At 69.4% G+C, this 112,932-nt stretch carries 106 protein-coding genes and 1 pseudogene (2 of these 107 only partly in view); 55 read left to right on the forward strand and 52 right to left on the reverse strand.

Annotated elements, in window-relative coordinates; all coding sequences use genetic code 11:
* The 6 genes from ACLJPX_RS14450 to hppD form a co-directional block, all read right to left on the reverse strand.
* Positions 1–103, reverse strand: partial view of a hypothetical protein gene (locus ACLJPX_RS14450; protein ID WP_410600526.1) — the beginning only. 350 nt of this gene lie to the left of the window's left edge; only the first 103 of its 453 coding nucleotides appear in the window; the start codon lies at positions 101–103; the stop codon falls past the left edge of the window.
* 64 nt (positions 104–167) lie between these two features.
* On the reverse strand, positions 168–608 hold the full coding sequence (locus ACLJPX_RS14455) for a hypothetical protein (RefSeq protein WP_410600527.1): 441 nt from the start codon (positions 606–608) through the stop codon (positions 168–170).
* Complete coding sequence (locus tag ACLJPX_RS14460; RefSeq protein ID WP_410600528.1) at positions 605–4,615, reverse strand: hypothetical protein; 4,011 nt, start codon at positions 4,613–4,615, stop codon at positions 605–607. Before ACLJPX_RS14460 ends, ACLJPX_RS14455 begins: the two co-directional genes overlap by 4 nt.
* On the reverse strand, positions 4,615–4,929 hold the full coding sequence (locus tag ACLJPX_RS14465; RefSeq protein WP_101610527.1) for a type VII secretion target: 315 nt from the start codon (positions 4,927–4,929) through the stop codon (positions 4,615–4,617). Before ACLJPX_RS14465 ends, ACLJPX_RS14460 begins: the two co-directional genes overlap by 1 nt.
* A gap of 31 nt (positions 4,930–4,960) precedes the next feature.
* A complete protein-coding gene (locus tag ACLJPX_RS14470) occupies positions 4,961–5,503 on the reverse strand; it encodes a YbaB/EbfC family nucleoid-associated protein (RefSeq protein ID WP_410600529.1) in 543 nt (180 codons plus the stop codon).
* Positions 5,504–5,743: 240 nt separating this feature from the next.
* Complete coding sequence (hppD, locus tag ACLJPX_RS14475; RefSeq protein WP_410600530.1) at positions 5,744–6,943, reverse strand: 4-hydroxyphenylpyruvate dioxygenase; 1,200 nt, start codon at positions 6,941–6,943, stop codon at positions 5,744–5,746.
* Positions 6,944–7,065: 122 nt separating this feature from the next.
* Between hppD and ACLJPX_RS14480 the strand changes: the two genes are divergently transcribed.
* A complete protein-coding gene (locus ACLJPX_RS14480) occupies positions 7,066–7,539 on the forward strand; it encodes an Lrp/AsnC family transcriptional regulator (RefSeq protein ID WP_184895517.1) in 474 nt (157 codons plus the stop codon).
* On the opposite strand, the gene ACLJPX_RS14485 is transcribed toward ACLJPX_RS14480, so the two are convergent.
* The 3 genes from ACLJPX_RS14485 to ACLJPX_RS14495 all read right to left on the reverse strand — a co-directional run bounded on the left by ACLJPX_RS14485 (position 7,536) and on the right by ACLJPX_RS14495 (position 9,578).
* Entirely contained in the window at positions 7,536–8,339 is an 804-nt protein-coding gene (locus tag ACLJPX_RS14485; RefSeq protein ID WP_410600531.1) for an MBL fold metallo-hydrolase, read from the reverse strand. The genes ACLJPX_RS14480 and ACLJPX_RS14485 overlap by 4 nt on opposite strands.
* Positions 8,340–8,420: 81 nt before the next feature.
* Positions 8,421–8,921, reverse strand: a complete 501-nt coding sequence (greA, locus tag ACLJPX_RS14490; protein ID WP_101610522.1) for a transcription elongation factor GreA — start codon at positions 8,919–8,921, stop codon at positions 8,421–8,423.
* A gap of 201 nt (positions 8,922–9,122) precedes the next feature.
* Positions 9,123–9,578 carry a DUF4307 domain-containing protein gene (locus ACLJPX_RS14495; RefSeq protein WP_101610521.1) on the reverse strand — a complete coding sequence of 152 codons (456 nt, stop codon included), beginning with the start codon at positions 9,576–9,578 and terminating at the stop codon, positions 9,123–9,125.
* 145 nt (positions 9,579–9,723) lie between these two features.
* On the opposite strand from ACLJPX_RS14495, the gene mca reads away from it, so the two are divergent.
* On the forward strand, positions 9,724–10,623 hold the full coding sequence (gene mca / locus ACLJPX_RS14500) for a mycothiol conjugate amidase Mca (RefSeq protein ID WP_410600532.1): 900 nt from the start codon (positions 9,724–9,726) through the stop codon (positions 10,621–10,623).
* The gene (locus tag ACLJPX_RS14505) at positions 10,624–10,968 is read left to right on the forward strand and encodes a hypothetical protein (protein ID WP_410600533.1); all 345 of its coding nucleotides are present in this window, start codon (positions 10,624–10,626) and stop codon (positions 10,966–10,968) included.
* Positions 10,969–11,040: 72 nt separating this feature from the next.
* Here ACLJPX_RS14505 and ACLJPX_RS14510 read toward each other — a convergent pair whose 3' ends face one another.
* Together ACLJPX_RS14510 and ACLJPX_RS14515 are read right to left on the reverse strand one after the other, a co-directional pair.
* Entirely contained in the window at positions 11,041–13,533 is a 2,493-nt protein-coding gene (locus ACLJPX_RS14510) for a polynucleotide kinase-phosphatase (RefSeq protein WP_410600534.1), read from the reverse strand.
* Positions 13,530–14,897, reverse strand: a complete 1,368-nt coding sequence (locus tag ACLJPX_RS14515) for a 3' terminal RNA ribose 2'-O-methyltransferase Hen1 (protein ID WP_410600535.1) — start codon at positions 14,895–14,897, stop codon at positions 13,530–13,532. The genes ACLJPX_RS14510 and ACLJPX_RS14515 overlap by 4 nt, the downstream gene beginning before the upstream one ends.
* A gap of 63 nt (positions 14,898–14,960) precedes the next feature.
* Here ACLJPX_RS14515 and ACLJPX_RS14520 point away from each other — a divergent pair, with 63 nt between their 5' ends.
* The 3 genes from ACLJPX_RS14520 to ACLJPX_RS14530 all read left to right on the forward strand — a co-directional run bounded on the left by ACLJPX_RS14520 (position 14,961) and on the right by ACLJPX_RS14530 (position 19,822).
* The gene (locus ACLJPX_RS14520) at positions 14,961–16,967 is read left to right on the forward strand and encodes a thioredoxin domain-containing protein (protein WP_410600536.1); all 2,007 of its coding nucleotides are present in this window, start codon (positions 14,961–14,963) and stop codon (positions 16,965–16,967) included.
* Between the two features lie 198 nt (positions 16,968–17,165).
* Positions 17,166–17,726 carry a hypothetical protein gene (locus tag ACLJPX_RS14525; RefSeq protein WP_410600747.1) on the forward strand — a complete coding sequence of 187 codons (561 nt, stop codon included), beginning with the start codon at positions 17,166–17,168 and terminating at the stop codon, positions 17,724–17,726.
* Between the two features lie 209 nt (positions 17,727–17,935).
* Positions 17,936–19,822: an acyl-CoA dehydrogenase gene (locus tag ACLJPX_RS14530; RefSeq protein WP_410600537.1), complete on the forward strand. Its 1,887-nt coding sequence runs from the start codon at positions 17,936–17,938 to the stop codon at positions 19,820–19,822.
* On the opposite strand, the gene ACLJPX_RS14535 is transcribed toward ACLJPX_RS14530, so the two are convergent.
* Positions 19,779–20,525 carry a potassium channel family protein gene (locus ACLJPX_RS14535; protein ID WP_410600538.1) on the reverse strand — a complete coding sequence of 249 codons (747 nt, stop codon included), beginning with the start codon at positions 20,523–20,525 and terminating at the stop codon, positions 19,779–19,781. The genes ACLJPX_RS14530 and ACLJPX_RS14535 overlap by 44 nt on opposite strands.
* Before the next feature lie 38 nt (positions 20,526–20,563).
* Complete coding sequence (locus tag ACLJPX_RS14540; protein ID WP_410600539.1) at positions 20,564–20,941, reverse strand: pyridoxamine 5'-phosphate oxidase family protein; 378 nt, start codon at positions 20,939–20,941, stop codon at positions 20,564–20,566.
* A gap of 203 nt (positions 20,942–21,144) precedes the next feature.
* On the opposite strand from ACLJPX_RS14540, the gene ACLJPX_RS14545 reads away from it, so the two are divergent.
* Positions 21,145–22,674, forward strand: a complete 1,530-nt coding sequence (locus tag ACLJPX_RS14545; RefSeq protein WP_410600540.1) for an FAD-binding oxidoreductase — start codon at positions 21,145–21,147, stop codon at positions 22,672–22,674.
* Positions 22,675–22,679: 5 nt separating this feature from the next.
* Here ACLJPX_RS14545 and ACLJPX_RS14550 read toward each other — a convergent pair whose 3' ends face one another.
* Positions 22,680–23,114, reverse strand: coding sequence for a VOC family protein (locus tag ACLJPX_RS14550; RefSeq protein ID WP_410600541.1), 435 nt, complete (start codon positions 23,112–23,114; stop codon positions 22,680–22,682).
* 23 nt (positions 23,115–23,137) lie between these two features.
* Positions 23,138–23,824, reverse strand: coding sequence for a PAQR family membrane homeostasis protein TrhA (gene trhA / locus ACLJPX_RS14555; RefSeq protein ID WP_245192189.1), 687 nt, complete (start codon positions 23,822–23,824; stop codon positions 23,138–23,140).
* A gap of 86 nt (positions 23,825–23,910) precedes the next feature.
* Between trhA and ACLJPX_RS14560 the strand changes: the two genes are divergently transcribed.
* On the forward strand, positions 23,911–24,687 hold the full coding sequence (locus ACLJPX_RS14560; RefSeq protein ID WP_410600542.1) for an isoprenyl transferase: 777 nt from the start codon (positions 23,911–23,913) through the stop codon (positions 24,685–24,687).
* A gap of 69 nt (positions 24,688–24,756) precedes the next feature.
* Here the strand turns inward: ACLJPX_RS14560 and ACLJPX_RS14565 are convergent, their stop codons facing one another.
* Entirely contained in the window at positions 24,757–25,005 is a 249-nt protein-coding gene (locus ACLJPX_RS14565; RefSeq protein WP_410600543.1) for a hypothetical protein, read from the reverse strand.
* A 728-nt stretch (positions 25,006–25,733) separates the two neighbouring features.
* Between ACLJPX_RS14565 and ACLJPX_RS14570 the strand changes: the two genes are divergently transcribed.
* Positions 25,734–27,020, forward strand: coding sequence for a PhoH family protein (locus tag ACLJPX_RS14570; protein ID WP_410600748.1), 1,287 nt, complete (start codon positions 25,734–25,736; stop codon positions 27,018–27,020).
* A gap of 28 nt (positions 27,021–27,048) precedes the next feature.
* Here ACLJPX_RS14570 and ACLJPX_RS14575 read toward each other — a convergent pair whose 3' ends face one another.
* Positions 27,049–28,080 carry a glycosyltransferase family 2 protein gene (locus ACLJPX_RS14575; RefSeq protein WP_410600544.1) on the reverse strand — a complete coding sequence of 344 codons (1,032 nt, stop codon included), beginning with the start codon at positions 28,078–28,080 and terminating at the stop codon, positions 27,049–27,051.
* A gap of 32 nt (positions 28,081–28,112) precedes the next feature.
* Positions 28,113–29,552 carry a GuaB1 family IMP dehydrogenase-related protein gene (locus ACLJPX_RS14580; protein ID WP_410600545.1) on the reverse strand — a complete coding sequence of 480 codons (1,440 nt, stop codon included), beginning with the start codon at positions 29,550–29,552 and terminating at the stop codon, positions 28,113–28,115.
* Between the two features lie 35 nt (positions 29,553–29,587).
* On the opposite strand from ACLJPX_RS14580, the gene ACLJPX_RS14585 reads away from it, so the two are divergent.
* Positions 29,588–30,064, forward strand: a complete 477-nt coding sequence (locus ACLJPX_RS14585) for a DUF309 domain-containing protein (protein ID WP_410600546.1) — start codon at positions 29,588–29,590, stop codon at positions 30,062–30,064.
* Here ACLJPX_RS14585 and ACLJPX_RS14590 read toward each other — a convergent pair.
* Positions 30,044–30,454: a winged helix-turn-helix transcriptional regulator gene (locus ACLJPX_RS14590; protein ID WP_410600547.1), complete on the reverse strand. Its 411-nt coding sequence runs from the start codon at positions 30,452–30,454 to the stop codon at positions 30,044–30,046. The genes ACLJPX_RS14585 and ACLJPX_RS14590 overlap by 21 nt on opposite strands.
* On the opposite strand from ACLJPX_RS14590, the gene ACLJPX_RS14595 reads away from it, so the two are divergent.
* On the forward strand, positions 30,446–30,820 hold the full coding sequence (locus ACLJPX_RS14595) for a YybH family protein (protein ID WP_410600548.1): 375 nt from the start codon (positions 30,446–30,448) through the stop codon (positions 30,818–30,820). The two genes, ACLJPX_RS14590 and ACLJPX_RS14595, sit on opposite strands and share 9 nt — an antisense overlap.
* Positions 30,821–30,893: 73 nt before the next feature.
* Positions 30,894–32,123, forward strand: a complete 1,230-nt coding sequence (locus ACLJPX_RS14600; protein ID WP_410600549.1) for an NADH:flavin oxidoreductase/NADH oxidase family protein — start codon at positions 30,894–30,896, stop codon at positions 32,121–32,123.
* Here ACLJPX_RS14600 and ACLJPX_RS14605 read toward each other — a convergent pair.
* From ACLJPX_RS14605 to ACLJPX_RS14615, 3 genes are all read right to left on the reverse strand, one after another.
* Positions 32,067–32,822, reverse strand: a complete 756-nt coding sequence (locus ACLJPX_RS14605) for a Pr6Pr family membrane protein (RefSeq protein ID WP_410600550.1) — start codon at positions 32,820–32,822, stop codon at positions 32,067–32,069. The two genes, ACLJPX_RS14600 and ACLJPX_RS14605, sit on opposite strands and share 57 nt — an antisense overlap.
* A 103-nt stretch (positions 32,823–32,925) precedes the next feature.
* Positions 32,926–34,437, reverse strand: coding sequence for an ATP-dependent DNA ligase (locus tag ACLJPX_RS14610; protein WP_410600551.1), 1,512 nt, complete (start codon positions 34,435–34,437; stop codon positions 32,926–32,928).
* A gap of 46 nt (positions 34,438–34,483) precedes the next feature.
* A complete protein-coding gene (locus ACLJPX_RS14615; protein ID WP_410600552.1) occupies positions 34,484–35,326 on the reverse strand; it encodes a helix-turn-helix transcriptional regulator in 843 nt (280 codons plus the stop codon).
* A gap of 139 nt (positions 35,327–35,465) precedes the next feature.
* On the opposite strand from ACLJPX_RS14615, the pseudogene ACLJPX_RS14620 reads away from it, so the two are divergent.
* Positions 35,466–36,296 (forward strand): annotated as a pseudogene (locus tag ACLJPX_RS14620) (DMT family transporter); the annotation flags it as partial.
* On the opposite strand, the gene ACLJPX_RS14625 reads toward ACLJPX_RS14620, so the two are convergent.
* Positions 36,294–36,749 carry an SRPBCC family protein gene (locus ACLJPX_RS14625; protein WP_410600553.1) on the reverse strand — a complete coding sequence of 152 codons (456 nt, stop codon included), beginning with the start codon at positions 36,747–36,749 and terminating at the stop codon, positions 36,294–36,296. The pseudogene ACLJPX_RS14620 and the gene ACLJPX_RS14625 sit on opposite strands and share 3 nt — an antisense overlap.
* A gap of 44 nt (positions 36,750–36,793) precedes the next feature.
* Between ACLJPX_RS14625 and ACLJPX_RS14630 the strand changes: the two genes are divergently transcribed.
* A complete protein-coding gene (locus ACLJPX_RS14630; RefSeq protein WP_410600554.1) occupies positions 36,794–37,375 on the forward strand; it encodes a TetR/AcrR family transcriptional regulator in 582 nt (193 codons plus the stop codon).
* Here the strand turns inward: ACLJPX_RS14630 and ACLJPX_RS14635 are convergent.
* Entirely contained in the window at positions 37,372–38,769 is a 1,398-nt protein-coding gene (locus ACLJPX_RS14635) for a class II fumarate hydratase (RefSeq protein ID WP_410600555.1), read from the reverse strand. The genes ACLJPX_RS14630 and ACLJPX_RS14635 overlap by 4 nt on opposite strands.
* Before the next feature lie 113 nt (positions 38,770–38,882).
* Between ACLJPX_RS14635 and ACLJPX_RS14640 the strand changes: the two genes are divergently transcribed.
* Positions 38,883–39,872 carry an NAD(P)/FAD-dependent oxidoreductase gene (locus ACLJPX_RS14640; RefSeq protein WP_410600556.1) on the forward strand — a complete coding sequence of 330 codons (990 nt, stop codon included), beginning with the start codon at positions 38,883–38,885 and terminating at the stop codon, positions 39,870–39,872.
* A 63-nt stretch (positions 39,873–39,935) separates the two neighbouring features.
* On the opposite strand, the gene ACLJPX_RS14645 is transcribed toward ACLJPX_RS14640, so the two are convergent.
* The 6 genes from ACLJPX_RS14645 to ACLJPX_RS14670 form a co-directional block, all read right to left on the reverse strand.
* Complete coding sequence (locus ACLJPX_RS14645) at positions 39,936–40,754, reverse strand: S1 family peptidase (protein WP_410600557.1); 819 nt, start codon at positions 40,752–40,754, stop codon at positions 39,936–39,938.
* Positions 40,755–40,763: 9 nt separating this feature from the next.
* Positions 40,764–41,834: a class II fructose-bisphosphatase gene (gene glpX / locus ACLJPX_RS14650; RefSeq protein ID WP_174720460.1), complete on the reverse strand. Its 1,071-nt coding sequence runs from the start codon at positions 41,832–41,834 to the stop codon at positions 40,764–40,766.
* A gap of 84 nt (positions 41,835–41,918) precedes the next feature.
* Positions 41,919–42,152, reverse strand: coding sequence for an exodeoxyribonuclease VII small subunit (locus ACLJPX_RS14655; protein WP_191255335.1), 234 nt, complete (start codon positions 42,150–42,152; stop codon positions 41,919–41,921).
* Positions 42,149–42,589: a hypothetical protein gene (locus ACLJPX_RS14660; RefSeq protein ID WP_410600558.1), complete on the reverse strand. Its 441-nt coding sequence runs from the start codon at positions 42,587–42,589 to the stop codon at positions 42,149–42,151. Before ACLJPX_RS14660 ends, ACLJPX_RS14655 begins: the two co-directional genes overlap by 4 nt.
* Positions 42,586–43,851, reverse strand: coding sequence for an exodeoxyribonuclease VII large subunit (xseA, locus tag ACLJPX_RS14665; protein WP_410600559.1), 1,266 nt, complete (start codon positions 43,849–43,851; stop codon positions 42,586–42,588). The genes ACLJPX_RS14660 and xseA overlap by 4 nt, the downstream gene beginning before the upstream one ends.
* Positions 43,848–44,519 (reverse strand): lipid droplet-associated protein, encoded by a 672-nt coding sequence (locus tag ACLJPX_RS14670; protein ID WP_101610493.1) that lies wholly within the window; start codon positions 44,517–44,519, stop codon positions 43,848–43,850. Before ACLJPX_RS14670 ends, xseA begins: the two co-directional genes overlap by 4 nt.
* Before the next feature lie 152 nt (positions 44,520–44,671).
* Between ACLJPX_RS14670 and ACLJPX_RS14675 the strand changes: the two genes are divergently transcribed.
* Entirely contained in the window at positions 44,672–45,685 is a 1,014-nt protein-coding gene (locus ACLJPX_RS14675; RefSeq protein WP_410600560.1) for a 4-hydroxy-3-methylbut-2-enyl diphosphate reductase, read from the forward strand.
* Between the two features lie 92 nt (positions 45,686–45,777).
* On the opposite strand, the gene ACLJPX_RS14680 is transcribed toward ACLJPX_RS14675, so the two are convergent.
* A complete protein-coding gene (locus ACLJPX_RS14680; protein ID WP_410600561.1) occupies positions 45,778–46,647 on the reverse strand; it encodes a DUF6542 domain-containing protein in 870 nt (289 codons plus the stop codon).
* A 236-nt stretch (positions 46,648–46,883) separates the two neighbouring features.
* On the reverse strand, positions 46,884–47,798 hold the full coding sequence (rmuC, locus tag ACLJPX_RS14685; protein ID WP_101610488.1) for a DNA recombination protein RmuC: 915 nt from the start codon (positions 47,796–47,798) through the stop codon (positions 46,884–46,886).
* A gap of 178 nt (positions 47,799–47,976) precedes the next feature.
* Between rmuC and ACLJPX_RS14690 the strand changes: the two genes are divergently transcribed.
* Both ACLJPX_RS14690 and ACLJPX_RS14695 read left to right on the forward strand, forming a co-directional pair.
* Entirely contained in the window at positions 47,977–49,128 is a 1,152-nt protein-coding gene (locus ACLJPX_RS14690) for an exonuclease SbcCD subunit D (protein WP_168214407.1), read from the forward strand.
* A complete protein-coding gene (locus tag ACLJPX_RS14695; RefSeq protein WP_410600562.1) occupies positions 49,125–52,076 on the forward strand; it encodes an AAA family ATPase in 2,952 nt (983 codons plus the stop codon). The genes ACLJPX_RS14690 and ACLJPX_RS14695 overlap by 4 nt, the downstream gene beginning before the upstream one ends.
* An 81-nt stretch (positions 52,077–52,157) precedes the next feature.
* On the opposite strand, the gene ACLJPX_RS14700 is transcribed toward ACLJPX_RS14695, so the two are convergent.
* Positions 52,158–52,658: a methylated-DNA--[protein]-cysteine S-methyltransferase gene (locus tag ACLJPX_RS14700; protein ID WP_410600563.1), complete on the reverse strand. Its 501-nt coding sequence runs from the start codon at positions 52,656–52,658 to the stop codon at positions 52,158–52,160.
* A gap of 10 nt (positions 52,659–52,668) precedes the next feature.
* Positions 52,669–54,120 carry a DNA-3-methyladenine glycosylase 2 family protein gene (locus ACLJPX_RS14705; protein ID WP_410600564.1) on the reverse strand — a complete coding sequence of 484 codons (1,452 nt, stop codon included), beginning with the start codon at positions 54,118–54,120 and terminating at the stop codon, positions 52,669–52,671.
* 105 nt (positions 54,121–54,225) lie between these two features.
* Between ACLJPX_RS14705 and ychF the strand changes: the two genes are divergently transcribed.
* From ychF to ACLJPX_RS14720, 3 genes are all read left to right on the forward strand, one after another.
* On the forward strand, positions 54,226–55,308 hold the full coding sequence (gene ychF, locus ACLJPX_RS14710; protein WP_101610483.1) for a redox-regulated ATPase YchF: 1,083 nt from the start codon (positions 54,226–54,228) through the stop codon (positions 55,306–55,308).
* Positions 55,309–55,615: 307 nt separating this feature from the next.
* Positions 55,616–56,203 carry an ArsR family transcriptional regulator gene (locus ACLJPX_RS14715; RefSeq protein ID WP_410600565.1) on the forward strand — a complete coding sequence of 196 codons (588 nt, stop codon included), beginning with the start codon at positions 55,616–55,618 and terminating at the stop codon, positions 56,201–56,203.
* Entirely contained in the window at positions 56,203–56,670 is a 468-nt protein-coding gene (locus tag ACLJPX_RS14720) for a hypothetical protein (RefSeq protein WP_410600566.1), read from the forward strand. The genes ACLJPX_RS14715 and ACLJPX_RS14720 overlap by 1 nt, the downstream gene beginning before the upstream one ends.
* A gap of 61 nt (positions 56,671–56,731) precedes the next feature.
* Here the strand turns inward: ACLJPX_RS14720 and ACLJPX_RS14725 are convergent, their stop codons facing one another.
* The 4 genes from ACLJPX_RS14725 to ACLJPX_RS14740 all read right to left on the reverse strand — a co-directional run bounded on the left by ACLJPX_RS14725 (position 56,732) and on the right by ACLJPX_RS14740 (position 59,657).
* Complete coding sequence (locus ACLJPX_RS14725) at positions 56,732–57,199, reverse strand: hypothetical protein (RefSeq protein ID WP_410600567.1); 468 nt, start codon at positions 57,197–57,199, stop codon at positions 56,732–56,734.
* Between the two features lie 79 nt (positions 57,200–57,278).
* On the reverse strand, positions 57,279–58,640 hold the full coding sequence (locus ACLJPX_RS14730; RefSeq protein WP_410600568.1) for a M20/M25/M40 family metallo-hydrolase: 1,362 nt from the start codon (positions 58,638–58,640) through the stop codon (positions 57,279–57,281).
* A 92-nt stretch (positions 58,641–58,732) separates the two neighbouring features.
* A complete protein-coding gene (locus tag ACLJPX_RS14735) occupies positions 58,733–59,107 on the reverse strand; it encodes a hypothetical protein (protein WP_410600569.1) in 375 nt (124 codons plus the stop codon).
* An 85-nt stretch (positions 59,108–59,192) separates the two neighbouring features.
* Positions 59,193–59,657, reverse strand: coding sequence for a DUF2716 domain-containing protein (locus ACLJPX_RS14740; RefSeq protein WP_410600570.1), 465 nt, complete (start codon positions 59,655–59,657; stop codon positions 59,193–59,195).
* Positions 59,658–59,707: 50 nt separating this feature from the next.
* Between ACLJPX_RS14740 and ACLJPX_RS14745 the strand changes: the two genes are divergently transcribed.
* From ACLJPX_RS14745 to ACLJPX_RS14755, 3 genes are read left to right on the forward strand one after another with little or no spacing between them, the layout of a single operon-like run.
* Positions 59,708–59,911, forward strand: coding sequence for a hypothetical protein (locus ACLJPX_RS14745; protein WP_037306526.1), 204 nt, complete (start codon positions 59,708–59,710; stop codon positions 59,909–59,911).
* Positions 59,908–60,282: a type II toxin-antitoxin system death-on-curing family toxin gene (locus ACLJPX_RS14750; RefSeq protein ID WP_410600571.1), complete on the forward strand. Its 375-nt coding sequence runs from the start codon at positions 59,908–59,910 to the stop codon at positions 60,280–60,282. Before ACLJPX_RS14745 ends, ACLJPX_RS14750 begins: the two co-directional genes overlap by 4 nt.
* Positions 60,283–60,313: 31 nt before the next feature.
* The gene (locus ACLJPX_RS14755) at positions 60,314–60,652 is read left to right on the forward strand and encodes a winged helix-turn-helix transcriptional regulator (RefSeq protein ID WP_410600749.1); all 339 of its coding nucleotides are present in this window, start codon (positions 60,314–60,316) and stop codon (positions 60,650–60,652) included.
* A gap of 385 nt (positions 60,653–61,037) precedes the next feature.
* Here ACLJPX_RS14755 and ACLJPX_RS14760 read toward each other — a convergent pair whose 3' ends face one another.
* Positions 61,038–61,328, reverse strand: coding sequence for a 4a-hydroxytetrahydrobiopterin dehydratase (locus ACLJPX_RS14760; protein WP_410600572.1), 291 nt, complete (start codon positions 61,326–61,328; stop codon positions 61,038–61,040).
* 75 nt (positions 61,329–61,403) lie between these two features.
* On the opposite strand from ACLJPX_RS14760, the gene ACLJPX_RS14765 reads away from it, so the two are divergent.
* Genes ACLJPX_RS14765 through ACLJPX_RS14775 form a run of 3 tightly spaced genes read left to right on the forward strand, consistent with a single transcriptional unit; the run spans position 61,404 to position 65,103 of the window.
* A complete protein-coding gene (locus tag ACLJPX_RS14765) occupies positions 61,404–62,456 on the forward strand; it encodes a thiamine ABC transporter substrate binding subunit (protein WP_410600573.1) in 1,053 nt (350 codons plus the stop codon).
* A 47-nt stretch (positions 62,457–62,503) separates the two neighbouring features.
* Positions 62,504–64,081 carry an ABC transporter permease gene (locus tag ACLJPX_RS14770; RefSeq protein WP_410600750.1) on the forward strand — a complete coding sequence of 526 codons (1,578 nt, stop codon included), beginning with the start codon at positions 62,504–62,506 and terminating at the stop codon, positions 64,079–64,081.
* Positions 64,081–65,103 carry an ABC transporter ATP-binding protein gene (locus tag ACLJPX_RS14775; protein ID WP_410600574.1) on the forward strand — a complete coding sequence of 341 codons (1,023 nt, stop codon included), beginning with the start codon at positions 64,081–64,083 and terminating at the stop codon, positions 65,101–65,103. The genes ACLJPX_RS14770 and ACLJPX_RS14775 overlap by 1 nt, the downstream gene beginning before the upstream one ends.
* Positions 65,104–65,162: 59 nt before the next feature.
* On the opposite strand, the gene ACLJPX_RS14780 is transcribed toward ACLJPX_RS14775, so the two are convergent.
* From ACLJPX_RS14780 to ACLJPX_RS14790, 3 genes are read right to left on the reverse strand one after another with little or no spacing between them, the layout of a single operon-like run.
* A complete protein-coding gene (locus ACLJPX_RS14780) occupies positions 65,163–66,041 on the reverse strand; it encodes an ABC transporter permease (RefSeq protein WP_410600575.1) in 879 nt (292 codons plus the stop codon).
* Positions 66,038–67,033, reverse strand: coding sequence for an ABC transporter ATP-binding protein (locus ACLJPX_RS14785; RefSeq protein WP_410600576.1), 996 nt, complete (start codon positions 67,031–67,033; stop codon positions 66,038–66,040). The genes ACLJPX_RS14780 and ACLJPX_RS14785 overlap by 4 nt, the downstream gene beginning before the upstream one ends.
* Positions 67,030–68,121 (reverse strand): LolA family protein, encoded by a 1,092-nt coding sequence (locus tag ACLJPX_RS14790; RefSeq protein ID WP_410600577.1) that lies wholly within the window; start codon positions 68,119–68,121, stop codon positions 67,030–67,032. The genes ACLJPX_RS14785 and ACLJPX_RS14790 overlap by 4 nt, the downstream gene beginning before the upstream one ends.
* 144 nt (positions 68,122–68,265) lie before the next feature.
* On the opposite strand from ACLJPX_RS14790, the gene ACLJPX_RS14795 reads away from it, so the two are divergent.
* Genes ACLJPX_RS14795 through ACLJPX_RS14805 form a run of 3 tightly spaced genes read left to right on the forward strand, consistent with a single transcriptional unit; the run spans position 68,266 to position 70,724 of the window.
* Complete coding sequence (locus tag ACLJPX_RS14795; RefSeq protein ID WP_410600578.1) at positions 68,266–68,994, forward strand: response regulator transcription factor; 729 nt, start codon at positions 68,266–68,268, stop codon at positions 68,992–68,994.
* Complete coding sequence (locus ACLJPX_RS14800; RefSeq protein WP_410600579.1) at positions 68,991–70,319, forward strand: ATP-binding protein; 1,329 nt, start codon at positions 68,991–68,993, stop codon at positions 70,317–70,319. The genes ACLJPX_RS14795 and ACLJPX_RS14800 overlap by 4 nt, the downstream gene beginning before the upstream one ends.
* Before the next feature lie 9 nt (positions 70,320–70,328).
* Positions 70,329–70,724 (forward strand): (deoxy)nucleoside triphosphate pyrophosphohydrolase, encoded by a 396-nt coding sequence (locus ACLJPX_RS14805; RefSeq protein WP_410600580.1) that lies wholly within the window; start codon positions 70,329–70,331, stop codon positions 70,722–70,724.
* A gap of 74 nt (positions 70,725–70,798) precedes the next feature.
* Here the strand turns inward: ACLJPX_RS14805 and trpS are convergent, their stop codons facing one another.
* A complete protein-coding gene (gene trpS / locus ACLJPX_RS14810; RefSeq protein ID WP_410600581.1) occupies positions 70,799–71,764 on the reverse strand; it encodes a tryptophan--tRNA ligase in 966 nt (321 codons plus the stop codon).
* A gap of 345 nt (positions 71,765–72,109) precedes the next feature.
* Here trpS and ACLJPX_RS14815 point away from each other — a divergent pair, with 345 nt between their 5' ends.
* Positions 72,110–72,409 carry a YciI family protein gene (locus tag ACLJPX_RS14815; protein WP_410600582.1) on the forward strand — a complete coding sequence of 100 codons (300 nt, stop codon included), beginning with the start codon at positions 72,110–72,112 and terminating at the stop codon, positions 72,407–72,409.
* A gap of 20 nt (positions 72,410–72,429) precedes the next feature.
* Here ACLJPX_RS14815 and ACLJPX_RS14820 read toward each other — a convergent pair whose 3' ends face one another.
* Entirely contained in the window at positions 72,430–72,588 is a 159-nt protein-coding gene (locus ACLJPX_RS14820; protein WP_168214406.1) for a hypothetical protein, read from the reverse strand.
* A 209-nt stretch (positions 72,589–72,797) separates the two neighbouring features.
* On the opposite strand from ACLJPX_RS14820, the gene typA reads away from it, so the two are divergent.
* The 5 genes from typA (at position 72,798) to ACLJPX_RS14845 (ending at position 81,282) form a co-directional block, all read left to right on the forward strand.
* Positions 72,798–74,720 carry a translational GTPase TypA gene (typA, locus tag ACLJPX_RS14825; protein ID WP_101610467.1) on the forward strand — a complete coding sequence of 641 codons (1,923 nt, stop codon included), beginning with the start codon at positions 72,798–72,800 and terminating at the stop codon, positions 74,718–74,720.
* Between the two features lie 645 nt (positions 74,721–75,365).
* On the forward strand, positions 75,366–77,075 hold the full coding sequence (locus ACLJPX_RS14830) for an ABC transporter family substrate-binding protein (RefSeq protein ID WP_410600751.1): 1,710 nt from the start codon (positions 75,366–75,368) through the stop codon (positions 77,073–77,075).
* Positions 77,076–77,362: 287 nt separating this feature from the next.
* A complete protein-coding gene (locus ACLJPX_RS14835) occupies positions 77,363–79,168 on the forward strand; it encodes an ABC transporter family substrate-binding protein (protein WP_410600583.1) in 1,806 nt (601 codons plus the stop codon).
* A 181-nt stretch (positions 79,169–79,349) separates the two neighbouring features.
* On the forward strand, positions 79,350–80,366 hold the full coding sequence (locus tag ACLJPX_RS14840) for an ABC transporter permease (protein WP_101613496.1): 1,017 nt from the start codon (positions 79,350–79,352) through the stop codon (positions 80,364–80,366).
* A 1-nt stretch (position 80,367) separates the two neighbouring features.
* The gene (locus ACLJPX_RS14845) at positions 80,368–81,282 is read left to right on the forward strand and encodes an ABC transporter permease (protein WP_410600752.1); all 915 of its coding nucleotides are present in this window, start codon (positions 80,368–80,370) and stop codon (positions 81,280–81,282) included.
* A gap of 423 nt (positions 81,283–81,705) precedes the next feature.
* Here ACLJPX_RS14845 and ACLJPX_RS14850 read toward each other — a convergent pair whose 3' ends face one another.
* Positions 81,706–83,487, reverse strand: a complete 1,782-nt coding sequence (locus ACLJPX_RS14850) for an ABC transporter ATP-binding protein (protein WP_168214404.1) — start codon at positions 83,485–83,487, stop codon at positions 81,706–81,708.
* Between the two features lie 157 nt (positions 83,488–83,644).
* Between ACLJPX_RS14850 and mshB the strand changes: the two genes are divergently transcribed.
* Genes mshB through ACLJPX_RS14865 form a run of 3 tightly spaced genes read left to right on the forward strand, consistent with a single transcriptional unit; the run spans position 83,645 to position 85,708 of the window.
* The gene (mshB, locus tag ACLJPX_RS14855) at positions 83,645–84,487 is read left to right on the forward strand and encodes an N-acetyl-1-D-myo-inositol-2-amino-2-deoxy-alpha-D-glucopyranoside deacetylase (RefSeq protein ID WP_410600584.1); all 843 of its coding nucleotides are present in this window, start codon (positions 83,645–83,647) and stop codon (positions 84,485–84,487) included.
* Positions 84,484–84,909, forward strand: a complete 426-nt coding sequence (locus tag ACLJPX_RS14860) for a hypothetical protein (protein ID WP_101610461.1) — start codon at positions 84,484–84,486, stop codon at positions 84,907–84,909. Before mshB ends, ACLJPX_RS14860 begins: the two co-directional genes overlap by 4 nt.
* Positions 84,902–85,708, forward strand: a complete 807-nt coding sequence (locus ACLJPX_RS14865; RefSeq protein WP_101610460.1) for a hypothetical protein — start codon at positions 84,902–84,904, stop codon at positions 85,706–85,708. The genes ACLJPX_RS14860 and ACLJPX_RS14865 overlap by 8 nt, the downstream gene beginning before the upstream one ends.
* On the opposite strand, the gene ACLJPX_RS14870 is transcribed toward ACLJPX_RS14865, so the two are convergent.
* Positions 85,692–86,453 (reverse strand): site-2 protease family protein, encoded by a 762-nt coding sequence (locus ACLJPX_RS14870; protein ID WP_101610459.1) that lies wholly within the window; start codon positions 86,451–86,453, stop codon positions 85,692–85,694. The genes ACLJPX_RS14865 and ACLJPX_RS14870 overlap by 17 nt on opposite strands.
* A gap of 171 nt (positions 86,454–86,624) precedes the next feature.
* Between ACLJPX_RS14870 and ACLJPX_RS14875 the strand changes: the two genes are divergently transcribed.
* Together ACLJPX_RS14875 and ACLJPX_RS14880 are read left to right on the forward strand one after the other, a co-directional pair.
* On the forward strand, positions 86,625–87,008 hold the full coding sequence (locus ACLJPX_RS14875; protein ID WP_007028952.1) for a WhiB family transcriptional regulator: 384 nt from the start codon (positions 86,625–86,627) through the stop codon (positions 87,006–87,008).
* Positions 87,009–87,143: 135 nt separating this feature from the next.
* Positions 87,144–90,443: a glycosyltransferase gene (locus tag ACLJPX_RS14880; protein WP_410600585.1), complete on the forward strand. Its 3,300-nt coding sequence runs from the start codon at positions 87,144–87,146 to the stop codon at positions 90,441–90,443.
* A 332-nt stretch (positions 90,444–90,775) separates the two neighbouring features.
* Here the strand turns inward: ACLJPX_RS14880 and ACLJPX_RS14885 are convergent, their stop codons facing one another.
* Positions 90,776–91,207, reverse strand: a complete 432-nt coding sequence (locus ACLJPX_RS14885; RefSeq protein WP_005150818.1) for a metallopeptidase family protein — start codon at positions 91,205–91,207, stop codon at positions 90,776–90,778.
* Positions 91,208–91,323: 116 nt separating this feature from the next.
* Between ACLJPX_RS14885 and ACLJPX_RS14890 the strand changes: the two genes are divergently transcribed.
* From ACLJPX_RS14890 to manA, 5 genes are all read left to right on the forward strand, one after another.
* Positions 91,324–91,677: a DUF3499 domain-containing protein gene (locus ACLJPX_RS14890; RefSeq protein ID WP_074038239.1), complete on the forward strand. Its 354-nt coding sequence runs from the start codon at positions 91,324–91,326 to the stop codon at positions 91,675–91,677.
* 71 nt (positions 91,678–91,748) lie between these two features.
* Positions 91,749–93,104 (forward strand): phosphomannomutase/phosphoglucomutase, encoded by a 1,356-nt coding sequence (locus tag ACLJPX_RS14895; RefSeq protein WP_101610457.1) that lies wholly within the window; start codon positions 91,749–91,751, stop codon positions 93,102–93,104.
* Between the two features lie 52 nt (positions 93,105–93,156).
* Complete coding sequence (locus tag ACLJPX_RS14900; protein ID WP_101610456.1) at positions 93,157–93,378, forward strand: Trm112 family protein; 222 nt, start codon at positions 93,157–93,159, stop codon at positions 93,376–93,378.
* A complete protein-coding gene (locus tag ACLJPX_RS14905; protein WP_101610455.1) occupies positions 93,362–94,453 on the forward strand; it encodes a hypothetical protein in 1,092 nt (363 codons plus the stop codon). The genes ACLJPX_RS14900 and ACLJPX_RS14905 overlap by 17 nt, the downstream gene beginning before the upstream one ends.
* A gap of 66 nt (positions 94,454–94,519) precedes the next feature.
* Positions 94,520–95,743, forward strand: a complete 1,224-nt coding sequence (manA, locus tag ACLJPX_RS14910) for a mannose-6-phosphate isomerase, class I (protein ID WP_410600753.1) — start codon at positions 94,520–94,522, stop codon at positions 95,741–95,743.
* Positions 95,744–96,041: 298 nt separating this feature from the next.
* On the opposite strand, the gene ACLJPX_RS14915 is transcribed toward manA, so the two are convergent.
* The gene (locus ACLJPX_RS14915; RefSeq protein ID WP_410600754.1) at positions 96,042–99,068 is read right to left on the reverse strand and encodes a BTAD domain-containing putative transcriptional regulator; all 3,027 of its coding nucleotides are present in this window, start codon (positions 99,066–99,068) and stop codon (positions 96,042–96,044) included.
* A 155-nt stretch (positions 99,069–99,223) separates the two neighbouring features.
* On the opposite strand from ACLJPX_RS14915, the gene ACLJPX_RS14920 reads away from it, so the two are divergent.
* The 3 genes from ACLJPX_RS14920 to ACLJPX_RS14930 all read left to right on the forward strand — a co-directional run bounded on the left by ACLJPX_RS14920 (position 99,224) and on the right by ACLJPX_RS14930 (position 102,832).
* Entirely contained in the window at positions 99,224–100,138 is a 915-nt protein-coding gene (locus ACLJPX_RS14920) for a cation diffusion facilitator family transporter (RefSeq protein WP_101610453.1), read from the forward strand.
* Positions 100,139–100,395: 257 nt separating this feature from the next.
* Positions 100,396–101,916, forward strand: coding sequence for an amino acid permease (locus ACLJPX_RS14925; protein WP_410600586.1), 1,521 nt, complete (start codon positions 100,396–100,398; stop codon positions 101,914–101,916).
* A gap of 223 nt (positions 101,917–102,139) precedes the next feature.
* Positions 102,140–102,832, forward strand: a complete 693-nt coding sequence (locus ACLJPX_RS14930) for an LPXTG cell wall anchor domain-containing protein (RefSeq protein WP_410600587.1) — start codon at positions 102,140–102,142, stop codon at positions 102,830–102,832.
* Positions 102,833–102,876: 44 nt separating this feature from the next.
* Here the strand turns inward: ACLJPX_RS14930 and ACLJPX_RS14935 are convergent, their stop codons facing one another.
* Positions 102,877–105,171, reverse strand: coding sequence for a hypothetical protein (locus ACLJPX_RS14935; RefSeq protein WP_410600588.1), 2,295 nt, complete (start codon positions 105,169–105,171; stop codon positions 102,877–102,879).
* Positions 105,172–105,262: 91 nt separating this feature from the next.
* On the opposite strand from ACLJPX_RS14935, the gene ahcY reads away from it, so the two are divergent.
* Positions 105,263–106,735, forward strand: a complete 1,473-nt coding sequence (gene ahcY, locus ACLJPX_RS14940; RefSeq protein WP_410600589.1) for an adenosylhomocysteinase — start codon at positions 105,263–105,265, stop codon at positions 106,733–106,735.
* A 90-nt stretch (positions 106,736–106,825) separates the two neighbouring features.
* Here ahcY and ACLJPX_RS14945 read toward each other — a convergent pair whose 3' ends face one another.
* A complete protein-coding gene (locus ACLJPX_RS14945) occupies positions 106,826–107,821 on the reverse strand; it encodes a hypothetical protein (protein WP_101610448.1) in 996 nt (331 codons plus the stop codon).
* Between the two features lie 250 nt (positions 107,822–108,071).
* On the opposite strand from ACLJPX_RS14945, the gene ACLJPX_RS14950 reads away from it, so the two are divergent.
* From ACLJPX_RS14950 to ACLJPX_RS14960, 3 genes are all read left to right on the forward strand, one after another.
* Positions 108,072–108,641, forward strand: coding sequence for a papain-like cysteine protease family protein (locus ACLJPX_RS14950; RefSeq protein WP_410600755.1), 570 nt, complete (start codon positions 108,072–108,074; stop codon positions 108,639–108,641).
* Positions 108,638–109,414, forward strand: a complete 777-nt coding sequence (locus ACLJPX_RS14955) for a hypothetical protein (RefSeq protein ID WP_410600590.1) — start codon at positions 108,638–108,640, stop codon at positions 109,412–109,414. Before ACLJPX_RS14950 ends, ACLJPX_RS14955 begins: the two co-directional genes overlap by 4 nt.
* A 141-nt stretch (positions 109,415–109,555) precedes the next feature.
* Positions 109,556–110,188, forward strand: coding sequence for a dTMP kinase (locus tag ACLJPX_RS14960; RefSeq protein WP_410600756.1), 633 nt, complete (start codon positions 109,556–109,558; stop codon positions 110,186–110,188).
* A 241-nt stretch (positions 110,189–110,429) separates the two neighbouring features.
* Here the strand turns inward: ACLJPX_RS14960 and ACLJPX_RS14965 are convergent, their stop codons facing one another.
* Both ACLJPX_RS14965 and ACLJPX_RS14970 read right to left on the reverse strand, forming a co-directional pair.
* Positions 110,430–111,215: an IclR family transcriptional regulator gene (locus ACLJPX_RS14965; protein WP_410600591.1), complete on the reverse strand. Its 786-nt coding sequence runs from the start codon at positions 111,213–111,215 to the stop codon at positions 110,430–110,432.
* Positions 111,216–111,289: 74 nt separating this feature from the next.
* Positions 111,290–111,415 carry a hypothetical protein gene (locus ACLJPX_RS14970; protein ID WP_410600592.1) on the reverse strand — a complete coding sequence of 42 codons (126 nt, stop codon included), beginning with the start codon at positions 111,413–111,415 and terminating at the stop codon, positions 111,290–111,292.
* A 245-nt stretch (positions 111,416–111,660) separates the two neighbouring features.
* On the opposite strand from ACLJPX_RS14970, the gene mtrA reads away from it, so the two are divergent.
* Positions 111,661–112,338 (forward strand): MtrAB system response regulator MtrA, encoded by a 678-nt coding sequence (gene mtrA, locus ACLJPX_RS14975; RefSeq protein WP_005150760.1) that lies wholly within the window; start codon positions 111,661–111,663, stop codon positions 112,336–112,338.
* Between the two features lie 43 nt (positions 112,339–112,381).
* Positions 112,382–112,932, forward strand: the 5' end (the start) of a protein-coding gene (gene mtrB / locus ACLJPX_RS14980) for an MtrAB system histidine kinase MtrB (RefSeq protein WP_410600757.1). Its footprint extends 1,078 nt past the window's final position; the window shows 551 of its 1,629 coding nt (coding positions 1–551); it begins with the start codon at positions 112,382–112,384; its stop codon lies off the right edge, out of view.

The raw sequence follows: 112,932 nt of genomic DNA on the forward strand, positions 1-112,932 counted from the left end.
TCACCTCACGCCAGCCCGGCGGCAGAGCACCGACCACCGACAAGGTGATCTCGCCGAGAAGCTCGTTCTGCGCGATGGGGTCGAGCTGAGGCCATTGAGCCATCCGGTAAATCCTCCTCGTGGTCACCGCTGGAATAGCGATGACCCATCATGGCACGGGTGCCGGTTCACGCCGGTGTGTCCCGTTCCCGCTCCAGTTGCGTGCCCTGGGCGACCAGATTCCGCAGCCACGCCGGAACGTGTCGCTCGTCGCGCGGGAACGTTTCCAGGTCGCGGGTGAAGGTGGTCGGATGCAACGGCGGCCACCATTTCGGGTCTTCGTCGAAGTTGAACGTGAACTCGGGTGCCACCCCGGGCGTCAGCACGATTTTCGCCGAGAACCACGTTCCGCGACCTGGTTCGTACATCCGGGTCCGCAGTTCGCGGAACCCGCCCCGTACTTCGGCGGGCAGGTCGATGTCCCCGCTCCGCCCGTCGGCCAGCCGGATTTCCGTGGCGTAGTCGTAGGCCAGTACGGTCGCGGACACGGTGAGGCTGACCTTCGCCCAGCCGTCCGGCGCGGCCTCCGTCAGCGCGGACGCGATACCGGTGGTCAGCTCGTCCGTCATGGGGTCGCTCCGTAATGGGTGTCCGGGCCGTAATTGACCTTGGAAGGATCATTCGGGAAGTCGCGTTGTCTGGTCACTCGCGACACCTCGACCGGTCCGGGGAGAAGATTCCCCTGACCGTCGACGGCGTACACGACCTCTTGCCAGCGCATGACCACGTTCTCCGGAATGCCGTTGCTCTCGCCTTCCATCCTGACCTGGTAGTTCTCGACCTTCTGGCCGGGCACCTCGTCGAACTTGCCCAGTTCGGCCTCTTGCGCCCGCCAGGACGCGTCATGGATCCAGCTGTCCCGGTAGTGACCGCTGTTGGAAGCGGCCATCTGGGGATGCATGTTGACGTACTCGCCGGGACCACCCATCTCATGCGCCGAGAAGTGCCCGCCCGCCCATTCGACGTGTGCGTACGTGCTCCCGTGCACCGGGTGACTCTGGTAGGCCGCCTTACCTTCTTGGCCCGACCTGGTCTGCGACGTGTTGTCGCGGAAGTCGTCGTGTTTCCCCTTGAAGACCGGGTCGCCGGTCATCGCGCTCGGCTTCCCGTTGTCACCGACTTCGAAGGTCCAGTGCTTTGTCGGGTCGTGGAAGTTGGGGACGCGATACTGCGTATTGGGCTGCAGGGGGTAGCGCAGGTCGGGGTTGTGGAAGGGCTTCGAGGTCGGCAGCGTCGTCTCGACGTGCGTCACCTTCCCGGTGTCGTCGGTGAAGAACCGGCTGCTGGCACCGTTCTTGTACTCCACCTTGTACTCGGCGTTCATCGCCAGCGGCTTCTCACCGCGCAGAGCCTGCGGAACCCCTTCGGGATCCGGCTGACTGTTCCGGATACGCGGCTTGACGTCTTCGATGGTCTTGGGCGAGTCGATCGGATCGTGCCCGCCCGGCCGGTCCCGCGGCCCGGCGAACTCCGAGTCGGCCCCTCGGTTCCAGGTGGCGAACCGTTCGTCGAACTCCGGTGAGTCCGGGCGGATCGTCCGAGGTTTGGGGACGTCGTCGTACGGCGGGTGACCGGCGTCGTCGCCGTCGCCGCGGCTCTGGGCGCTCTCGGCGTCGACGTCCTGCTTGTCCGCGTGCGAGGTGTCCGGAGTGAAGCCGTCGTCGCTCGCCCGGCGGGCGGTGCCGTCGGGGCTGTGGACGTCCCATTCGCCGTTCGGCGGGATCCTCGGCCGGGTGCGGCCGTCGGGCCCGATCTCGTAATCGGACGAGAAGACCCGCCCGTTCGCGTCGGTCCACGCCGGCTTGCTCGGCGCCATCACCTCGGTGTCGAGTTCCCGCGACAGACGGCGCGCGAAATCGTTCGAGCCGGCGTCGCAGCCGATCAGCCTGATCGGGCGGCCGTCGTAATCCCCGTTGCGCCGCAGGATGTCCGCGAATTCTTCGGGGGTGTACGTGCGGTTGCCGATGCGGGCGTGTCCGTCCGGCGTCACGTGCACGTCGACGGTGTAGCGGCCGTCCGGATCCGGCTGGACCCGGTGCGGCAGGTCACCCATGTCGCCGTCGCCGCGGTGGTACGAGCTGCCCGCGGGGGTGCCTTCGGAATGCCGCTGGTTGACCTCGTCCGGCGTCAGCGGGCGGTCCGGCTCGGCGTCGGGACCCCGGTCGTGCGGTGAACCGTCGGGGTGGCCGTTCGGGTCCTGGCGCGGACCGTGCCCGTCGGGGCCGTGACCGTCCGGCGAACGCGGCGGCCCGGAGTGACCACCGGGACCGCGGCCTCCGGGGCCGGAGTTGCCAGGACCCGTGCCGCCCGGCCGGTTGCCGGGGCCGTGTGTGCCGGGCGTACCGGTGTGCGGCTGGGCCCCGGGGCCGAAGTCGTTGCCGCGGGCGACCGGCTGCGGCTGATGCGGCTGGTTCGGCCGTCCGCCGGGACCGGTCTGGCCCGGACCGCGGCTGGGGCCGGTGTGGGTGTCGGGACCGCGCGGGGTGTGCGTGTCCGGCGTGCGCGGCGAGCCGGGCGTACCCGTCCAGCCGCCACCCTGCGGCCTGCCGCCGGGCGAACCCGGGGTGCCGCCGGGCGTGCCACCCGGAGCGCCCTGGGGCGGCATGCCGCCGGCGACCGGCTGACCCTGCGGCGGGACACCGGGCGAACCGTCGCCACTGGTACCGCCGCGCTGCGAAGGAACGTGTGACGGGCCCGCGTCGCCGACACGCGGTGCCGTGGGCGCGGTGCCGCTGGTCGTCGTGCCGCTGTCGGTCGGCCGGGTGGGGCTGCCGCCGTCGTTGCCGCCGTGGTGGCCGGGCGAGGGATCGGAACGCGGTGTGGGCGAACCGCCGCCGTCACCGCCGTGCGCGCGGGGCGAGCCGCCACCGTCGCCGGTGTGGCTGGGCGAGCCTCCGCTGTCGGCCCGGGTGTGCGGTGCGGGAGAGCCGCTTTCGGGTGCGTGGCTGGGCGAGCCACCGGTGTCCGCTCGCGTGTGCGGGGTGGGAGATCCGCCGTCCGGGGCGTGGCTGGGCGAGCCTCCGCTGTCGGCCCGGGTGTGGGGAGCGGGAGCGCCGCCGCCGCTGTCGGCCCGGGTGTTCGGGGCGTCGGGTGCGTGGCTGGGAGAACCGCCGGTGTCCGCCCGTGTGTGCGGTGCCGGGGACCCTCCGTCGGGTGCGTGACCCGGCGAGCCGCCGCTGTCGGCGCGTGTCTGGGGCGCCGGGCCGCTGTCCGCACGGTTCGGGCTCGGCGAACCGTTGTCGGGCGTGCGGTTCGGAGTGCCGGAATCGCCGGGTGATCCGCCGTCGGAGCGGGCGGCACTGGGGGAGCCGCCGCCGTCCGGTGTGCTGCCGAGGTTTCCGTCCGAAGTGGACGGTGAGTCGCCGTCGCCGGTGCGGCTGGGCGAGCCGCCACCGTCTCTTGTGGACGATGAGCCGCCGCCGTCGCCACCGCGGGTGGTGGTGCTCGACGGGGTGTCGCCGGTGCGTGAGTCGCCGTTCGAGCCTGAGTCACTAGAACCGGAGTCACTTGAGCCGGAGTCACTAGAACCGGAGTCGCTCGAGCCGTCACCGGAACGGCCGGAGTCACCCGAACCACCCGAGTCGCCGTCGGATCCGTTGGAACCGGAACCGTCGGAACCGTCGCCGGATCCGCTGCCGGAGCCGTCGCCGTCCGGGCCGTCCCCGGATCCCGTGCCTCCGCCGTCGGGCCCGCCGGAGCCGCCGCCGCGGCCACCGCGCTGGACGAAGCCGCCCGCCTTGATGTTCTTGGGATTGAGCGCGTCTAGACCGGTGACCTTGCCCGCGATCTTGCCGAAGATCTTGATGATCTTCTCGAAGACGTCGACCAGTTTGCCGAGCAGCGGCGAAACCCGCCGCATCGCGTCGCACAGTTCCTTGAGCTTGTCGGCGATCTTCGCGGCCCACTTGGCGATCGCGGTGACGGCCTGCGCGACCACGATGGGCGTGCCGAAACCGAGGGAGAACACCGTCTCCATGACCCACGCGATGAGCTTGCCGACCGCGTCCGCGATCAGCTGGCGGATGAATTCGCGGACGAACGCGACGATCTCGCCGAAGATCATCACGACGGTGCTGATGCCACCCGCGACCGTCGCCGCCCCGCTGATCGCCTCGGCCTGTTCCGCGGCCTGCTTGCGGTACTGGTCGGCGGCCTCGCCGGTCCAGCCGGCGGTGCCGTTCTTGACCGTGTTCGAGAACTCGACGTGGGTGTCTTCCAGCTTCTTGGCGACGTTGCCCCAGGTCTCGGAGTACGACTGGATCACCGGCGGGTCGCCTGCCACCGCGTCCAGCATGTCCTTCAACGGCTGCATGTGTTCCATCAGGAACGACGCCACCGACGACATCAGATAGCCGAACGGGTCGATCGCGGCGCTGGCGAGCTCGCCCGCGAGGCTCAGTACCCCGAGCCCGCCGCCGATCCAGTCACCGTTCGAGATGCCGTTGAAGGCGTCCATGGCCGACTCGGCGACGCCGATGCCCGCCGCGTAGCCGTATTCGCTGTTCCCGGCCGTCAGCGGGCCCGGGCCGTCGCCATCCGTCGGCGCCTTCGCGACGAGCGGGTTCCCCTCGGGCATCAGTCAGGCACCTGCACGTTCTTGAATTCCGCCGCGAAGTTCTCGTCCTGTGCCTGGTAGGCGTTCGACGCCGAGCGCACGTTGTTCGCCACCGCTGTCGCGGCTTCGACGGCCTTGTTCAGCGCGTTGATGCCGAACTCCTCGACCGGGTCGAGCATCATCCGGAACGGCTGGCAGATGATGCCGTACGCGTCGGTCGGCATGCTCACCTGCTGGGCGGCGTCGACCGCCGTGCGCAGCCCGTCGGCGATGCCGTCGACCTGCTTGGCGTGCGCGTCGAGGTCGGCGCCGAGCTCGTAACCCTTGCCTGCCATGGTTTCTCCCCTCTACCAGGCCGGATGAACACTAAGAAAGAATGCTGCCGCCGAAATCGTCGTCGTCTTCGTCCTGCGTGCGGCGGCGGCGCGGGATCGGCTTGGGCTGCGGCGGGGTGCCCGTCGCGGGCGGCGGGGGCTCCTCGTCTTCCGGGCCGAAGCGGTGGTGCCGCTCGGGTTCCGGCGGCGCGAGGTCCTCCTCCGGCGGAGCTTCCGGGAAGGTGCTCTGCGCCTCCGCGATCACCCTGCTCGCCGTCTCGTCGGTGGTGCCGACCGTTTCGGCCATCGCCGCCTGCAGCAGTTCCGGGATCCGTGACTGCGCGAGCTGCACGAGCCGCATGACCTGCGACGAGACCTCGGCCATCCGCTTGCCGCTCGCGGCTTCGGCGATGACCAGGTTCGTGAGCAGGCCCTTCGAGTCGATCGTCACCTCGATGGTGTTGTCCTTCGACCGCTCTGTCACGGTCTGCCCCTGCATGCGGGCGGCCATCGCCTGGTAGCGCGCGGCGGTCTCCTGGATCTGCTTCGTCCAGTTGTCCACCATCTGTTCGCTGGCGTCGACGTTGTCCGGCATCGGGACCCTTCCACAAGCTGCATGCTGACGTCTTCACACTGACGGTCCGAAGGAGCCTTCGGTTCCGGAGTGCTCGAAGTTTAATTCCCGTCCGGTGTACCACCCCGCGCCGACAAAGTCGGCCCCGTCACGCAGCGAAAGGGCCCTTCACCACACAAAGTGCGATGAAGAGCCCTTTCACGCCCTGCGAACTGCCGGGGTCAGAGGTTGCCTCGGCGCTGCGCTGATGGCGCCTCGCCGTCAGAGATTGCCTCGGCGCTCCTGCTCACGCTCGATGGCCTCGAAGAGGGCCTTGAAGTTGCCCTTGCCGAAGCCGAGCGAGCCGTGGCGCTCGATGAGCTCGTAGAACACCGTCGGGCGGTCGCCGATCGGCTTGGTGAAGATCTGCAGCAGGTAGCCGTCCTCGTCGCGGTCGACCAGGATGCGGTGCTCCTTGAGCTTCTCGATCGGCACCCGGACCTCGCCGATCCGCGCACGCAGCTCGGGGTCGTCGTAGTAGGAGTCCGGGGTGTCGAGGAACTCGACGCCCGCCGCGCGCATCGCCTTCACCGTCGCGACGATGTCGTTGGTGGCCAGCGCGATGTGCTGGCAGCCCGCGCCGCCGTAGAACTCGAGGTACTCGTCGATCTGCGACTTCTTCTTCGCGATCGCCGGCTCGTTGAGGGGGAACTTGACGCGGTGGTTGCCGTTGGAGACGACCTTGCTCATCAGCGCCGAGTACTCGGTCGCGATGTCGTCGCCGACGAACTCCGCCATGTTCACGAAGCCCATGACGCGGTGGTACCAGTCGACCCAGTAGTCCATCTTGCCGAGTTCGACGTTGCCGACACAGTGGTCGACGGCCTGGAACAGTCGCTTCGGCGCACCCTCGGGGCGGACGATCTTGCTCTCGCGCGGCTCGTAGCCGGGCAGGTAGACGCCGGTGTACTTCGACCGGTCGATCAGCGTGTGGCGGGTCTCGCCGTAGGTCGCGATCGCGGCGATACGCACGGTGCCGTGCTCGTCGGAGACGTCGTGCGGCTCTTCGAGGACGGTGGCGCCCTGCGTGCGGGCGTGGTCGATGCAGCGGTCGACGTCGGCGACCTCGAGCGCGAGGTCGATGACGCCGTCGCCGTGGCGGCGGTGGTGGTCGAGCAGCGAGGAGTCGGGCTTGACGCCGCCGGTGATCACGAAGCGCGCCGAACCGGACTTCAGCACGAACGACTTGCGTTCGAAGTTCCCGGTTTCGGGGCCGGAGTACGCGACGAGCCGCATCCCGAACGCGACTTGGTAGAACCACGCGGTCTGCGTGGCGTTGCCCGCGATGAACACCACCGCGTCCATCGACTTCACCGGGAAGGGATCGGTCGAAGAGTCGTGGTCGACGAGGCCGACGAGCTGACGCAGCTGGTCGTAGCTCACGTCGTCAAGAGCACCCTGGGGTTCCACTGTGTGCGTCATGCCATGAAGCATCCGAGCGCGTGACAAAATGTGCAATGGTCAAAGATTTCGCTGCACACTATGTCCAGTGGAGCGTGGGGTCGCGCGGTCATAGTGGACAACCTGTGTAGGAGGTAGGCACGATGTCGGAAGTGCTCGACGAGCTGGACGCGCGGCTCTTGCTGTTGCTCACCGACTCGCCCCGGCTCGGAGTGCTCGAATGCGCACGGCGTCTCGGGGTCGCGCGGGGCACCGTGCAGGCCCGGCTGGACCGGCTGACCGAACGAGGGATCCTCGGCGGATTCCCGCCCGAACTCGACCTCGCGGCGATGGGATACGGCCTCACCGCGTTCGCCGTCCTGGAGATCGCGCAGGGCCGCCGGGCCGAGGTCGCGGAGGCGCTGTCCGCGATCGACGAGGTGTGCGAGGTCCACGCGACGACAGGCCAGGGCGACCTTTTCGTGCGGATGGTGGCTCGCAACAACGACGACCTGCAGCGAGTGGTGGACGAGGTGGTCGGCGCGCCGTACGTGCGGCGGACGTCGACGTCGATCGCGTTGTCGACGCCGGTTCCGCCGCGCGTACGGCCGCTGCTCGAACGGCTGGCGCGGAGCTAGCGCACTTGGTGCAGGTACCGCGCGGCCGACCGCTGGACGGCCTCGTGCCCGTCCGTGCGGATGATCGCGTCCCACCAGGCGCCGTAGATCGCCTCGAACTCGTACGGTTCGAGCATCTCGGCCGCGCGGCGGACGATTTCCGGGCGCTCCGGGATCAGGTTCGGGTAGCTGTACATCATGCCGACGAAGCGGCGGTCCGGGACGACCTGCAGGATGTCGCCCGAAAGCAGCGCGCCGCGGCCGTTCTCCCCGCCTGGCCAGTGCAGCACGGTCCCGCCGTCGAAATGCACGCCGAGGTTGATCAGCCGCAGGTCGGGGGCGACGTCGAGGGTCGCGCCGCTCCACAGCTTGATCGCCGGATCCGGCCTGCCGATCCACTGCCGGTCACCCTCGTGCAGGTAGACGGGCACGTCGAAGGCGTGGGCCCACTCGACCATGGTGGTGTAGTAGTGCGGATGGCTGATCGCGATGCCGGTGATCCCGCCGAGTTCGCGGACCTTCGCGACGAGGTCGTCGTCGATGAAGCCCGCGCAGTCCCACAGGAAGTTGCCGGATTCGGCCTTGATCAGCAACGCCCGCTCGCCGATGGCGAAATTGGGCGTGGACCCGACCCCGATGAGACCGGGTCCCTGCTCTTCTACGCGGGCTGTGTACGTGCCACTGGCGCGAACGGTGTCCAGATCGGTCCACTGTTGTCCGGCCTGCGGGATGTATTGACGTTCGTCTTCGCAGATCGGGCAGTCGGACCGGGGTTCCGCGTACTGCATGCCACAGGCCACGCAGATCGGTAGCTCGCTCATCGTTTCCCTCCAGATTTCTCCGGAGGTCACGCTAACGGCTCGTATGCGCGCCCGGCCATATCGGGCCGGGCGCGCGGAGACTCACTTGTCGGTGTACGGCACGGCCTTCACGAGCGTCACCTTCTGGATGCTGCCGTTGGGCAGCTCGTACTCACGGGTCTCGCCCTCTTTGGCGCCGAGCAGCGCCTTGCCGAGCGGGGACTCCGGTGAGTAGACGTCCAGGCCGCCCTCTGTGCCCTCTTCGCGCGTCGCCAGGAGGAAGTTCTCGTCTTCGTCGTCACCGTCGTAGCGGACGGTGAGGACCTTGCCCGGTCCCGCGCTGCCGTCGTTGGCGGGCGGCTCGCCCACCTTGGCCGAACGGAGGAGCTCCTGGAGGTGGCGGATGCGGGCTTCGTGCTGGCCCTGCTCTTCGCGGGCAGCGTGGTAACCGCCGTTCTCCTTGAGGTCGCCCTCTTCCCGGCTGTCGTTGATCTTCGCAGCGATGACCGGGCGGAGCTCGATGTAGTGGTCGAGCTCCTGCTTGAGCCTGTCGTAGGCATCCTGGGTCAGCCAGGTCACCTTTGTGTCGCTCACGGTCACCATCTCCTCGTGGGGCCTGCCAGGCTTGGGTGTTCAAGCCGGCCGCCAGGTTCGGCATGGCGTGCCGACCTGGGTGAGATAAAAGGAAAAACACGGCCCGTCTTGGGCCGTGCCGGTAGATCAGAGTAACACGGCGCGAGGCATCGCCGCCGGTGGAATTCGGTCGCGCCTCGGCGTTGGGCGCCCGTTTCACCCCGTTGGCCGCTATGGCCTTGACAGGTACCGTGGTACGTCGTATGAGCATCCGAAGATATCAGCCGTGACGGGCTTTCCGATGCTCTTGATGGTGGTTGTCACCCTGCTGTTCTTCGAACCAGGCTGAATCAGGACCTCTTTGCGGCCGCTTTCCGCGCCCGCCTTGTCACGGACGCGGACGACGCACACCCCCGGACGGTTCACGTCGTCCCTGGTCACGTTGATCGTGATCTCCATCGCGTCGCCCGGCTTCTCGGCGAATGAGACGCGTTCGCCGTCGATGGGCGCGCTGCCGAAGTTCAGGTACATGGCGTAAGCGATACCGCCGCTGACCAGCAGTGCGATCACGCCGAACACCAGGCGCCGCCAGCGGGCGGGGCGCGCGGCGCGGGTCTTGCCGTACCGGGCGTCCAGTGAGTCCGTCCGGGCGCTTTCCGCGGTGGGAGCGTCCTGTCCCGTGCTCAACCCGGGCCTCCCGGTTGGTGTCGTCGTGCTCGCAGGGACAATGGGGTCGTATGCGAGTGGTTCCCCTCGAGTATCCGCGCCCGGTCGGGCGGGCCGTCAGGCAGGGTCGCAGGGGAATAGGGAACGAGAAGGGGACGTTCGGAGCATGGTGCTAGCCGATGAACCGCCGAAGTCACGCCTCCGCCTGATGGCGGTGCACGCGCACCCCGACGACGAGTCGAGCAAGGGTGCCGCCACGATGGCCAGGTACGCCGCCGAAGGACACGAGGTCATGGTCGTGACCTGTACCGGTGGCGAAGCGGGCAGCGTGCTGAACCCCGCCATGGACCGTCCCGACGTACTGGCCAACATGACCGAGATCCGCCGGGAGGAGATGGCCCGCGCGGCCAAGATCCTCGGCGTGAGCCACGTCTGGCTCGGCTTCCTCGACTCGGGCCTTCCCGAGGGCGACCCGCTGCCCCCGGTCCCGGAAGGCTCGTTCGCGGTCGTCCCGCTCGAAGAGTCCACCGGTGCCCTGGTGAAGGTCATCCGCGAGTTCCGCCCGCACGTGATCGTCACCTACGACGAGAACGGCGGATACCCGCACCCCGACCACATCCGCACGCACGAGATCTCGGTCGCGGCCTTCGACGCCGCGGGCGAGGCGGAGCGTTACCCGGACGCGGGCGAGCCGTGGCAGCCGTTGAAGCTCTACTACGTGCACGGGTTCTCGCGCGCCAGGATGACCGTGTTCCACGAGGGCCTGCTCGCGCGTGGCCTCGAGTCGCCGTACGAGGAGTGGCTCAAGTCGTGGGACCCGGAGAAGGCCGACGTCATGGAGCGGGTGACCACCCGCGTCGAGTGCGGCGACTACTTCGAGCAGCGTGACGAGGCCCTCAAGGCGCACGCCACCCAGATCGACCCGAACAGCCGCTGGTTCGCCGTCCCGCGCGACCTGCAGCGCGAGGTCTGGCCGACCGAGGAGTACGAGCTGGTCCGCTCACTGGTGGACAGCACCCTGCCGGAGGACGATCTGTTCGCCGGTTTGAAGGAGAAGGTGGGCTAAATGAGTTTTGTCGTGCCGGCGTTCGCCGTCGTCGGAGTGACGGTGTCGTCGCAGTTCCTGGCACAGCAGCCCGGTAACGGCGACAACGGCGGCCAGGGTGAGGACTTCGGCAAGTCGTCGCCGGTGGGTTTCCTGATCCTGATCCTGTTCCTGATCGCCGTCGCGCTGCTGGTGCGGTCGATGACCAAGCACCTCAAGCGGCTCCCGGAGAGTTTCGACGAGCCCGCCGCTTCGTCGGACGCCGCTTCGGAGACGCCCGCCGACGAGACTCCTGCTGAGAAGCCTGTCGCCGAGGAGCCCGCCGCCGCTCGGGCCGCGGAGAAACCGGCCGTCAAATCTGACTGAGCGCTGCTATGAAAGGCCCGTTACTTGCAAATTTTGCAAGTAACGGGCCTTTCATAGCGTTTCCGGACCGAGTCAAAGGCGAGGGTCGACCGGATCCGACTCCATCGCCAGCACCGCGAACACGCACTCGTGCACCCGCCACAGCGGTTCCCCGCGCGCCAGCCGTTCCAGCGCCTCCAGCCCCAGCGCGTACTCGCGCAGCGCCAGCGCCCGCTTCCGGTTCAGCCCGCGCTTGCGAAGCCGCGCGAGGTTCTCCGGCAGCGTGTAGTCCGGCCCGTAGATGATCCGCAGGTACTCCCGCCCGCGCACCTTCACTCCCGGCTGCACCAGGCCCCGCGTGCCGCGCGACAGGTTCGCCGCCGGTTTGACGACCATGCCCTCGCCGCCCGCGCCGGTCAGGTCCAGCCACCATTCGACGCCGCGCGCCACCGACGCCGGGTCGGTGGTGTCGACCGACAGGGTCCGCGTGCGCGTGAACAGGTCGCCGGTGAGCCGGTCCAGCCGCGTGAGATGCCAGTCGTGCGGCCGGTCGTGGTACGTCTTCCCTTCCGACGCGAGCACCTGGAACGGCGCCAGCCGGACGCCGTCGAGGCCGTCGGTCGGCCAGCAGTAGCGCCGGTAGGCCTGCCGGTACGCGTCGACGGCGGACTCGCGCATCCGCGTCCGCGCCAAAAGCTCCGACACGTCGACCCCTCGGGCGGCTGCGGCGTCCAGCGAAGCGACGGCCGCGGGCAGCACGGACTGGGCCGCCGCGCCGACGGACGCGTACTGGTCCGAGATCAGCGAGCCCGCCTTCGCGCTCCACGGCAGCAACTCCGCGTCGAGCAGCAGCCAGCCGGTGTCCAGCTCGGCGAACAGCGCCGACGCGGCTTCGCGGACGCCGTCGAGCAGCCGGGTGTTCTGGTCGGGTGCGAAGAACGGCCGCCCGGTGCGGGTGTACACCGCGCCGGGTCCCCGGATCCCGAACCGCGCGGGAGCCACGTCCTCGTCACGGCACACGAGCACGATCGCCCGCGATCCCATGTGCTTCTCTTCGCACACGACCGATTGGACGCCCGCCGCGCGAAACTCGGCGAAGGCCTCCTCGGGGTGTTCGAGGTAGTCGTCCAGGGCGGACGTCGCACAGGGCGCCATGGTCGGCGGCAGGTACGGCAGCCAGCGCGGGTCGACGGCGAACCGGCTCATCACCTCCAGTGCCGCCGCCGACTGCTCGGCGGACACCCCGACCCGGCCGTGGTGGCGGGTCTCGACGATCCGCTTCCCGGTGACGTCACCCAGCTCCAGTACGGCGGGCTCGCGTCCGCCCAGCGGCCGCTCCGGTTCGAGCGGGCGCGCCGGTTCGTACCAGACCTTCTTCGCCTTCACCGAGACGACTTCCCGCTCCGGGTAACGCAAAGCGGTCAGCTTGCCGCCGAAGACACAGCCCGTGTCGAGGCACATGGTCCCGTTGACCCACTCCGGCTCCAGCGTCGGCGTGTGTCCATAGAGGACTGTCGCGGTCCCGCGGTAGTCGCGCGCCCACGGCAGCCGCACCGGCAGGCCGTACTCGTCGGTCTCGCCGGTGGTGTCGCCGTACAGCGCGGTGCTCCGTACGCGACCGGACGCGCGCCCGTGGAACTTCTCGGGCAGGCCCGCGTGCGCGACGACGAGCTTGCCGCCGTCGAGGACGAAGTGCGCGATGAGGCCGTCGCAGAATTCCCGCGCCTTGACACGGAATTCCTCGTCCTGCGCGGCGAGCTGCTCCAGTGACTCCGCGAGGCCGTGCGCCACCTTGACCTTGCGCCCGTTCAGCGCGCGGACCAGTTTCTGCTCGTGGTTCCCGCAGACGACCAGCGCACTGCCCGCTTCGGCCATCGCCATCACGCGGCGCAGCACGCCCGGGGTGTCGGGTCCGCGGTCGACGAGGTCGCCGACGAACACCGCGGTGCGTCCTTCGGGGTGCACGCCGTCGGCGTAACCCAGCTCGGTGAGGAGTTCCTCCAGTTCCTCGCGGCAGCCGTGGACGTCGCCGATGACGTCGAACGGCCCGGTCAGGTCGCGGCGGTCGTTGCGCAGCGGCTCGACGACGATCTCCGCTTCGGCGACCTCGGCTTCGCTTCGCAGCACGTGCACGCGGCGGAAACCCTCGCGCTCCAACGACTTCAGCGAGCGGTGCAGCTCGCCGCGCTGGCGGCGGACGACGTGTTCGCCGAAGCCGCGGTCCGGCCGGGACTCGTTGCGTTCGTGGCAGAGCTTGACCGGCAGGTCCAGCACGATCGCCGTCGGCATGACGTCGTACTCCTTCGCCAGTTTCAGCAGGCTCGCCCGGGAGGCGCGCTGGACGATCGTCGCGTCGATGACGGTGACCCGTCCGGCTTCGAGCCGCTTCGCCGCGACGTAGTGGAGCACGTCGAAAGCGGCGGCAGACGCGCTCTGGTCGTTCTCGTCGTCGGCCACCAGACCGCGGAAGTAGTCGCTGGACAGCACCTGCGTCGGCGCGAAATGCGTCCGCGCGAAGGTGGACTTGCCGGAGCCGGAGGCCCCGACGAGCACGACGAGGGACATGTCGGGAATGGTCAGTTTCATGCCACGGCCTCCTTTCGAGACGTGAAGACCGCCATTTGGGTCGGCGGTCCTGATTCCTGGGACTCCTGTCCCACCGGGAGAATCCGGACCTCGTAGCCGCGCCGGGACGCGACCCCCTCGGCCCACGAACGGAACTGCTCGCGTGTCCATTCGAAACGGTGGTCTGCATGCCGGAAGCGGCCCTCTTCGAGGAACTCGAAATGCCGGTTGAACTCGGCGTTCGGCGTCGTGACGAGTACGGTCCGCGGTGCGGCGACGCCGAAAACGGCGTGCTCCAACGCGGGCAGGCGCTCCTCGTCGACGTGCTCGATCACCTCCATCAGCACGGCCGCGTCGTACCCGGCCAGCGACGGATCCGCGTAGGTCAGCGCGGACTGCCGGAGGGTGATCCGGGCCTTGTCCTTGAGCCGCTTGTCGGCGATGTCGAGCGCGCTCGCGGACACGTCGACGCCGACGATCTCGGTGAACGACGGTTCCTTCTGGAGCACGCGCAGCAGCGCGCCGGCGCCGCACCCGAGGTCCAGCACGCGCCGCGCACCCGCGGCCCGGAGCGCCGCGAGCACACTGCCGTGACGCTGGACGGCCAGCGGCTCCGGCCGGTCCGGCAGCTCGGTGACCAGCGCTTCGGCCTCGGCCGGAACGTCGTCCGCTTCGGCCAGCCGCTCGAGCGCGTACGAGACGATCGGCCGTCGCCGTTCGAGGTACCGGTTGGTGATCAGCTCCCGTTCCGGGTGTCCGGCGAGCCAGCCCTCGCCGACCCTCAGCAGCTTGTCGGCTTCGTCCTGGCCGATCCAGTAGTGCTTGTCGCCGTCGAGCGCGGGCAGCAGGACGTACAGGTGCCGCAACGCGTCGACGACGCGCTGCGTCCCGGTCAGCCGGAGATCGACGTAGCGGGAATCGCCCCACCGCGGGAATTCGGGGTCGAGCGGGATGGGCTTGGCCTCGACCTGCCAGCCCAGCGGCTCGAACAGCTTGTGGACGACCTCGGCGCCGCCGCGCGCGGTCAGTGACGGCACGTGGATCTCCAGCGGGAAGCGCTCGTCGACCAGCTCCGGCCGGTTCGCGCACCGGCCGGCCAGCGCGGTGGTGAAAACGGCCCGCAGCGCCACCGCCAGATACGAGCCGCCCGCGTACGGCCGGTCGTTGACGTACTGGGTCAACGACGTCCCGCCGCCGCGCACGAGCTCGATCGGGTCGATCTCGGCCAGCAGAGCGACGGTGCAGCGCTCTTCGGCCGCTTCGGGGTAGAAAACGTGCGCCGTCCCGGCCGAGAGCGTGAACGACTGCGCCTTCTCCGGATGCTTGTGCAGGAGAAAGCCCAGGTCGGTGGCGGGTGTCCGGGTGGTCGTCATGGTCAGCAACACCGCGTCAGTGTCGCGCAGACGGCCGTTCCGCGCGCCCGCTTTTCCGCGTGCGACCCTGATGGTATGTCGAACCGCCTGAAGGCCGCGACCAGTCCGTACCTGCTGCAGCACGCCGAGAACCCGGTGGACTGGTGGCCCTGGGGAGAAGAGGCGCTGGCCGAGGCGAAACGGCGGAACGTGCCGATCCTGCTTTCGGTCGGCTACGCGGCCTGCCACTGGTGCCATGTCATGGCGCACGAGTCCTTCGAGGACGAAGCCACCGCGACGCTGATGAACGCGAACTTCGTCAACATCAAGGTGGACCGCGAGGAGCGCCCGGACATCGACTCGGTGTACATGGCGGCCACGCAGGCGATGACCGGTCAGGGCGGCTGGCCGATGACGTGTTTCCTGACCCCGGAGGGCGAGCCGTTCCACTGCGGCACGTACTACCCGCCGTCGCCGCGGCCGGGGATGCCGTCGTTCTCGCAGTTGCTCGTCGCCGTCGCCGAGGCATGGGGTGAGCGTCCGGACGAACTGCGGTCCGGCGCCCAGCAGATCATCGCCCATCTCACGGAGAAGAGCGGCCCGCTGCCCGAGTCCGTTGTGGACGCCGCTGCGCTGGACGCCGCGGTCGCCCTGCTGCGCAAGGAATACGACGCCGAGACCGGCGGCTTCGGGGGAGCGCCGAAGTTCCCGCCGACGATGGCGCTGAACTTCCTGCTCCGTCACCACGAGCGCACCGGATCCGATCTCGGCCCCGTCACGCACACCGCGGAGGCGATGGCCCTCGGTGGACTCAACGATCAGCTCGCCGGTGGCTTCGCGCGCTACTCGGTCGACGCGCGCTGGGAAGTTCCGCACTTCGAAAAGATGTTGTACGACAACGGGTTGCTCCTGCGTTTCTACGCTCAGTTCCACGGCGTGACCGGGCTCGCGTACGCGCGGCGGACGGTCGAGGAGACCGCGGAGTTCCTGCTGCGTGACCTCGGGACGGCCGAAGGCGGGTTCGCCGCTTCGCTCGACGCGGACACCGAGGGCGTCGAGGGCCTCACCTATGTCTGGACTCCCGCGCAGCTCGTCGAGGTACTCGGTGAGGAGGACGGAGCCTGGGCGGCTGAGCTGTTCCAGGTGACCGAGCGGGGCAACTTCGAGCACGGCGCGTCGACACTGCGGCTGCGCGAGCCGCATCCAGAGGACGAAATGCGCTTCGAGCGGGTCCGCCGCGCTCTGCTGGCCACGCGGGACGGACGCCCTCAGCCCGCCCGTGACGACAAGGTCATCGCCGCCTGGAACGGGCTCGCGATCGGTGCGCTCGCCAAGGCGGGCGCCCGGCTCGGTCGTCCACAGTGGATCGAAGCGGCCGCCCGCGCGGCGGCTTTCCTGATGGACACCCATTTCGTGGACGGACGACTGCGGCGAACCTCGCGCGATGGCGTGGTCGGCACGACGGCCGGGGTGCTGGAGGACTACTCCTGCCTCGCCGAGGGGCTGCTCGAACTCCACCAGGCGACCGGAGAGCCGCGGTGGCTCGCCGACGCGATCACCTTGCTGGATCTCGCCTTGGCGCATTTCGGTGTCCCGGACTCGCCGGGTGCCTACTACGACACGGCCGACGACGCGGAGGTGCTGGTGCAGCGGCCCTCCGACCCGACCGACAACGCGAGCCCGTCGGGGGCCTCGGCGCTGGCGAACGCCTTGCTGACCGCGTCCGTGCTGGCCGGGCACGACCAGGTGGGCCGCTATCGCGAGGCGGCCGAGCAGGCGCTGTCCCGCTCAGGACTGCTCGCCTCGCGCGCGCCGCGGTTCGCCGGGCACTGGCTGACCGTCGCCGAAGCCGCCGCTGCCGGCCCGGTGCAGGTGGCCGTCGTCGGTCCGGATGCCGCTTCGCGCTCGGATCTGCTGACCGCGGCCCTCGCTTCGCTGCCGGACGGCGCCGTCGTCGTCAGCGGGACTCCGGATGCCGACGGCGTGCCGCTGCTCGCCGACCGCCCGTTGGTCGAGGGTGGCGCCGCCGCTTACGTGTGCCGTGGGTACGTGTGCGAGCGCCCGGTCACGACGGCGGAGGAACTGCGCGCCCAGCTCGGCTGAGCACTGCTATGAAAGGCCCGTTACTTGCAAAATTTGCAAGTAACGGGCCTTTCATAGCGCGCGCGGGGCCGTCGACCGCAGGTTTCGCCGGGGGAGAACACGGCTGTCTTTCGGTCATTGCGAGCGTAGCGTCGGTAGCGTTGTAATCATGTAATCGCGGAGGCGAGCATGCACACCTACTTCAGGACGGCGAGGCATATGGGACGCGGTGGCTGGAAGGGCCGGGGCGGCTGGCAGCAGGCGGAGACTCCCTCGGCGGACGACGCGGCGGCGTGGTTCGGCGGACGGCTCCCGGAGGGCTGGTTCACCGGAGACCCCCAGGTCACGGTGGATCGCGAGGAGATCGTCATCGTCGGCGAACTCCAGCCGCTCACCGGTGACTACGCCGACGACGCCGCCCGCGCGGCGGCCGAGGACGGCCGGATCAGCCGGTTCCGCGAGGAGACCCGCGACGAGCGGATCGAGATCGCGCGCCAGGCCGAGCACCGGTATCAGCGCAAGGTCGCCTGGGGCGCGAGCCTCGGCGGCACGAGGCACCTGTTCACCACGCATTCGGCGCCGGTCATGACCAGGTTGCGGCAGCCCGAACGCCTGGTCCTCGACACCCTCGTCGACGCCGGCGTCGCGCGGTCGCGGTCCGAGGCGCTGGCCTGGGCGGTCCGGCTGGTCGGGGAGCACGCGGACACGTGGCTCGCCGAGCTCCGGGAAGCGATGACCAAGGTCGACGATCTCCGCTCACAGGGACCGGACCTTTCCTGAGGCGGGCGTCTCCGCGGGCCGGCGGCGTTCGACGTCCGAGGGTTGCCGAACTCACACGTTCGTGCCGCGAGCACGGAGAACGTCCTGAAACACGCCGATGACCTGCGGTTCGAGAACACGACGAGCAACGGGAAGGCGGTCCGATTCGTGCTGCGCCCCCCGATGCGGTGCGGCAGGCTGAGCGCAGACCGCACCGCATCGGAGGAATCGTGGACACACCAGGACTTCCCGCGAAGATCGACCCGGACGCGCTGACCACCGTCCTCGATGGACGGTGGGCCGGGCTTCGCCGCGCGGTACGCGCGCAGATGGCCGCGGAGGACTTCAAGGACCCCGTCGATCTCGACGTCGAGGCGCACCGCGCGCAGGTCCTCGAATGGCTGCGGCTGCTCGCCCGCACCGACCGGCCGGGACTCGGCTTCGACCCGGCGCACGGCGGAGGCGGCGACGTCGGCGGTTCGGTGATGTCGTTCGAGATGCTGGGGTTCGGCGACCTTTCGCTGATGGTCAAGGCAGGCGTCCAATGGGGTCTGTTCGGCGGCGCGGTGCAGCTGCTCGGCACCGAGCGTCACCACGAGCGCTACCTGCGCAAGATCAAGGACCTGGACCTGCTGGGCTGCTTCGCGATGACCGAGCACGGCCACGGCTCGGACGTCCAGCACCTGCGCACCACCGCGACCTACGACCCGGCCACGCGCGAGTTCGTCGTGCACACGCCGGACCGCGGCGCGATGAAGGAGTACATCGGCAACGCCGCCCGCGACGGCGAACTCGCGGTCGTGTTCGCGCAGCTGATCACCGGCGGCGAGTCGCGCGGCGTGCACGCGTTCGCGGTGCCGATCCGCGGTGAGGGCGCGAGCGGTGTCGAGATCGAGGACTGCGGGCGCAAGGCGGGCCTCAACGGCGTCGACAACGGACGGCTCACTTTCACCCAGGTGAGGGTTCCGCGCGAGGCGCTGCTCAACCGGTTCGGTGATGTCGCCGAGGACGGTACGTACACGAGCCCGATCGAAAGCGACGGCCGCCGGTTCTTCACGATGCTCGGCACGCTGATCCGCGGACGGGTCAGCGTCGCGGGCAGTGCCGGCAGCGCGACGAAGCGCGCTTTGGCGCTGGCCGTGCGGTACGCCGAGCAGCGGCGGCAGTTCGCGCGGCCCGACGGTGACGAGGTCGTGATCCTCGACTATCGCGCCCACCAGCGGAAACTGCTGCCCGCGCTGGCGACGTCGTACGCACTGCACTTCGCACAGGAAGCGCTCGTCTCGACACTTCACGACATCGCCGAGGACGCGCCGGAGGAAGAGCAGCGAGAGCTGGAATCGCGGGCCGCCGGGATCAAGGCAGTCTCGACCTGGCACGCGACGGCCACCATCCAGGCCGCTCGCGAGGCGTGCGGCGGCTCCGGCTACCTCTCGGAGAACCTGCTCGCCGGGCTGAAGGCCGACACGGATGTCTTCACCACCTTCGAGGGTGACAACACCGTGCTGCTGCAGCTGGTCGCGAAGGGCCTGCTGACCAGTTACAAGGACCATTTCGAAGACCTGAGCCCGCTCGCGACCGCGCGTTTCGTGGCGGAGCAGTTCGTCGAAGCCGTGATCGAACGGACGTCGGCGCGCAAGGTCGTCGAGCGGCTCACCGACGCCGACGACAGCGACGTCCTCTACTCACGGGAATGGCACCTGAAGCTGTTCGAAGACCGCGAAGAGCACGTACTCGGCGGAGTCGCGCAACGTCTGCGTAAGGCCGCGTCGGATCCCTTCGGTGTTTTCAACGACGCGCAGGACCACGTGCTGCGCGCCGGGCGGGCGCACGTCGACCGGGTGGTGCTGGAGGCGTTCATCGGCGCGATCGAGCGCTGTGCCGACGCGGAGGCGCGGGAACTGCTCGAGCGCGTCTGCGACCTCTACGCGCTCGCGAACATCGAGGCGGATCGAGGCTGGTTCCTCGAACACGGACGCCTGACCTCGGGGCGCTCGAAGGCCGTCACCGCCGCGGTGAACGCGCTGTGCGCCGACCTGCGCCCGCACGCGCGGACGCTCGTGGACGCCTTCGCTATCCCCGAGCAGTACCTAGCGGCTCCGATGCTGCAGGACTGAGCCCGGCACGCTGCTCGGCGAGCTCGACCCGCAACGCCTTGACCTCGCGGGTCAGCTCGTCGAGGTGCTCGCGAGTGACGGCCTGCGCGCTCTCGTCGGCTTCGGTCACCCGGCGGATCAGCCACGACGCCAGCGTCGCGGTGACCACACCGAGCAGGGCGATCCCGGCCACCATCAGTCCCACCGCGACGACGCGGCCGGTCCCGCTGATGGGGTACCGGTCGCCGTAGCCGACCGTGGTGATCGTCGTGATCGACCACCACACGGCGTCCGGGAAGTCGGAGATCGGCGCGTCCGGCGCGGTGCGCTCGGCGTCGAGTACGGCGAGTGCCGAACAGAACACGATGAGCGCCGTCGCGCCCACCGTGTAGATCACGACGCGGCCGCGCAGCGACAGGCCGGCGTTGCGGTTGAGGACGTTGAGCACCGTGACCAGCCGGAGCAGTCGCAGCTGCCGGATCAGCGGGAGCACGATGATCAACAGGTCGAAGATGTTGTTCTTCAGGAAATCCCGTTTGTCCTCAGCGTGTTTGAGGCGGACGCCGTAGTCCAGGGCGAAGACCGCCCAGGAGATCCAGGTGACCACCTCGCACCAGACCCGGCCGGTGTGCCCGAGCGAGGGTTGGAGGATCGGCCACGCGTAGGCGGCCAGGAACAGTACGGCGGCGGCGTTGAGCGGCCACTCCATCCGCTTTTCCCACATCGGGCGTCTCCTCACCTGGCCTTTTCCAGGTGCGTACGTTAAGCGATGTCGAGGGCTGTGCCATAGAGTTTCCCGGTTTTGAGGGTGATGAAAAGCCTGCGCTCGTCCGGGTCTTCCGGTGTCCGGACGACTTCGGAGAGTTCCGCTTCCCCTTCCACGACGGCGAATTTCCAGTGATCGGCGCTGGAGACGTAAAGGGACGCGTGCGGATTGTTACGGATCTGCTTGACCTTCAGACGGTCTTCGGTCGTGCTGATCCGGATCTCGCGGGTCTCGGGATCCCACTTGTAGACGACGGTGGAGAGATGCGGGCGACCGTCGCGCTTGAGGGTCGCGAGGGCGCCGAAGGTGTGCTCGGCGAGGAAGTCGCTGAGGGCGGCGTCGTCGAGGGCGCGGGGCGGTGCGTTCTTGGCCATGGTGGCGATCATGGCTCTCGTGGTGGGGGCCGGGAAGGAGGCACTTTCTTGTGCCAGAGGGAACACGCGTGTGTCCGTCCTGGTCACGACCCACCCAGCCGAACGGTTGATCGCGCCATACCTCCGGCTGACCCGCCTTTTCCGCCTGCGTCCCCCGCGTTCGGCTGAGGCGCCCCGTCCTCGATCCCGCGACGCTGAACCGCATGGGAAACGAGTTGAGCAGACGCGGAGTACTGGCCGGTGCGGCCGCCGTCGGAGCGACCATCGGCCTCGCGGGAACCGCCGACGCGGCCGAGTCCGCCCCGCTGACGATCCGGCCCGGCGACCCGCGCTACGACGGTTTGGTACGCGCCAACAACTTCCGGTTCGTCGGCAACCCCGGCGAAGTCCGGCTGGCCGGAACCACGGGCCAGGTCGTGCGCGCGGTTTCGGACGCGGTCCGCGCGGGGCGGCGGGTCGCGGTCCGCAGCGGCGGGCACTGTTTCGAGAACTTCACGGCGGATCCGGCGGCACGGACGCTGATCGATCTGTCGAGATTGGACGCCGTCGGCTTCGATCCCGCACGGCGCGCGTTCTTCGTCGAGCCGGGCGCGACCCTCGGGCAGGTGTACAAAACCCTCGGCCGCGGTTGGGGTGTGACGATCCCGGCGGGCGGCTGCCCGGAGGTCGGCGCGGGCGGGCACATCGCCGGTGGCGGGTACGGTCCGCTGTCGCGGCGGTACGGCGCCGTGGTCGATCACCTGGAAGCCGTCGAGGTGGTGGTGGCGGACCGGGCGGGTGTGCGCGCGGTCGTCGCGTCGCGCGATCGGAACGAAGACCTGTGGTGGGCGCACACCGGTGGCGGCGGAGGCAACTTCGGCGTCGTGACGCGCTACTGGCTCCGCTCGCCCGGCGCCACCGGCAACGATCCGGCCCGGCTGCTGCCTCCGCAACCGAGGGAGATGCTGACCTGCCTGGCCGCCTGGTCCTGGGACGAGCAGACGCTCACCCGGGTCCTGCGGAACTTCGGCACCTGGATGGAACGCAACAGCGCCCCCGGCTCGCCGAACGCCGGTCTGTATCCGATCCTCGACCTGAAGCACCGCGACAACGGAAGCTTCGAACTGACCGTTCAAGCCGACGCCGACCTCCCCGGCGTGGATCGGCTGGTGACCGCTCTCGTCACCGGGCTCGGCGCCGAGCCCGCGTACACCTATCGGCACAAGTCGCCGTGGTCGCACATGACGACCTGGCCGGGCCTCGGGCAACCCGGCGATGTGGCGACGCGCCGCTACAAGATCAAGGCCGCGTACCTGAACCGGTCGTTCACCGATGCCCAGATCGCGGCGATTCGGCGGCACTTGAGCGGGGAGACCACGGTCCAGGGCGGGATGCAGCTCGTCGGCTACGGCGGCCAGGTGGGCGCCGTCGCCCCCGAGGCGACCGCGATCGCGCAGCGCGGGGCGATCATGAAGGCGGTCTACAGCTCACTCTGGCTGGAGCAGACCGACGACGCGGCGAACCTGGCCTGGGTGCGGGAGTTCTACCGGGACGTCTATTCGTCGACCGGTGGTGTGCCGGTCGACGACGGTTCGTACATCAACTATCCCGACGTCGACCTGGCCGATCCGGCCTGGAACACGTCCGGCGTGCCCTGGCAGACGCTGTACTACCAGGGCAACTACCCGCGTCTGCGGCAGGTGAAGGCGCGATGGGACCCGCGGAACGTCTTCACCCACGCGCTCGGGATCTGAACCGCTCAGTCGAGACAGAACTCGTTGCCCTCGATGTCCTGCATGACGATGCAGGACTCGTTCTCCTCGTCGGCGAGCATCACGCGTTCGCAGACCGCGCCGAGCGGGATCAGCCGATCGCGCTCGGCTTCGAGGGCGGCTAGGCGTTCGGCGCCCACGAGCCCGGTGCCGACCCGCACACAGAGATGCACCCGGTTCTTGACGACCTTGCCCTCGGGAACGCGCTGGAAGTACATCCGCGGGCCCGCCCCGGTGGGATCACTGCAGACGAAGCCCTTGTCCCGGTCCTCCGGCGGCAGCGAGTCGTTGTACGCGTCCCAACTCGTGAAGCCCTCCGGCGGCGGCGGTACGACGTACCCCATCACCTCGCACCAGAACCGGGCGACGCGCTCGGGCGACGCGCAGTCGAAAGTGATTTGGACCTGCCTGATCGTCCCCATCACCTCACCCTAGCGGCGAGGTGTCAGGCGTACATCGCCAGCCAGATCGCGATGTAGTGGGACACCGCCGCCAGCACCGTGCAGGCGTGGAAGTACTCGTGGTACCCGAAGGTGTCCGGGAAGTGGTTCGGCCACTTGACGGCGTAGAACACCGCGCCCAGCGTGTAGAACAGCCCGCCGACGCAGAGCAGCACGAGCGCCGCGACACCGGCGTGCGCGCCCAGTTCGGGCAGGACGAAGACGGCGACCCAGCCCAGTGCGATGTAGATCGGCACGCCCAGCCAGCGCGGCGCGTTCGGCCACAGCATCTTCAGGGTGACGCCGCCGATCGCGCCGCCCCACACGATCGCCAGCACGATGTACCCGGTCGGCTGGGACATCGCCAGAAGGGTGAACGGCGTGTAAGTGCCCGCGATGAACAGGAAGATCATCGAATGGTCGGCGCGCTTCATCCATTCGTATGCTCGTGGGCTCCACAAGCGACGGTGATACAGCGCGCTGACGCCGAAGACGCCGAGCACGGTCAGGCCGTAGACCGAAGTGGACAAAGCGGCGATAGGCGACACAGTGGACGCCGCGAGGCTGATGAGTGCCGCGGCTCCGGCGACGGCGCCGAAGAAGGACCAGAAGTGAAGGTGACCCCGCAGGCGAGGACGCGTGTCCACCAAGGGCGTGGGGCCGGACGGCTGGGGTTCGGTCTCTACGCTCACCTAGCCAGGTTACGGCACCGTAGGTTTTTTACCAGTCTCCGTGGCGCGTCCCACTGAGGCCCGCGGGGTGACTACTCTCCACTGGCGTGAGTCTTCGGTCCTTCTTGTCAGACGTCGTGTACAGCGCCTACGGCAGGCGCCTGATCCAGCAGGCCAAGGGGCGCCATCCACGCCACATCGCCATCATGCTGGACGGGAACCGCCGCTGGGCGCGCGAAGCGGGCTTCGCCGACGTCGCCGACGGCCACCGCGCCGGCGCCAAGAAGATCGCCGACTTCCTGAGCTGGTGCAACGAGGCCGACGTCGAGGTCGTCACGATGTGGCTGCTCTCGACCGACAACCTCGGCCGCGCGGTCGAGGAACTGAGCCCCCTGCTGAAGATCATCACCGACGTCACCGACGAACTCGCCGCGCCGCACACGCCGTGGCGGCTCCGCATCGTGGGAGCCCTTGACCTGCTGCCGCCGGAGGTCGCGAAGGCCCTCAGCGCGGCCGCGGAGCGCACCGAAGGGCGTTCCGGGATGGAGGTCAACGTCGCGGTCGGTTACGGAGGGCGCCAGGAGATCGCCGACGCGGTCCGCAAACTCCTGCTCCAGCACGCCGACGAGGGCACCTCGATCCGCGAGCTCGCGAAGATCCTGGACGTCGACCATATTTCCGAACACATGTACACCTCGGGCCAGCCCGATCCGGATCTGATTATCCGCACCTCGGGTGAGCAGCGGCTTTCCGGATTTCTGCTCTGGCAATCGGCCCATTCCGAATTCTGGTTCACCGAAGCGTATTGGCCCGCATTCCGCCGGGTCGATTTCCTTCGCGCCATGCGTGATTACGCGTGGCGGCATCGTCGCTTCGGTTCCTGAGGTACCCGACCCCGGACAAGACGAAGGCCCCGGCGTGCACTCCGGGGCCTTCGATGTCGACACTGAAGATCAGTGGTGGTGGTGCTCCAGCGAGTGGGCCAGCAGAGCCGGCGTCAGGATGACACCGGTGTAGGCGCCCGCGACCAGCGAGGCGGCACCGTAGCCCAGTGCGCCGCCGCCCTCGATGAACGTGTTGTAGGCATCGCCGAACGTCGGGTCCGGGGTGCCGGAGTGGTCACCGGTGGCGGCGAAAGCGGTCCCGCCTGCCATCATGAGACCAGCGGCGACCACGGATACGAAACCAGCCTTCTTCAGCACTACGCACACTCCTTGGTAGAGATATTCAGTAATCGGGGCACGGAGTTCCGGTGGGTGTGTCCCGCAGTGAGAAAATTACTCGCTATTCAGGTCTTGTGACCGCCTCGTAATCCCATTGTGTGAGCCGAAAAAGGTTCATTTCACCCGGTACGGTTCTCTGTCTCGGACACAAAATGCGCTCCGCTACCGACCGTGGTAGAACCCGGAGTTCGATCGGGCGAATGCCCTCTGTCGCGTTAATCCATCCGGGTCACATCGACGAGCGTCCCTGAATGGTGATCGACACTACGTACCGTGATGGTGACCAGGTGTTGATGTCACGCGACCGACAGTGAGATGACGGTTTGGCGAATCACCGTGGTGGCTGCCTGCGCGATCGCCCCGACGCAGGTACCTTCCGAAAGTGAGGGTTCGCGTCCCATGCGGACTCTCACGGGAGGCCCTGGTCGTGGCAGTTGTCGACAGGGCGGCACAGCCGCCCAGTGGATGCACGAGGGGGCCGGCACCCGGCCCTCGCGGCCGTGCCGACTGACGCGGAAAGCGTCAGAAGGAGCGGTTAGCCAGGGAGGTGCCCGGCCCAGCGAGTGCGGGCGTGGTGCCACGCCCACGAGGGAGATGCCGTCGTGACTGCGCAGCGTTCACCCCGCAAGGCCTCTGGCCGTTCTTCGACCGGTGCCCCTGGCCCGGAGAAAGCCTCGATCTCGCCCGAATCCCAGCGGTCCACTTACGTGCTCGACACGTCGGTCCTGCTCTCTGACCCCTGGTCGGTGACTCGTTTCGCCGAACACGCGGTCATACTCCCGCTGGTCGTCATCAGTGAACTGGAGGCGAAACGTCACCATCCCGAACTGGGGTGGTTCGCGCGCGAAGCGCTTCGCATGCTCGACGACCTGCGTCGTCAGCACGGCAGGCTCGACGCGCCGATCCCGATCGGTGAGCACGGCGGCACCCTGCAGGTGGAGTTGAACCACTCCGACCCCACGGTGCTCCCGGTCGGCTTCCGCACCGACTCCAACGACCACCGCATCCTCGCCTGTGCGCTCAACCTGGCGGCGGAACGCGCGTCGGTCACGCTGGTGACCAAGGACATCCCCCTGCGCGTCAAAGCGGGCGCCGTCGGCCTCGAGGCCGACGAGTACCGCGCGCAGGAGGTGACGCCCTCGGGCTGGACGGGCATGGCGGATGTGGACGTGTCCCAGGCCCTGGTCGACGCGCTGTTCAGCGGGTCTTCCGTGGATCCCGCGGAGTTCGGGATGCCCGAGGTCGGTGAGCTGCCCTGTCACACCGGGTTGCGGCTGCTCGCGGGTAGTTCGAGCGCGCTGGGCAGGGTCACCGCGGACAAGCGGATCCGGCTCGTGCGGGGTGACAAGGAGGCGTTCGGCCTGCACGGCCGGTCGGCCGAGCAGCGGGTGGCGCTGGATCTCCTGCTGGACTCCGATGTCGGCATCGTCTCGCTGGGCGGACGCGCCGGTACCGGCAAGTCGGCGCTCGCGCTCTGCGCGGGGCTGGAATCGGTGATGGAACGCCGCCAGCACCGCAAGGTCGTGGTGTTCCGGCCGGTGTACGCGGTCGGCGGCCAGGAACTGGGCTACCTGCCCGGTTCCGAGAGCGAGAAGATGCAGCCGTGGGCGCAGGCGGTGTTCGACACCCTCGGCGGGCTGGTCAGCCAGGACGTCCTCGACGAGGTCTTCGACCGCGGCATGCTCGAGGTGCTCCCGCTGACGCACATCCGCGGCCGGTCGCTGCACGACACGTTCGTCATCGTCGACGAGGCGCAGTCCTTGGAGCGCAACGTGCTCCTGACCGTGCTTTCGCGGCTCGGCACGGCTTCGCGGGTCGTGCTCACGCATGACGTCGCGCAGCGCGACAACCTGCGGGTCGGGCGGCACGACGGCGTTTCGGCGGTGATCGAGAAGCTCAAGGGGCATCCGCTGTTCGCGCATGTCACGCTGACCCGTTCCGAGCGCTCGCCGATCGCGGCGCTGGTCACCGAAATGCTGGAGGACCACGGATAGCCGATCGGGGAGTCCTCTTGGGACAGTCCTAAGGGGACTCCCCGTGCCTCCTGCGCACCGCGGCGGAATCGGCGTCGTGACTCGGACCGTGGGAAAGGCGGTCCGGCGCCGCCGTGGAGTAGAAACAGGAGATCGCCGGGACGACGAGCGGGTCGCGATCGGCGGTGAGGCTCAGCAGGAGATCCCAGTCGTCCATTTCGACCAGCGACTCGTCGAAGCGGGCTTCCGTCAAGCCCGCGCGATGGGCGACGGCGCCGGTGTCGGCGAGGTTCTCCTTGAGCAGGGCTTCGCGGCTGTACGGCTTCAGCAGCAGCTCCGGCAGGCCTTCGACGTCGTCGATGACGTACGCGCCGTACGCGACGGTGATCTCCGGGTGCTCGCCGAACGCCCACGCCAACGCCTTGAGCCACAAGGGATGCATGGTGTTGTCGTCGTCGAGGTAGGCGACGGCGTCGCCGGTCGCCACGGCGAGCGCGGCGTTGCGTGCGGCGCTGACCCTGTTGTGCGCCACGCGGATCGTGCGGATACGCGGATCTTCGAGGGCCGCGAGGACCTTGGGCGTGGCGTCCGAACTGGCGTCGTCGACGACGATCAGTTCCCAGTTCTCGTAACGCTGCGCGAGGACCGACTCGATCGCGCGGGGCAGCAGCCCGGCGCGATCGTGCGTGGGCAGGACGACGGAGATCTTCGGGGTGGCGGCGAGTTCCAGCGGCTCGAGCCACTGGGTGAAGGTCTGGACGGCGCGGGCCGCTTCGAGTCGCCCTGCCCGGAGATGAAGGCCTTCGAAGGCGGTGTCGTGGCCGCCGAGCCAGCCGTCGAGCGCTTCTTGCCGCGAGCCGATGGCCTCCTGCTTGGCCTCGACCGTGGTGGTGCGCGCGTCACCGTCCCGCAGCGCCCGGTCGTGGTCCTCCAGCCAGGCGTTGTGGTGCTCCAGTTTCGCGCGCAACCGCTCCAGTTCCGCGGCCTGGGCCGCGACCACGGAACGCAGTTCGGCGATCAGGTCGCTGTCCTCGTGGCGGCGGTCCACCGCCGCCGCCACGGTCCGTCTCAGGCGCTTCACCCGGTGCACCCTAGTGCTTCCGGGGCCCCGGATCACCAGCCCGCGGGCAGCGGGCGTCCTTCCGCGAAACCCGCGGCGGACTGGATACCGAGCAGCGCGCGCTCGTGGAACTCCTCGAGCGTCCGGGCGCCCGCGTACGTGCAGGCGGAGCGGACACCGGAGCCGATGGAGTCGAGCAGATCCTCGACGCCGGGGCGGGCCGGGTCCAGCGCCATCCGCGACGCCGAGATGCCCTCTTCGAACAGGCCCTTCTTGGCGCGTTCGAAGACGTTGTCCGTCCGGGTGCGGGCGCCGACGGCGCGTTTGGACGCCATGCCGAACGATTCCTTGTACGGCTTGCCCTGCTCGTCGTAGCGCAGGTCGCCGGGGGACTCGTGGGTGCCGGCGAACCACGAGCCGACCATGGCCGCCGACGCGCCCGCGGCCAGTGCGAGCGCGACGTCGCGCGGATGCCGCACGCCGCCGTCCGCCCAGACGTGTTTGCCCAGTTCGCGGGCCGCGGCCGCGCATTCGGCGACGGCGGAGAACTGCGGGCGGCCGACGCCGGTCATCATCCGCGTGGTGCACATGGCGCCGGGGCCGACACCGACCTTGACGACGTCCGCGCCCGCGTTGATCAGGTCGCGCGTGCCCTCCGCGGTGACCACGTTCCCGGCGACCACCGGGACCCTCGGGTTCACCGACCGGACGGCCTTGAGCGCGGAGATCATCTTCTCCTGGTGGCCGTGCGCGGTGTCGACGACCAGCACGTCGACGCCCGCCGCGAGGACGGCTTCGGCCTTCGCCGCGACGTCGCCGTTCACACCGATCGCGGCGGCGACGCGCAGGTTGCCGCCGCCGTCGACGGCCGGGGCGTAGATCTCCGCGCGCAGCGCCGCGATCTCGGTCAGGACGCCCGCGAGCCTGCCGTTTTCTTCGATGCCGAGCGCGAGACCGCCGCCGTGGGAGTGCAGGCGCTCGAACACCTCGCGTGGCGGGGTGTCCAAGGGGACCGTGACGAGCGCGGGCTCCGCGACGTCGGCGAGCCGCGCGAAGCGGTCGACGCCGGCGCAGGCCGTTTCGTCGACGATGCCGACCGGCTTGCCCTCGTCGTCCACCACGACGACGGCGCCGTGGGCACGTTTGCCGACCAGGTTCAGGGCGTCGGCCACCGCGTCTCCGCCGGTCAGCACGAGCGGGGTGTCCCACACGGTGTGACGGCTCTTGATCCAGGTGACGATGTCGGCGACCGCGGCGACGTCGACGTCCTGGGGAAGGACGACGAGCCCGCCGCGGCGGGCGACCGTCTCGGCCATCCGGCGGCCGGCGACGGCGGTCATGTTCGCCACCACGATCGGGATCGTCGCGCCGGTGCCGTCCACAGTGGACAGGTCGACGTCGAAGCGGGACTCCACGTCCGAACGGTTCGGCAAGAGGAACACGTCGTCGTAGGTCAGGTCGTGAGCGGGCCGATGCCCGTCGAGAAAGCGCACGAGTCCCCAGGATACCCGCGTGGGACAATGGCGGCATGACCGACCGGGACCGTGACGAAGCCGGACGAGCACGCAACGCGCGCCCTCGGGACGGTCTCGGGAGGCCGCTCCCGTATGGCGCCGACGGTGTCGAACGGCAGCCCGAGGGCATCGAGCGGGCCCCCGAGGACACCATCGCCGAGGCCCAGCGCCTGCTCGACGCGGGCCGCCCGTTTCACGCGCACGAGGTGTTCGAGGACGCGTGGAAGGCCACCGACGGGGCCGAGCGCGAGCTTTGGCGTGCCCTCGCGCAGCTCGCCGTGGGCCTGACCCACGCGGCCAGGGGGAACGGGAACGGCGCGGCGTCGCTGCTGGAACGGGGTGCGGACAACATCGAGCCGTTCCGCGAGGCCAGGCCGCACGGGATCGACATCCCCGGCCTGCAGGTATGGGCGCGGGAAATGGCCGAAGAGGTGAAGGTGCGGATCCGGGTCGAGCCGGTTCCGCCTCGTCTACTGGGACAGGGCCTGTAGCGCCGAGCCGGAGCGGTACAGCTCGATCAGCAGCGGCCGCAGTGCCCGCCCCGCCGGGGTGAGCCGGTAGCTGGTCCGGCTCGGGAAGCCCGGCAGTTCCTCCCGGATGGCGAGGCACCGCGAGGTCAGGTCGCCGAGGCGTTCTGTCAGCACCTTCGCGGACAGGTCGGGCAACGCGGCGCGAAGGTCGCTGAAGGACCGGGCGCCGCCCATCAGCTCCCGGAGGACCAACGTCGTCCAGCGGCCCGAGATCGCGGCGAGCGCGACCTCGACGGGGCAGTCCGGCTCTGGTCGCCGGGTGCGGCCCCGGGCGTCAGGGACGAGCTCGCCGTCGAAGGTTTCCGTTTGGTGACCTGCTTCGCGGTCCGTTTCGCTGTCCGCATGACGCATTCCACCAGTGTGCCTTTGACCGCCGACCCCGCCGAGCATCCCTTCGTCTTCCAGGCCGCCTTCAACACCGGATCCGCCGAAATCCTCGACACGATCTACGAACCGGACGCCGTGTTCGTCCGCCGTGACGGCGTGCAGGTGACCGGTGCGGAACGCCGGGCCGCGAACGGCATGATCCTCGCGCTCGGGCAGCCCGTCACCGTGACGCCGCGGCAGGTGCGCGTGGCCGGTGACCTGGCGTTGTTGATCGTCGATTGGGTGATCGAGGGGCATCTCGCGGCGACGGCCACCGACGTCGCGCGCCGTGGCGAAGACGGGCTCTGGCGCTACGTGATCGACAACCCCTTCGGTCTCGGCGCACCTTGAGTACTCGACATACCGCGAGTATGTTACTTCGAGTAGGGATACTGCTCAGTAGGTAACGGCGGGAGAAGGCGCGATGAGCGAGCCCAAGGAATTGCTGGCCGAACCGCTGAAACTGCGCTGCGGCGCGCTCCTGCCGAACAGGCTGGCCAAGGCCGCGCTGAGCGAGCAACTCGGCGACCGCCGCAACCGGCCGACCGCCGAACTGGCCGAGTTGTACCGGACGTGGTCGCGAGGCGGCGCCGGCACGCTGATCACCGGCAACGTCATGGTCGATCCGACCGCGCTCGGCGAGCCGCGCAACGTCGCGGTGCCGCGGGAACCGGACGCGACCGGGTTCAAGCCGTGGGCGCGGTCGGCGGACGGGACCGAGACCCGGCTGTGGGTCCAGCTCAACCATCCCGGCCGTCAGAGCCCGCGTTTCCTGTCCCGTCAGCCGGTCGCGCCGTCCGCGGTGCCGTTCGGCGATCGCGGCATCCGCTCGGTGTTCGCGACGCCGAGGGCGCTCACCGGAGACGAGATCGAAGCGATCATCGACCGGTTCGGCGTCGCCGCGCGCACCGTCGTCGAGGCGGGGTTCGCCGGTGTCCAGATCCACGGGGCGCACGGCTACCTCGTCTCCCAGTTCCTTTCACCGCTGACCAACCGGCGCACCGACGGCTGGGGAGGCGACGCGGTGCGACGGCGCCGGTTCCTGCTGGAAGTGGTCGCCCGGATCCGGGGCGAGGTCGGTGACGCCGTGCCGATCGCGGTCAAACTCAACAGCGCGGACTTCCAGCGCGGTGGCTTCAGCGAGGAGGAGTCGCTCGAAGTCGTCCGCGAACTGGGCGAAGCTGGCATCGACCTGTTGGAAGTCTCCGGCGGCACCTACGAGAAGGCCGCCATGATGGGCTCCGGCAAGGCGAGCACCGTCAGCCGGGAGGCCTACTTCCTCGACTACGCCGCGAAAGCGCGGCAGGTCACCGACGTCGCGCTGATGGTCACCGGCGGCTTCACCAGCCCGGAGGGGATGGCGGAGGCGCTGCGTTCCGGCGCGCTGGACGTCATCGGTCTCGGCAGGCCGCTGGTCGTCGATCCGGCGCTGCCCGGCCGTCTGCTGGCGGGTGAAGACGCCCGCGCCGAGCGCAAGGCACCGAAGACGGGCATCCGGCTGGCCGACAGCCTGCTCGAAATCCAGTGGCACACCCAGCAGATGCACCGCGTCGCGGCCGGGAAGCCGGTGGACCGGCGGCTCGGCGCGGTGCGGACGCTAGTACGTGCCGGCGTCGCGGATCCGCTCAACGCCTTCCGGCGGGTCCGGGGCTGATCCATCCATGCCCCCATCTTCGCCCTCAACGGAGGAGTTGCGCTCCCAGCCCCAATTCTCGTCCTGCTCGTCTCGACGGCTGAAGGTGCGGTCGAAGCCGACCGCGGCCGCCGCGAGGCCGATGAACAGCACGCCGATCAGCACGCAGTTGAACGCGACACCGCCGTAGCTGTTGATGCCCGGATCGACGAACGGGTACGGGTAGAAGCCGATGATCGCGCCGCGCACCAGCGTGACGGCGAGCCAGGCCAGCGGGTACAGCAGTGACCAGGACAGGACCCGCCACGACAACTGGCCTCGCGGCCCGAACAGCAGCCAGCCCGCGACGCACATCAGCGGTGACACCTTGTGCAGCATCGTGTCGGCGAACACGGCCCAGCCGTGCAGTTCGTAGAGGTCGGCGAGCGCGACCTGGAAGACGACGCCGGTCACGGTGATGCCGACGAGGCCGGTGAGCCGCAGCACGCCGAACAGGGTCGACCGGCCCGCGACGCCGAGCGCGAGCAGCAGACTGCCGACGCCGACCAGGATGTTCGAGTCGATGGTGAAGAAGGCCAGCAGGTTGGCCACCCGCCCGGCCGGGGTGTGGAAGCTGCCGCCCTCGGTGCCCGCCGAGACCGGGATCTGGGCGGCGAGCCCGGCGATCACCACCAGCGCGGTCGCGCCGAACCAGGCACGCGCGATCTTGGAAGCCTGCATTCTGTCTACTTTATGGGTGACCGGCCCGCGACGTCCCGTCACCACCGGGTCCCGCCACTCGATCGGGGGCGCCTCCTCGCCGCGATTAGTCCTCTAGTTGCTGTCAGGGCTTGAGGAGACCACGCACGGTGTCGATGGTGTCGGCGTCGGCGGCCTCCTTGTCGGGCCGGTATCGGACGACGCGCGCGAAGCGCAGCGCGAGCCCGCCCGGATAGCGCGTGCTCACCTGGGCCCCGTCGAGTTCGATCTCCACGACAAGCTCCGGCCGCACGTGCACCGCCCAGTCCGTGCGATGGGTCTCGATCTCCTGGAACGTCTTCGTCTGCCAGGCCAGCAGCTCGTCGGTCATGCCCTTGAACGTCTTGCCGACCATGATCGGCGGCCCGCCGTCGGGGTCGCGCGCGCCGAGGTGCAGGTTCGACAGCGTGCCGGTGCGCCTGCCGTGTCCCCATTCCGCGGCGAGGACGACCAGGTCGATCGTGTGCACCGGTTTCACCTTGAGCCAAGCGCGCCCGCGGCGGCCCGCCGCGTACGGCGACGCGAGGTCCTTGACCATCACGCCCTCGTGCCCGGCGGCCATCGCCGCTTCCAACACCGCTTCGGCCGAAGCGGGCGCGATCTCACCGGGGATCACGTGCTCGCCCGCGACCTTGCGCAGGGCCACGTTCCGCTCGGACAGCGGAGCGTCCAGCAGGTCGGTGCCGTCGAGATGCAGGCAATCGAAGAAATACGGCCGTAGCAGCAACGCCTTGACCTGTTCGTCGCGGCTGCTGCCGAACCGGCTCATCGTCTCCTGGAACGGCCTCGGCCTGCCGTCGTCGGTCAGCGCCAGCGTCTCGCCGTCGAGCACCACCGACGTGCAGGGCAGCGAGCGCACGAGCTCCACCAGTTCACCGACGCTGCCGGTGATCTCGCGCAGCGTCCGCGTGTAGACGTGGACCTCTTCACCGTCGCGGTGGACCTGGATCCGCGCGCCGTCCATCTTGTACTCGACCAGGGCCCCGGCGTGCTCGGCGACGGCCTCTTCCAGCGACTCCGCCGGAGACGCCAACATCGGCCGGATCGGCCTGCCCAGGGCGAGTTTGAACTCCGCCAGCCGTTCCTTGCCGCCGGTCATCGCCGCCAGGCCCGTCACCGGCAGCTGCCCGGACAACATGAACGCCCGCCGGACGTCCTCGGCCGGGATCTCGGACGCCGCCGCGATGGCGTCCACCATGATCCCTTCGAGCGCGCCCTGCCGTAGCTCGCCGGTCAGCAGCCGGAACAGGAACTCCTGCTCGGCCTTGGTCATCCTGACGAACAACGCCCGCAACGTCTCCGTGCGCAGTTTCACCGAGCCGGAGCCGGACGCCGCCCCGACCGTGCCGAGCGCCGTGTCGACCTCGGCCACGGTCAACGACGGCTCGGCGGCCGGTGCCGCGTTCAGCTCGGCCAGCGTCCGCCAGCCGGTGCCGATGCGGCCCTGCGTCGGCTGCCCGGTGAGGAACGCGACCACCGCGGGGAGCTCCGGCTCGCCTGCGGCGCGCAGCAGTGCGGCCAGGGTGGCGATCTTCGCCTTCCTGGACCTCGTGGCGGCCAGTTCGGCCGACGCGGTCACCACCGCGGTGAACAACATGGGTCCATCATGACCCCGGGGACCGACAGTTTCCCGCCGAGCGGGTTCAGGCGTGCGCGGGATCCGCCACCCAGCTGGCCAGCAGCGCGAGCCCACGCTCGCCGGCGGAACCGGGCTCGGCGGTGTAGATCACCAGGGCCTGGTCCGGATCGTCGGGCAGCCGCAGCGTCTCGTAACGCAGCCGGAGTTCACCCACGACCGGGTTGATCATCACCTTCCACGAGTGCGCCTTCTCGCGCACGGTGTGCTTCGCCCACAGCTTCCGGAACTCCTCGCTGCCGAGCGAGAGCTCGCCGACCAGCTGGGCGAGGTACGGGTCGTCCGGGTATTTCCCGCTCTCGGCCCGGAGGTTCGCCACGACCTCTTTCGCCACGGTCTCCCACTCCGGGTGCATCTCGCGGGCGTGCTCGTCGAGGAAGAACATCTTCGGGATGTTGCGCTCGCCGGGCGGGCAGGCGGCGAAGTCGAAGGACAGCGCGGCCCCGAGCGGGTTCCAGGCCAGCACGTCCAGATAGCGGCCGAAGACGAACGCCGGGGACTGGATCGCGTTCAGCATCTGCTGCAGTTCCGGCCGGACCCGCTGCGCGCGGGGCCGGGCGATGCGTTTGCGCTTCGGCGCGGCCAGGTTGCGCAGGTACGTCTCCTCGTCGCGGTGCAGCCGCAGCGCCCGGCTCAGCGAATCGAGGACGGAATCGGACACGTTGCGGGCCCGCCCCTGCTCCAGCCGCGTGTAGTAGTCGACGCTGATTCCGGCCAGCTGCGCCAGCTCCTCGCGCCGCAGCCCGGCGACCCGCCGCTGGTTGAAGCCCGTCGGCAGGCCGAGGTCGGCCGGATCCAGCGCGGCCCTGCGTGCCTTGAGGAAGTCGCCCAGCTCGGCCGTCTCGGTCATGTCGACAAGTATCCCGATTCCGCGTGGCGGGTGCCTGGTCCTGCTGGACCCACCCGGTACCGGCGCCCGGCTTATGGTCCTGTCCAGCGGTCACGTTCTGGCCCTGTCCCAAGGGCCAATTCGCCGACATCGTGGTGACATGGTCAGCGAACGAAGAAGCGTGACGATCGGCGTACTGGGGGTGCTGATCGTCGGCGCGTCCGTGCCGGTGACGGGAATGCTCGACGGCTACCCGGTGATCACCGGACAGGCACTGCGTTACGCGCTGGCGGGACTGCTCCTGCTGGCGTGGGCGCGGTTGAGCGGTCGGCCGTTGCCGCTGCCCGGCCCGCGCGACGTGCCGTCGCTGATCGCTCTCGCGGCGACCGGGATGATCGGGTTCCAGGCGTGCCTGCTGTTCGCGCAGCGGTACGCCGAACCCGGCCTGGTCGCCGCGTTCCTCGGCGGCACGCCGCTCGTGCTCGCGCTGGCCGGACCGCTGACTAAGGGGAAACGGCCGTCATGGGCGCCGGTGACCGGGGCGGTGCTCGCCGGACTCGGGATCGCCGTGCTGTCCGGCGGCGGGGCGGCGCGCTGGCAAGGATTGGTGCTCGCGGCGCTGGCGATGGTGTGTGAGGCGCTGTTCACCCTGCTCGCCGTCGGGGTGCTCGAGAGGCTCGGGCCGCTGGCGACGGCGACCTGGAGTTGTTGTGCCGCGGGCGTCGGCGGCGCTGTCGTCGGCACGATCGCCGACCCGTCCGGCGCCTGGGCGTGGCCGGACGAGCGTGAACTGATCGCGCTCGGCTATCTGACGGTCGTCGTCACGGCGATCGCGTTTCTTCTTTGGTATTCGGCCGTTTCCGCACTCGGTGCGGATCGGGCCGGGGTGCTGGTGGGGCTGATGCCGGTCTCCGGTCTCGCCGTCTCCCTGCTGCTGGGCATGCAGGATTTCCGGCTCTCCCAGGTGATCGGGGTCGCGCTGGTGTCTTCAGGCGTCGTGGTCGGCCTGCGCCGCCGCGAGTTCGGTGAGCCGGGCGCATTTGACGTCGAAGTGCTTGACGACGTCGCCGCCGATGACCGCGACCATGACCGCGCGCAGCGGCCCGGTGAGCGTGACCTTCTGGACGAACTCCGTCCCGCCGTCGACCGCGGTCAGTTCCAGCACGAGATCCATGACACCGAAGGGAATCGGCTGGCGGAGGGCGATCTCGCGGTCCTGGATCAGCGACGTGATCGTGAACGGCTCGGCGACCCGTGAGTGCACGCGGCCGCGGAATCCGTTCGGTACGAGGAAACCGGTCGAGCCCACCTCGGCGGGACCGTGCAGTTCGGCGCCGGTGAGGTCGGGATCCCAGTCGGGCCACCGGGTGAAGTCGGCCAGTGCCGCCCAGAGCGCGGACGGCGGGACGGGCAGGATTTCGCGCGAGGTTCTGGTCCAGGTCATACCCCGACGATATACGGAACTGTCAGTCTCGTAAACTGGGATGCATGGTGCGAGGCAGGCCGAGGGAAGAGGGCATCGACGACGCGGTCCGCGAGGCCGTGCGGGCGCTGCTGACCGAAACCGGGTACCAGCGCTGCACGATCGACGCGGTCGCGGCGCGGGCGGGGGTCGGCAAGGCCGCGGTGTACCGGCGGTGGCGGTCGAAGGCGGAACTGGTGTTCGCCGCGGTGATCCATCCCGTCGAACTCGAACCGCCCGAGGACACCGGTTCGCTGCGGGGTGACGTGGCGGCGGTCCTCGCGGTGATCGAGTCCTCTTTGGACGGTGCGGAACTGCGGCGGGCGCTGCCGTCGCTGCTCGCCGACGTCCGGGCCGATCCGGTGCTGGAGGCCCGGTTCGGCGAGGTCTTCCTCGGCCGTGAACGCGGATATCTGGTCGAAACGCTGGAACGGGCCGTCGCGAGAGGGGAACTCTCGCGACGGCCCGATCCGGCGCTCGTGCACGCGATCCTGCTCGGCCCGGTGCTCACGTGGCTGCACCTGTTCACCGAGACGACGCCGCCGGGCGGGTTGGCGGCGTCGCTCGCCTCACCGCTCCACGCGGCAGTGGCCGCTCTCGGCGCTTAGCGGCCGCCGCGCGCCATCCGGAGCACGTCGAGCGCTTCGTCCAGCTGGGCCTCGGTGAGCTTGCCGTTCGCGACGTGACCGCGTTCGATCACGACCTCGCGGATCGTCTTCAGTTCCTTGAGCGCGAGCTTCGCGATCGCGGCGGCCTCTTCGTAGCCGATGTAGGAGTTCAGCGGCGTCACGATCGACGGCGAACCCTCGGCGTACTCCCGCGCGCGGTCGGCGTTCACCGTCACGCCCACGAACACCTTGTCCGCCAGCAGCCGCGAGACCGCCGCGAGCAGCCGCGCCGATTCGAGCACGTTGCGCGCGATGACGGGCAGGTTCACGTTGAGCTGGAAGTTGCCCGCCGCGCCCGCGAAAGCGACCGCCGCGTCGTTCCCGATCACCTGCGCGACCACCTGCAGCGTCGCCTCCGGGATCACCGGGTTCACCTTGCCCGGCATGATCGACGAACCCGGCTGCAGATCCGGCAGCGCGAGTTCGGCGAGCCCGGTGCGCGGGCCGGAACCCAGCCAGCGCAGGTCGTTCGCGATCTTGTTCAGCGACACCGCGACCGTGCGCAGATGCCCGGACGTCTCGACGACGCTGTCCTGCGTCGCCTGCGCCTCGAAGTGGTCACGCGCCTCGGTCAGCGGAAGACCGGTGACCGACGCCAGCTCCTGCGAAACGGCCGAGCCGAAACCCTCGGGCGCGTTCAGCCCGGAACCGACCGCGGTGCCGCCGATCGGCAGCTCACCGAGTCGCGGCAGGCCCGACTTCAGCCGTTCGACACCGAACCGGACCTGCGACGCCCACGCGCCCGCCTCCTGGCCGAAGGTGATCGGGACGGCGTCCATCAGATGCGTGCGGCCGGACTTCACGATGTCCGACCATTCGGCGGCCCGGGTCTCGATCGCGGCGGCCAGATACTCCAGCGCCGGGATCACGTCGGACAGGACGGCCTCCGTCGCGGCGACGTGGATCGTCGTCGGGAAGGTGTCGTTCGAGGACTGCGACGCGTTGACGTGGTCGTTCGGGTGGACGTCGCGGCCCAGCGCGCGCGACGCCAGCGTCGCGATGACCTCGTTGGCGTTCATGTTCGACGAGGTCCCGGAACCGGTCTGGAACACGTCGATCGGGAAATGCGCGTCGTGCTTGCCTTCGGCGACCTCGTCGGCGGCCTTCGCGATGGCCTCGGCGACCTCGGCGTCCAGCACGCCGAGGCGCGCGTTGACCCGCGCCGCCGCGGCCTTCAGCAGGCCGAGCGCGCGGATCTGGGCGCGCTCCAGGCCACGGCCGGAGATCGGGAAGTTCTCGACGGCGCGCTGCGTCTGCGCGCGGTAGAGGGCGTCGACGGGGACGCGCACCTCGCCCATGGTGTCGTGTTCGATCCGGTATTCCTGTTCAGCCATGCCTCAAGTTTCGCGCAGTGGCCGCTGGCGCGCTCCGTGTCTTTCGGCACGCGAGGGCTAGGATCGAATGTGTTCTCGATCACGCCGCCCACCACCGGCCGGGAGAGTGCCGAATGAGCGAGTCCGCTGGGGAAACGTCGTACGACCTCGTCATCATCGGGGCAGGTCCGACGGGTCTTTTCGCCGCCTACTACGCGGGATTCCGCGGCCTTTCGATGGCCGTCGTGGATTCACTGCCGGAGGCGGGCGGCCAGGTCACCGCGATGTACCCCGAAAAGATGATCTACGACGTCGGCGGATTCGCCGAGGTCCGTGGCCGGGACCTGGTGCAGGGCCTGGTCGATCAGGCGGCGCCGTTCAAACCGGTGTACCTGCTCGGGCGCAAGGCGGAGAAACTCGAAAGCGTCGAGGACGGCATCACCGTCACGCTCGACGGGGGACAGGTCCTGCGTGCCGGCGCGGTGCTGATCACCGCCGGGATCGGCGAGTTCACCCCGCGTCCGCTGCCCGCCGGTGACGGCTGGCTCGGCCGCGGCATGGTCCACTTCGTGCCCGCGCTCCAGGCGCACGCGGGCCAGCACGTGGTCGTCGTCGGCGGCGGGGATTCGGCGTTCGACTGGGTGCTCGCCCTGCATCCGGTCGCCGCGAGCGTCACCCTCGTGCACCGCCGCGCGCGGTTCCGCGCCGCGGAGTCCATCGTGCGGCAGGCGCGGGAACTCGGCGTGCGGATCGTCACCGACGCCGAGGTCACCCGGTTCTTCGACCGCGACGGCGCGCTCGCGGAGGTCGAGATCCAGGTGAAAGGCGCCGAACCCGAAGTGCTGCCCGCCGACGCGGTGGTCGCGGCGCTCGGGTTCACCGCCGATCTCGGGCCGATCGAAAGCTGGGGACTGCAGATCGACCACCGCGCGATCGCCGTCGACTCGACGATGGCGACCCCGCGGGAGCGGGTCTACGCGGCGGGCGACGTCGCGGCGTACCCGGGGAAGGTGAAGCTGATCGCGACCGGATTCGGGGAAGCGGCGACGGCGGTCAACAACATCGCGGTGGCGTTGAACCCGGAAGCGCACCTGTTCCCCGGTCACTCCAGCAACGCCGAGTAGCGCGTGCAATGAAAGGCCCGTTACTTGCAAAATTTGCAAGTAACGGGCCTTTCATTGCATCTCTCAAGCGGGCGGAGCGGGTGCGGGCGGAGCGGGCGGAGCGGGCGTAGGCGGAGCGGGTGCGGGCGGTGTGGTCTTCTCCGCGATCCACTGCGCGTAGGCCACCACCGAAGTCGCGATCGACGGCGAAGTCGCGCACACCGGATCGGCGTTGCCCGGACGGCTGATCGTGCCCAGCAGCACCCATTTCCCGTCCACCTTGGCGACTTCGGGACCACCGGAATCGCCGTAGCACGAACCCGACTTCCCGTCGGGATTGTCGGTGCACAACTCGACGGCGCCGTCGAACTTCGCGGTGCAGCGCACACCTTCGACGATCTTCGTGTCCAGTTGCTGCAGCTTCGCCGGACCCTTGCCGCAGCCCGTGGTCGGGCACGTCTGGCCCCAGCCGAGCAGCCGCGTCGGCGTTCCCGGCGCCACGATGGCCCCGATCGCGATCGGCGCCGCCTTCACCGGGGCGGCCAGCCGCACCAGGGCGAGATCGCCGCCCGCGTGTTCGGGCTCGGGGTTGTAGGACGGGTTCACGACGACCTCGGCGAGCCTCGCGATCTCGCCGCCTTGGGTGTTGTCGTTGCTGCCGATCCGCGCGCTCAGGTTCGCCGGGTTCTTGCTCTCGACACAGTGCCCTGCCGTCACGAGCCACTCCGCCGCGATCAGCGCGCCGACGCAGAAAGCCTTGCCGGAGGCCGAATGCAGCGACACGATGAACGGATAAGGCTCGTCGGCCTCTCTGCCTCCGACGAGGTCGCCCGCGCCCGTGGCCTGTCCGACCGGCATGAAGACCATCGCCGCGAACAGGACCACGAGCACGCGCTTGAGCACTGATTCTCCTTAGGGGAGCGGGGGAACGACGTCGTCTTCCAGTGAATCGTCGAGGTGGCCGTCGAAGTTGACGGACGAGTACGAGCGGAGTTTGGTCAGCCGGTGGTAGCCGTCGATCATCCGGACCGTGCCGGACTTCGAGCGCATCACGATCGACTGGGTGGTCGCGCCGCCCGCGCGGTAGTGCACGCCGCGCAGCAGGTCGCCGTCGGTGACGCCGGTGGCGCAGAAGAACACGTTGTCGCCGCGGACGAGGTCGTCGTTGCCGAGCACGCGGTCGAGGTCGTGGCCCGCGGCCAGTGCCTTCTCGCGCTCCGCGTCGTCCTTCGGCCACAGGCGGCCCTGCAGTTCGCCGCCGAGGCACTTCATCGCGCAGGCCGCGATGATGCCTTCGGGGGTGCCGCCGATACCGAGCAGCATGTCGACGCCGGTGCTCGGGCGGGCCGCGGCGATCGCACCCGCGACGTCACCGTCGGAGATGAACCGGATCCGGGCGCCCGCCTCGCGGACCTCCTTGATCAGTTGTTCGTGACGCGGCCTGTCGAGGATGCACACGGTGACGTCGGAAACGCTGGAGTTCTTGGCCTTCGCGACCCGGCGGATGTTCTCCGCGACCGGGGCGGCGAGGTCGACCTTGCCCGCGGCGTCCGGGCCGACGGCGAGCTTCTCCATGTAGAAGACCGCGGACGGGTCGAACATCGCGCCGCGTTCGGCGACCGCGAGCACGGCCAGCGCGTTCGGCATGCCCTTGGCCATCAGGGTGGTCCCGTCGACCGGGTCGACCGCGACGTCGCAGTCCGGCCCGTCGCCGTTGCCGACCTCTTCCCCGTTGAACAGCATCGGGGCTTCGTCCTTCTCGCCCTCGCCGATGACGACGACACCGCGCATCGACACGGTCGAGACCAGCTGGCGCATCGCGTCCACGGCGGCGCCGTCTCCGCCGATCTTGTCCCCGCGCCCCACCCAGCGGCCCGCGGCCATCGCGGCGGCTTCGGTCACGCGGACCAGTTCCATCGCGAGGTTGCGATCGGGCGCTTCACGGCGTCGGGAAGAGCTGGCGGACGAGGTGGGGGTGGGCATGAGGCCTCCCGGGTCAGGAACTCGGCGGGGTCCCAGTCTCTCAGATACCCACGGTGGTTCGGTGGCTCGAGAGCATGGTGAACGTCACTGACCGTTGCCGGTCTCGTCCTCGACCGACGACAGCGCGGCCTCGATCCGCTCGCGCGCGCCTTCGAGATGGTGCTCGCAGACCTTCGCCAGTTGCTCGCCCTTTTCCCAGAGAGCGAGCGACTGCTCCAGGGACAGCCCACCCGCTTCGAGTTCGCGGACGACCTCGACCAGCCTGTCGCGGGCCTGCTCGTAGCCGAGTTCGGCGGTCTCGCCACCGGGTTTGCTCACGCTGTGCTTCCTTCTACCGGACGTCGGTGCTTGCCGATACCCGCGCACACTACCGCGCCGGCCATGGCGTTGTCGTAACCCACGAAGGCGAGAGCGAACTCCTGGCCGTCACCCTCCGCGATCGCCGCGACGAGGGTTTCCTGCGCCCGGGCCACCCGTTTGCGGTGCTCGGACCCCTCCGCGAACCACCATCGGGTGCCGACGTGCTCAGCCGTCGCTTCGGAGAGCTTCCGCAGCTGCGCGTCGAGGCCGCGTTTGGTCGAATACGGCGCTGATGAGCCCTCGGCGGAAAAGAGCGCCTCGGCCTGGCAGCCCGCCAGCAGCACGGTCCAGCATTCGGCGGCGGCGTGGTCGGTCAGCAGCGCGTTGTGCAACACACCGGGGGCGTTCGCGCGCTGGGCGGCGTCGACGGTCAAAGGCAGGAAACTCGCCGTCAACTGTTCTCCTCCGCCTCTCCCGCGACGACGGCGCCGAGCGCGCCGTCGACCACGCGGACGCGCAGGTTCGCGCCGTCCGTGACTTCGGAGACGGACCGGAGTACCTGGAGGTTGCCTTCGGCGTCGGTGTACTGCACCACCGCGTAGCCGCGTTCGAGGGTCGCCGCCGGGCCGAGCGCGGTCAGCCGCGCGCGGGCGCTGGCGATCTCCGCCTGATCCTTGGCGAGCAGGGTGAGCATCGCGCGGCGCCCGCGTTCGCGGTGGATCTCGACGTCGTCGGAACGCCGCTGGACCGGGCCGAGCGGATCGGCGAGCACCGGACGGCTGCGCATCTGGGTCAGCAGCCTGACCTGCGTGTCCACCCAGCCGTGCAGGGCGCGGCGGCCGCGGTCGCGCATCTGGCGGACGCGCTGGGTCTCCTCGCGGACGTCGGGCACGATCCGCTTGCTGGCGTCCGTCGGCGTCGAGCAGCGGAGGTCGGCGACGTGATCGAGCAGCGGGGTGTCCGGCTCGTGCCCGATGGCGCTGACCACCGGCGTGCCGGCCGCGGACACCGCGCGGCACAGCGCCTCGTCGGAGAACGGCAGCAGATCTTCGACACTGCCGCCGCCGCGCGCGATCACGATGACGTCGACCTCCGGGTCACGGTCCAGTTTGGACAGTGCCTGGAGGATCTGCGGGACCGCGAGCGATCCCTGCACGGCGGTGTTGATCACCTTGAACGCGACATGCGGCCAGCGGGCCTGCGCGTTCACCAGCACGTCGCGTTCGGCGGCGGACGCGCGACCGGTGATCAGCCCGATCCCCTTGGGCAGGAAGGGGATCTTGCGTTTGCGTTCGGGTGCGAACAGGCCCTCGGCGGCCAGCAGCCGTCGCAGCCGTTCGATCCGCGCGAGCAGTTCGCCGATGCCGACCGCGCGGATCTCGTTGGCGCGCAGGCTCAGCGAGCCGCGGTTCATGAAGAACGTCGGCTTCGCGTGGATCACGACGCTCGCGCCCTCGCGCAGCGGCGGTTCGATCGTGCGCAGCAGGCCCATCGGGCAGGTCACCGACATCGACACGTCCGCGGACGGGTCGCGCAGCGTCAGGAACGCGGTGTTGGTGCCTTGGCGGGCCGAGATCTGCGTGACCTGGCCCTCCACCCAGACCGCGCCGAGCCGGTTGATCCACTCGCCGACCTTGCGGGCGACCGTGCGGACCGGCCACGGGTTCTCGGCGGTGGTGGACGGCCCCGCCGGTGCTGCGGTGGGTTCGGCGCTCACCGGCCTTCCGCGCTGCCGGTGTCGTCGCCGTCGGCTTCCGCCTTCTTCACGTTTCCGATGCGACGCGCGAGCATGCCGACGAATGACGCCCTGTCGGCGTTCGCCTTTTCGTAGGTCAGCAGCTCTTCCAGCTGCGCGAGGTCGAACCGGCGCAGGCGGGCGCGCAGCTGGGGCAACGTGAGCGTGTCGTAGTCCTCCAGCCCGGCCGGGCCGGAGGTCACGGGGGCCGCGGAACTGTCGAACTCGCCGTCGGCGTGGTCCTCGGCGAGCGCGCGCTCCTCCTCGGCCCACGGGTCTTCGGTGAGCGCTTCGAGGTCGTGGAAGTGGCCGTTCGTCTCGGCACGCGGTTCGGGAACCTCGGGGTCTTCCCGCAACGGGATCACGCACGAGTCGCGTTCGTAGCGGCGTTCGCCGAGGTCCGGCGGGAGGTCCTCGTCGAAGGTCGCCCAGCTGGGGGCGTCCTCGACCGGGCGGAGACCCGACAACGCGTCGTCGCCCTTGATCGCCAGCTCGGTGACGTGCTGCTGGACGCGCATGGAGAACTGGAGGACCTGGCTGACCACCGTGACGGGGAGCCCGGTGAGCTGCTTGGGAAGTTCGCGAACCCGCTCGGCGGTGGTGACGGCGAGGCCCGCGGCGACCCGGAGGGGGAGCGGGAGAGGCTTCATACGTCTAGCCTGCCGTATCTGGTCCATCCTGCCCAACCGAACGGGTGGGTCGGCTCACAGGACGTGACTCCACGCACATACTTTAGAGGGGTTCCCAGGTCACCTGAACGTGAGTGCGAGGAGCCCCCGGGGCAGCCCGTACCCTGGGGGTCATGAGTTCTGCGAGTCCCGGAATCACGCCAGCCGGCAGTCCGACGATCACCGAGTCCGGTGTGCCGGCAGGTGGCAAACGTGTCCTGCTCGCCAAGCCTCGCGGCTACTGCGCGGGCGTCGATCGTGCGGTCATCGCCGTCGAGAAGGCACTCGAGCTCTACGGCGCACCGGTGTACGTGCGCAAGGAGATCGTGCACAACCGGCATGTCGTGGAGACCCTGCGCGACCGCGGGGTGATCTTCGTCGACGAGACCTCCGAGGTGCCGGAAGGCGAATTGGTGGTGTTCTCCGCGCATGGCGTCTCGCCCGCGGTGCACGCCGAGGCGGCCGAGCGCAATCTGCGGACCATCGACGCGACCTGCCCTCTCGTGACCAAGGTGCACAAAGAGGTCAACCGGTTCGCGAAGGACGACTACGACATCCTGCTGATCGGCCACGAAGGCCACGAAGAGGTCGAAGGCACCGCCGGCGAAGCTCCCGACAAGGTGCAGCTCGTCGACACCGCCGAAGACGTCGACAAGGTCGAGATCCGCGACCCGTCGAAGGTCATCTGGCTCTCACAGACCACCCTTTCGGTGGACGAGACCATGGAGCGCGTCGACCAGCTCCGGGACAAGTTCCCCGCCTTGGCCGACCCGCCCAGCGACGACATCTGCTACGCCACCACGAACCGCCAGGTCGCGGTCAAGGCCATGGCCGCCGAGTGCGACCTGGTCCTGGTGGTCGGCTCCACGAACTCGTCCAACTCGAAGCGCCTGGTCGAGGTCGCGCTGAAGGCGGGGGCGCGCGCGTCGCACCTGGTCGACTTCGCGCACGAAGTCGATGAAGCGTGGCTCGAAGGCGTCGAGACCGTCGGCGTCACGAGCGGTGCTTCGGTGCCGGAGGTGCTGGTCATGGACCTGCTGACGTGGCTGGCCGAGCGCGGCTGGGACAACGTCGACGAGGTCACCACGGCGAACGAGAAGATCGCTTTCGCGCTGCCGCACGAGCTGAAGAAGGTCGGCAGGGCCTAGGCTTCGAGTACGAGAAAGGGCCGTCCGAGGAGTTCCTCGGGCGGCCCTTTTCGGCTGGTCAGAGGCTCAGGCGAGAGCAAAGGTCCCTTGCTTCAGCGCTCGTCGTCCCAAGGGCGGCGGCGCGGCGGTTGACCGCCTCGGCGAGGATCGTCCGGACGCGCCGGACGGCGGCGCGGGGCACCAGGGGCGCTCTCGCCGCGAGGGTCGCGACGGCGGGGTTCGCCGTCTTCCGGCGGACGCGGGCGCCGGGGCTGACGTCCCGGAGGCGGTGGTTTGCGAGCGCCGGGCTCGGCGTCGCGGCGAGGACGGCGCTCGTCGTCGACCGGACGGCGGCGCGGCGGCGCGTCGTCCCGGGGCGCACCCCGGCGTGACGGCGGGGGCGGCGTCTGCCCGGTCCTGGCGGCCGGACGGCGGCCCGCCGCGGCGGCAGCGGGCTTGACCGGCGGTTTCGCCTCGTCGCGACGGTCCGGTTTGGCGTTCGCCTTCAGTTTCACCGGTGCGTCGGGATCGCGTTCGCGGTAGATCCGGAAGAAACCGATCGCCAGGGTGACACCGGTGGTGAGGGCCATCGTCGGGAAGCCGTTGATCAGCGGGGTGCCGATGTCGAAGGCTCTCTCGAGCAGATCCGAGCCCTTGCTGTTGTCCGAGGTCAGGAGGATGACTCCCGGCACGGTCACGGCGAGGACCAGGGGCGGCTGCACCATCGGGCCGAACAGCCCTCTGCGCTGGACGGCCACCACGGCGGCCACCGCGCCGAGCGCGTAGAAGATCTTGAACAGCAGGCCCAGGTCCTTCTGCGTCATCACGTCGATGAAGGCGCCAAGGATGGCGAGCCCGAAGCCCACCAGGACGGCGGCCCACCAGGGCAGCCCGCGCCTGGCGCCGACGAGCGGACGCTCGTCCCAGGCTACGGGAACGTCGTCGGCATCAGGATCGCTCTGGCGATCGCGAATCGCGGTCACAGGTCCCACCGTATATCCAAGCTGCGGACATACCGCCAACAGGCGGTATGTCGATCGCCTGGTAGTGGTCATCCCGGACCACCCGGACGAACTGCCCGGGTGCTTTCGAGAGGTACTACGCGTGGGCGTGCGACAAGGTTGTCAAGCGGGCCGAAACGGAGCCTCCGATTCCGGAAACCGCAGGTGGGGTACGTCCTCTCGTGAGTGGTAAGGACGGTTCTAACCGTCCTTACCACTCACGAGGCCGGGAGCTCGTCCGCCTTCCGGATCAGGGGCACCGGCGCCGGGCTGCCCGCCGCGTCCGTCAGCGGGGAGACCGTGCTCCGGAAGCTCTCGAGCGCCTCCAGTTCCCGGCGCCGGGCCGAGATGAAGCGCTGGAGGTGCGTACTCGACAGGTTCAGCGCGTCGACCGCGTTGCCCGCGGCCCGGTGCGCGGCCGCGGCGCCCGCCCGGACCTGTTCGACGTCCTCGACCAGCGCCCGCTCGGTCGCGGCGAACAGCGCCGCGGACGCCAGCACGGCGAATCCGGTCGGCCCGCAGAGGAAGACCCGCCGGTCCAGCATCCAGCGCAGCAGCTCCGGGTCCGTGTCCAGCGCGGCCACGACGGCCGCGTCGGACGGGACGAACATGATCGTCCCGTAGATCGCGTCGGCCCAGCGCTGGTAGCCCTTGCCCGCCAGTTCGGCCGCCCGCGACCGGAGCTGCCGGACGTGCACGCGCAGCGCGTCGAGCCGTTCTTCGGGGTCGTTGGTCTCGACGGCTTCGGCCCAGCAGGCCATGCTCGCCTTCGCGTCGACAGGCACCGTCCGCCCGCCGCCGACCCGCAGCACCATGTCCGGTTTCGCGGCGCCACCGCCCGCCAGGTCCGTTTGCAGCGTGAAGTGCAGTTCTTCGCGGAGCCCGAGTGCGCGTGCGGTCTCCAGGAGGACCTTTTCGCCCAGCTCACCGCGGCCGCTGATCGAGGCGAAAGCGACCTCGTACCGGCGTAGCGCGAGTTGCTGCTGATCCGCCTTCGACCGTTCGGCGTCGACCAGTTTCGCCGCCGCGTCCGCCCGCCGCATGCCGTCGTTGTACAGCCGCCACAGCAACGCGACGGCGACGAGCAGCAGGAGCGCGAGCACGACGGCCGCGGTGGTGATCACCGTCGCCACCGGTACCTCCCCTCCGGATCCGAGTCCGGGACATCATGGCGGAACCCACCGACAAAAACCGGGTGGCGCGGTCGCGCTCCGTATCTGACCTGGGCCGTCCCCGGCGTGTCGGAAAGCGCGGTGCCGCCAAGGGCGCGCCTCCCCTCTTCGGCCGGTGCGCGGCCCTACCTTGGGCTGCGTGAAGCTCCTGCACACGTCCGACTGGCACATCGGCCGCACGTTCCACGGCGCCGATCTGCTCGCCGAGCAGGAAGCCGTGCTCGGTCACCTCGCCGATCTCGTGGTCGCCGAGTCGGTCGACGTCGTCCTCGTTTCCGGCGACATCTACGACCGTGCGGTGCCCTCGGCGGAGGCCGTCCGGGTCGCCACCACCGCGCTCGGCAGGCTCCGTCAGGCCGGGGCGCAGCTGGTGATGACGCCGGGCAACCACGACTCCGCGCCGCGGCTGGGCGCGTTCGCCGAATTCGCCGCGGCGGGCGGGCTGCACCTGCGCGCCACGATCGACGGCATCGCCGAGCCCGTGCTGCTGCCCGACGAACACGGCGACGTCGCCCTCTACGGCATCCCGTACCTCGAACCGGAGCCCGCGCGTCACGCCCTCGGCGTTCCCGAAGCCCGGGGCCACACCGGCGTCCTCACCGAGGCGATGCGGCGGATCCGCGCAGACCTCGCCGAACGGCCGCAGGGAACGCGGTCGGTGGTGCTCGCGCACGCCTTCGTCACCGGCGGCGAGCCGACCGAATCCGAGCGGACCATCGCGGTCGGTGGCGTCGAGCAGGTGCCGGGTTCGGTGTTCGACGGCGTCGATTACGTCGCGCTCGGCCACCTCCACGGCCCGCAGACCCTCGCCGAGCACCTGCGCTATTCGGGCAGTCCGCTGGCGTATTCGTTTTCCGAGACGCGCCAACGGAAATCCGTCTGGCTGGTCGACCTCGGCGCAGACGGGCTGGCCGAGGTCCGGCGGCACGAACTGCCGGTCCCGCGCCAGCTCGCGATGCTCAGCGGCGAGCTGGCGGATCTCCTGTCGGACCCGGAACACGACGGTCTCACCGACCACTTCCTCTCCTTCACGATCACCGACCGGGTCCGCCCGATCGACGCGATGCGGAAACTGCGCGAGCGCTTCCCGTACGCCGTGCACCTGGATTGGCAGCCGGAAGGCGGTCACGCCGGAGCCGCGCTGAAGTACGCCGAAGCCGTCCGCGGGCGTTCCGACGTCGAGATCACGCGCGGTTTCCTCGAGGACTGCCGCGGGTCCGCGCCGACGGAGAGCGAGGAGCGGCTCGTGCTGGCAGCGCTGGGCGCCGCGGGCAGGGAGCGCGAAGTATGAGGTTGCACCGGTTGGAGGTCGCCGCTTTCGGCCCGTACGCGGGCCGCGAGGTGGTGGACTTCGACGTGCTCGGCGCCGACGGGCTGTTCCTGCTGCACGGCGACACCGGCGCGGGAAAGACGACCCTGCTCGACGCCATCGCGTTCGCGTTGTTCGGCACCGTCCCCGGCGCTCGAGGCGAGGTCAAGCGGCTGCGCTGCGATCTCGCCGAGCCGGATCAGGTCACCGAGGTCGTCCTCGAACTGACCGTGCAGGGCCAGCGGATGCGGATCGCGCGCAATCCCGAGTACCAGCGGCCGAAGCGCCGTGGCGAGGGGATGACCCTCCAGCAGGCCAAGGCGGTGCTGAGCTGGGTCGGCACGGTGCCCGCCGGGCACGTGGCCGAAGGCATCACGCGGATCGACGAGGTCGCGCGCACGGTCGAGCGGCTCATCGGCATGACGCACGAGCAGTTCTTCCAGGTGGTCTTGCTGCCGCAGGGCGAGTTCGCGCGGTTCCTGCGGGCGAACACGGCCGAACGCGAGGAACTGCTGGAGCGGCTGTTCGGCACCGAGCGGTTCTCCGACGTCGAAAACTGGTTCGCGGATCTGCGCGCCGAGCGTGGCCGTGAGCTGCAGGCGCGGCAGCAATCGCTGCGGGAGTGGGTCGCGCGGTTCGCGCAGGTCGCCCGGCAGGAGGCGCCCGAAGAGGGGCAGGCCGAGTGGGTCGAGGCGGTCCTCGCGGAGTCCACCGAGCTTGTCGCGCAGGCACGGGAACAGGAAGAGAAGGCGCGGAAGGCCGCGAAGACGGCTGAGGCCGTGTGGCAGGAGAACCGGTCCACCGCCGAGCGCATCCGCCGGGTGCGCACCGCGTACACGCGTCTTTCGGCGATCGCCGAGCAGGCGGATCAGCGCGCGGAGTGGGCGGAAGAGGTCGAAGCGGCCCATCGTGCGGCAGGCGTCGCCGCTGAGGCCGATCTGCTCGAACGCCGCTCGAACCAGCTCGCCGAGGCGGAGGCCGCGGAAGCGCTCCGGACCCGGGAGGTGCCGGACGCCGCGGACAGTTCCGCCGCCGAACTCCGCGCCCGTGCCGGCGGGCTGCGCGAAGAAGCGGGCGCGCTGGCCGAACTCGTGGCCGAAGGCGAGCAGCAGCAACGGGATCTGGTCCGCCGAGATCAGCTGAGCACCGCCGCGAAGGAGGCGGAGAAGCAGGCCGAGGAACTCGTCGCCGAACTCGAATCCGTGCCGGAGAAGATCACGGCGTTGCGTGCCGAGGCGCTCGCGGCCGCCGAAGCCGAGGCGAAACTCGAAGGCGTCCGCACCCGTTTCGACGAGTTGACCGCGCTGGTCCGGGACGCCGATGAGGTGCCCGGAGCGGAGCAGGCCGTCGAGCAGGCTCGTGGACTGGTCCGCGACGCCGTCGACGCCCATCAGCAGGCGCGGCAGCATCGCCTGGACCTGCGTGAGCGCCGTCTCGACGGGATGGCGGCCGAACTCGCCGCCGGCTTGGCCGCGGGTGAGGACTGCCCGGTGTGCGGCGCGACCGAGCATCCGGCGCCCGCCACGCACACCGGTGGCCTCGTCGATCCCGAGGACGAACGCCGCGCCGAAGCCGCCGAGCAGCAGGCCGACAAGCGGCGGGAGAAAGCGAAAACCTCGCTGCTGGAAGCCGAAGGACGGCTTAAGACGCTGGTCGAGCGGTTGTGCGAGCGCACCGCCGAGGCGCTGCGGGCCGAACTCGGCGAGGCGCGGGAGCTGGGCGCGTCGCTGTCGGAAACGGCGCGCCGCAAGCCCGTCCTGGAGAAGCAGCTCCTCGAACTGGAACGGAAGACCGAGCAGCTGACCGAACGCCGTCGCGTGACCGGGCAGCGGGCGGCCGAGGCAGCGACCGAGGTCCGGGGTCTCACGGAACGGCTGGCCGAACGGGAACGACGGCTGGAAAGCGCGCGCGGCGAGTTCGCCGACGTCGCCGCCCGGCGGCGGCACCTGCTCGGTTTCGCGACCCGCCTCGACGCGCTCGCCGAATCGCGCCTCGGTGTCGTGGGTGCCCGCGAGCGTCGCGACGAGCAGGCGAAACTGGTCGAGAAAGCCTTGCAGGCCAAGGGTTTCGCGGATCTCGAGGCGATGCGGGCCGCGTCGCGGCCGGACGAGCAGGTCACGAAACTGGAGACCAGCCTCGCCGACGCGAAGGTGATGGAGGAGTCCGAGCGGCGCGCGTTGGCGGCGCCGGAACTCTTCGGCATCTCGCCCGAGGACGAGATCGACGTCGTGGCCTCCGAAGAGGCGGCGCGGAAAACCCAGGGCGAAGCCGAGCAGGCTTTCGCGGCGCTGCGCACGGCCACGTCCCGGCACACCGACCTGACCGGCGTGGCCGAGCGGATGGCGTCCCTGATGGCGGGGCTGGCGCCGGTCGAAGAGCGGTACCTCGAACTGAAGGCGCTGGCCGAGGTCGTCAACGGGCGCGGGCAGAACGCGCGGAAGATGTCGCTGCGCTCGTATGTGCTCGCCGCGAGACTGGAAGAGGTCGCGGTCGCGGCGACCGCCCGTCTGCGGACGATGAGCCAGGGCCGGTATTCCTTCGTGCACTCCGACGCGGCCGGTGCCCGGGGCACTCGCGGCGGGCTCGGGCTCGACGTGCTCGACGACTACTCCGGCACCGTCCGGCCCGCGAAGACGCTCTCCGGCGGCGAGTCCTTCCTCGCGTCGCTCTCACTGGCGCTGGGCCTCGCCGACGTCGTCGCCGCCGAGACCGGTGGAGCGCTGCTGGACACGCTGTTCATCGACGAGGGCTTCGGCACGCTGGACGCCGAGACGCTCGACATCGTCATGAACATCCTCGACGAGCTTCGCGCCGGTGGCCGGGTGGTCGGGCTGGTGTCGCACGTGGAGGAACTGCGGCAGCGCATCCCGACCCGGCTGCGGATCCGGAAGGCGCGTACGGGCTCCTCGGTCGAAATCCACGCCGCCTGACCCGCTTCGCGCGCGCTATGAAAGGCCCGTTACTTGCAAAATTTGCAAGTAACGGGCCTTTCATAGCATTCGCGAGGGCACTCAGGCGGCTTCGTGGGTCAGCAGCCACTGCTTCGCCGGGACACCCCACCGGAAGTTCCCCACGCCGCCGCCGGTCCGCACCACGCGGTGGCACGGCACGAACAACGCCGCGGCGTTCTTCGCGCACGCCGACGCGGCCGCCCGCACCGCCGCCGGATTGCCCGCCAGCGTCGCGTACTCCGCATAGCTCACCGGCTCACCGGCGGGCACCTTCCGCAGGATTTCCCAAGCGTGCTCCCGGAAAGCGCCGGACCGCTGCCGCACCTCGACGTCGGCGACCGCGTCCAGGTCGCCGTCGTGGTACCGGCGGATCGCGGTGCTCACCGGTCCCAGGTCCTGTCGCTGCTTCACCTCACCGGGGGCCAGTGACGGCGAGATCAGCGGTGTCAGTTCGCTGACGTCGCCGGTCCAGCCCGAGGCGAGTACGGCCCCGTCCTCCGCCACCACGGCGGTGAACGGCCCGATCTTCGTGTCCATTGTGGACCAATAAGCGATGTTCATCGTCTCCCTTTCAAGCGCGCCACAGGTACATGCCGGCGTACGAGGACCAGGGCTGCCAGGCCCGCCCGCGTTCGGCCAGCGTCTTTTCGTCGTCGGCGATCCCCAGCGCGGCCGCTCCCCGGCGCAGCGCCGGATCACCGGTCAGCAGGACGTCCGGCGCGCCCAGGACGCGCATCAGGACGTAGTCCGCGGTCCGGGGCCCGATTCCCGGGAGTGCCAGCAGTTCCGCCCGCAACTCCGCGGGATCGCGGCCGACGTGGACCGAAACGCCGTCCGCCAGCGCGGCGGCCACGGCGGCGATCCGCTCCGGACCGTGTTCGGCGACCACGGCCGCCGTCGGGAACACCGTGGTCACCCCTTCCAGTGATTCGTCGCAGCTGGGCACACGCTCGCCGAGGGTGTCGGCGAGCGACGCCGCCTCGGCCGGGGACAGCAGGGCGCGCAGCACGAGTTCGTCCCCGTCGACCGCGCCCGGCACCCGGATGCCGGGGATCGCCTCGACCAGCGGCGCGAGCGCCGGGTCGGCCCCGAGGACCCGTGTGACCGCCTCGGGGTCGGCGTCGAGGTCCAGCAGCCGCCGCACCCTGGCCACGGCGCTGCTCAGGTCACGCAGGTCGGCGAGCCGCAGGTCGCAGAGGACGTGGTCGTCCTTCGTCGTCAGCCGCACCACGCCGACGCCGTGTGCGAGCCGGAGCGTGCGGGCATAGGCGGTCACGCCGGAATCGTCGCGCGTCACGTGCTCGACGCCGGGGACGGCCCGGACGGCCAGGAACTCCAGCACCCCGGCCGCGTCGAACGGCTTGCGGAACGGCAGCCGCAGGCTCAGCCGGGTCCCGGTCGGTGTCTCGTCGGCCTTGCGACGTCCGCGACGCAGGCTCGCCGCACGAAGCTGCGAAGGCGTCGTCGCGAATACCTCGCGGATCGTCTCGTTGAACTGGCGGACGCTGGAGAAGCCCGCCGCGAACGCGACGTCGGTCAGCGGGAGGCCGGACATCTCGATCAGCAGCCGCGCCGAGTGCGCCCGGTGCGCCCTGGCCAGCGCGAGCGGTCCGGCACCGAGTTCCGCGGTGAGGACACGCCCGAGCTGACGTTCGGAATAGCCGAGCCGTCGCGCGAGCCCCGGCACGCCGTCGCGTTCGACGGTCCCGTCCGAGATGAGCCGCATCGCCCGCGCGGCGAGGTCGGCCCGGATGTCCCAGTCGGGCGAGCCGGGGACGGCGTCGGGGAGGCAGCGGCGGCAGGCACGGAAGCCGTTCGACTGCGCCGCGGCCGACGTCGGGTAGAAGCGGACGTTCTGCTGTTTCGGCGTCGACGCGGGGCAGGACGGGCGGCAGTAGATCCCGGTGGTGCGGACGGCCATGATGAACTGGCCGTCGAACCGGGAATCACGGGCGGCGACGGCGCGGTAACACCGTTCGGTGTCGCGCCACACGGCCCGTTCGGCCAAGGTCTGCTCGGTCATGACATCGATCGTGCCACCAGGTCGCGGGGTCGGCTGGCGGAAATCCGACACCGCGATCCGGGCCTCGGCGGATGGGGTCGCGGGCGGCACGTAGACTTCTGGCCCGTGAGTCTCACCCTCGGCATCGTCGGCCTGCCCAACGTCGGCAAGTCCACCCTGTTCAACGCGCTGACCCGCAACGACGTGCTCGCCGCGAACTACCCGTTCGCGACGATCGAGCCCAACGTCGGCGTCGTCCCGCTCCCGGACCCGCGCCTGGACGAACTCGCCAAGGTGTTCGGCTCCGAGCGGACCGTGCCCGCCGTCGTGTCCTTTGTGGACATCGCGGGCATCGTGAAGGGCGCCTCCGAGGGAGCCGGGCTCGGCAACAAGTTCCTCGCGAACATCCGCGAGGCGAACGCGATCTGCCAGGTCGTGCGGGTCTTCGACGACCCGGACGTGATCCACGTCGACGACCGGATCGACCCGGCGAGCGACATCGAGACGATCAACACCGAGCTGATCCTCGCCGACCTGCAGACGCTCGACAAGGCGCTGCACCGGCTCGAGAAGGAAGCGCGGACCAAGAAGGAAGCCAAGCCCGCCCTCGACAACGCGGTCAAGGCCAAGGAGATCCTCGACTCGGGCCGGACCCTGTTCCAGGCGCAGAAAGAGGTCGACTTCGAGGCTCTGCGCGAGCTGAGCCTGCTCACCACGAAGCCGTTCCTCTACGTCTTCAACGCCGACGAGGGAATCCTCACCGACGACGCTCGTCGCGAAGAGCTGGCCAAGATGGTCGCCCCCGCGGACGCGGTGTTCCTCGACGCGAAGGTCGAGTTCGAGCTGCTGGAACTGGACGACGAGGACTCCGTGCGCGAGTTGCTGGAGTCCGTCGGCCAGCACGAGCCAGGCCTGTACTCGCTCGCCCGCGCCGGTTTCCACACCCTCGGCCTGCAGACCTACCTGACCGCAGGCCCCAAGGAGTCGCGCGCCTGGACGATCCCGCAGGGCGCGACCGCCCCGCAGGCCGCCGGCGTGATCCACACCGACTTCGAGCGCGGTTTCATCAAGGCCGAGGTCGTCTCGTATGACGACCTGATCGAGAACGGTTCCATGGCCGCCGCCCGGTCCGCGGGCAAGGTGCGGATGGAAGGCAAGGACTACATCATGTCGGACGGCGACGTGGTGGAGTTCCGCTTCAACGTCTGACGGCGGACGCGACTGAGCGGGCGAAGCAGAGCGAGTGTGTCAGTCCTCAAGCTTGCGAGTCTCGGGCAGAGCTGACCGCAACGGGTGCTCACGCAGAAGCACGAGATTCTCGGTGTTGTCGGACTGCTCGCTGGTCATGCCTGCATTCTCCTCACTCGCCGCTTACACCGTGGGGGCTCTCGCAGACAGGTTGAACTCGCTTGTCGCCAGGCTTGCGCACAGCACGAACGTCCGCTCCCGAGGTTCGTTTCGGTGACGACTTATCGCTGGTTGTTACTTTCATTGGGCGCAGGATATACTGCGTCCAATGAAACCTTCGCCGAGTCTGCTGCCACTGCTGCGGTCGCGCACGCAAGGTGAGCTGCTCGCGCTCGTTCTGCTGCATCCGGATCGCGAGTACAGCATCACCGAGCTAGCCGAAGCCTGTGGTGTCACGACCACCGCGGCGTTGCGTGAAGTCGAGCGGCTGACCGAGGGCGGCATTCTGGAAGATCGGAGAGTCGGCCGGAGCCGGATCGTCAAAGCCCGAACGGACACCCCGCTCTACCGGCCGTTGAGTGATCTCATCGCGGTCACGTTCGGGCCGATGCCGCTGCTCGCCGAGGCCTTGTCCGGGCTCGCGGGCGTCAGCGAGGCATACATTTACGGCTCTTGGGCCGCGCGCTACAGCGGCGAACCGGGGCCGCCTCCCGGCGACGTCGACGTCCTCGTCGTCGGTTCGCCTGATCCGGACGAGCTTTTCGACTTGGCGGAGCGGGTGTCGCGGCGGCTGAGCCGCGAGATCAACGTTCATCGGATCTCATCCGAGTCGTGGGCGTCGGGCACGACGGATCCGTTCCTCGTCAGCGTTCGTGAGCGTCCGCTGGCTCAACTGAACCTCGGCTTGGAGACTTGATGACCCCGTGGAATCAAGGGCGCGAAACGATCGACGCACTCATAGCGAGCGGTTCGATCGAGCGTGTCCCCGCTTCGCGAGAAGCCGCCGAGGCGGAGATCGACAGGGCTCGCACGCACCTCACTTCGGCGCGGCTGTTGCTGGATTCGGATCCGGAAGGCGCCTACACGCTGGCATACGACGGTGGGCGCCGCGCCTTGGCTGCGCTCTTGCAGAATCAGGGCCTGCGCGCCACGAGTCGCGGTGGCCATATCGCCGTCTACGAAGCTGTTTTCGCACAGCTCGATCCTCCGCTTGGGCGGGTTTTGCGTCCTTTCAACCGCATGCGGGTCCGGCGGAACGAAGTCGCCTATCGCTCCTCGGAGGCTCCGTCGGTGACCAGCGAGGACGTGACGACCGATATCGCGAAAGTCGAAGCCTTGATCGACATCGCGGCGAGGACGATTCCGAACATGCCGCTTTACTAGGTCGCGACCGTGATCGACGCGGGGTGGACCGCCTCTGCGCAGTCCGTTGTCGGCTTGGCGGCTAGAGAAGGGCCCGCAGTAGAGCCACGAAGCCTGCGATCCCGAAGAGTGCCAAGCCGCCGGTCCAGATCCGGTAGGACCGCAACCGGATCACGCGGCGGCGTGTCCGGCCGGCGTTCAGCGCCCTGACTTCACCTGTTGCGAAGATTTCCGGCCAGCCATGCTCCCGCTCGATGCGATGCAGTAGTACCGAGTCGGTGACTTCGTTCTGTCGCTGGCGGAGCAACAGCTGGATCGACATCGCCGACACGATCATCGAGAGCAGTCCCGCGACGGCCGCGGCGAAAGGCGTCGATTGGGCTCCGTGGGCGAGGGACAGCAGAAAAGACTGCGCGGTCAGGGAAAGCGCGGGCACCTGCCACATCAGCGTGTCGAAGGCCTGCCGTCGCGTGGCGAGGATCTGATACTGGGTGATGGTCACCGGTGAGGCGGCGGGCCGCGGGTCCTGCTCGTCAGGTGAAGGCGTCACCGGATCAGAGTGGCATCCCGGCAGGGCGCTCGTGAGTGGTAAAGGCGGTTAGAACCGCCTTTACCACTCACGAGCCCCACTACTTCCGCAGCAGGCTGTAAGCCGCCGATCCGATCAGCTCCAGCGAGACCTGAAGCCGCTCAAGGGAAACGTTGTCCTTGATGGTGTCTTCCGGCGTGTGATAGGTCGGCTCCAGCAGCGCCGGGCCGCTTTCGCCGCGCCAGCTGAAGTTGCCCGACGCGATCCCGCGCTCGAAGAACGGCACGTGGTCGCTCGAACCGCGCGCGACCGGGCCCTTGACCCGGGGGTCGTAACCGAGCCGCTTGGCCGCGGCGTTGACGGCCGCGGTCGTGGCGTTGTCGGCACCGTCGACCGAAAGCAGCCAGTAGGTGATCGCCGGGTCCCAGCTGGTGGCGACCATGTCGTTCTGGAAGCAGCCCGCGATCCGCTTCGCTTCCGGGTCGGTCAGGTTCGAGACGTAGTGCCGCGAGCCGATCAGCCCGTATTCCTCCGAGCCCCACAGCGCGAACCGCAGTGTCTTGTTCGTCGGCAGGTACCGCAGGACGCGCGCCAGCTCCAGGCACAGCACGGTGCCGCTGCCGTCGTCGTTCGCGCCGGGGGAGCCGGGGACGCTGTCGTAGTGCGCGGTCACCATGACCACGCCGTTGTCCTTGCCGGGGAAGCTGGCGGGCCGCTCGGCGATGACGTTGTACGACGTCAGGTTCTTGTGGTGGGTGGCCGTCGCCTTCACCTTGACCGAGCCCTTGGCGAGTCGTTCGCGCAGCCGCTCCACCTGCACCTGCGCCAGGCCGAGCACCGGGACGGTGACCGGGGTGGCCAGCGTCGGGGAGAAGGCGGACAGTTTGCGCGCCGGGTCGGCGCCGATCCGGCCGATCAGCACGGCGACGGCGCCGCGCTGCGCGGCCGTCAGGTACGCGTCGGCCTTGTTCGTCACGGCCGCGATCAGCACGATCTTGCCGGTCAGGTCGTCCGGAAGGGTGGTCCCGTCACCGGCGTCGACGACGACCGCCTCACGCGTGACGTCCTGCGCGCCCTGCGGCGACGAGCCGGTCTGCCAGCTGTCACGTCCGACCGACAGGCCGCCCAGGAACTTGTCGGCGATCGGGAACGGCTGCAGCGTGACCTGGTAGCGCAGCTCTCGCAGCACCTTCGCGATGTAGTCCTTGGCACGCAGTTCGCCTTCGGTGCCGGCGATCCGGGGGCCGATCTTGTCGCTGAGCACCCGAAGATGCTCCAGCGCCCGCCGTGACCGGACCCGCGCGATCACGGGGTAGTCGCCGAAGTCCAGCGACGGCGGGAACTGCGCGCCCGGACGCTGCTGCGTGGCCGCGGCGGCGGTGCCGGGGTTCAACCCGATCGTCGCCGCGCCCGCCAGAGCCACCGCACCCGCGAGCACCTCACGCCTGCGCAGACCTGCCATGGAACACCCCTCACTTTTCGAACGACCTTCGTTCGAGTAGCTAAGAGTCACCGGGCCGCCAGAGCAACCTCCGATCGTCCCCTTTTTCCGGTTCAGCCCACGGTCGTCCGGCGGTAGGCCTGGGACAAGGCGACACCGCCGCAGGCGATGGCCCCGATCAGCCCGCCGATCAGCAGCACGGTCCCGACGAAGGGGCCGAAGTCGCCCACGTCGGCGAGGCGTCCCCAGAAGGAGCCTTCGAGCAGGGCGCCGACCAGGATGAACAGCGGCGCGGCGACGCCGAGGAACAGGATCCAGCGGTATTTGGCGGCCAGGGTCAGCACGAGGATCCCGGTCACGCCGAGGATGAACGGGCCGGGCGGGACGTCCGGGAATCCGGGGACGCCCGAGACGATCTGGATGATCAGCCCGGCGACGCCGACGAAGAGGAAGAAAGCGTTGGCGACGGCGGCGGTGGAACGGTTCATGGTGGGACTCCTCACTGGGTTTTCGACCACTGAAGAGTCCCGCTCGGAGCCGCTCGGGGCGTCGGCCCGGAAGCGGCAATCGGGCCTACGCAGACCTGCGTAGCGGCTTGCCGAGGGTTTCGGTGAGTTCCGCCGAGATCGCGGTCACCAGTTCGTCGCCGAACACGCAGATCGTGTACTCCCAAGGGTGCCCGAAGGTGCCGAGCCGGAAGTCCTGCGTCAGGTAGATGTAGTAGTCGCCGTCGGGGAACGGGCTGAGCGGCCAGTCCTTCTCGGTGGTCGCGAACCGGTAAGACTCGTGCTGCCAGTCGAGCGCGTACAACTCGTCGGCACACGAGGCCAGACCGCGCTGGACGACGGAGACCATCCGGTCCAGCAGCAGATATCCCGGGTCTTCGTCGAGGGCGGACAGGCTCCAGGTCACCGCCCCCGCGGGTTCGGCGATTCCCGGCCACTCGAACCGGTCGGTGCTGGGCCGGAAGGCGAATTCCGCGCGGAAGCGGTCCCACGCGCGCCGGTACTCGGCGTCGCCCAGGGTCTGGATGCTCACCAGGCGAAAATACGCGAAGGAGGGTGCTACCAGAGTGGTATCATCAACCCATGGCCATGACCCTGCGGTTGAACGACGAGCAAGAGCGCGCTCTCGCCCTGCTGGCGGAGGCCGACGGCGTGAGCAAGCACGAAGCCACCGTTCGCGCCATCACCGAGGCGGCCGGGCGCCGTGTCCGGGACGACAGGGTCCGGGCGCTGTCCAAGGACGGCCGGGAGCGCTACGCCGCTCTGCTCGACCGTCTCGCCCAGTGATCGAGTATCTCACCGTCGAAGACCTCCTGGCGCTCGCGGAAGACCTCGGCGTGCCCAAGGTCCGCGACCTCGGCCTGCTCGATTCCGCCGCGCACCGGCCGCAGGTTTCGCTGATGGGCCGGGACGCGTATCCGACGCTGCACGAGAAGGCGGCGGTGCTGCTGGAGTCCGTCGTGCGCAACCACGCGCTCATCGACGGCAACAAGCGCCTGGCCTGGATGGCGACGTTCGTCTTCTACGGGCTCAACGGTCACGACCTCGACGCGCCGGAAGACGGCGCGTACGACCTGGTGATCGCGATGTCCACCGGCTCACTCGCCTACGACGACGCAGCGGCCGAGCTGGCGGGCTGGGCCAAGCCGCTCGGGTAACTTCGGACGGGTGAAGCCACTGGAAGCGGACATGTTCGCGCCCGAGTGCCCGTCGAATCTCACGCCGTTCAGGATCGGCGACAAGTGGGCCGGCCTGGTCGTGCTGTGCCTCGAAGAGGGACCGCGCAGGTTCACCGAGCTGAGGGTGCCACTGAGGGGCGTCACGTCGAAGGTCCTCACGGAGACCCTCAGAGCCCTGGAGCGCGACGGCATGATCACGCGGACGGCGTACGACGAGACACCGCCGCGAGTGGAGTACGAACTCACCCCGCTCGGCCGGACGTTGTTCGCGCCGATGGAGGCATGCCGCGAGTGGGCGGCGAAGCACCTTCCGGAGCTTGTCGCCGCCCGCGAGGCATACCCGGGCTGAAGGGGCTAGCCGAGAAGGCCGAGCACGATGATCGTCAGCAGCGTGACGGCGGTGGCGAAGACGGTCACCCAGACGCGCTGGGCGGCGGTGATGGAGGCGTTGTTCACGGCGGTTCCCCGGGGGAGAGAAGCGACAGGTCCGCCGGGAACAGCGCGTTGATCAGGGTCCGCGTTACCTCACACGCGCCGGTGTGGCGAAGATCACTGATCGTGCTGGTGATGCCGATCGCGCGCCGTGTACCAAAGCACTCCGGCAGCGGCCGCCACCATCGCGCCGAATGCGGAGAACCCCACCACGATCGCCTGTGTCATCACTCGTCCTTTTCTCGTCGGTCGTACTGGGTAGACGTCCGGGAAGCGGAGTCGTGGCGCGACCGTCGCGGACGTCACATGCCGTCGAGCACCCCGTCGATCTGCGACGCGAGCGCGAAGTCCTTCTCCGTCAGCCCTCCGGCGGAGTGCGTGCTGAGCCGGAACGTCACCGTCCGCCAGCGGATGTCGATGTCGGGATGGTGGTCGGCCGTCTCCGCGAGTTCGGCGATCTTGTCCACCGCTTCGATGGCTTTCGGGAAGCTCGGCAGCTTCGCCGTCCGCTCGATCGTGACGCCGTCGCGGGTCCAGCCCGAGAGCTTCGTCACGGCCTCGTCCGCCTGCTTGTCGTTCAAGATTTCCGCCATGACTCCATGGTGGTACGCCGTCGGCTACGCTGCACGTTTGCCACGGGTCCCCCCTTGAAAAACGCAGGAGGCTAGATGAAACGCGCCCTCCGCACGCTGGTTGCGGCAGGCACGGTGGCCGCCCTCGCCACGGGCTGCTCGCTTTCCGGGACTACGGGGAACGACGCGCAGGCGCCGGCGACGGTCACGCTCGTGACGCACGACTCGTGGCTCGCCCCGCAGGAGGTCCTCGACGCGTTCGAGCGGCAGTCCGGGATCAAGATCTCCGTGCTCAAGCAGGGGGACGCGGGCGCGCTGACCAACAAACTGGTGCTGACCAAGGCGAACCCGATCGGTGACGTCGCGTACGGCGTCGACTCGACGTTCGCTTCCCGCGCGCTCACCGAGGGCGTTTTCGAGCAGTACACGAGCCCGGAGGCCGATCGCGGCCCCCAGCGCTACTCCGTCGACCCCGAGCACCGCCTCTCCGCGGTCGACCTCGGCGACGTGTGCGTCAACATCGACGCCCGGTACTTCGTGGACAAGGGGATCCCGGAGCCGAAGTCGTTCGCGGACCTCGCCGACGCCAAGTACAAGGACCTGATGGTCGCCGAGAGTCCCGCGACGTCGTCGCCGGGACTGGCGTTCCTGCTCGGCACGGTCGCCCAGTTCGGCGAGCAGGGCTGGCAGGCGTACTGGTCGCAGCTGAAGGCCAACGGCCTCAAGACGGTCAGCGGCTGGGAAGAGGCCTACACCAAGGAGTTCTCCGGTTCCTCGGGCAAGGGCCCGCGGCCGATCGTCGTCTCCTACGCGTCTTCGCCCGCCGCCGAACTCGGCGACGACGGCAAGCCACGCACGAAGGCGCTGCTGGACACCTGTTACCGCCAGGTCGAGTACGCGGGTGTGCTGGCGGGCGGCAAGCAGGTCGAGAAGGCCCGCAAGGTCGTGGACTTCCTGCTGTCCCAGCAGTTCCAGGTGACCGTGGCGGCCAACATGTACGTGTACCCGGCACGCCAGGGCGTCGAACTCCCGCAGGGCTGGGCGCAGGCCGCGCCGCTGCCGCAGCAGCCGAAGACGCTCGAACCGGCCAAGATCCAGGCCGGGCGTGAGCAGTGGATCGCCCAGTGGCGCACGCTACTCGAAGGCTGAGTGCGCCCAGGCTGACTTATCGGGGCGCCGGGCTGGCCGCACTCGCCGTGCTGCCGCTCGGTTTCCTCGTGGTGTTCTTCGCCTGGCCGGTCGCGGCGATCATCGGCCGGGGTTTCGGTTCCGGCGGGGTCGGTACGGCCATCGGCGACCCGCTGACCTGGAAGCTCGCGGGATTCACCGTCGCCAGCGCCGGGGTTTCGACGATCGTCGCGGTGCTCGCGGGTTTGCCGGTCGCGTTCCTGCTCGCGCGAGTGCGGCTGCCGGGTGTCTCGCTGGTCCGGACCCTCGTGCTGGTGCCGTTCGTGCTGCCGACCGTCGTGGTCGGCCTGGCGTTCCGCGCGCTCTGGCCCGACGGCGGGCTGCTGCCGTTGGTACTGGCCAACGCCTTCTTCAACGTCGCCGTCGTCGCGCGTACGGTTTCCGGGCTGTGGAGCCATCTCGACCCGCGCACCGTGGACGCGGCGCGGGCGCTGGGCGCGTCGCCGTGGCGTGCCTTCCGCTCGGTGACGCTACCCGCGCTCGGGCCGGCGATCGCGTCCTCGGCGGCGGTGGTGTTCTTGTTCTGCGCCACCAGTTTCGGGGTCGTGCTCATTCTCGGTGGGTCGAAGTTCCGGACCCTGGAGACCGAGATCTACCTGCGCACGGTCGACCTGCTCGACCTCTCCGGCGCGGCCGCGCTGTCGCTGGTGCAGTTCGCCGCCGTCGTCGCCGCGCTGGTCGTGGGGGCGCTGGCGAGACGACGCAGGGAGAACGTGGTCCGGCTGCGTTCGCGGAGCGAGACCGCCCGACGGCCCAGGGGCGGCGAGTGGTGGGCCGTCTCCGCCGGTCTCGCGGTGATCGCGCTCCTGATGACGCCGATCGTGGCGCTGCTCCTCGAGTCCGTGTCCACTTCGGATGGCTGGAGCCTCGCCGGGTACGAAGCCCTCGCCGGTCAGGGATCCCGTGGCGCGCTGCAGGTTTCGGGCTGGGACGCGGCGTCGATGTCGCTGCGGACGGCGTTCGACGCGACCCTGCTCGCGATGATCGTCGGGGTACTGGCCTCGGTCGTGCTGGTGGCGCTGCGCCGCACACCGGGCAAGCTGGCGCGGGGGATGGGCGAGACGATGGACGCGGCGCTGATGCTGCCGCTGGGCGTGTCCGCGGTGACCGTCGGTTTCGGCTATCTCGTCACGCTCGACGCGCTGCCGGGAGACCTGCGGACGTCGCCACTGCTGGTCCCGCTCGCGCAGGCGCTGGTGATCATCCCGTTGATCGTGCGGATGGTGCTGCCGGTGCTCCGGTCGGTCGACGTCCGGCTCCGGCAGGCCGCTTCGACCCTCGGCGCGAGCCCCGGCCGGGTGTGGCGGGAGATCGATCTCCCGCTGACGGCGCGTTCGCTGGTCGCGGCCGCCGGTTTCGGTTACGTGGTCGCGCTCGGCGAGTTCGGCGCGACGAGCTTCCTGGCCAGGCCGGACGCGCCGACGCTGCCCGTCGCCGTCGCGACGCTGATCTCGCGGCCGGGCGAGCTGAACAACCAGATGGCCTACGCGGCCTGCGCGCTGCTCATGATCGTGACCGTGGTGGCGGTGGTGCTGATCGACCGGTTCGGCGCGGTCCGCGGGCAGAATTCGGTAGGGGAGTTCTAGTGTCGCTGTCGGTACGGGAGTTGACCGTCCACTATGGATCTTTTGCGGCCGTGAAGGACGCCGGGCTGGACATCGCCGACGGCGAGGTGCTGGCGCTGCTCGGCCCGTCCGGTTCGGGGAAGTCGACGCTGCTGCGGGCGATCACCGGGCTGGAGCCGCTGACGTCGGGCACCGTGCGGTGGGACGGCGAGGACCTCTCCGGCGTCCCCGTGCACCGGCGGGGGTTCGGGCTGGTGTTCCAGGACGGGCAGCTGTTCCCGCACCAGGACGTCGCCTCGAACATCGCGTTCGGCCTGCGGATGCACGACGTCCCGCGCGCCGAACACGCGGAGCGGGTCCGGGCGCTGCTCGACCTGGTCGGGCTCAGCGGTTACGAGCGGCGGAGGGTCACCGAACTGTCCGGTGGGCAGGCCCAACGGGTCGCGCTGGCCCGCGCGCTGGCGCCGGAACCGCGGCTCCTGCTGTTGGACGAACCACTGTCCGGTCTGGACGCCGGACTGCGCGAGCAGCTGGCGATCGATCTCGCGGCTTTGTTGCGGCGCAGCAAGATCACCGCGTTGCTGGTCACGCACGATCAGGAAGAGGCGTTCACCCTCGCGGACCGCGTCGCCGTCCTCGACGACGGCGAGATCCGGCAGGAGGGCGCGGTGCGCCGGGTCTGGCGGCAGCCGGTGGACGAGGGGGTGGCGCGGTTCCTCGGCGTCACCACGTTCGTCGACGGCGAGGCGTCCGGCGGGACGGTGCGGAGCGCGCTCGGCGAGGTCGCCTTGCCCGACGTCAAGGACGGTGTGGTGCGGCTGGGACTGCGGCCGCATGGTCTGCGGGTCGCCCCGGAAGGCGTCGAGGCCGAGGTCACCGCGGTGGTGCACCGGCGAGAGCACGTCCGGCTCGTGGTCACGATCGGTGATCTGTCCACTGTGGACGCCGTCGCGCCGGTGACCGCCGATCTGCGCCCCGGCGACACCGTGCGGCTCACCCTGGACCCCGACGGCGTCGCCCTGCTCCCGCAAGTCGTCCTCTAGTTGCGGTAGTTGCGCATACGAACTACCGCGACTAGAGGACGAGTTGCGAGGTCGGCGGGTCAGCCGTCGCGGGTGGTGAGGCGCGCGTAGGCGATCGAGAGCCCGATGGCGATGTAGCAAGCGGCGCGCAGCGCGCCTTCGCCGAGCATCGTGGTGTCGATCGGATCCATCAGCACCGAAGCCGGTGCTTGCGTCCAGTCCTGGTTGAGCAGGAACGGATGCAGCCACGAAACCGCGTCCAGGAAACCGAGGATGGTGAACACGATCGTCCCGGCCAGCACCGAGGCGACGACCAGCATCGGGTGTTCGGTGAACGCCGAGATCGCGAGCGCGACCGCCCCGATCGCCCAGAGCTGCAGGACCACCCACGCGGCCACGAGGAGGATGCGGCCCAGCGCGTCCCAGACGCTCAGCGTCGAGCCGGTGAGGGTGAACATCGAGTCGGCGCCGCTGATGATCAGCCCGGTGACGAAACCGGTGAACGTCATGGCCAGTACGGCGATCGTCGAAACCGTCGCGACGCCGAACGCCTTGATCGCGAGCAGCCTGCCCCGGCCGACCGGGGCGATCAGCCAGCCCCGCAGCGTCCCGTGCGCAGCTTCGCCCGCGATCGCGTCCGCCCCGGCCATCGCCGCGGCGAGCGGGAGCAGCAGCCCCAGCGTCATCGTCAAGGCCGCGACCGGCAGGATGAACCCGTTGCTCATCGCGGACGCGAGCAGCGCGCCGTCCCCGCCGCCGCCACCACCGTTCGCCTCCGCAGGGTCGACCAGTGTGAGCGCGACCCCGATCACGATCGGGATCAGCGCGAGCAGCCCCAGCACGGCCAGCGTGCGGGGCCGCCGGAAGATCCAGCGCAGTTCGGCGCGGTACAACCGGAGCAGGCCGACACTGTCTTGGCCGGTCCGTGCCGCGGGTGCCGCGGCCAGAGCGTGGGTCACGACTCCCCCTCACCGTCTACAGTGGACTCCGGCTGGGTCAGCCGGGCGAACAGGTCTTCCAGTCCGGTCCGCGCCCTCGCCGCCTCGTGCACGGCCACCCCGGCCGTCACCAGATGACGCAGCACGTCGGGAGCTTCGGCGGCGGTGAGGTCCACGCGGACGCCGTCCGGCGTGAGCCTGCTGCCGATCCTGTTCTCCCGCAACGTTTCCACCGCGAGCTCGGCGTCCGGCGTCCGCACCAGCAGCGCCGCGTTCCCCGACTCCAGCAGTTCCGTGAGCTCGCCCTGGGCGATCACGTTTCCCGACTGGAGCACCGCGACGTGCGTGCAGGTCGCCTCGACCTCGGCCAGCAGATGCGAAGACACCAGCACGGTGACACCGTCGGCGTGCAGTTCCTCGATGATCCGGCGGATCTCCCTGGTACCGGCCGGATCGAGACCGTTGGTCGGTTCGTCGAGCACGACCATCCGCCGCGGCACGAGCAGCGCGCTCGCCAGCCCCATCCGCTGCTTCATCCCCAGCGAATACCCCTTGTAGCGCCGGTTCGAGGCGTCGGTCAGGCCGACGCGCTCAAGTGCCGCGTCGACCGCGCCGGGGATCCCGGCCGAGGCCAGCCTCGGTTCGGCCGCGGCCACGCGCAGCAGGTTTTCGCGCCCCGAAAGAAAAGGGTGGAAGCCCGGCCCTTCGACCAGCGCGCCGACGTCGGGCAGCGCGTGCGCCGCCTCGTCGGGCATCTTCTTGCCGAAGAGTTCGACCTCGCCCTCGGTGGGGCGCACCAGACCGAGCAGCATCCGGATGGTCGTCGTCTTGCCCGAACCGTTGGGGCCGAGCATCCCCAGCACGGCGCCTTCGGGAACGTCGAGATCGACGTGGTCCACGGCCACCGTGCGGCCGTAGACCTTGCGCAGGCCCCTGGTGCGGGCCGCCATGGGTACCGCCGGGGCGGACGCCTCCTGAGAGACGCCCGTCCCGGCTTCGAACGTGGTGGTCACTTCGCGGCCAATGCCTCGAAGAGAACCTGCTCCGGCACCGCGCCGACGGCGTAGCGGCCGTCGTCGGTCAGCACGCCGGTGCCGACCTTGGTGGTCACCAGCCAGCCACTGCCCCACGCGCCGCTGACCGGCTTGGCGAACCGCGAAAGCAGCGCCTTCGGGTCGACCTGGCGGCCTTCCTCGTCCTTCGCGGAACCGGCCTTGGCCAGCGCGTCGGCCGGGATCTTGCCGGTGATCGCGGTGTCCCAGCCGTCGCCGACGACCTTGACCTCGGACTTCGCCTCCTCGGCGAGTTCACGGTTCTTCGGGTCGACCTCGGCGGTCTTCTCGGTCACCTTCGCGCCCTTCGGCGGGGTGAACTCGAAGTTCGACGCGGGCTGGTTCGCGAAGTTGATCTCGCTGAACGAAACCTCGAACGCCGGCGAGGAGGTGCCGTTGGCCAGCACCGTCAGCCGCAGCGGCAGCCGGGTCTGCTCGTCGATCGCGACCCGGATCTCCCGCAGGAGCGTCCGCTCGGTCGGCTTCGGGGTCAGCACCAGCTCGTACGCGGACCGGCTCGCCACCGAGGACGTCCCGTCGACGGCGATAGTGCTGCTCTCGCGCACCTTGCCGAGCAGCTCCGAAGCCACCGTGGCCGGGTCGACGGCCTGGCCCTCGACCTTGTTCTGGTGCTCCTTGGCCAGGTCGGCCGGGATGGTCACCTTGGTCGCGGAGTTGTCCTTGGAGTTGTACTCCCAGACGGACTGGCCGTTCCGGACGATGGTCTGCTGGCTGGAGCCCTCGGTGAGCGACACCTTGCTCTTGCCCGCGCCGTCGGTCGAGATCTGCGCCGAGTCGATGTTCAGCGCCGACACCCCCGGCAGCGTGCTGCCGACCTGCGGCAGGCCGAGGTCGTTGCTGACCTTGACCTTCCCGTCGAACGCGGCGGGCTTAGCGTTGAGCGTGGACTGCACCAGCTCTTCGGCGCTGATCTGCGGCAAGACCGGAGCGTCACCCGCGGTGGCCGGCATCGCGACGACGGCGAGCCCGCCGACGCCCAGTGCCGTTCCCACCACCGCCGCGGTGATGGCCTTCCTCTTCGGATCCATGCTGTCTCTCCCTGTTTCCCCGGGCCTCAGTGTGCTCGGGTCTTGGCGACAACGCTTCCCCGGAAACGCTGAGATACCACTCAGACTCCGCCGTCGGAGCTGAGATGGCGCTGAGAGCTCGCGCGTGAGCTGGTGAAAGCGTGAATGATGAAGGACGTGAAACCTCGAGTACTGGTGGTCGACGACGAGCCCGGCGTGCGCAAGGCGCTGCAGCGCGGGCTGCGCGCCGAGGACATGGACGTGGTCACCGCCGCCGACGGGCCCAGCGGCCTGCGGCTCGCGCAGACAGGTTCCTTCGACGTCGTGCTGCTCGACATCATGCTCCCGGGTCTCTCCGGCTACCGCGTGCTCGAACGGCTGCGGGCGCTCGGCGTCACCACGCCGGTGTTGATGATCTCCGCGAAGGACGGCGAGGTCGACCAGGCCGACGGCCTCGACCTCGGCGCCGACGGCTACCTCGTGAAGCCGTTCTCGTTCGTCGTCCTGGTCGCGCAGGTGCGCGCGGTGCTGCGGCGGGCCTCGCCGGACGCGATCCGCGGGCCGCTGCGGATCGGCTCGCTCGAAGTCGACCGGAGCCTGCGGCAGGTCCGCTACGACGGCATCGAGGTGGCGTTCAGCCCGCGCGAGTTCGCGCTGCTGGAGGTGCTGGCGGGCCGGGCGGGAACGGTGGTCACCAAGGACGAGCTGCTGCGCGCCGTCTGGGGTGACGAGCAGGCCGCGACCCGCAACGTCGTCGAGGTCTACGTCGGCTACGTGCGCCGCAAGCTCGACGCCGTCGGAGCGGGCGCCCTGGTCCGGACCGTGCGGGGGCACGGATATCTGGCCTCGGACGCGCAGCTCGACGAAGTGATCGCCCCGGCGGGACAGGGGTGATCGGCTCGCCGTCTTGGTGGCGCCGCCGTTCGCTCCAGGTCCGGATCACCCTGCTCACGGCCGCGGTCACGCTCGGGTTCCTGCTCGGGCTGGCGGCGGTCGCCGGGGACAACCTCCAGCCGTTGCTCATCGGCTCGGTCGACGACGAACTGAGCGCCCAGCTGGAGACCGCGAAGGCCGACGTCTCGGCCGGGCGGCGGCCGACGGCCTCGGCGGTCACCGTCCGTGTCCTCGACACCGGTGGCGGCCCGGTCGACGGCCTGCCACCCGCGAACCTGGGCACCGCGGAGGTCCGCGCGCTGAAGGCGGGGGAATCGGTCACCACCGGCGGTGAGCACAGCTGGCGCTGGGCGGGCACCGTGGTCACCGCGCCCGACGGGCAGCAACGGATCGTCGTCGTGGGCGCGGGCTTGGTCGGCTTCGCGACCGCTGTGCACTCCGGTGGGCTGTGGCTGTTCGCGGTGGCGTCCGTCGGTGCGGTGGGCGCCGGGATCGCGACCTGGCTGCTGGTGCGGTTCGCGCTGCGGCCGGTGGCCCGGATGCGCGGGTCGGTGCGGGCGCTCCCGCCGGGAGCGCGGCTGCCGCTGCCGGACTCGCACGACGAACTCCGCGCGCTGGCCGAGGAGTTCAACGCCCTGCTGGCGCGGCAGGAAGAGGGGGCCGACCGGTTGCGGCGGTTCACCGGGGACGCCGCGCACGAGCTCCGCTCGCCGGTCGCGTCGATCCGCGTGCAGGCCGAGGTCGCCGTCACCAATCCCGATCCCGAGCTCGCCCAGGAGACGCTCTCTGACGTCCTTGAGGAGGCGGAGCGGCTCTCCGCGCTGCTCGACGGGCTGCTCGCGCTGGCGAGGTCGGACGCGGGGGAGGTGCCGCCCGCGGAACCGGTCGAGCTGGTGAGCGAGATCCGGGCGGCCGTCGCGCGGATGCCCGCCGACGCGCCGGAGATCCGCGTGAGCGGCACCGTCGGGACGGCGTGGGCGCTGGCCACGCACGCCGAGGTCGAGCTGGTGCTGAGCAATCTGCTGCGCAACGCGGGCCGGTACGCGCGGGGGCAGATCGTGGTGTCGGTGCTGGCGGCGCGGTCCACCGTGCGGGTGGTGGTCGACGACGACGGGCCGGGTATCGCGCCTGAGCACCGTGAGCGGGTCTTCGACCGCTTCTACCGTGTTTCCGATTCGCGGGCGCGCTCCTCCGGCGGGACCGGGCTGGGGCTGGCGATGGTCGCGGAGGCCGTCCGGCGGCGCGGGGGCCGGGTGCGCGTCGGCGAATCACCCGATGGCGGAGCGCGGTTCCAGGTCGTCTGGCAGGCGGCGCGGCCTCAGTAGGGTGTGCGCGTGGTGATCGTGGGTGCCGCCCTCGTGCGGAACGGACAGTTGCTGGCGCAGCAGCGGGCTTGGCCCGCCGACCACGCCGGGCAGTGGGAGCTGCCGGGCGGGCGGGTCGAGGACGGCGAAAGCGACGAGGCCGCCTTGGCGCGTGAATGCCAGGAGGAACTGGACGTCGCCGTGACGGTCGGGGGCCGGGTCGGCGACGACGTCCCGCTGCCGAACGGGAAGGTGCTGCGGATCTACGCCGCTTCGCTGGTCACCGCCGGGGCCGAGCCGCGGGCGGTGGAACACAAGGACGTCCGGTGGATCTCCGCGCACGAGCTCGACGATCTCGACTGGCTCCCTGCGGACCGCGTCCTGCTCCCGGCTCTGCACGCCCTGCTCTCCGGTGCCGGACGCTAGGAAAGGCCCGTTGCTTGCAAATTTTGCAAGCAACGGGCCTTTCCTAGCGTCTCGCGACCCGGATCCAGGCGCGTTCAGCCCGCCCCGATGAGCCGCAGCGCGGACTGGAGCCGGTGTTCGCCCCGCTCCGCCGCCCGGACGGCACCCGCCTTGCGGACCCGCTCCAGCTCACCGGGGTCGGCGAGTAGCGCCAGCGCGCCCTCCCGGACCGGCCGCAGCTCCTCGATGAGCGCCTCGGCGACGGCCTCTTTCACCTGGCCGTAGGAGTCGTACCGGTCGGCGAGGACCTCGGGCTTCTCCTTGACGCACGCCGCGAGGATGTCCAGCAGGTTCGCCATCCCCGGCCGGGTTTCCGGCGCGTAGGCGGGCTTGGCCCCGCCGTCGGTCACCGCGCGTTTCACCTTCCGCCTGACCTGGTCGGCCTCGTCGAGGACGAAGATGACCCCGGCCTCCTCCCGCGTCGATTTCGACATCTTCCGCGTCGGCACGGCGAGGTCCATGATCCGCGCGCCGGCGGGCGGCAGCACCGCCTTCGGCATGGTGAACACGTCGCCGTAAGTGGAGTTGAACCGCTTCGCCAGCGTTCTCGCCAGTTCGACGTGCTGCCGCTGGTCCTCGCCGACCGGGACCTCACCCGCGCCCTGCAGCAGGATGTCCGCCGCCATCAGCACCGGATAGGTCAGCAGGGACAGCCGGACGCCAGCCTGGCCCTTCGACTTCTCCTTGAATTGGATCATCCTGGCGGCCTCGCCGTAGTTGCAGGTGCACTCGAGGACCCAGTTGAGGGCGCCCAGCTCGCGGGCGATGTCGGACTGCACGAACACGCGGTCCGGCTCGATCCCGGCCGCGATCAGCACGGCCAGCTGTTCGGAAGCCATCGAGCGCAGCTTCGCCGGATTGTGCGAGTTCGTCATCGCGTGCAGGTCGGAGACGAAGTACAGGTCGTCCGGCCCGCCCTCGTCCGCCCAGCGCCGGATGGCCCCCAGGTGGTTCCCGACGTGGACATGGCCGGACGGGGTGATCCCGGACAACCTGATCATCTGCCTTCTTCCTTCCGGATTCGGGCCGCCCCAGGGTCCGGGCACGAAAAAGGCCGCCCGGTGGGGCGGCCTGGTGGTGCGCTGGTGTGGTTCAGCGCAGGACTGCGGGGCCGCCGGAGGGCGGCCACCACTGGGCGTTCTGCGCGCGCATGCCCGTCATCCTACCCAGGTCCCGCAAGTAGTCCTCTTGTCGCGATAGTTCGGCATCTAACTACCGCGACAAGAGGACTACTTGCGGGGGGAGAAAAGGCGCGCGTCACTCATTCCGGGCAGGTCGCGTCAACACTTCATATCGGCCGGGGCAGTACGCCCGTCATTTTGGCGATCCGGGTCTACCGTCGTCTCATGTATGTCGTCCTCTTGACCTACACCGCGCCTATCGAAGAAGTCGACTACGTGCTCCCGGATCACGCCGACTGGCTGACCAAGCAGTACGAGCACGGCAATTTCCTCGCCTCCGGCAGGCGGAACCCCCGCATCGGCGGCGTCATCATCACCAGGCCCATGGCCAGGGGAAAGCTGGACGCGATCCTCGCGACCGACCCCTTCTCGATCAAGCACATGGCCGCCTACGAGGTGATCGAATTCTCTCCGACCCGGACCGCGCCGGAACTGCGGGCGGTCAACGAGGCGGTGGTGCACTGACGATCTTCACGAGGACGCTGTCAGGCCGCTTTCGCGATCTTCGTCTTCGCCTTTTTCAGGGCGAGAACGGGGCATTTTCCGCACCGTGACTTCGACCTGCAGCATTTCTTCTTGACCTTGCCGGACTTCATCCATTTGCGCACGAGCTTGCGCGGGTCGTCGGGAAGTTTCTTGCCCACTCGAGCTCCTCGTCGGACTGCGTCGGCGACGCCTTCACGTTAGGTGAGGCTAACCGATCTTGGGGCGTGGGGGTGCTCACAGTTCGGCTACAGGTACCCTGGTGTGGTCTGCGTATGGCCAAAGTCGGCCGACGTTACTCGATCGCGTGAGTGAGCACTCGAGGCGGCGCGGGCACCACACCCGAACTTGAAACCTTTGGAGCCTTCGCGTGCCCGCAGCCAGCGCCACCGCAGTCGATGCCGGCCGCCATTCCGGCAAGACCCGGCCCGACCTGCGCAACGTCGCCATCGTCGCACACGTCGACCACGGTAAGACGACCCTCGTCGACGCCATGCTCCGGCAGTCCGGCGCCTTCGAGGAGCGCGCCGAACTCGTCGACCGCGTGATGGACTCCGGGGAACTCGAGCGGGAAAAGGGCATCACCATTCTCGCGAAGAACACCTCCATCCACCGCGAGACCGAGAACGGCCCGGTGACCATCAACGTCATCGACACCCCCGGCCACGCCGACTTCGGCGGCGAGGTCGAACGGGGACTGGCCATGGTCGACGGCGTCGTCCTGCTGGTCGACGCCAGTGAGGGTCCGCTCCCGCAGACCCGGTTCGTCCTGCGCAAGACCCTCGAAGCCGGCCTGCCGGTGATCCTCGTGGTCAACAAGACCGACCGTCCCGACGCCCGGATCTCCGAGGTCGTCGAGGAGACCCACGACCTGCTTCTCGACCTGGCGGGCGACATCGAGGACGCCGACCTCGACGCGATCCTCGACCTGCCGGTCGTGTTCGCCTCCGCGCGAGCGGGCAAGGCGAGCCTCGAGCAGCCCGCCGACGGCGCGGTGCCCGAGAGCGAGAACCTCGACCCGCTGTTCGAGACCCTGCTGCGTCACGTGCCGCCGCCCTTCGCGGACCGGGAAGGACCGCTGCGCGCGCTGGTCACCAACCTCGACGCGTCGAACTTCCTCGGCCGGATCGCGCTGATCCGCATCCACTCCGGCAACCTGCGCAAGGGCCAGACCGTGGCCTGGATGCGCGAGGACGGCACCATCCAGAACGTCCGGATCTCCGAACTGCTCGTCACCGAGGCGCTCACCCGCGTCCCGGCGACCGAGGCCAGCGCGGGCGAACTGGTCGCCATCGCGGGCATCCCCGAGATCACCATCGGCGACACGCTGGCCGACGTCGAGAACCCCGAGGCGCTGCCCCGGATCGCCGTCGACGAGCCCGCCATCTCGATGACCATCGGTGTCAACACCTCGCCGCTGGCCGGCCGCAGCGGCGGCGACAAGGTCACCGCCCGTCTGGTCAAGGCCCGCCTCGACCAGGAGCTGATCGGTAACGTCAGCATCAAGGTGCTGCCGACCGAGCGTCCCGACACCTGGGAGGTCCAGGGCCGTGGCGAGCTGGCGCTGGCGATCCTCGTCGAGCAGATGCGCCGCGAGGGCTTCGAGCTGACCGTCGGCAAGCCGCAGGTGGTCACCCGGATGATCGACGGCAAGCTGCACGAGCCGTTCGAGCGCCTGTCGATCGACTCCCCGGAGGAGCACCTCGGCGGCATCACGCAGCTGCTGGCCGCTCGCAAGGGCCGCATGGAGCACATGGGCGGGCACGGCTCGGGCCGGATCAAGCTCGACTACGTCCTCCCGGCGCGCGGCCTGATCGGCTTCCGCACCGACTTCCTCACCGAGACCCGCGGCACCGGTATCGCGAACCACGTCTTCGAGGGCTACTTCCCGTGGGCGGGCGAGATCCGCACCCGCCACTCCGGCTCCTTGGTCGCCGACCGCTCCGGCCCGATCACCGCGTACGCGATGATCCAGCTGGCCGACCGCGGCACCTTCTTCGTCGAGCCGGGCGCCGAGGTGTACGAGGGCATGGTCGTGGGCGAGAACCCGCGCGCCGAGGACCTCGACATCAACATCACCAAGGAGAAGAAGCTGACGAACATGCGTCAGTCCTCCGCCGACGTGATGGAGACGCTGGCCCGCCCGCGCAAGATGGGCCTGGAAGAGGCCCTGGAGTTCTGCTCCGTCGACGAATGCGTCGAGGTCGCCCCCGACGTCGTCCGGATCCGCAAGGTCACGCTGGACGTCAACCAGCGCGCCAAGGAGCGGAACCGCAACAAGAACCGCGGTTGATCTCCGCGCGCTGACGTAAACGCGCCGAAGGGGCGCTTGCTCACTCACCGTGAGCAAGCGCCCCTTCGTCATTCCGGGGTTCCGGCGGTCACGCACCGTATTCGATCGGGTGTTTCTTGTGAAAAGGAGTCCTTTCCCGACAATTCCGAGGGCGAAGTCGTTCTCCTTTTTGGACGGTGTTCACAACGCCGGAACGGTCTTCCCCCGGCCGCGAGAGTGCGGTCCCGAGAACGCCGCCGTGAAAACGCGGGATCCTAAATGCGTCCGATGAGGACTCGTCGGAGAGCTTCCCTTCGCTAAACGACGTGAGAACGGCACCGGGGAAGTGATCACGATCGTTTTGCCATGAATCGTCCGGTGGCGAACATTCCGGTGGGCGTTCCGGAATGTTCCGGGCTCGCGGAACCGATTTCCGGCGCGTTCCGGCGGCCGTTCGCCCCGGCCGAAAAGTTTCCTTCGGCCCGGGCAGGAACCTCCCGGGGGTCCCGGACGTCCACCGGAGGGGCGGCATCCGGTCGGGCGACGGCCGGGCCGATATGGGAATCTCGCTGTCAGGGCCGTGCCGGGCGTGGTAGCTCTATGGCGGCGGGGCGAGGGACAAACCAGGAGGATTCAGGCGTGCGGGTAGTGAACACAGCGGCGCCCATGCTGGCGTGCGCGGCCGTGCTCCTCGCTGCCTGCAGCAACACCCCGCCCCCGCCCGTGGTCAGCTCCTCGGCCTCCCCAGTGAGCACCTCGACCACGAAGGCGCCTTCGCAGGTCGTCGTGGGTGTCGACGACGTTCTCGGCGGCTACAACCCGCACAACCTCGCCGACGCCTCCCAGGTGACGTCCGCGCTGTCGCAGCTGCTGCTCCCGTCGGTGTTCCGCCCGAAGGACGACGGCAGCTTCGAGCTGGACAAGAACCTGATGAAGTCCGCCGAGGTCGTCTCGCAGCAGCCGTTCACGGTCGCCTACACGATCCGGCCGGACGCCTCCTGGTCCGACAGCGCGCCGATCGCCGCCGAGGACTTCGCCTACCTCCGCGAGGCGATGCGCGATCAGCCAGGCGTCATCGGCGCAGCGGGCTACCGGCTGATCTCCGACATCCAGTCGCGTGAAGGCGGCAAGCGCGTCGAGGTCACCTTCGGCAAGCCGTACCCGGGCTGGCAGACGCTCTTCAACAACCTCCTGCCCGCGCACCTGCTCAAGGACGCCCCGAACGGCTGGCGGGGCGCGCTGGCGAGCACGTTCCCGGCCGTCGCCGGGCCGTACTCGATCAAGGGGCTCGACACGGCGCGCGGAGAGGTCGTCCTGGAGCGCAACGAGCGCTACTGGGAGAAACCCTCCGCACTGGACCGGATCGTGCTCCGTGCGGCCGATCAGGACGGCACACTGGCCGCTCTGCGCAGCGGCAACGACCAGTTCGTGATGACCAGGACCGACGGCACCGGGCTCAAACGGCTCGGCGAGCTCGGCTCCGCGGTCCAGCTGCACACGGTCGCCCGCCCCACGGTCGCGCAGATCCTCCTGCGGCCGGTGAGCCCGACGCTGTCGGATCCGAAGGTGCGCGAAGGCGTCACCGCGCTGATCGACCGGGGCAAGCTGATCACCGAGGCGGCCGAGGGCGGCCCGTCGGACAAGCTCCGCGCCGACGCCCAGGTCCGCGTCCCGTCGGCCACCGGCTTCCAGCCGACCATCCCGGCGCCCGGCCCGCCGTCGACGGCTGATCCGGCCAGGGGCGAGGAACTGCTCAAATCCGCCGGTTACACCAAGGAAGCCGGGACCTGGCGCAAGAACGGGAAGAACCTTTCGCTGGTCGTCGCCTCTCCCGCCAAGCAGGAGCCGTACGCGACGATCGCCAAGGAGCTGACGGCGCAACTGGTGGCCGCGGGGATCGAGGTCAACGCGATCGCGCCGCAGCCGAGGGAGCTGTTCTCGACGCTGCTGGCCATGCCGGTGCTCAACGGGATCCAGCAGACGACGCCGGAGGGCGCGGGCAACGTCGGCATCGACATCGCCGTGATCGGCCAGGTCACCGGCGGTGCGGACGTCGCGTCGGCGCTGGCGTCCACCTTCGGCTGCCGCCCCGATCAGCTCACCGAGAAGACCAAGGCCGTCGTCCCGGGGAACCCGCTGGGCTTCTGCGACCCGGCCCTGCAGCCGTCGATCGACGCCGCGCTGACCGGCACCACGCCGGTCGCCGACACGCTTTCGACCCTGGAACCGGAATTGTGGCGTCGGAATGTTGCCATTCCGTTGTTCCAGCTGGCCGATACCCTGGCCATCGGCTCTGGTATTTCCGGAGTAACCGCAGGTCCTCCTATGGTGGGCCCTTTCGGGTCGGCGGTGAACTGGACGCGCGGTCCGAAGTAGCCGATTCGAGTCGAAGTTCGCCCCTGGAGGGTGACCTTTCTCGGCACGTTCGAGTGGCCGACTGATTCCTCCAGGTAACCACTGTATTTCTCGATGTCAGCCGCAAGTTACCCTTTGGTCACGATCCCCCCGTAACTGGTGACTGTTCGTGCATTTCCTTTCTAGCGTGCACCCGCAGTGCGCCAAATGAGTGTTGCTTGGCGTGTCATAGGCTCCGGGCCATCTCACCGGAGCGGTGTGGGGTCCTGTTCCGATCTCAGGAGCCCAGTGCTAGGAGGGCACACTTCATGAGGAAGTCCAAGGCAGTCTCCGCCTGGTCGCTCGTCGCGGCCTCCGCGCTTGTGCTGAGCGCATGCAGCGGTGGCGACAGCGGCAGTACCGACCAGAACGGGTCGTCGACCGACATCAAGAGCATGGCGGTCGGCAAGGCGCAGAACGGCGAAAACTTCAAGCTCGCGGACACCCCGGGGTACGAAGGCACCGTCACGGTGGGCATCGACGACGGGTACTCGGGCTACAACAACGACACGCCTGACACCAACTCGTCGTACAACACCTACATCTTGACTGCCGTGCTCGCCGGTGCCGACGTGCTCGACGGCAACAACAAGGTGCTGCTGAACAACGACGTGTTCGACTCCTGGGAGGTCACCACCAAGGAGCCGCAGACCGTCGTTTACAAGATCAAGCCGAACGTCAAGTGGTCCGACGACGCGGCGTTCGACTGTGATGACATGTACCTGTCGTGGCTGGCGCACAGCGGCAAGGCGAAGACCGCGGACGGCAAGCAGGCCTTCCTCGCGGCCTCGACCACCGGCTACTCGCTGATCAACGAGGCGACCTGCAAGGACGACCTCACCTTCGAGACCAAGTACACCGAGCCGTACCTGGACTACAAGGGCCTGTTCAACTCGACCGCGATCATGCCCGCGCACATCATCGAGAAGAACACGAACATCCCGGACATCACCAAGCTGGCCCCGACCGGCGACGCGGCGCAGCTGACCGCCGCCGGCAAGTTCTGGTCGAACGACTTCAAGGGCTTCAAGGCCGAGAACATGCCGGCGTCCGGCCCGTACAAGATCACCGCGTTCGACGCCAACCAGAAGGCCGTCACGCTGGAGAAGAACCCGAAGTGGATCGGTGGCAAGGGTGGCCCCTCCAAGATCGTCGTGAGGGCGATGGAGGACACCAAGGCCATGGCGACCGCGCTGCAGAACGGTGAGATCGACGTCGCGGCGTCGACCCAGCCGGACGCCACCGCGGCCAACACCCTCAAGAGCCTTTCGGCTCAGGGCGTGACCTACGGTTCGGGTTCGCAGCTGACCTTCGAGCACTTCGACTTGAACTACAAGAAGATCTTCGCGGACAAGTCGCTGCGCAAGGCGTTCTTCGAGGTGGTCAACCGCCAGGAGATCACCGACAAGCTGCTCAAGGAAGTCCAGGCCGACGCGACCCCGCTGAACAGCATCGTGTTCATGCCGGGCGAGCAGGGCTTCAAGGACCTGTACAGCAGCAAGGCCGGTCTCGGTGCCGAGGCCGCCGCCAAGACGCTGACCGAGGCCGGCTGGGCCAAGGGCGCTGACGGCATCTTCGCCAAGGACGGGAAGCGCGCTTCGTTCAAGATCTCGCACAACCAGAACGCCCGCCGGACGCAGACCGTCGAGATCGTGATCTCGCAGGCCAAGCTCGCCGGTATCGAGATCACCGACGAAACCGACGCCAACTTCCTGAAGGGTGGCCGTCTCGCGGCCGGTGACTACGAAGTCGCGCTCTTCGGCTGGTCGGCCGCTCCGTTCAAGGCCGAGCAGAAGTCGATCTACATCACCCGGGTCGACGACAGCAGCCAGAACTACCAGGGCCTGTCCAACCCGACGATCGACTCCTCCTTCGAGGCGGCCGTGAAGGCCACCGACGAGGCCGTGCAGCTGGAGAACTACCAGAAGGCGGACCAGGCGATCGCGGACGAGTACGCGACTCTGCCGCTGTTCCAGACCCCGTCCATGTGGGCGTTCAAGGGCATCGACCGCACTTACATGCAGTCGTACAACGGTGTCCTGTGGAACGTCGGTGAGTGGGAGCAGAAGAAGTAGGGTCTAGGCCCGCTTTTTCTCACCATTCGCCTACGCGATCCTGGTGGTACGGGGCCCGGTCAAAAGCCGGGCCCCGTACCCGCCGGAAGTAGCTGTTGACCGTAGGGTTACCGCCACTACGGTGGACAACCGGGCAGCGGTCCAGTACTTCGGCGGCCAGGCCCGGATGAGGAGCAGTTCGTTGAACCTGGTGATCTACATCCTTCGCCGTCTGGCGATCTCGATTCCCGTCCTGCTGGTCGGGACTTTTCTGTGTTTCATCATGGTCGCCGGCACGGGCGACCCGCTGGGTGAGCTGAGAAGCAATCCCGCCATGAGTCCGGAGACCCTGAACCAGATCGCGAGTCAGCTCGGTCTGGACAAGAACATCGTCCTCCGGTACTTCGACTGGCTCGGCAGCTTCGTGAGCGGGGACTGGGGCATTTCGATCGCCCAGGGCAACGCGCTGGCCCCGGTGTTCCCGAAGGTCATGGCCGCGTTCGAGGTCACCGCGAAGCTCGTCGTCGGCGCGGAACTGCTCGCGCTGGTCCTCGGCGTCCTGGTCGGTGTCGTCGCCGCTGTCAAGCAGTACTCGATCATCGACTACATCGCGACGACGCTGGCGTTCCTGCTGTTCTCGATGCCGATCTTCTGTGTCGCGATCGTCCTCAAGGGATACGCGATCCAGTTCAACGGCTGGGTCCGGGACCTGGGACTGTCCGATGTGCTCGGTAACCCCTGGATTCGCACCACGAGCCCCGAATCGTTGAACTTCGACGGTCCGGGCGGGTTCCTGGCCAGTTACGTGGGCGCCTACCTGTTGCCGACGCTGTCCATCATGGCGATCAGCTTCGCCGCGTACAGCCGGTTCCAGCGGGCCTCGATGCTGGAGACGCTGAACGCCGACTACGTCCGGACCGCGCGGGCCAAGGGCCTCGCCAACGGGCGGGTCATCTTCCGCCACGCGTTCCGGAACGCCCTGATCCCGGTGACCACGTTGTTCTCCGTCAACTTCGGTGCCGTGCTCTCGGGCGCGATCATCACCGAGTCGGTGTTCAACTGGAACGGCATGGGTAAGTTGCTCGTAGAAGCCGTGACCAAGAGCGATCCCCAGGTGATGATGGGCTGGCTGGTGGTCATCGCCACGAGCATCATCATCGCCAACCTGATCGCCGACCTGATGTACGGCATCCTGGACCCGAGGATTCGCGTTGGCTGACTTGAATTCCCTAATCACGGCGGACACCGCCGACGGCAAGCTTTCCCCGGAAGCGCTGCCCGAGCCCCGGAGTCAGGGCAAGCTGGTCCTGCGCAAGTTCCTGCGGCACAAGCTGGCCATGGTCTGTACGGCGATCCTGCTGATCCTCGTGCTGACCGTGATCATCATGCCGATCTTCTGGCCGTACGACTACGAGGACAGCTCCTTCCCGTCCTTCGCGAAGCCCAGCGGGGACTACCCGCTCGGGACGACGCAGGTCGGCAAGGAGATGGTGTCGCAGATCCTGCGCGGTACCCAGTACTCGCTCCTGATCGCGCTCATCGTGTCGATCGTCGCCACCACCATCGGCACCGTTTTCGGGGCCATGGCGGGGTATCTGCGCGGGTTCACCGATTCGGCGATCTCGCGGGTGACGGACCTGTTCCTGATCGTCCCGCAGATCGCCGCGGCGGCGATCCTGGCGAAGGTGTTCGGCGGTGGTGCCTGGTACATCGTCGCGATGGTGCTGGCGGCCTTCGGCTGGATGTCGATCGCCCGTATCGCCAGGGCCGAGTCGATGTCGTTGTCCCAGCGCGAATTCGTGGACGCCGCTCGCGCGTCCGGCGCCGGGACGATGCACATCGTGTTCAAGCACCTGGTGCCGAACATGGTCGGCCTCATCACGGTCAACGCGACCCTCGCGGTCGCGCAGGCCGTGCTGATCGAGGCGGCGCTGTCCTTCATCGGGCTGGGGGTGCAGCTGCCGGACACCTCGCTCGGCCGCGTCATCCTCGAGAACTACTCGCAGCTGCAGAACCGGCCGGCGCTGTTCTTCGGCCCGTTCATCGTGCTGGTGCTGATCTCGCTGACGATCAACTTCATCGGTGACGGCCTGCGGGACGCTTTCGACCCGCGGCAGCGCCGGATGAAGGCGTAACACCTGCTTTAACGCGTGAAGGCCCCCTTCCCTCGGGAAGGGGGCCTTCTTCGTGTACCGGATGTGGGGGAGGCGTGAGGGGCGAGTTTCTTCGGCTGAGCCGAGGAAAGGGGCCTTCACGCGCAGCCGCTGTGACCGCTGGTGCGGGTAGGGCGAAGGTGGCGACCGCAGCGATCACGAAGGTAGTGAAGGCCTCCATCCCTACGCTCAAGGTAGGCAAGGGGCCCTTCACGGCCCGCCCCCGCGAACGACCGCAGCCAGAAGCCAGTAGGTGACCAAGACACCCTCGGCCCTACCCGAATCGCCACTCACGACGCCGTGCCGACCATGGCCGAAGGGGTCCTTCATGGCATCAGACGCAGTGAAGGCCCCCTTCACTGCGTCTAGCGCAAGGAAGGGGGCCTTCACGTACTTCCAGAAGCGTCAGTCCGCGACCGGAGCGAGCTTGCCCGCCTCCCAGGCCGCACGCCGCTTGGCCTGCAGCACCGGGTCCGCCACCGGAGCGGCCGAAAGCAGACGGCGCGTGTACTCCTCGCGCGGCGAGTGCAGCACCTGGTCACGGGTGCCGACCTCGACGAGCTTGCCGTGCTGCATCACCGCGACGCGGTCGGCCAGCAGGTCGACGACGGCGAGGTCGTGGCTGATGAACAGGCACGCGAACTGCAGCGAGCGCTGCAGGTCGAGGAACAGGTCCAGCACCCGCGCCTGCACCGAGACGTCCAGCGCCGAGGTCGGCTCGTCCGCGATCAGCAGCGCCGGGTCGAGCGAGAGCGCCCGCGCGATGGCGACGCGCTGGCGCTGGCCGCCGGACAGCTCGTGCGGGTACCGGTTGCGGTAGTGGCCGCCGAGCTCGACCTTGTCCAAAAGGGACGCCACGCGCTCGTTCAGCGCCTTGCCCGCCAGGAACTTGTGCAGCACCATCGGCTCGGCGATCGACTCGCCGATGGTCATCTTCGGGTCCAGCGTGGAGGCCGGGTCCTGGAACACGATCGAGAAGTAGCGGCGCAGCGGGCGCAGATCCTTGTTGGACATGTTCGTGATGTCCTTGCCCGCGATCGAGACGGTGCCCTCGGTCGGGGTCAGCAGGCGGATCGCGCAGCGGCCGACGGTCGACTTGCCGGAACCGGATTCGCCGACCAGGCCCACGATCTCGCCCTTGGCGATGCTCAGCGAGACGTCGTCCACCGCGCGGTTCTTCGCCTGGCCGCGGCGGCCGGGGTACTCCAGCACGAGGTTCTTGATCTCGAGCGCCGGCGCGTTCTCTTCGATCACGGCCGCGAGTTCGCTGTCCTCGAGGCGGATCTCCTCGGCGATCTTCGAGGCCTCGTCGCTGTCGGCGGAGATGCCGGCGTCGTCGAGCAGGCGGCGTCCTTCGGGGCGCTGGCCGAGCACGGGCACCGCGGCGAGCAGCTTGCGGGTGTACTCCTCCCGCGGCGACGCGAACAGGTCGCGCACCGGGGCCTCTTCGACGATGTTGCCCTGGTACATCACGACCACGCGGTCGGCGAGGTCGGCGACGACGCCCATGTCGTGCGTGATCAGCACGATGGCGGTGTTGAGGGTGTCGCGCAGCTTGCGCAGCAGGCCGAGGATCTCCGCCTGCACGGTGACGTCGAGTGCCGTGGTCGGCTCGTCGGCGATGATCACCTTCGGGTCGCACGAGATCGCCATCGCGATGACGACGCGCTGGCGCAGACCGCCCGAGAGCTGGTGCGGGTACTGCTTGAAGCGCAGCGGCGGGTTCGGGATGCCGACCATCTCCAGCAGCTCGATGGCGCGCTTGTCGGCGGCTTCCTTCGAGATGTCCTGGTGGGAGCGGAGCGCCTCGCGCAGCTGCCAGCCGACGGTGTAGACCGGGTTCAGCGCGGTCATCGGCTCCTGGAAGATCATCGCGACCTGGTTGCCGCGGATCTTCTGGAGGTCCTTCTCCTTGAGGTCGGCGAGGTTGCGGTCGCCGAGGCGGAGTTCGCCCGCGATCCGGCTCGTCTTCGGGAGCAGCCCGAGCACCGACATCGAGGTCACCGACTTGCCGGAACCGGACTCGCCGACCACCGCGACGATTTCACCAGGCTTGACGTCGAATCCGATGCCCTTGACGGCGTTGACCACGCCGTCGTCGGTCGGGAACGAGACGCTCAGGTCGGAGATGGACAGAACCGAACCCGACACGCCGCCGAGGTCCGACGATGCTGCTTCAGTGCTCACCAAGATGCCCTTCGTGGGGGTACATATGGTCACGGCGCAAAGCCCGTGACTCGCGCGAGGATAACCGAGAGTGGCCCGACTAAGGTCGGTGCTCGGGGCTTCCGTTCCCGACACCCTATAAAGGAAAGCGCGCCGTGTTCGAATTAGTCTTCAAGCCGTGATCTCCGCGCGGCCCAAATTGCTCCTCGTGCACGCCCATCCGGACGACGAGAGCATCACCACCGGTGGCACCATCGCGCGCTACGCGGCCGAAGGCGCCGACGTGACCGTTGTCACGTGCACTCTCGGTGAGGAAGGCGAGATCATCCCGCCGCCTCTCGCCGGGCTCGGTTCGTGGGCCTCCGATCAGCTCGGCGGCTACCGCGCGGGCGAACTGGCGTCGGCCTGTGCCGCGCTGGGCGTCACCCGGCACCGGTATCTCGGCGGCATCGGGCGCTGGCGTGACTCGGGGATGGCCGGGACGCCGTCCGCGGCGCATCCACGCGCGTTCTCCGGCGGCGACCCCGACGAGCAGGTGGCCCAGCTCGCGGAGATCCTCGACGAGGTCCGGCCCGAGGTCGTCGTCACTTATGACGCTTTCGGGGGTTACGGGCATCCCGACCACATCCGCGCGCACGAGATCACGATGGCCGCCGCGCCGAAGGCCGCTTCGGTCGAGCGGGTCTTCCATACCGTTTCTTCCCGCGACGCCGTGACCGCCGGGCTCGCCGCGCTGCGCGGTCGCTCGGCGTTCCGTGTCCCCGAAGACGGTGAACTGCCGGTGACGCCGGACGAGACGATCACGACCGTCCTCGACGTCGGCGCGCACCTCCCCGCGAAGGCCGCCGCGTTGCGGGCGCACGAGACCCAGGTCAGCGTGCCCGCGGCGCCGCATCTCGCGGACCATTTCGCGCTGAGCAACGACGTCGCGCAGCCGATCACCCCGGACGAGTACTTCGTCCTCGCCCACGGACCGGCCGAAGGTGCCGCGGCCGACCTGTTCGGGGGACTCGCGAAGTGACCGTCCCGTCACAGCCGCTCTCGACCGGACGGCGCCTGATGCTGGTGGTGCTGTGCTTCGCCGCGCTTCTGCTCGGTCTGCTCGAACTGTTCTTCCTGCCGCTCCGGCTCGACGGCATCGTGCTGCCGAAACTCGGTGACGCCCCGTTCCCGGTGACCGTGGTCCTCGCGGTGATCACCACACCGCTGTTGGTGAGGACGACCGCGAAAGTGGTCCGGCCCTCCTTTTCGGTGATTCCGCTGCTCGTCTGGGTACTTGTCGTACTCGGGATGGGTGTGACCGGGCCCGGTGGTGATCTGGTGCTGGTACAGGACTGGCGGGCACTGCTGCTGATCGGCGGCGGCGCCCTTCCGGGAGCGCTGGCGCTGGGCAGCGGTCTGGGCACGGCGGCGAAAGCCGCCAAGGGAGGCGAAGATGGGTGAAGCGATTTCGGATCGCCAGGTCGTGGCGGTGCTGCGGCCGTTCGTCCGCGCCTGCGGTCCGATGGTCGACGCGCTGCGCGACGCGGATCCGTTCGGCCTGCAGGCCAGGGGGCGGCGTGAGGACGCGCTGGAAGGCGTCGAGCCGAAACTGAAGGACAAGCTGCTTGACGGGATCACCTCGGTCAAGGTGCCCGGCACCGCGGCCTGGGCGGAGATGACGAACTACCAGCGGACCGACTGGTGGGTGAACCGGGTCGGCCGGTTCACCGCGCTGATCACCGCGATCCCCGGCCTCGGCGGCGCGCTCGCCGACAGGCTGCCCGTGCAGGACGCGCTCGGCTCGGCGTCGCAGGGAGTGTTGCTGTGCGCGATCGCGGGGGAGTACGGCGTGACCGACGTCGGCGCGCGGGTCCGGCTGATCGCGTGGGTGCTCTTCGAGCGGGACATCGATCCGGTGGTCGCGGCGGGCAAGCACGCCGAACACGACAAGGCCGCCGAAGACGACGAAGCGGCGAAGCTCACCGAAGAACTCGACGAAGCGAAGAAGAAGCACGGCAAGGTCACCCTGAAGGCGGCCGCGGGCACGCTGTGGCGACTCGGCCGGGGGTTGCTGGGCATCGTCGAAGAACTGGAGAAGCGGCCTCGTGGCCGCCTTTTCCACCGTGCGCTCGGGAAGTTGCCGGTCGTCGGCATGGCGGGCGACTACCTCGGCGAGCGGTCCGGCCTCAAACGCGTCTGGAAACGGGCGCACGAGTGGTTCGTCGAACACCCCGACGGCGAACTCAGTTCCAGAACGTGAACGCGTCCTGGCCGTACATGGCGGCGAGTTTGAAACCCCCGACGGTGTCGAAGATCGCGTAGGACACCTTCCACAGCAGCGGGCTGGCTCCCGGCAGAAGGAACAGCACGGCGAACAGCGCGATCGGCGCCCACGGCCGGACCTTCGCGCCGAACTCGCGCGCACCGGGCGAAAGGTACGGCTCGATCGCGCCCCAGCCGTCGAGGCCGGGGATCGGCAGGATGTTCAGCAGGAACGTGACGATCTGAAGCAGCGCCAGGAACGAGAGCCCGATCACGAGCCCGTTCGCCATCGGCACCAGCGCGACGAGGAGCGCCAGCACCACGCCGACGGCGAGGTTGCTCAGCGGCCCGGCGAGCGAAACCCACGACTGGACGGATCGCGACCGCAGGCGCCCGTGTTCGATCCACACCGCGCCACCCGGCAGCGGGATGCCGCCGATGATGAGGAACACCAACGGCAGGATGATGGACAGCACCGGATCCGTGTATTTCCGGACGTCCATGGTCAGATAACCCTTGTGGGCGACGCTGTGGTCACCGCCGCGGAACGCCACGACGGCGTGCCCGAACTCGTGCAGCGTCAGTGACGCGACCCAGCCGCCGGCGACGAGAAGGACCACCCCGGCGATGATCAGCGGGTCGTACTTCTGGCTGGAAATCGTGGTCGCATCACCGAAAGCCGCCAGTACACCGCCCAGGACGGTGACCGCGAGGATGCCGAGGAAGATCGGGCTGGGCCGCACTGCTGATCTCTGCACTCCACCAGTCTTCCGTATGCCCGATGTGAAGTTACCGGCGTGTCCCCTTGCGCGATGGGGCGCGGGTATCCCCCGAACTCGCTACTCCGCTTGACCTGACCGCACTACACGGGTGTAATCACAGTGATGTCATTCGTCGCTGGAAGGGGGCGGCGGATGGTGTTTCAACACCGCCAGCCTGGGGAGTGCGTGGACAGCGAGGAGGCGGACGTGCGGTTGGAAGCAGATGGAAGGGAATGGGGGCAAGTCGTGGGTTGGGGTGAGGTCCCGGAGCAGCAACTGGGCGATCTCACCGAGCTTTTCGACGATGCCTCCGCGGAAGAGCAGGACTGGCAGGAACGGGCCCTCTGCGCGCAGACGGACCCGGAGGCGTTCTTCCCCGAGAAGGGCGGCTCCACCCGCGAAGCCAAGCGGATCTGCCTCGGTTGCGAGGTCAAGGACGAGTGCCTCGAGTACGCCCTCGCGCATGACGAGCGGTTCGGTATTTGGGGCGGGCTCTCCGAACGTGAGCGTAGGAAACTGAAAAAGCGAGCTGTGTGACGGCGATCTCCGGCACCTCCAGTGCGCCGGAGATCGCTTCCTGCCCCGCATCCACATAGTGGGGCCACCAACGGGTGACAGGGTCGCGTCGTAGGGTGGCGGCACTCGACTTCGCCGCCACATCTGGAGTGCCCGTTGTCTCGCACTGCCGCGTCACCTGTGCTGCGCACGGTCCCCGTACTGGCCATTGTGGTCTGTCACAACGGCGAGAACTGGTTGCCACTGGCGCTTTCCGCGCTCCGGCGCAGCGGTGTCCGGCCCCGGCACGTGCTCGCCGTGGACACCGGCTCCACCGACCGGACGGCCAAGATCCTCGCCGACGCGGCCGCGTCCGAAGGCGTCGTCGGCGGTACCGACACCACTCCGGTTCTGGACGGGATTCTCACACTTTCGGATGACGTCGGCTTCGGAGCCGCGGTCGGCGAGGCCGTCGAGCACGCCGTCGAACGCTGGGGAGATCCCGGCGGCTGGCTCTGGCTGCTGCACGACGACTGCGCGCCGGAACCGGACTGTCTCGAAAATCTGTTGGCAGCGGCCGAAAACGAGCCCGAGGCGACGGTGCTCGGCCCGCTCGCGGTGGACTGGAGCGACCCGCGGCTGATCGTCGAAGCCGGACTGTCGACCGACGCCATCGGTCACCGGCAGCAGATCTCGCCCGAAGAGGCCGACACCGCGGTGCTCGCCGTGCCGAGCGCGGGATCACTGGTGCGGCGGGAAGTCTGGCACGACCTCGGCGGCTACGACCCCGGGTTTCCCTTGCTGCGCGAGGATCTCGACTTCGGCTGGCGCGCCAACGCCGCGGGCGGCCGCGTGCTCTCGGTGGCGGACGCCAGGCTCCGGCACGCCCGCGCGCTCAGTACCGGGCAACGGGAACCGGACGCGCTCGGCCTTTCCCTCGCGACGGCGAACCGCGCGCACGGGCTCCGGGTGTTCCTCGTCAATTGCTCCCCGTTGTCCTTTTGGTTCGGCCTGATTCGAATTCCGTTCTTCGCGCTCTTCCGGGCGCTCGCGTTCCTGCTGCTGCGCCGCACCGGCGAGGCGGGCGCGGAACTCGCGGCGACCTGGTACCTGCTGCGCGGCCGCGGCGGACTGCGCGCGGCCCGCGCCGAACGCCGGGAGACAGACCGGCCCGGTGACGTCCGCGGCCTGTTCATCGGGCGGGCGACGCGGATGCGCAACGCGGTCCGCGCCGGTGTCGTCGGCCTCGTCCGGCGCGGTGTCGAACGGGACTTCGCCCTCGGGACCGTGCCGGAGAGCGCGGACCAGGAAGGCGCCTGGATCCCGCCGGAGGCGGTGCGGGCCGGGCAAGATCGCCCCGTCGGCCCCGGGGCGCTGCCCGCCGGGGCGATGCGCGGGGTCGGCTCGCGGGGAACGGGACTCCGGCGGCCCAGCGCGGTCGTCGCGGTCGCGGTCCCCGAAGAAGTGTCCGAGAAACCCGCAGCCGGCAGGCCGAAACCGTCGCCGGTGCCGCGTGACGGCGGGCGGCGGCCGGAGCCGGAACTCGTGTTCGTCGAGGTCGACCGGAAGCGGGTGCTCGGCGCGACCGTGTTCGCCCCGCCGGTCCTCATGCTGGTCGTGCTGACGGCGCTCGCTTTCGTGGTCAACGGTTCCCGGCTCGGACTGGACCTCTTCGGCGGAAAACTGCTGCCTGTCGGCGGGCTCGGCGAGATCTGGTCGTCGTATCTCGCGCCGTGGCACGCGATCGCGGGCGGGACGGCGAGCCCCGCGCCCGCGACACTGCCGGTGCTGGGCACCCTCGGCGCGATCTTCACACCGATCGGCGGACCCGCGGCGCTGGTCGCGATCCTGCTGATCGGGGACATCCCGCTCGCCGCCCTGAGCGCGTACGTGGCCACTCGGCACCTTCGCGTGCGCCGCTGGGTTCGTGCCGTCGTCGCGGCGGCGTACGGCGTGCTGCCCGCCGCCACGGCTTCGGTCGCGCAGGGACGGCTCGACGTCGTCGTCGTGCATCTGCTGTTGCCGTTGGTGATCGCGGGCATCGTCGGGCTGCTGGTCCGCGCGGACTCGCGATGGCTGCACGTTTCCGCGCTGAGCGCGATCGGGCTGGCGCTGATCGGCGCCTTCTCGCCGCTGGCGCACGCGCTGGCGCTGGTCGGGCTGGTGGTCGGGTTCGTGGTGCTGCCCTCGCCGACCGGGCTCGCGCGGCGGATCGCGTCGGTCGGCATCGTGGTCTTCCTGCCGCTGGCGTTGCTGCTGCCGTGGCCGAGTGTGCTGCTGAGGCATCCGGAACTGCTGCTGCACGGGCTCGGCGGTGCCGCCACGGCCGCGTCCGGTGCCGATCTCGCCGGACTGGATCCCGGCGGTCCCGGCGCTTGGCCGATCGGGGTGGCGCTGGTCGCGGCCGCGATCGTCGCGCTGGTGATCCGGCCGTCGAGGGGCGCGGGCGCCGGTGTCGCCGTCGTCGTGCTGGGTGTGCTCGGGCTCGTGGCGGTGCGGTTCGTGGCGGTGACGCCGATGACGGGCGGCGCGCACGCGACCGGGTACGCCGGGGTGCCGCTGCTGGTGATCGGCGCGGGGCTGCTGTGGACGGTGCTGGCCACCTGGCAGCGCGGCGGGACGACCGTCGAACCCGCGCCGTGGCTGACGAAGGTCACGGCCGTGGCCGGGGTGCTCGTGCTGCTGACGCTGGTGACCGGCGCGGTCGCCGCCGGCCGGGAAGGCCCGCTGCGGTCGGGCGCGCGTCCCTCGCTCGCCGTCGACGACCTGGCCTCCAGCGGACGCTCGGTCCTGGTCGTGGGTGAGCCCGTTCGGCAGACCGGGGGCCGGTTGCCGCTCTACGGCGACGACGAACTCGCGCCGACACCCGGCAGCGCCGACAGGCTGGCCTCGTGGCGCCGCGACCTGCTGACCGGTTCGCCGGACGCGGTCAAGCAGGCCTTCGCGGCCGCTGCGGCTTCGGGAGTGCTGTACGTCGTGCTGCCCGCCGGTGCGGACGGTTCGGCTTTCGTCGAACTGGCGCGGGATCTGGTGGTTGCGGCGGCGCAGACCTCGGACGGGCGTCCGGTGCTGCGGCTGCTGCCCGCGGGCGGTCAGGTGGCGCTCATCTCGCCGGAACTGGCGCAGGCGGCCGTGACCGGGAAGGGCGCGCCGGGGGCGTCGCCAGGGGTGGCGCCGGTGCAGGCCGGGCTGCCGGACGTGCGGGTGCGTGTCTCGGAAGGGCCGACCGGACGGCTGCTCGTGCTGGCCGCGGAGTTCGAGGCGGGCTGGCAGGCGACCGTGGACGGCAAGGCCGTGCCTATCGTGCGGGCCTGGGGGCATCAGGTGGCGGTCTCGGTGCCTCCCGCGCCTTCGGAGGTGGTGGTGGAGCACCAGGGCACCACGCGGAACCTGTTGCTGCTGGCGCAGATCGCCGCGGTGCTGTTCACGCTGCTGACGGCCGTGCCTACGCGGCGGGATCTGCCTTCACGGACCTGAGCTCCTTTGAGCCCCTGACGCCGACGCCCCCAATGTGGCATTGGGGACACTCAACGTCCCCAATGCCACATCGGTGCCTCCACCCGGCGGCCCCCGCGCTTCCCCCTCCCCCTCCCCCCTCCCCCCGCAATGAACGGGCCTTTCCTTGCAAAATTTGCAAGGAAAGGCCCGTTCATTGCACGGGGGAGTGAGTTGTCCACAGGGCAGTCCCCTTGTGGACAGCTCAGGGTTCCAGCGCCGTTTCCGCAGGTCCCGTCGGTCCCTCGCGATACGCTGGGCTGGGGACGCCCCCCGGGGAAGGGCGGGGGCTGGGGTCGGGGCGGTGTGGAGAGTCAGTCGCCTTCGATGACGTCGGGTTCGACGCCCAGGTAGCCCGCCACCTGTTCGACGAGGACGTCGTGGACGAGTTCGGCGAGTTCGCCCGGGTCCTTCGCGCGTGCTTCGAGGGGGCGGCGGTAGAGGACGATGCGGGCGCGCGTCGGCAGTCCGGCCCGGTCGACACCGGCGGGCACGAGCCGTGAGAGCGGGACGGCGCCGTCGTGCAGTACGCCGTCCACTCCGGCCGGTGCGCCATCCGAGCGAACTTCGGGAACGTCGTCGACGGCCACGTCGAGCTTCGTCAGCTCGTGCCGCCACCGCGCTTCGATCGGTTCGAGCGCGTCCAAAACCAGCGCGTCGAACCTCTCTGCCCTGCTAGCGGCGGCGGGAAGGGTCGACGGATACAGCGCTCCGCGCAGGCCCCGGCCGTGCCGGTCCCGGCGCATCCGCCGTCGCTGTCGGGAATCACGAGCCGTCGCCACGATCCGAAGGGTACGCGCTCGGCGAATCAAAGCGCGTGTCGCCGGTACACCTGGCCGGGGACGCGCTATCGTTCTCGATCGTGCGGAGCGTACGAAAGTGTTCGCGAACGGGTTGTCTCGAACCCGCTGTCGCCACGCTCACGTATGCCTACAGCGACTCGACAGCCGTAGTGGGGCCACTGGCCACCGCGAGCGAGCCGCACTCCTATGACCTCTGCGAGGCCCACGCCCTCCGGCTCACCGTGCCCAAGGGCTGGGAAGTCGTCCGGCACGAGGGGGCCTTCGCCGCTCCCGATCCCTCCGCCGACGAGCTGACCGCGCTGGCCGAGGCCGTGCGCGAAGCGGGCCGTTCCGACAAGCCCGCGCCCGACCCCGAACCCGAGGGTCCCTCCGGCAGGCGCGGCCACCTGCGCGTCCTGCCCGGCCGAGCCTGACACCAAGGCCCGCCGGTAGGCTTTCGAGGCGCCAGAGGGCGTTGTAACGAGACTATTGGCGGGGAGCAGGCGTGCCAGACCTTTCGGGCATCGTGAAGGCCTACGACATTCGCGGCGTGGTCGGTGAACAGCTGAACGCGGCGCTCGTCCGTGACCTCGGCTCGGCCTTCGCTCTGTTGATCAAAGCCGAGTCGGACGCGATCGTCATCGGCCACGACATGCGCGACTCCTCGCCCGAGCTGTCCGCCGCGTTCGCCGACGGCGTGACCTCGCAGGGCCTCGACGTCGTGACCATCGGTCTCGCCAGCACCGACCAGCTGTACTTCGCCTCCGGGTCGCTGAACCTGCCGGGCGCCATGTTCACCGCCAGCCACAACCCGGCGCAGTACAACGGCATCAAGCTGTGCCGTTCGGGCGCCGCCCCGGTCGGCCAGGACTCCGGTCTCGCGGAGATCCGCGACACCGTCGAGCAGGGTGTCCCCACCTTCGCGGGCCAGCGCGGCTCGGTGACCGAGAAGGACGTCCTCGCGGACTACGCGGCATACCTGCGCAAGCTCGTCGACCTGTCCGGAAGCCGTCCCCTGAAGGTCGTCGTCGACGCAGGCAACGGCATGGGCGGCCACACCGTCCCGACGGTCTTCGCGGGCCTGCCCCTCGACGTCGTGCCGATGTACTTCGAACTCGACGGCAACTTCCCCAACCACGAGGCCAACCCGCTCGACCCGAAGAACATCGTCGACCTCCAGGCGAAGGTGCGCGAGGAAGGCGCCGACGCGGGTCTCGCGTTCGACGGCGACGCCGACCGCTGCTTCGTCGTCGACGAGCGCGGCGAGCCCGTGTCGCCGAGCGCCATCACCGCGCTGGTCGCGATCCGTGAGCTGGAGAAGGAGCCGGGCGGCACCATCATCCACAACCTGATCACGTCGAAGGGGGTACCGGAGATCGTCGCCGAGCACGGCGGCAAGCCGGTGCGCACCCGGGTCGGGCACTCGTTCATCAAGGCCGAGATGGCCAAGACCGGCGCGATCTTCGGCGGCGAGCACTCCGCGCACTACTACTTCCGCGACTTCTGGCGCGCCGACACCGGCATGCTGGCCGCGCTGCACGTCCTCGCCGCCCTCGGCGAGCAGACCGGCCCGCTGTCCGAGCTGACGGCGGAGTACTCGCGCTACGCGGCCTCCGGCGAGATCAACTCCACCGTCGACGACCAGGTCGCGCGCATGATGGCGGTCAAGGACACCTTCGCCGCGCGCGACGGCGTCGAGATCGACGAACTGGACGGGCTCACCGTGCAGCTTCCCGGCGGTGGCTGGTTCAACCTGCGTCCGTCCAACACCGAGCCGCTGCTCCGCCTGAACGTCGAGGCCGCCGACGCCGAGGCCGTCCGGGCGCTGACCGAAGACGTATTGGCGATCGTCCGTGGGTAACGAATGTGTCGTGAAAACACACATAGAGATGTCCCACAGGTAGGGAGAGACCATGGCCGTCACGCTTGACGCACAGTTGCTGGAAATCCTGGCTTGCCCGTCCCCCGATCACGCGCCGCTGCGGCCGGGGACGACGGCCGATCCGGAGGCGGACGCGCTGACCTGCACGGAGTGCGGTCGCGTGTATCCGGTCCGTGATGGAATCCCGGTACTGTTACTGGACGAAGCCACCGAGCCGACGACCCCGGATGGCGCCCATGCCGACGGTCCCTGACGATTCCCTGCTCGACGATCCCGCGCGCTTGGCCGAGGCCGACACCGCGGGGCTGCTCCGTGCCGCCGCGATGGCGGGCGCCCAGGTCCGGGCGACCGCCGAAGCCGCGGCCGAGCTCGAACTGAGCGATCGCCTGGACGTCGGGCGCCCGCGCTCGCTCGTGCTGATCGACAGGCCCGGCGTCAGCCGGACGCTGACCAGGCTGGTCGCCGCGCTGCTGACCCCGGCCTGCCCGGTGCCGGTGGTCGTCGCCGAGGTCGTGCCGAGCTGGATCGGTGCCCTCGACGTCGTCTTCGCGCACACCGACGACGCCGGTGATCGTGAGCTGGCCGCTTCTCTGGAGCGTGCCGCCAGGTTCGGTGCGACGGTCGTGCTGTCCGCTCCCGGCGAGGGCCCGGTCGCGGCCGCCGTCGCGGGCAAGGGACTGATCCTCGCGCCGAGGCTCCCGGTCCCGCCGGAAATGGCCTTCCCGCGCGGGCTCGCCGCCGCGCTGCTGACCGCGAACGCGCTCGGCCTGCTGGTGGCCGATCTGGAGCAGCTCGCCGACCACCTCGACGCGGAAGCCGAGAAGGATTATCTGGCGAGGGACTCGTTCGCGAACCCGGCCAAGGCGATGGCGCTGAAGCTGGCCGACCGCCAGCCGCTCCTGTGGGGGCTGGACCCGGTCGCGGTCGCCGTCGGCGAACACGCGGCCCACGCTTTCGCCGCCCACGCGGCCCTCGTCTGTGATGTCGAGGACTATCGCCAGGCCTTGGCCCGGCCCGCTTTGCGGCGTGCGGCATTGTCCGGGGGCGTGGAGCGCGATATCTTCGCGGACCCGGAGGAGGGGGTCGGCGTCGTGCCGAGGGTGCTGCTCCTCTCGGTTCGGACGGGGCCGGCCACGGAGGCGGCCCGCTACCAGGCGGAAGACCTGCTGCCCGGTGCGGATGTGATCGCCCCGGCCGAAGAAATCGAAACGGACGAGATCGTGCGTGCGGCCGTTCTCGCGCTGCGTTTCGAGCTGGCCGCGGTCTATCTGGGGCTGGCCGTCGGCAGCATCGGCGGCGCTGGGAGGTACACGCCTGCAACGGCGTGAGCCCCGGGTGCGACGTAGGAAATGAGGGCCGGCACCACCCGTGCCCGGCGAGGAGTTGAGGTGACAGTGGAGCTGCTGCGCAATGCCGTGCGGCCCTACGCGTGGGGGTCGAGAACGACGATCCCCGAGCTGCTGGGGCGTCCGGTGCCGGCGCCGCATCCGGAGGCGGAACTGTGGATGGGCGCCCACCCCGGCGACCCGTCCCACGTCATCGGCCCGGACGGCACCGAGCGGAGCCTGCTGGAGCTCGTCGAAGCCGATCCGATCGGCCAGCTCGGCGAGGGCTGCGCCGGCCGATGGGGCGGCAGGCTGCCGTTCCTGCTGAAGATCCTCGCCGCCGAAGAGCCGCTTTCGATGCAGGCTCACCCGTCGGCCGCACAAGCGGCGGAGGGCTACGCGCGCGAGGAGTCGTCAGGCATCCCGCGCGACGCCTCGAACCGCAACTACCCGGATCCGACGGCGAAACCGGAACTCGTCTGCGCGCTGACGGAGTTCCACGCGCTGGCGGGCTTCCGCGACCCGGAACGCACGATCGCGCTGCTGAAGGCGATCGAGACGCCGGGGCTGGCGAAGTACGCGGTGCTGCTGGACGCCCAGCCGGATCCGGCCGGGCTGCGCGCGCTGTTCACCACCTGGATCACCCTGCCGCAGGCCGCGCTCGACGAACTGCTGCCCGAGGTCCTCGATTCGTGCGTGAAGCACATCCAGGAACGCGGCGAGTTCGACGTCGAATGCCGGACCATCCTGGAACTCGGCGAGTCGCATCCGCGTGACGCAGGCGTGCTCGCGGCGCTGCTGCTCAACCGCCTCACCCTCAGCGCGGGCGAGGCGATCTACCTGCCCGCCGGCAACCTGCACCTGTACCTGCACGGCACCGCCGTCGAAATCCTGGCGAACTCGGACAACATCCTGCGCTGCGGGCTGACCCCCAAGCACGTCGACGTGCCGGAGCTGCTGCGCGTCGTCGACTTCGCGTGCGGCGAGATGCCGGTGCAGAGCGGAGACCGCCAGGAGCGCCTGTCGGTGTACCGCACCGACGCGCCCGAGTTCGAGCTTTCGCGGATCGAGTGGGCGGCCGGGGACGACGGCGAGATCGCCGTCCACGACGTCGGCCCGCAGATCCTGCTGTGCACCGCGGGCAGCATCCTGGTGACCGCCGACGACGGCGAGCAGGTCGAACTCCGCCGCGGCCAGTCGGTGTGGCTCCCGGCCGCCGATCCCGCCGTCCGCGTCCGGCCGCTCTCCGGTGAGCGCACCCAGGTCTTCCGCGCCACCGCCGGCACCTGCTGACCTCTCCGCGTTTCGTCCTCTGGTTGCGGTCCTTGCACGCGCAAGGACCGCAACCAGAGGACTGTTGAGGTGAGCGAAGGCGTAACTCGCGTGAACGCCCTTCCCACCCGAACACGACACCTTCTGCTCAAGGAACGCGTCCTTGGCCCGAACTGTGTGCGTTCCGTGTGGCGGGTTCCGCGATCATCATCCGAAGGGGTGACCCTGCGGTTGTCGTCGGCTCGTCCCGATACGGGCCGGCGGCTCTCCGTGGGTTGACTTCGGGTGGTGCTCGTCTGAGGGGTCGGGCACCACCCGGTCAGGCCGGGGCGGGTTCGGTGAGCGACAACAGCAACCGGACAAGGGTCGAAGCGTTGGCGTCGTGGGGGACATCCAATCGTTTCGCCTCTTCACCCGCCGCCTCGGCCGCCTCCGTTTCCCCGACGGCCTCGTACGCCCTGCGCAGGACGTGCAGGGTGAGGCCGGTCGCGGGTTTCCCGCCCATGGCACGGAATTCGCCGAGGCAGTGGCGCAGTACGGGAATCGCGCGGTCGGCCCGGCCGTCGCCGATCCAGCTCGCCGCGATCGCGCGGGTGCAGGAAAGCTCCCGCGGCCGTTCTTCGAGCGCTCCTGCCAGGCGCCGCGCGTTCTCGTACGCCTTCACCGCGTCGGCGCGCCGTCCGGCGCCGGCGAGGATCGCGCCCTGCGTGCGCAGGGACTTCGCCAATGCCGACTTCGCCGTCGTCCGGCGCAGGACCAGGACGGATTCCTCGACCGTCTCCAGCGCCTCTTCCGGGCGGCCGTCGAGCATCAGCGACCACGAAAGCCCTTGCAGGGCGATGCCGAGCCGGCGGTCGTCCGCCGATTCCCGTGCCTCGGCGAGGATCCGGCGATCGATCTCCAGCGCTTCGGAGATCTTGCCCAGCCTGTGCAGCGCGGCGGATTCCGCCCGCCGCGCATGGGTTCCCGAATCCTCCACAGTGGACAGTTCGCGGGCCTGGGTCGCGGCGTGCAGCGATTCCCCGGCCCGGCCGAGGCCGACGAGGCAGTGCGCCAGATTGGTCTCCACCCACGCTCGCGTGGCCAGATCACCCAGCTCCGCCAGTTCCTTCGAACATTCTCGATAACCCTCGACGGCGCGTTCGTACTCGCCGCGAGCGTGCAGCAACACCGCCAGGTTCGCCTCGGCGATGACCACGATGTGCCTGTCGCCCGCCTTGCGGGCGGCGTCGCGCAAGGTCTCGTACGCCGTCCGCATGTCGGTGTAGTGACTGTGCAGGTACAGGTACGCGCTCAGCCTTTCCAGTATCCGCAACGCTTTTCGCAGCCAGCCGACGGCGCACAGCGACGAGACGGCGGTGACCAGGTTGGCCCGCTCCACGGAGAACCACGTGCCGGGATCGCGCAGCAGCCGCTCGACCAGTTCGGCCGGCAACGGCTGCGCGGGTAAGTCCTGATCCGACAACGGCATCGGCACCGTCCTCGGCAGTCGGCGGGCCGCCGTGTCGGCGAGGCACAGCGCCGCGTCCGACACCTTCGCGACGGTGGCGACCCGCTCGTCGTGGGTCTCCAGTTCCCGGCCGAGTTCCGTGGCGAACACTCGCACGAGATCGTGCAGGCGGAACCGCTGCTCACCGGTCGGATCGACACCGGTGGCCTCGAGCAGGCTCGCCTCGACGAGTTCGTCGATGGCCTCGTCGGTGCCGTCAGCATCAGCGCTGTCAGCGCAGTCAGCGCGGTCGATGAGGGCCGAAACCGCCCACGCGGGCAGGTCGAGCGTGCGGGAGCGGCCGATCAACACGAACGCGCGCCGCGCGGCCGGGCTCAAGGCCTGATGGCTCAACGCGATGCTGCCGCGCACCTGGAGATCGCTGACCTGGAGTTCGTCGAGGCGCGAGACCTCGTCTTCCAGCTTCCCGGCGAGTTTCCCGAGCGGCAGGCCCGGCCGCATCGCGAGCCGGCTGCCCGCGATCCGCAGCGCCAGCGGGAGATTGCCGCAGGCCTTGGCGATCCGCTCCGCGTCCGCTCGTTCGGCGCCCACCCGATCCGGCCCGGCCAGCCGTGCCAGCAAGGTCATCGCCTCCGACCCGGACAGCGGCGCGAGGTGGAGGCGATCCGCCCCGGCGAGCCCGGAAAGCCGTTGCCTGCTGGTGATCAGGACGGCGCTGCCCGGGGTTCCCGGCAGCAGCGCGCGAACCTGATCGGGACCCGCGGCGTCGTCGAGCACCACGAGGACCCGCCGATCGGCGAGACGGCCGCGATAGACCGCGGCCCTGGCCTCGACGTCGTCCGGGATGGCGGGGCCGGTGACACCCAGTGCGCGCAACAGGTCGCCGAGGACGTCGGCGAGGTCCCGCGGGCTGGAGGCGCCCGCGAGCGGGACGAACAGCTGCCCGTCCGGAAAGGACCGGCGGAGCCGGTGCGCGGTGCTGACCGCGAGGGTGGACTTGCCCGCGCCGGGTTCGCCGGTGATCACCGCGACCGGGACGCCCGTGCTCGCGCCGAGCAGCCCGGAGAGCTTCGAGACCTCGCCCTCGCGCCCCGCGAAATCCGCGATGTCCGGGGGCAGCTGGCAGATCGGGAAGACCGGCGCGGCCTTGGCGGGCGGCACCGGATCCTCGCCGCGCAACACGGCGGCGTGCACGCGGCGGACCTCGGCGCCGGGCTCCACGCCGAGTTCCTCGACGAGGGTGGTGCGCAGCTCGCGGTGGACGGCCAGTGAATCGGCCTGCCGCCCGGCGCGGTGCAGCGCGGTCATCAGCTGCGCGGCCAGCCTCTCGCGCAGGGGATGCTCGGTGATCATCGCCTGGAGTTCGCCGGTGAGCTCGCCGTGCCTGCCGTCGGACAGTTCGGCGTCCACACAGTCTTCGAAAGCGGCGAGGCGTTCCGACTCGAGCCGGGCGACGTCCGCGTCGAGCCGGGGGAGATGCAGTCCCGACAGGACCGGCCCGCGCCATTCCGCCAGCGCCCGGCGATAGTGCCCGGCCGCCGACGCCGGATCGCCCGCCCGCGCCGCCGCTTTTCCCGCCGCCGCGGCTTCGCGGAAGGACAGCAGATCGAGGTCGCCGGGCTCGACGACCAGCCGGTACCCGAGCGGGTCACGCTCGATCGCCAGCCCCTCGAACCGCGCCCGCAGACGGGAGACGTAGGTGTGCAGATTGGAGGAGTACGACTTCGGCGGTGTCTCCGGCCAGAGGGTCTCGACCAGGGCGTCGACCGGGACGGACGAATTCGCGTTCAGCAGCAGGACGGCCAGCAGGGCACGCTGATGATCGCCGCGCGGCGCGGTGCGCCGCCCGGGCGGGCTCTCGATCGTCAACGGTCCGAGCACGCCGAATCGCGGCACGGGCACCTCCCAGGTCATGAGAGGGGCGAGAATAGCGAGGGGATCCGACAATTCTGTGACCTGTCCCGCCCGGCGCCACGGGCCTCATCTGCACTGCTAGCCTTCGAACCCGGCATATCGGGACACCATTTTTCAGGACACCAGGGGAGTTGCACGTGTCTGCAGGTGGCGGAACCAAGGCGATCATCGCCGCGCTCGTGGCGAACGCCGGAATCGCGGCCGCCAAATTCACCGGCTTCCTCATCACGGGGTCGTCTTCGATGCTCGCGGAGTCCGTGCACTCGCTCGCGGACACCTCGAACCAGGGCCTCCTGCTGCTGGGCCAGAAGACCTCGCAGCGCGCGGCGACCCGCACGCACCCGTTCGGCTTCGGACGGGACCGGTACTTCTACTCGTTCATCGTCGCGTTGATGCTGTTCAGCCTCGGCTCGGTGTTCGCGCTGTACGAAGGCATCCACAAGATCAGCGAGCCGGAGGCGCTGACCTCGCCGTGGGTGGCCGTCGGCATCCTCGTGGTCGCGATCGGACTGGAGTCCTACTCCTTCTACACCGCGATCCAGGAGTCGAAGAAGATCAAGGGCGACGCGGGCTGGTGGGCGTTCATCCGCCAGGCCAAGACCCCCGAACTGCCGGTGGTCCTCCTGGAGGACGCGGGCGCGCTGCTCGGCCTGGTGTTCGCGCTCGCGGGCGTCGGGCTCTCGGTCGCCACCGGCGACCCGGTGTGGGACGGCATCGGCACCGTCACGATCGGCCTGCTGCTCGGCGTCATCGCGGTCATCCTGATCATCGAGATGAAGAGCCTGCTGATCGGCGAGGGCGCCTCCGAGCCCGACCTCGACACGATCGTCGACGAACTCGCCGCGGGCAAGGTCGAGCGGGTCATCCACATCCGGACGCTGTACATCGGCCCCGACGAGATGCTGGTGGCCGCGAAGCTCGCGCTGGTGCCCGGGCTGGAGACCGCCGAAGTCGCGCAGGCCATCGACGACGCCGAAGCGCGGGTTCGCGCGAAGGTACCGACGGCGAAGCTGATCTACCTCGAGCCGGACTTGGACCGCTCGCTGGCGTGAGCCGGTCTCGAACCGCTCTCGAACTAGCTCTAGAGCGCTAGGAAAGGCCCGTTCCTTGCAAATTTTGCAAGGAACGGGCCTTTCCTAGCGTTCGGGGACGCGAAAGCGAGGGATCCGTGATCACCGTGCGGGGCAACTGTCCGTATTCCGCCGATCACCGCCGCGACCTTCGGGTACTTCGTTGCTCTCCCACCGCGCTGCCGCCACGATCGGGCGATAGGGTCCCTTGAACCGCAGTCAGGTGTAGGAGGTCAAGGGTGCCCGGAAACGGTCTGTGGCGTACGAAATCCATTGAGCAATCCATCGCGGACACCGACGAACCGGGGACCAAACTCAGGCGGAACCTGAGCGCTTGGGACCTGACCGTCTTCGGTGTCGCCGTCGTCATCGGCGCCGGGATCTTCACGCTCACCGCGCGTACGGCAGGCGACTACGCCGGGCCGTCGGTTTCGCTCTCGTTCGTCTTCGCTGCCATCGCCTGTGCGCTGGCGGCTCTCTGTTACGCGGAATTCGCGTCGACCGTCCCGGTGGCCGGGAGCGCGTACACGTTCTCGTACGCCACGTTCGGCGAGTTCATGGCGTGGATCATCGGCTGGGACCTGATCCTGGAGCTGGCGGTCGGCGCGGCCGCGGTGTCGAAGGGCTGGTCGGCCTATCTCGAAACCGTGCTCTCCTACATCTTCGGCAAGGGCACGAAAACGACGTTCGAGATCGGCGGCGTCCCCGTCGACTGGGGTGCCCTGATCGTGGTGCTGGTGCTGGCGACGTTGCTCGCTGTCGGCACGAAGCTGTCTTCGCGGTTCTCGATGGTGATCACCGGGATCAAGGTCGCGGTGGTGCTCTTCGTGATCGTGCTCGGCATCTTCTACATCAAGGCCGCCAACTACACGCCGTTCATCCCGGAGGCCCAGTCCGGCGCCGAGTCGTCGGCCACCGGGGTCGACCAGTCGCTCTTCTCGGTGTTCGCGGGCAGCAGCAGTAGCTCGTTCGGCGTCTTCGGCCTGCTGGCCGCGGCGTCGCTGGTGTTCTTCGCCTTCATCGGTTTCGACATCGTCGCGACCACCGCGGAGGAGACCCGCAACCCGCAGAAGGCCGTGCCCCGCGGCATCTTCGGCTCGCTCGCCATCGTCACGGTGCTGTACGTCGCGGTGTCGCTCGTGGTCGTCGGCATGGTGAACTACAAGGATCTCGCCACTTCGGCGGGTGACGGCGGCAAGAAGACGCTCGCTTCCGCGTTCGCGGTCAACGGCGTCGACTGGGCGGCCAACATCATCTCCGTCGGTGCCCTCGCCGGCCTGACGACCGTCGTCATGGTGCTGATGCTGGGCCAGATCCGGATCATCTTCGCGATGTCGCGCGACGGCCTCATGCCGCGCAGCCTGGCGAAGACCGGCCCGAACGGGACGCCGAAGCGGGCGACCATCGTCGTCGGCGGACTGGTCGCCGTCGCCGCCACGTTCTTCCCGGCGGACAAGCTCGAGGAAATGGTCAACGTCGGCACGCTGTTCGCCTTCATCCTCGTTTCGGCGGGTGTGATGGTGCTGCGCAAGAAGCGACCGGATCTCCCTCGCGCCTTCCGCGTGCCGTGGGTGCCGTTGATCCCGATCCTGGCGATCGCCGCCTGCCTCTGGCTGATGCTCAACCTGACCGTTTTGACCTGGTTGCGGTTCATCGCGTGGATGGTGCTGGGCGTCGTCGTCTACTTCGTCTACAGCCGTCGCCATTCAGTGCTCGGCAAGCAGAACAAGGCCGAGAAGACGGAGTCCGTTTCGGACTGATCATTCTCGTTTAGGCGGCCCACCATTCCTCTGTGGATGGTGGGCCGCTTTGTCGGGGGCCCCGGTTTCGGTGTGAAATCGGTGTGCGATAGCGTCCGGTCTCTCGCCTCACCCTGTCGGGTGAACGGAACTCGTGTAGAAGCACCGCGAGTTGACCTTCATCCCTCGAATGAGGCACCGCGCTTTGCTCGTTTGTCCCCCGATCGGTACAGGAGAGCTCTGAATGCAGATCATGTCCGGACGGCGTGTCCGTTCCGCCGTCACCGTCGTCGCACTGGCGACCGCCGCCCTGCTCGGTACCGCCGGTTCGGCGCTGGCCTGTCACTCCGATGACGACCGCGCCAAGCCGATCCCCGGCAACATCAGCAAGTGCGAGCAGGTCAAGGCCGGCGGCAAGGCCCTGTCCGACGCGGACTTCAAGTTCACCGGTGGCGCCGGTGAGAAGCGGCTCAACATCACCGGCCTCGGCGAGGGCGTCAAGGTGACCGCGATCGTCGTCCTCGGTGGCGACGACGGCTACAACGTCTACGAGCCCGGCAAGCGCAAGCTCTCCGACACCCCGCCGTGGACCGAGCTGCGCGCGCCGTTCAACCGCGACGGCAGCAAGGCGAACATCGACAAGTGGTACGCGTGCGGCGAGAAGACCAAGCCGACCGAGCAGCCGAAGCCGTCCGAGCCGACGAAGACCTCGACGGCCAAGCCGTCGACGACCGCTCCGACCACCACGGAGAAGCCGTCCGACACCCCGACCAGCACCTCCGCCCCGGCCCCGAACGTGGGCGGTAACGGTGGTAACGGTGGCGGTCTCGCGGACACCGGTTTCGACAACGCCTGGCTGCTGTGGGCCGGTGGCCTGCTGGTGCTGGCCGGTGCCGGCGTCCTGGTCCTGCTGCGCGTGCGTCGCAAGGCCGACTGAAACTAGCTGATGCCTGAAGGCCCTCTTCCTCGTGAAGGGGGCCTTCAGCGCATTTGCGGGAAGTCCCCGAACAGCGATCCCTGCTCGCCCCAAGGGTTCGACGGGCGGGGGCGGCCGAGCCCGGCGGCCATCGCGACGGCGTTGTCCCATTCGGCGTCGACGACGTAGTCCGTGTGCTTGAGGACGCCGGGCGCCCAGCGGTGCCGCCCGGTCGGCCCGCGCATCGGGTCCGGCAGCCAGTGATCGCCGCCGAGCACCAGGACACCCTGCTCGTCGGCTTCGGCGGCCAGCGGACCCGTTCCGCCGGTGGCCAGGTAGCCGTCGCCGAGCAGTTTCCCGGACACCACCCGGTGCCGCCACGTCGTGACTCCGCCGCCGAAGATGTCCGTGCCGCGGCACAGCGCCCGCCAGCGGCCGTCGAGATCCTCGTACAGCCCGGCCAGCTGCGCCTGCGGCAGCATCGCGGGGAAGGCTCGCTGGTAACCCCATTGCAGCGGTGAGCCCGCCGTCAGCAGCCCGACGCGCTCGCGGTCCTCGGGCGGGAGGTCGGCGAGCACGCGCGCCGCGGCGAGCACGGTCAGCAGGCTGCCGAGGTTGTACCCGGAGAGCACGACCCGCGTGCCCGGATCGGCCAGATGTTCCTTGACCCGGTCCGCGAGTTCCGGGACGACCTTGAGCGCGTAGCTCGGCGGAACGATCGGATGGGCGGCCCGCGGCCAGAAGCACACGAGGTCCGCCAGCGCGCCGAGGTGACGGCTGCGCTTGGGCGTCGTCGCGGCGGCGAAAACGACGCGCAGCAGTCCCGCGGCCAGGGCGCCCAGCGCGAACACCCCGATCCCCGAAATCGGTTTCGACCACTCGCCCAGCGGGCCGAAACCGAAGCGCAGCACCAGGAGCGCGCCGCCGCCCGCCGCCATCGCCAGTGCCACCGCGAGCGCCAGATGGTGCAGATGCTTGCGTTCCCACGAGGCGCGGGCCCAGACGTGGGCGGCCTCCTCTTCCTGCGCCTTGCCGATCTCCATCAGCCCGACGATCTTCGGCACGCCGCGGCGCAGCCGCCGCAGCGGGACGGCCACCGCGAAGCCCAGCAAGCCGAGTACGACGGCGAGCGCGAGCCCGGCGCCCCACAACACGGTCACCAGGACGTAGGTGTCGGGGAGCCGGAGGTCGGTCGCGCCGACCAGTTGCCGCAGCGCGACCGCGAGTCCCGCGCCGAAGCCGCCGCCGAGCAGGCCCGCCAGCGCGACGACCGGCGCCGCGGCCCAGCCGCCGAGCCAGGGCCGCAACCGGCGCGGCAGGTGCTTCCAGGTCGAACGGCCGAACAAGGCGGCCGGGATGAGCATCAGCGCGAACAGCACGGTCACCGCGACCATCGCCGCGCCCAGCGCTTCGACCGTCCCTTCCGCCCCGCCCAGTCCGCCACCCGGCAGTCCGGCGGGCAGCGGCGTCCGGCGGACGACGGCGATCCCGACCAGCGCGACGGCGAACGCGATCATCCCGCCGCGGACCACCGGCCCGGCGGAGAAGCCGACGGTCGAGGCCACCAGCGCGGCGAGGACGAGCGCCATCGCGCAGATCCACACGACGAGGTCGAACGTCGCCGTCGGCAGCCGGAACGGCCCGCCGAGCAACGGAAGCGCGAGGCAGGTCAGCGCGGCGACGGTGTGCAGCGTGCGCAGGCCCGGCGTCCGCGGCATGTCCTGTGGCTGTAGCGGGGCCGAACTGTGCACGCGGTGCAGCCGGTTCCGCGATCGCCAGTCCGACGACGGGATCCGGTCGAGCACGAAGATCAGCACCAGCAGCGGCACCACCCCGATCGCCGTCCGCAGCGGCGCGAAATCCCGCAGGAACGACGGCGCGCCCGCCAGGCACGTCGAGCCGGGTGCGAGGCATTGCGCGGCGAACAGGTCGAGCGAAACCACCGCGAGCTGGCTGATCAACAGCATCGTCAGCAGCAGTGAGGCCACCCGCAGCACCGCCCGGCACGCCGTGCCGAGCGCGGCCGCGAAACGTTTGCCCTCCGGGACCGGCGGCAGCATCCAGTGCGCGACGTTCGCCAGCGAGAACGGGAACAGCAGCGCCCAAGTCGCCTTCGCCGCGCCCCCCGAGGTCATCCCGCTCCACAGGTAGCCTTCGAGGATGCGCGGGATCGAACGGCCGAGCGCGGGCAGCACCGGTCCGGGAGCGGGGCGGCGCAGCCGGTCCGACGGCCGGATCAGCCTGCCGATCCCGTCGCCCGCGACGTCGACCACCGACGTCGAATCCAGCAGACTTTCACCGCTCGTGCCCACTAGCCCGGGTACGCGTATTTCGACGACGCGGGTATCGGGACCCGGCATGACCACGGTGAAGGCCTCCAAACAGTGCAGTGGGCTTTGAGCCGACAACGGTACTGTTCTGTTGTCATCCAACCTTGGAGGAAGCGCGCATATGACCCCCGAAAGCGTTGCCAAGCGGCACGACACCCGCAACGGCATCGAGTTCGCCGTCGCCGATCTCGAGGCCGCCGAGTTCGGCCGCAAGGAGATCCGCCTCGCCGAGCACGAGATGCCGGGCCTGATGGCGCTGCGCCGCGAGTACGCCGAGGTGTATCCCCTGCGGGGAGCCCGGGTTTCGGGCTCGCTGCACATGACGGTACAGACCGCGGTCCTGATCGAAACCCTCGTCGCACTGGGTGCCGAGGTGCGCTGGGCCTCCTGCAACATCTTTTCCACGCAGGATCACGCCGCCGCGGCGATCGTCGTCGGCCCGCACGGCACCGCCGAGGAGCCCAAGGGCGTCCCGGTGTTCGCCTGGAAGGGCGAGTCGCTGGAGGAGTACTGGTGGTGCACCGAGCGGATGCTCACCTGGGACGGTGAGGGTCCCAACATGATCCTCGACGACGGCGGCGACGCCACCATGCTGGTGCACAAGGGAACCGAGTTCGAGAAGGCGGGCATCGTCCCCTCGCCGGACGAGAACACCTCGGACGAGTTCCGCGTGTTCCTCCAGCTGCTGAGCGCCTCCGTCGCGGCCGACACCGGCAAATGGACCAAGATCGGCGAAGGCATCCGCGGTGTCACCGAGGAGACCACGACCGGCGTGCTGCGGCTCTACCAGCTCGCCGCCGCCGGTGAGCTGCTGTTCCCGGCGATCAACGTGAACGACGCCGTCACCAAGTCGAAGTTCGACAACCGCTACGGCATCCGGCACTCGCTGATCGACGGCATCAACCGCGGCACCGACGTCCTCATCGGCGGCAAGGTCGCGGTCGTCTGCGGTTACGGCGACGTCGGCAAGGGCGCCGCGGAATCGCTGCGCGGCCAGGGCGCGCGGGTGATCGTCACCGAGATCGACCCGATTTGCGCGCTGCAGGCGGCGATGGACGGCTACCAGGTCAAGAAGCTGGAGAACGTCCTCGGCGAGGCCGACCTCATCATCACGACCACCGGCAACAAGGACGTCGTGCTCATCGAGCACATGGCCCGGATGAAGCACCAGGCGATCCTCGGCAACATCGGCCACTTCGACAACGAGCTCGACATGGCGGGCCTGCAGCGCTACCCGGGCATCCGGCGCATCAACATCAAGCCGCAGGTCGACGAGTGGGTGTTCCCCGACGGCAAGAGCATCATCGTGCTGTCCGAGGGCCGTCTGCTGAACCTGGGCAACGCGACCGGGCACCCGTCGTTCGTGATGTCGAACAGCTTCTCCAACCAGGTGATCGCGCAGATCGAGCTGTTCACCAAGCACGAGGAGTACGACAAGGAGGTCTTCCGCCTCCCGAAGAAGCTCGACGAGAAGGTCGCGAAGATCCACCTCGACGCTCTCGGCGGAGAGCTCACGAAGCTGACCAAGGACCAGGCCGAGTACATCGACGTGGACGTCGAAGGTCCCTTCAAGACGGATCACTACCGGTACTGACGGTCCTACCGGTCCCGACGGTCCTGAGAGACGCTATGAAAGGCCCGTTACTTGCAAATTTTGCAAGTAACGGGCCTTTCATAGCGCGCGCTAGCGCCACTCGACCTCGATGCCGGCCAGCCCCGGCCCGGCGTCGCTGAAGAACCCGCTGGTCACCCCGCCCATGTCGAGCGGCAGTTCCTCCGACTCGACGGGGACGGCGTCGTCGCGGGTCCGGAACTGCCGCGTGCAGCGGGCGGGCAGCGCGCCGAGCGCGAACTTCAGCTGCACCAGATAGCTCGCGCACTGATCCCGCAGCATCCGGAAGTACCCGGGCGACGCGGTGCCGGAGTCGTCGCGGACCTCGAAGCAGAACACGTGGATCTCGCCCTCGGCGAGCTTCCGGTCGAAGAGCAGTTCGGTCGCCATCGTCTCGGCCTCGGCGTTGCGCCGGATCCGGCCGACGCGGCAGCCCTCGGCGGTGATCAGGTCGACGTCGCCGATGTGGCAGCCGGGGTCGCCGTTGTAGACGGTGACGTACCGGTCCGGGCCGTGACGCCGCGCGCGGCACACCAGCCGGGTGTGCAGGGCGATCTGCCGGTGCGCGGCGTCGAAGGTGATCGTGTCGTGCACCGAGAGCATCTCGAGGTCGGCGTTGTACCGATTGGACGACGGGTACGCGCCCAGCTCCGCCAGCAGCTGATCGACGATCGAACCCATGTCGCCGGACCGGATGTCGTGGAACGACGCGGCCATCTGGTGTCCGCGCGCCCGCGCCGTCCGCGGGCCGATCAGCACGACGAGCGCGTCCGCTGGCAGTTGCAGCACCGATTCCAGCGCGCGGACCGCCGGCAGCGCCTTGGGTACCTCCGGCTGGCGCAATCCGCGCTGCCAGTAGCTCAGGGTCGACTGTCCGATTTGGACGCCGCGGAGTCCGAGATGGGCGCGGAGGCGGGCGAGCGAGAGGCCGCGATAGGCGATCGCCTGCCGCAGCGCGTGGTGGAATTCGCCGCTGCGCAAGGCCTCGACGAGCTCCTTGGGCAGGGTTTCGAGCGGTTGTCGACGCGTGCCGTCGATGATCGTCGGGGTGTCCCCGTCTCGTGTCACCGCTCGTCCCTTCACCAGACCAGTGTGTGCGCTGAGCGTGAACACCGCGGAACGTTCACGTTAGCAGCGCACTGTGAACACTACGTCCCCCGTTCGGGGTGGTTGACCCCGGAAGAGTGACCGTTCCGGGGTGTGGAAACGCCCCGGAACGGTCCGTTCCGCCGAGTGCCCATCTTGCTCTGTGTGAGCCTGCTGTTCACCGTTGTGACCACATTGGTTCGCCATGGTGACCAGGAGGCCCGTTGTGCCTGTGTTCTCGAGGAGGGTTTGCGCCGCGGGCGCCGCGAGTCTCGTGGCGTGGCTCGCGGTCCAGTCCCCGGCGAGCGCGCTGCCCCAGCCGCCTGCCCACCGGAACCCCATCGCCATGCAGGTGCAGCAGAAGTCCCAGTGGTGCTGGGTGGCTTCCGGCAACACCATCGCGGCACACCACGGTGTGACCGTCGCCCAGAACGAATTCTGCCGGATCGCCCACGACGAGCGCCGCCCGGAGTGCGCCGACCGTCCCGGAACACTGGGCGACGTCCGGCGCGCCTTCGGCAAGCTGGGCTTCTCGGCCCCGGGGAACTACCTCAAGAGCCGCATCTCCTACGCCGACGTCCTGGCGCAGACCGGTGCGGACCGGCCGGTGCAGACGCGGGTCGGCTGGGCTTCGGGCGGTGGCCACATGCACGTGCTCTACGGCGCCGACGCCGGCCGGAAGTGGGTCTCGTGGGGGGATCCACTGCCCACCGGTAACCGCTACAACTGGTCGACCTACGACTTCTACGCCGGCAACAAGTCCTTCACCTGGACGCACACTCTCACCGGGATCCGGCGATGAGCGCGCGACGGTTCCTCGGGCTCGCCGGGCTGGTCGCGGTCACGCTGCTGATCTCGGCCCCCGGAGCGCGCGCGGACCAACTGTCGAGTGAAGATCTCGCGGCCGCGAAGGCGGCGGCCGACGACCCCACTCTGCGTGCCGAAATCGGCCGCTTCTTCACACAGACGGGTGGTTCGGGCCGTACGCCGTCGGTCAGTGCTGTCCACGTCGCCGACAAAACCTTCCCGGTTTACGAGCTTTCGAGGGATTTCGTCGCCGGTGACGGCGCGGTCGCCGGGCAGCTCGCCTACGTCGCCGTCCCGGTGACGGCGTCCGACGGGCAGACCGCGACAGTCTGGTCGGTCCGCGGCGACGACGGCGCCTGGCGCGTCGGCAACATCGCCTCGGGCGACCGGGAAAGCGCACTGGCCCGGCGGTTGCCCGAAGGCGCGACGCTGCTCCACGAACCCCAGGTCGACGCCTGGTACGCGTTGCGCGACGGCCGGGTGACGCTGCTCGACTCGGGCGCCAGCGGTTACTCGGCCGGTGCTTCGGCGACCCTCGCGGAGTACCAGAAGACGGTCTCCGGCCGGTACGGCGCGATGCTCGCGAACTCGCCGTACGCCCAAGAAGGCAAGGCCGGCGGCTACAACGCCCAAGTGATGCCCCGCGGCGACGGCGGCCCCGCGCCCGACGCGCAGGACACCGGCTTCGTCCCGCTGCTGATCTTCGGCGGCCTGCTCCTCATCGGTGTCGCCGGCTTCTTCCTGCACTCGAAGAGGCGCATCCCCTAGCGGACCGGTGGGCCGGACGTGTGCTGACCCCGTCTGGCCCGCCGGTCGACCACGGCGCCCTCATCCATCCATGCCCCCGCCGCCGCCCTCCACCGAACCGCTTCGCGGTGCTGGTCATATTCTGTGCGTGTGGGACGACTCGTGGTGATCGAAGGACTGGACGGCGCGGGCAAGCGCACGCTCGCCGACGCGCTGACCGGCGCGCTGAACGCGGCCGGCGCGAGCGTCACGTCCATCGCGTTTCCGCGCTACGGCGAAAGCGTGCACGCCGACCTGGTGAAGGAAGCGCTGCATCGCGGGCACGGTGACCTCGCCGACTCCGTCTACGGCATGGCGATGCTCTACGCGCTCGACCGGCGCGGCGCGGGCGACGAGATCCGCGACCGGCTCGGCGATCACGACGTCGTGCTGCTCGACAGGTACGTCGCGTCGAACGCCGCGTACGGCGCCGCCCGGCTCCACCAGGGCGCGGACGGCGAGTTCGTGCGGTGGCTCCGTGAACTGGAGATCGACCGTTTCGGCCTCCCGGTGCCCGTCGCGCATCTGCTGCTGCGGGTCACCGCCGACGTCGCCGCCGACCGCGCGCAGCGCCGCGCGGAGAGCGACGCCGACCGCGCGCGGGATTCCTTCGAAACCGACGACGCGCTCCAGAAGCGATGCTCGGTGGTCTACGACGAACTCGCCGCGACAGGCTGGCTCGCGCCTTGGCACGTTCTCGACGGTGTCGCCGGTGTGGACACCCCCGCGCTGGCCACCAGCCTGCTCCGCGATTAGTCCTCTAGTTGCTTGTCTAGCCGGTAGCGGAACTCGCCGATGAGGTAGGCCTCCCCAGCGTGTCGCATGGTTCGCGGCCGAGGTCGGCACCGGCCCCGGCCCAGTTCGCCCACATAGGACAGTCGCGTCTTGAAGCAGGCCATCGTTTTGTGCGAGAAGTCCGTTGTGGACAGTGGTTGCGGCACAACCCTTCTCGACTCGTGTGGGTCTACTCCCGGACGCTATGAGAGGGCCGGTCACCTCACTCGGCGAAGTACCCCAGCTGTGCCGAAAGATCCGCCGAAGCCTCCGTCAGCGGCCGCACGATCTGCCGCACCCGCTGCTTCGAGAGCCGGTACGACGGGCCGGAAGCGCTCATCGCCGCGACGACGTCGCCACCGGGACCGAGCACCGGCACCGCGACCGCGTGCATCCCCAGCTCCAGTTCCTCGAAACAGGCCGCGTACCCGTCCTCGGCGACCCGCTCCAGTTCCGCGGTCAGCTCGTCGGGATCGACCGTGGTCCGCGGCGTGAACCGTTCGAGTTTCCGCCGGAGCAAACGTTTGCGCTCGACGTCTCCCAGATACGCGAGCAGCACCTTCCCACTGGAGGTCGCGTGCAGGGGAGTGCGCTGGCCGGTCCAGTTCTGCGCGCTGATCGCGGCCGACCCACGGGCCTGGCTGATGTTGATCGCGACGCCGTCGTCGGCGATCGCGATGTTGACCGTCTCGCCGAGCGTCTCCGCCAGGCCCTGGCAGGTCTGCCTGCCCAGTTTCGCCAGGTCCATCCGGCCGGTGGCCGCGCCCGCCAGCCGGACGACGCCGAAGCCGATCGCGTATTTGCCGCGTTCACCGAGTTGCTCGACGAGGCCGCGGTTCTCCAGGACGCTCAGCAGGCGGGAGGCCGTCGACTTGTGCACACCGAGTTCACCCGCGATCTCGGTGATTCCGGTTTCCCCGTTGCGCGCCAGCAGTTCCAGCACGCTGATCGCGCGATCGACGGACTGCACCTGACTGGGTGTTGCGTTCCCCGCGTCCTGGTTCCGCATGACGCAACAGTAGTCGTTTCGCCCGGATCCGCTCGGCTGAGCGGACGAATCCCTTGACGCACACGTATCCGCCGTCACCGGCCGCCGTCGTCGAAGGATTTCTTGCGGGGCAAGAGGTCGCGTCCGCCTGACCGGCTCCGGACCGCCGTCGACGACAGTCCGTCGTCGCGAATCCGCTCGCCGGCGAGATCGTCACGCATTTCGCACGACACGTTACTTTTGGTCCGATCGGTACGGACGGGGGTTTTGGTTCGCCGGAGTGGCCAAGGAAGACGTGCGGATCGCCGAAGGAGACGTCCCGTGCCCGTTCACCAAGCTCCGGCGGGCCCTCTAGGGGCAGAAGACCCTACTCGGATGGAGCAATTTGCCCGATTCGATGATCTTTCTGGTGGTCACATCGCCGGGTCGCGCGCTCGCGCGGGGAAACTAGTGCGAACATAGGTTTATGAAGGCACGCGTTCTGGTCGTCGACGATGACCCTGCTCTCGCGGAGATGCTCACCATCGTGCTGCGTGGGGAGGGGTTCGACACAGCCGTCGTGGCCGACGGCTCACGGGCGCTGCCCGCGCTTCGTGAGCTGAAACCGGACTTGGTCCTCCTCGACCTCATGCTGCCCGGGATGAACGGCATCGACGTCTGCAAGGCGATCCGGGCCGAGTCCGGTGTGCCGATCGTCATGCTCACCGCCAAGAGCGACACCGTGGACATCGTCCTCGGGCTCGAGTCGGGCGCCGACGACTACGTGGTCAAGCCCTTCAAGCCGAAGGAGCTCGTGGCCCGCGTCCGCGCCCGGATGCGCCGCACCGAGGCCGAGCCCGCCGAGTCGCTGACGATCGGCGACCTCGCGATCGACGTCCCCGGCCACGAGGTGACGCGGGAGGGCAAGGCCATCCCGCTGACCCCGCTCGAGTTCGACCTCCTGGTCGCGCTGGCCAGGAAGCCCCGTCAGGTGTTCACCCGCGAGGTGCTCCTGGAGCAGGTGTGGGGTTACCGCCACGCCGCCGACACCCGCCTGGTGAACGTGCACGTCCAGCGTCTGCGCTCGAAGGTCGAGAAGGACCCGGAACACCCCGAGGTGGTGTTGACCGTTCGCGGCGTCGGGTACAAGGCCGGCCCGCCGTGATGACCCCATGAGCGGACGCTTGCCGAGGCTTGCCCAAACCACGATGCGCCACCTCCGGCGCATCGTGGTTTTCGTGCGCCGCAAAGTCGTCCTGTTCAACGAGCTGTGGCGGCATTCGCTGCAGTTCCGGGTCACGGTGTCCACGCTGGCGCTCTCGTCGGCCGTGGTGTTCGTGCTGGGCATGGTGCTGCAGAACCAGATCACCGACAGGCTGCTCGAGACCAAGCAGAACGCGGCGATCGCGCAGACCAGGGCGGTCGTCGAGACCGCGGCCAGCGAGCTGGTCGGCGTCGGTACCGAGTCGTCCGAAGCGATGACGGCGCGGCTGAAGAACGCGCTGAAGAAGATCTCCAGCACGACGACGTCGCAGGACGGCGCCGGATCGGCCGCAGGCACCTTCGAACCGGTGCTGGTCGCGGGCGGCCGCGATCAGTCGAGCACGCCGGCGGCGGCGGGTCCCTACGACCGGGTACCCGTCCGGCTGCGCCAGTTCGTGGAGACCGAGCAGGTCAGCTACCTGATGCACACGGTCACCGAACCGGACGGCGGCAAGACGACGTATCTGATCGTCGGCGCCCCGGTGACCACGATGAT

Source organism: Amycolatopsis sp. lyj-90 (assembly GCF_046549035.1).
Taxonomy (GTDB): Bacteria; Actinomycetota; Actinomycetes; order Mycobacteriales; family Pseudonocardiaceae; genus Amycolatopsis.

What these genes read in the sequence shown, in the direction of transcription:
- ACLJPX_RS14605 (WP_410600550.1), bottom strand. Translation starts at nt 32,822, where the DNA reads ATGCAGGCTTCCAAGATCGCGCGTGCCTGGTTCGGCGCGACCGCGCTG.
- hppD (WP_410600530.1), bottom strand. Translation starts at nt 6,943, where the DNA reads ATGACGCACACAGTGGAACCCCAGGGTGCTCTTGACGACGTGAGCTAC.
- ACLJPX_RS14790 (WP_410600577.1), bottom strand. Translation starts at nt 68,121, where the DNA reads ATGGATCCGAAGAGGAAGGCCATCACCGCGGCGGTGGTGGGAACGGCA.
- ACLJPX_RS14830 (WP_410600751.1), top strand. Translation starts at nt 75,366, where the DNA reads ATGCTGGCGTGCGCGGCCGTGCTCCTCGCTGCCTGCAGCAACACCCCG.
- ACLJPX_RS14930 (WP_410600587.1), top strand. Translation starts at nt 102,140, where the DNA reads ATGCAGATCATGTCCGGACGGCGTGTCCGTTCCGCCGTCACCGTCGTC.
- ACLJPX_RS14540 (WP_410600539.1), bottom strand. Translation starts at nt 20,941, where the DNA reads ATGGCCAAGAACGCACCGCCCCGCGCCCTCGACGACGCCGCCCTCAGC.
- ACLJPX_RS14640 (WP_410600556.1), top strand. Translation starts at nt 38,883, where the DNA reads ATGAGCGAGTCCGCTGGGGAAACGTCGTACGACCTCGTCATCATCGGG.
- ACLJPX_RS14485 (WP_410600531.1), bottom strand. Translation starts at nt 8,339, where the DNA reads ATGAGCGAGCTACCGATCTGCGTGGCCTGTGGCATGCAGTACGCGGAA.
- ACLJPX_RS14835 (WP_410600583.1), top strand. Translation starts at nt 77,363, where the DNA reads ATGAGGAAGTCCAAGGCAGTCTCCGCCTGGTCGCTCGTCGCGGCCTCC.
- ACLJPX_RS14700 (WP_410600563.1), bottom strand. Translation starts at nt 52,658, where the DNA reads ATGAACATCGCTTATTGGTCCACAATGGACACGAAGATCGGGCCGTTC.
- ACLJPX_RS14505 (WP_410600533.1), top strand. Translation starts at nt 10,624, where the DNA reads ATGAGTTTTGTCGTGCCGGCGTTCGCCGTCGTCGGAGTGACGGTGTCG.
- ACLJPX_RS14815 (WP_410600582.1), top strand. Translation starts at nt 72,110, where the DNA reads ATGTATGTCGTCCTCTTGACCTACACCGCGCCTATCGAAGAAGTCGAC.
- ACLJPX_RS14935 (WP_410600588.1), bottom strand. Translation starts at nt 105,171, where the DNA reads ATGCCGGGTCCCGATACCCGCGTCGTCGAAATACGCGTACCCGGGCTA.
- ACLJPX_RS14670 (WP_101610493.1), bottom strand. Translation starts at nt 44,519, where the DNA reads ATGAAGCCTCTCCCGCTCCCCCTCCGGGTCGCCGCGGGCCTCGCCGTC.
- ACLJPX_RS14615 (WP_410600552.1), bottom strand. Translation starts at nt 35,326, where the DNA reads ATGACCGAGACGGCCGAGCTGGGCGACTTCCTCAAGGCACGCAGGGCC.
- ACLJPX_RS14720 (WP_410600566.1), top strand. Translation starts at nt 56,203, where the DNA reads ATGACCCCGTGGAATCAAGGGCGCGAAACGATCGACGCACTCATAGCG.
- glpX (WP_174720460.1), bottom strand. Translation starts at nt 41,834, where the DNA reads ATGCCCACCCCCACCTCGTCCGCCAGCTCTTCCCGACGCCGTGAAGCG.
- ACLJPX_RS14470 (WP_410600529.1), bottom strand. Translation starts at nt 5,503, where the DNA reads ATGCCGGACAACGTCGACGCCAGCGAACAGATGGTGGACAACTGGACG.
- ACLJPX_RS14965 (WP_410600591.1), bottom strand. Translation starts at nt 111,215, where the DNA reads ATGCGGAACCAGGACGCGGGGAACGCAACACCCAGTCAGGTGCAGTCC.
- ACLJPX_RS14795 (WP_410600578.1), top strand. Translation starts at nt 68,266, where the DNA reads ATGATGAAGGACGTGAAACCTCGAGTACTGGTGGTCGACGACGAGCCC.
- ACLJPX_RS14765 (WP_410600573.1), top strand. Translation starts at nt 61,404, where the DNA reads ATGAAACGCGCCCTCCGCACGCTGGTTGCGGCAGGCACGGTGGCCGCC.
- ACLJPX_RS14550 (WP_410600541.1), bottom strand. Translation starts at nt 23,114, where the DNA reads ATGGGGACGATCAGGCAGGTCCAAATCACTTTCGACTGCGCGTCGCCC.
- ACLJPX_RS14525 (WP_410600747.1), top strand. Translation starts at nt 17,166, where the DNA reads ATGGGACGCGGTGGCTGGAAGGGCCGGGGCGGCTGGCAGCAGGCGGAG.
- ACLJPX_RS14600 (WP_410600549.1), top strand. Translation starts at nt 30,894, where the DNA reads ATGAGCGAGCCCAAGGAATTGCTGGCCGAACCGCTGAAACTGCGCTGC.
- ACLJPX_RS14730 (WP_410600568.1), bottom strand. Translation starts at nt 58,640, where the DNA reads ATGGCAGGTCTGCGCAGGCGTGAGGTGCTCGCGGGTGCGGTGGCTCTG.
- ACLJPX_RS14885 (WP_005150818.1), bottom strand. Translation starts at nt 91,207, where the DNA reads ATGCGCCGGGACCGGCACGGCCGGGGCCTGCGCGGAGCGCTGTATCCG.
- ACLJPX_RS14585 (WP_410600546.1), top strand. Translation starts at nt 29,588, where the DNA reads ATGACCGACCGGGACCGTGACGAAGCCGGACGAGCACGCAACGCGCGC.
- ACLJPX_RS14610 (WP_410600551.1), bottom strand. Translation starts at nt 34,437, where the DNA reads ATGTTGTTCACCGCGGTGGTGACCGCGTCGGCCGAACTGGCCGCCACG.
- ACLJPX_RS14695 (WP_410600562.1), top strand. Translation starts at nt 49,125, where the DNA reads ATGAGGTTGCACCGGTTGGAGGTCGCCGCTTTCGGCCCGTACGCGGGC.
- mtrA (WP_005150760.1), top strand. Translation starts at nt 111,661, where the DNA reads ATGAAGGCACGCGTTCTGGTCGTCGACGATGACCCTGCTCTCGCGGAG.
- ACLJPX_RS14465 (WP_101610527.1), bottom strand. Translation starts at nt 4,929, where the DNA reads ATGGCAGGCAAGGGTTACGAGCTCGGCGCCGACCTCGACGCGCACGCC.
- ACLJPX_RS14595 (WP_410600548.1), top strand. Translation starts at nt 30,446, where the DNA reads ATGACGCATTCCACCAGTGTGCCTTTGACCGCCGACCCCGCCGAGCAT.
- ACLJPX_RS14735 (WP_410600569.1), bottom strand. Translation starts at nt 59,107, where the DNA reads ATGAACCGTTCCACCGCCGCCGTCGCCAACGCTTTCTTCCTCTTCGTC.
- ACLJPX_RS14905 (WP_101610455.1), top strand. Translation starts at nt 93,362, where the DNA reads ATGCCGACGGTCCCTGACGATTCCCTGCTCGACGATCCCGCGCGCTTG.
- ACLJPX_RS14535 (WP_410600538.1), bottom strand. Translation starts at nt 20,525, where the DNA reads ATGTGGGAAAAGCGGATGGAGTGGCCGCTCAACGCCGCCGCCGTACTG.
- ACLJPX_RS14760 (WP_410600572.1), bottom strand. Translation starts at nt 61,328, where the DNA reads ATGGCGGAAATCTTGAACGACAAGCAGGCGGACGAGGCCGTGACGAAG.
- ACLJPX_RS14590 (WP_410600547.1), bottom strand. Translation starts at nt 30,454, where the DNA reads ATGCGTCATGCGGACAGCGAAACGGACCGCGAAGCAGGTCACCAAACG.
- ACLJPX_RS14635 (WP_410600555.1), bottom strand. Translation starts at nt 38,769, where the DNA reads ATGGCTGAACAGGAATACCGGATCGAACACGACACCATGGGCGAGGTG.
- ACLJPX_RS14715 (WP_410600565.1), top strand. Translation starts at nt 55,616, where the DNA reads ATGAAACCTTCGCCGAGTCTGCTGCCACTGCTGCGGTCGCGCACGCAA.
- ACLJPX_RS14480 (WP_184895517.1), top strand. Translation starts at nt 7,066, where the DNA reads ATGTCGGAAGTGCTCGACGAGCTGGACGCGCGGCTCTTGCTGTTGCTC.
- ACLJPX_RS14625 (WP_410600553.1), bottom strand. Translation starts at nt 36,749, where the DNA reads ATGACCTGGACCAGAACCTCGCGCGAAATCCTGCCCGTCCCGCCGTCC.
- ACLJPX_RS14705 (WP_410600564.1), bottom strand. Translation starts at nt 54,120, where the DNA reads ATGACCGAGCAGACCTTGGCCGAACGGGCCGTGTGGCGCGACACCGAA.
- ACLJPX_RS14455 (WP_410600527.1), bottom strand. Translation starts at nt 608, where the DNA reads ATGACGGACGAGCTGACCACCGGTATCGCGTCCGCGCTGACGGAGGCC.
- ACLJPX_RS14520 (WP_410600536.1), top strand. Translation starts at nt 14,961, where the DNA reads ATGTCGAACCGCCTGAAGGCCGCGACCAGTCCGTACCTGCTGCAGCAC.
- ACLJPX_RS14955 (WP_410600590.1), top strand. Translation starts at nt 108,638, where the DNA reads ATGAGCGCGCGACGGTTCCTCGGGCTCGCCGGGCTGGTCGCGGTCACG.
- ACLJPX_RS14900 (WP_101610456.1), top strand. Translation starts at nt 93,157, where the DNA reads ATGGCCGTCACGCTTGACGCACAGTTGCTGGAAATCCTGGCTTGCCCG.
- ACLJPX_RS14865 (WP_101610460.1), top strand. Translation starts at nt 84,902, where the DNA reads ATGGGTGAAGCGATTTCGGATCGCCAGGTCGTGGCGGTGCTGCGGCCG.
- ACLJPX_RS14875 (WP_007028952.1), top strand. Translation starts at nt 86,625, where the DNA reads ATGGTGTTTCAACACCGCCAGCCTGGGGAGTGCGTGGACAGCGAGGAG.
- trpS (WP_410600581.1), bottom strand. Translation starts at nt 71,764, where the DNA reads ATGATCAGGTTGTCCGGGATCACCCCGTCCGGCCATGTCCACGTCGGG.
- mca (WP_410600532.1), top strand. Translation starts at nt 9,724, where the DNA reads ATGGTGCTAGCCGATGAACCGCCGAAGTCACGCCTCCGCCTGATGGCG.
- greA (WP_101610522.1), bottom strand. Translation starts at nt 8,921, where the DNA reads ATGGTGACCGTGAGCGACACAAAGGTGACCTGGCTGACCCAGGATGCC.
- ACLJPX_RS14630 (WP_410600554.1), top strand. Translation starts at nt 36,794, where the DNA reads ATGGTGCGAGGCAGGCCGAGGGAAGAGGGCATCGACGACGCGGTCCGC.
- ACLJPX_RS14755 (WP_410600749.1), top strand. Translation starts at nt 60,314, where the DNA reads ATGTTCGCGCCCGAGTGCCCGTCGAATCTCACGCCGTTCAGGATCGGC.
- ACLJPX_RS14745 (WP_037306526.1), top strand. Translation starts at nt 59,708, where the DNA reads ATGGCCATGACCCTGCGGTTGAACGACGAGCAAGAGCGCGCTCTCGCC.
- ACLJPX_RS14545 (WP_410600540.1), top strand. Translation starts at nt 21,145, where the DNA reads ATGGGAAACGAGTTGAGCAGACGCGGAGTACTGGCCGGTGCGGCCGCC.
- ACLJPX_RS14970 (WP_410600592.1), bottom strand. Translation starts at nt 111,415, where the DNA reads ATGCGTGACGATCTCGCCGGCGAGCGGATTCGCGACGACGGACTGTCG.
- ACLJPX_RS14510 (WP_410600534.1), bottom strand. Translation starts at nt 13,533, where the DNA reads ATGAAACTGACCATTCCCGACATGTCCCTCGTCGTGCTCGTCGGGGCC.
- ACLJPX_RS14460 (WP_410600528.1), bottom strand. Translation starts at nt 4,615, where the DNA reads ATGCCCGAGGGGAACCCGCTCGTCGCGAAGGCGCCGACGGATGGCGAC.
- ahcY (WP_410600589.1), top strand. Translation starts at nt 105,263, where the DNA reads ATGACCCCCGAAAGCGTTGCCAAGCGGCACGACACCCGCAACGGCATC.
- ACLJPX_RS14675 (WP_410600560.1), top strand. Translation starts at nt 44,672, where the DNA reads ATGAGTTCTGCGAGTCCCGGAATCACGCCAGCCGGCAGTCCGACGATC.